Source organism: Schumannella luteola (assembly GCF_013408685.1).
Taxonomy (GTDB): domain Bacteria; phylum Actinomycetota; class Actinomycetes; order Actinomycetales; family Microbacteriaceae; genus Schumannella; species Schumannella luteola.
In genome coordinates this window covers 2,783,326-2,895,322 of the sequence record NZ_JACBZY010000001.1, presented here as the reverse complement: position 1 = coordinate 2,895,322, position 111,997 = coordinate 2,783,326, and the positions used below count along the sequence as shown (strand labels likewise).

Sequence of the window (111,997 nt, the reverse complement as noted above, 5' to 3'; positions counted from 1 at the left end):
CTGGGCGATCATCGCCGCGCGTCTGCAGCGCCCGCGCGACCGCGTGCTGACCCGTCTCGCCTGGTCGCAGTTCTGGCTCGTCGTCGCGAACGCGGTCGCCGGCGGCTTCACCGTGCTGTTCAAGCTGAGCCCGTGGATGGTCGCCGTGCACTTCGTGCTGGCGATCGGGCTGCTGACGACGGCGACGCTGACCTGGCACCGCGCCCGAGCCGGGCTGCGGCACGAGAACCCGCCGCGCGCGCCGCGCCGCGCCCGCCTGCTGGCCTGGGTGCTCGTCGCGGTCACGCTCGTGCTGATCCTGGTCGGCACCCTCGTCACCGGGTCGGGTCCGCACTCCGGCGACTCGCAGGAGGTGGCGCGGATGCCGTTCCACTGGGAGTCGGTGACGCTCGCGCACGCGGTGCTCGGCACGGCCGTGCTCGTGCTCGGCGTCGCCCTGCTCGTCGTGCTGCGCGGCTTCCCGCTCGCTCGCCGGCGCGCGTTCGCCTTCGTGGTCGTGACGCTGCTGCAGGGAGCGCTCGGCGCCGTGCAGGCGCTGACCGGGCTCCCGGAGTGGCAGGTCGCGCTGCACCTGGTCGGGGCGTCGCTGGTCTGGATCGGCGCCCTGCGCGTGCTGCTCGACACCGACACCCGCCTCTTCGCCGTGCGCGACATCCCCACGGCGCCGGAGCGTGCCGCCGAGCCGGTCACGGCATCCTGAACGCGACCGGGCCCTCGCCTGCGTCGAGGCTCCGCGCCCTGTAGTCTTGGTGAGTTCAGGAGCGTCGTCGCTCGGTCCGCTGCTCCGGACGAGCCCGCCTCCTGAGTCCCGCGTCTGCGTACGGGAATCCGCGCAGCCTGACGCACCGACACGGACAGGACAGTCCGCTTCGGCAGAAACGAGGTAACCCATGTCCGATGTGCTCATCGACCGACCCGAACTGGCTTCACTGGGCCAGTACGAATTCGGGTGGGCTGACTCCGACGCCGCCGGCGCGATCGCCAAGCGCGGTCTCTCCGACCAGATCGTCAGCGAGATCTCCGCGCTCAAGAGCGAACCGGAGTGGATGACCAAGAACCGCCTCAAGGCGCTCAGCATCTTCCACCGCAAGCCGATGCCCACCTGGGGTGCCGACCTCAGCGGCATCGACTTCGACAACATCAAGTACTTCGTGCGCTCGACGGAGAAGCAGGCCCAGTCGTGGGAGGACCTCCCCGAGGACATCCGCAACACCTACGACCGTCTGGGCATCCCCGAGGCCGAGCGCAAGCGCCTCGTCGCCGGCGTCGCCGCGCAGTACGAGTCCGAGGTCGTCTACCACCAGATCCAGGAGGACCTGGAGGCGCAGGGCGTCATCTTCATGGACACCGACACGGCGCTCAAGGAGCACCCGGAGTTCTTCGAGGAGTACTTCGGCTCGGTCATCCCCTCGGGCGACAACAAGTTCGCCGCGCTGAACACGGCCGTCTGGTCGGGTGGCTCGTTCGTGTACGTGCCCAAGGGTGTGCACGTCGAGATCCCGCTGCAGGCCTACTTCCGCATCAACACCGAGAACATGGGCCAGTTCGAGCGCACGCTGATCATCGCCGACGAGGGCAGCTACGTGCACTACATCGAGGGCTGCACCGCGCCGATCTACAAGTCGGACTCGCTGCACTCGGCCGTCGTCGAGATCATCGTCAAGAAGAACGCCCGCGTGCGCTACACGACGATCCAGAACTGGTCGAACAACGTCTACAACCTGGTCACCAAGCGCGCGATCGCGCACGAGGGCGCGACCATGGAGTGGATCGACGGCAACATCGGCTCGAAGGTGACGATGAAGTACCCGTCGATCTTCCTCGCCGGCGAGCACGCCAAGGGCGAGACCCTGTCGGTGGCCTTCGCCGGCCCCGGCCAGCACCAGGACGCCGGCGCGAAGATGATCCACATGGCGCCGTACACGACGTCGTCGATCGTCTCGAAGTCGATCGCGCGCGGCGGCGGCCGAGCCGGCTACCGCGGAGAGGTCCGCGTGGATGCCGGTGCGCACCACGCCGCCAACACGGTGCGCTGCGACGCACTGCTGGTCGACACCATCTCGCGCTCGGACACCTACCCGGCCATCGACATCCGCGTGGATGACGTGCAGCTCGGCCACGAGGCGACCGTGTCGCGCGTGAGCGAGGAGCAACTCTTCTACCTGCAGTCGCGCGGCATGCCCGAAGACGAGGCCATGGCGATGATCGTGCGCGGCTTCATCGAGCCGATCGCGCGCGAGCTGCCGATGGAGTACGCCCTGGAACTGAACAAGCTCATCGAGATGAGCATGGAAGGCAGCGTCGGATGACCCTGGTCGACACCGCCCCGTCCACCCCCGGATCGGCGGCGCCGATCCAGACGCGCTCGGAGCGCCCCACCTCCTTCGACCCGGCCGATTTCGGCACGCCCACCGGGCGCGAGGTCAACTGGAAGCTGTCGGACACCGCGCGCCTGGCACCGCTGTTCGCCGACGAGGAGACCTCCGGCGCCCTCGAGTACGATCTCTCGGCCCTCGAGGCCGCCGGCGTGCTCGTGTCGGGTGACGACGCCGCGCGCGGCGAGATCTTCCGCCCGGAGGACCTGCCCAGCGCGATCGCGTGGAAGCGCAGCGAGACCGGCCTGCACGTGCGCATCCCCGCCGGCGAGGTGCTCTCCGAGCCGCTCGTCGCGCGTCTGCGCGGCCTCGGCGCCGAGCTGCACGGCAACGACCACATCGTGATCGAGGCGCTGCCCGACAGCGTCGCGACGGTGGTGCTCGATCACAGCGGCACCGCGGCGCTCGCGCAGAACGTCGAGATCATCGTGCGCGACCGTGCCGAGCTCACCGTGATCACGGTGCAGCAGTGGGAGGACGACGCGGTGCACGCGGCGGCCCACCAGGCGGTCGTGGGCGAGCGCGCGAACCTCAAGCACATCGTCGTCTCCTTCGGCGGCGGCGTCGTGCGCGTCAACCCCTCGGTGCGTCTCGCCGGGCAGGGCTCGGAGACCGCGCTCTACGGTCTCGCCTTCTCCGACGCGGGTCAGCACCTCGAGTCGCAGGTGTACCTGTTCCACGAGGGCCAGGACACCAAGGGCGACGTGCTCTACAAGGGCGCGCTGCAGGGTCAGGGCGCGCGGACGGTGTGGATCGGCGACGTGCTGATCGGACCCGACGCCACCGGCACCGACAGCTACGAGAAGAACCAGAACCTCGTGCTGACCGACGGCACCCGCGCCGACAGCATCCCGAACCTCGAGATCGAGACCGGCGACATCGCCGGCGCCGGTCACGCGAGCGCGACCGGGCGCTTCGACGACGAGCAGCTGTTCTACCTGCAGGCGCGCGGCATCACCGAGGAGGCGGCCCGCCGTCTCGTCGTCGCCGGCTTCCTCATGGAGATCGTGCAGCGCATCGGCATCCCCGAGCTCGAGGAGCGCCTCGCGGCCGACATCGAGGCGGAGCTCGCGCGCGGCGCGGGCCTCGTGCCGGCGTCGAAGGCGGGGGCATGACCTCGACCCGCGTGCTGTCGCTCGACGAGCTGAGCCAGGATGAGGCGCACCGCGTCGTCGTCGAGGGCGTCGCCATCGCGGTGGTGCTCGACTCGGCCGGCACGGTGCACGCGATCGGCGACACCTGCACGCACGGCGACATCTCGCTGGCCGAGGGCTTCGTCGAGGGCGACACCCTCGAGTGCTGGGCTCACGGCTCGAAGTTCGAGCTGACGACCGGCAAGCCCCTCACCCTCCCGGCCTACGAGCCGGTCCCCGTCTTCGCCGTCGAGATCGTCGACGGCGACGTGTACATCGATCCGAGCCAGAAGCTCGCGGTCTGAATCAGAAGCAGCAAGGAAGAAGCATGAGCACCCTCGAGATCCGCGACCTCCAGGTCAGCATCGAGACCGACCAGGGCACGAAGCCGATCCTCAAGGGCGTCGACCTGACCATCAGCAGCGGTGAGATCCACGCCATCATGGGCCCCAACGGCTCGGGCAAGTCGACCCTCGCGTACACGATCGCCGGTCACCCCCGCTACAACGTCGACGGCGGCACCATCACGCTCGACGGCGAGGATGTGCTGGCGATGAGCGTCGACGAGCGCGCCCGCGCGGGCCTCTTCCTCGCGATGCAGTACCCGGTCGAGATCCCCGGTGTGACCGTCGCGAACTTCCTGCGCACCGCCAAGACCGCGATCGACGGCGAGGCGCCGGCGATCCGCGGCTGGGCGAAGACCGTCAACGAGCACATGGACCAGCTGCGCATGGACAAGTCGTTCTCGGCGCGCAACGTCAACGAGGGCTTCTCGGGCGGCGAGAAGAAGCGTCACGAGATCCTCCAGCTCGAGCTGCTCAAGCCCCGCTTCGCGGTGCTCGACGAGACCGACTCGGGCCTCGACGTGGATGCGCTGAAGATCGTCTCCGAGGGCGTCAACCGCGCCCACGAGACGAGCGACCTCGGCGTTCTGCTCATCACGCATTACACGCGCATCCTGCGCTACATCCAGCCCACGCACGTGCACGTCTTCGTGAACGGCCGCGTCGCGGAGGAGGGCGGCCGCGAACTGGCCGATCGCCTCGAGGACGAGGGCTACGACCGCTACCTCACCGCCCAGGCGTAAGCTCCGGCGCATCGCCACCACCGAGGAGGCTGGAATGCCCACTGCTCTCGAGCCGAAGCTCTTCGACGACGTCGAAGAGGGCCTGAAGAACGTGATCGACCCCGAGCTCGGGGTCAACATCGTCGACCTCGGTCTCGTCTACGACCTGGCCTGGGACGACGAGAACGACGCGCTGATCATCTCGATGACCCTGACGTCGGCGGGCTGCCCGCTGACCGACGTGATCGAGGAGCAGGTCGGCCAGTCGCTCGACGGCATCGTCGAGCGCTTCCGCATCAACTGGGTGTGGATGCCGCCGTGGGGTCCCGAGCGCATCACCGACGACGGACGCGACATGATGCGCGCGATCGGCTTCAGCATCTGACCGCGACGCGCGCAGATGTCGGGCGCTGGAGGCGGCCGATCGATCGCGCCGGCGACGGCCGGTGAGGCTTCAGCATCTGACCGATCCGCATTCGCGACCACGAGAGCCCCGCACCGCTGAGGTGCGTGGCTCTCGTCTGTCCGGAGCCCGGTGTCCCAGCGTTCAGACCGCGGCGAGGCGGCGTTCGCGTCGTTCGGCGATCGCATCCGCCCCGCGCCAGCACAGCGGGATGAGCAGCGCCGCGATGCCCGCCTTGACGATGCCGCCCGGGATGAACGGCACGAGACCGGTCATGAGGGCCGCCTGGAATGGGGTGTCGGCGATGTCGCCCCACGCCGACGGGCCGAGGGCGCTGAACGAGGCGTAGAGCCACGGCACGCCGATCGCGAAGGTCACGATCGTGCCGGCGAGGAAGGTCAGCAGGGCGCGCAGTCGCCGACGATCCCACTCGTGCTCGGAGAGCCACCCGACGAAGGCGGCCGAGGCCACGTAGCTGATGATGAAGCCGCCGCTCGTGCCGGTCAGCACGTGCACCCCCGAGCTGAAGCCGCTGAAGACCGGCGCCCCGGCGGCGCCGAGAACCGCGTAGAGGATCATCGCGATCGCCCCGCGCGCGGCGCCGAGACTCGCGCCGACGAGCAGCACCGCCAGCGTCTGACCGGTGATCGGCACGAAGGGGAGAGGTATCGACGCCTGCGCCAGCAGCGCGGTCAGCAGTACGGCGCCGGCGACGAGCAGCACGTCCATGCCGAGCGAGCGGCGGATGACGCGGTCGGCGAGCACGAGTCGCGGCGAGGGCGTGCTCATCGTGCTCCGCCTGCCGTCGCATCGGAGGCAGCGGCGCCGGCGTCCGCCGATGCGCGACCGGCTAGCCCGTCGAGCAGCAGGGCGGCGCCGAGCAGCACGGCGTCGGCGTCGCGACGGTCCGAGGGAGCGGCGTCGGCGGCGGAGCGCGCCGCGTCGAGCCCGACGCTGGTGCTGGTGACGCCGAGGGTGTCCGCGTGGATGCGCTGCTGAACGAGAACGGTGTCGCCGAGCACGAGGTCGAGCAGCGCCGTCGCCACGACCTCGGCGGTCGTGTCGTCATGGCCGCGGGCGAGCGCCGCGCGGATCCGTCCGTGCGCGGCGTCGGCGCCGAGTCCCAGCGCACGGGTGCTCAGCACGACCTCCGCCCCGTCGCGATAGGCGAGCAGCGCATCCCGCACGGTCTCGACCTCGGCGAGCGCCGCCGCGCGCCAGTCGTCGGCCTCCGGGGGAGCGGGTCGGGCCGCGGCGAGGATGCGGTCGGCGACGGCGGCGAGCAGCGTCTGCTTGTTCTCGACGTGCCAGTAGAGCGCGCTCGGCTGAACTCCGAGGGCTGCGGCGAGCCGGCGCATCGTGAGCTCGGGGAGCCCGTGCTCGTCGAGCAGGGCGAGTGCGGTGCCGACGACGGCATCGCGGTCGTGCCGCGCCGAGTTGCGGTCGACGGTCATGTGCTCACTATAGTGAACGGCGTTCAGGTGAACGCTGTTCAGGTGCCTCTCCGTCGCGGAGCGGCACCTGGCGCGGCACGCCGGAGCACCACCGCTCGCCCGCATCGACCGGGCCTCAGCCCCGACCCCCAGGAGCAGTCATGGCCGGATCCCGCCGCTTCGACACGCGCGACATCGCGCGCATCGCCGTCTTCGCCGCGATCATCGCCGCGCTCGGGCTCATCGCGCCCATCCAGCTGCCCGGGCTCGTGCCGATCACGGCGCAGACGCTCGGCGTCGTCCTCGCCGGCACCGTGCTCGGGCCGCTGCGCGGTCTCGCGGCGGTCGCCGTGTTCGAGGTGCTCGTGCTGGTCGGGCTGCCGCTGCTCTCCGGCGGCTTCGGCGGGCCGTCGGTCTTCGTCGGCTTCAGTGCGGGGTACCTGCTCGGCTGGCTGCCCGGGGCCTTCGTGACCGGACTCATCGCCTACAGCGGGCGCGGCGCGCTCGCCTGGTGGCGGGTCGCGGTCGGGGCTGTGATCGGCGGCATCGTGGTCATCTACGCGATCGGCATCCCCGTGCAGGCCGCGCTGACCGGCCTCCCGCTCGGCGCGACCGCGCTCGGCAGCCTGCTGTTCGTGCCGGGCGACGCGATCAAGGTCGTCGTGGCGACGCTGCTGACGCTCGCGCTCTGGCGGGCGTACCCGCCGGCCTTCGGGCGCCGGGCCGACCGACGGGGATCCGCGCGCCTGCCTCTCGTGTCGACGGGGGCTCGGGGATCCGACGCCGTGCCGGACGGCCAGGCCGCGGCGCCGTCGGCTGAGTCCGGCGGAACGGCTCGATGACGGGATCAGGCTCGGCTGCGCCAGCGGAGTCCGCCTCGGCCGTTCCCGTCCGTGAGATCGTCGTCGACTCTCTCGATGTCGACCTCGGGGGCACGGTCGTGCTCGCCGACGTCACGGTGCGGCTCGACCAGCGGCGCATCGCCGTGATCGGCGCGAACGGCTCGGGCAAGTCGACCTTCGCCCGCGTGCTCGGCGGCCTCGTGACGCCGACGCGCGGCTCGGTCGCCGTGCACGGAATCGACGTCGCACGTCAGCAGAAGGCGCTGCGCCGTGCGGTCGGCATCGTCTTCACCAACCCGGACGCGCAGATCCTCATGCCGACCGTCGCCGAAGACGTGGCCTTCTCGCTGCGGGGGAGCGGGCTGACCCGTGACGAGATCGCCGACCGCGTCGCGGCGGCACTCGACGTCTACGGGCTGACGGCGCTGGCCGAAGCGCCGGCGCACCAGCTCTCCGGCGGGCAGAAGCAGCTGCTGGCCCTCGCCGCCGTGCTCGTGCGCCGCCCCGCGCTGGTGATCGCCGACGAGCCGACCACGCTGCTCGACCTCGGCAACGCGCGCCGGGTGGGCGGCATCCTCATCGACGCGCTCGAGGCGCAGCTGGTCGTCGTCACCCACGACCTCGAGGTCGCGGCGCGCTGCGACGTCGCGCTGCGCTTCGCCGAAGGACGGCTGGTCGATGCGGGCGAGCCGGCCGCGCTGATCGCCGACTATCGGGCGCTGCACGCGTGATCTCGCTCTACCGCGCCGGCACGAGCCCGCTGCACCGCGCGCCCGCGGGCCTCAAGCTCGTGCTGCTCGCCCTGCTGGGCATCGGCTTCTCGCTGATGCCGCGACAGCCGATCGGCCTCGGGCTCGCTCTGGCGGGCGGCGGACTCCTGCTCGTGGTCGCGCTCTTCGCTCTGGGCGGACTCGCGGGCCGCCCGCTGCTGCGCCAGCTCTGGTCGACGCGGTGGATCGTGATGGCGATGGCGGTGACGCAGCTGATCTTCCTCACGCCCGGCGACGCGGCCGTCAACACGGTGCGTGTCGTCGCGATCGTGCTGCTGGCGGGTCTGCTCAGCCTCACGACCCGCAGCTCCGATCTGCTGTCGGCGCTCGAGACCGCGCTCGGGCCGCTGCGCCGGATCGGAGTCGACCCCGGCCGCGTCGGGCTCACCCTCTCTCTCGCGATCACGATGGTCCCGGTGATCGGCGCGCTCGCTCAGCGCGTGCGCGAAGCGCAGCGGGCCCGCGGCGTGCGGCTCGGCTTCCGCGCGGTCGTGCCGCTGCTCGTGCTGGCGCTGCGGCACGCCGACGACGTGGCCGACGCGCTCACCGCGCGCGGGGTCGACTGACGTGAGGGCCGACGGGTCCGCCGCGGCGGTGTCCGAGGGCACGGAGCCGCCGGCCGTCGGCGAGCGTCGCGCGCCTGACGTAAACTGGGCGGCTGGCCGTCCCGCGCACCGCGGGAACCGCGCCCGCCGTCGTCGCCGACGCCTCTGACTCCCGCATCCCGCCCTCGCAGAACGGACCTCCATCGTGCTCGCCGTCCACGACCTCGAACTCCGCGTGGGCGCCCGCCTGCTCATGGAGAACGTGAACTTCCGCGTCGACGCCGGCGACAAGATCGGCCTCGTCGGCCGCAACGGCGCCGGCAAGACCACGATGACGAAGGTGCTCGCGGGGGAGTCGCTGCCGACCGCCGGACGCATCGACCGCACCGGCGAGATCGGCTACCTGCCGCAGGACCCGCGCTCCGGCGACCCGGAGTCGACCGCGCGCACGCGCATCCTCGACGCCCGCGGTCTCGGCCAGCTCGTGATCGACCTGCGTCAGGCCACCGAGGACATGGCGTCGACGGATGCGAAGGTCAGCGAGGCCGCGATGGCCCGCTACGGTCGCGTCGAAGACCGCTTCCTCGCGCAGGGAGGGTACGCCGCCGAGGCCGAGGCCGCGGCGATCGCGTCGAACCTGGCGCTGCCGGACCGCATCCTCGATCAGCCGCTCAAGACCCTCTCCGGCGGTCAGCGCCGGCGCATCGAGCTCGCGCGCATCCTCTTCTCGGGTGCCGACACGATGCTGCTCGACGAGCCCACCAACCACCTCGACGCCGACAGCGTCGTCTGGCTGCGCGAGTTCCTCAAGGGCTACCCGGGCGGCGTCATCATGATCAGCCACGACGTCGAGCTGGTCGGCGAGACCGTCAACAAGGTCTTCTACCTCGATGCGAACCGCCAGGTCATCGACGTCTACAACATGGGCTGGAAGCACTACCTGCGCCAGCGCGAGGCCGACGAGGAGCGCCGCAAGAAGGAGCGCGTCAACGTCGAGAAGAAGGCCTCGCAGCTGCAGCAGCAGGCCGCCCGCTTCGGCGCGAAGGCCTCGAAGGCCGCCGCCGCGCACCAGATGGTCGCCCGCGCCGAGAAGATGCTCTCCGGCCTCGACGAGGTGCGTCAGGTCGATCGCGTCGCCAAGCTGCGCTTCCCCGAGCCGGCCGCCTGCGGGCGCACGCCGCTCGCGGCATCCAACCTCTCGAAGAGCTACGGCTCGCTCGAGATCTTCACGAGCGTCGACCTCGCGATCGACCGCGGCTCGAAGGTCGTCGTGCTCGGCTTCAACGGCGCCGGCAAGACGACCCTGCTGCGCATGCTCGCCGGCGTGGATGCGCCCGACACGGGCCGCATCGAGCCGGGCCACGGCCTGCGCGTCGGCTACTACGCGCAGGAGCACGAGACGATCGACGTGAAGCGCAGCGTGCTCGAGAACATGAAGAGCTCGTCGCCGAACCTCAACGACACCGAGGCCCGCAAGGTGCTCGGCTCGTTCCTGTTCACCGGCGACGACGGCCACAAGCCGGCGGGCGTGCTGTCGGGCGGCGAGAAGACCCGCCTGGCTCTGGCGATGATCGTCGTCTCGGGCGCGAACGTGCTGCTGCTCGACGAGCCGACGAACAACCTCGACCCCGCGAGCCGCGAGGAGATCCTGTCGGCGCTGGCCGGCTACTCGGGCGCGGTCGTGCTCGTCTCGCACGACCCGGGCGCGGTCGAGGCGCTCAACCCCGAGCGCGTGCTGATCCTGCCCGAGGGCGTCGAAGACCACTGGAACAAGGAGTACGCCGAGCTGATCGAGCTCGCATAGGCGCTCGCGTCCGCGCCGCGTGCGGCGGGCGCTCGGCGTCGATCCCGTCGCCGTTCGCTCGCGTCAGCGCACGCTGTCGAGCAGCTCGTCCTCGATGTCGGCGTCGCTGAGCCGCTTGGGCCGCTTCGGCTCGGGCTTCGGGATCCCGGCGCGCTCAGCCGCCTCCTCGCGGGCGATGCGACGCTCGCGCCGCACGGCCCAGACGAGGCCGACGAACGCGAGGATGCCGAAGGCGATCCACTGCAGCGCGTAGGAGAGATGCGGCCCCTCGTCGGGGTCGGGCTTCTTCGACAGCGTCGGCGTCGCCGCCGAGGGGCTCTCGCTCGCCAGCAGGCCGTAGGCGCCGGTGTAGGTGGGTCGATCGCCGAGGTGCTCGGCGACGGTCGGCAGGTGGATCGTGGCGAGCTGCCCCTTCGACGAGGTGCTCGCGCCGATGGTCGGCTCGCTCGCCTTGAGCCGCGCGACGACCGTGACCTCGCCCTTCGGCGCGGCCGGGATGCTGTCGGGCAGGTCCTGCTTGTCGCCGACCGAGATCCAGCCGCGGTCGACGAGGAACACCCGGCCGTCGTCGAGCTGCAGCGGCACCAGCACCTCCCATCCCGGGTTGCCCTCGAGCGGCCGGTTGCGCACGAGCGCCTGCTCGCTGCGCAGGTAGCGGCCGGTGAGCGTCACGGGGGTCCACTCGTCGTCGAGCTTCCACGAGTCGAGCTCGGGCAGCACGGTGTCGACGGCGACCGGCTTCGCGTCGTAGTTGTCGACGACGCGCTGGATCGCCGCGACGGCCTCGGCGCGGCGGTCCCACTGCCAGTTCGACAGCAGCGCGCAGGCGATCGCGAAGACGATCACGAGGGCGAGATAGCCGCCCCAGCGCCGCAGGAACCGGACGATCGCGCTCATCGGCCGGCCTCATCCGTCGACGAGGTCTGCGGTGCCGTCGTCGGCACCGCGCCGTCGGGCACGACGTCGACGGGGGAGTCGAGCGCCGAGATCACGACCGGGAATCCCCGCGTCGCCAGGTAGTCGCCCAGCGTCGAGCGGTGCTTGTCGCAGGCCAGCCAGACCTTGACCCGGTCGGCGGCGTGGATGCGGGGGTTGCGCCAGTTGACGCGCCACGTCGCGTCGGCGCGGCACCGCGCCGAGGAGCAGGTCGTGCGATCCGGGTCGCCGCCGAGGCCGATCACGTGTCGTGGTCCCGTCGCGAGGCCTTGACGATGGCGCCGGGTCGGGCGACGCGCCGGGTCGTGCGGGGGCCGGTCGCGTTCGCGACGACCACGGCGAAATAGGGCAGGAAGACCGCACCGGCGATCGGCAGCACCAGCCACCATCCCTTCACGACGACGCAGAGGATGATGCACACCACGCGGATCGACATCGCCACGACGTACTTGATCATGCGCGATCGTCGCTCCTGCTCGGGTGAGATCGGGAGCTCGGTGACGGCGGCGGACTCGTGGCGCATTGCCCCACAAGAGTACGTCCGTCGCGGGGGCGTCACCTGCGCGCCGATAGGCTCGTGAGTCATGACCTCTCGCACCGTTCTCATCACCGGCGGCAACCGCGGCATCGGCCGCGCGATCGCGGAGGAGTTCGTGGCCCAGGGCCACCGCGTGGCCGTCACGGCGCGCTCCGGCGAGGGCCCTGAGGGCGCGCTCACGGTGCGGGCGGATGTGACCGACTCGGCCGCGCTCGACGCCGCCTTCACCGAGGTGGAGACGAAGCTCGGCCCGGTCGAGGTCGTCGTCGCGAACGCCGGCATCACCCGCGACATGCTGCTCATGCGCATGAGCGAGGACGACTTCGACGCCGTCGTCGACACGAACCTCGGCGGCGCCTTCCGCGTCGTCAAGCGCGCCTCGAAGGGGATGCTCAAGGCCCGCTTCGGCCGCATCGTGCTGATCTCGAGCGTGGTGGGTCTCTACGGCAGCGCCGGTCAGGCGAACTACTCGGCCTCGAAGGCGGGTCTCGTCGGCTTCGCCCGCTCGATCACTCGCGAGCTCGGCGCCCGCGGCATCACCGCCAACGTCGTCGCCCCCGGCTTCATCGAGACGGAGATGACCGCGGCGCTGCCGGAGGCGCAGCAGGCCGAGTACCTCAAGGCGATCCCCGCCGGCCGCTACGCCAGCGCGAACGAGGTCGCCCGCGTGGTGGCCTGGCTCGCGGGCGACGACGCGGGCTACATCTCCGGCGCCGTCATCCCGGTCGACGGCGGCCTCGGGATGGGGCACTGAGGCTGAGGCCGCTGGTCCGATCCCGAGTGCGCTCCCGACAGATCTCCGCCGTATGACCCGTCGTCCTTCTCGCTCCGGTCGGCCCGCCGACGGTTCGTCGTCCCGCGGCGACGAGCGTGTCGACGCCCCGCCGAGCCGCGGCCGCGTCATCGCCTCGGCGGCGGGCGTCGGCCTCATCGGGGCCGCGATGCAGTGGATCATCTCGGCGCCGCTCGTGGCCTCGTCGCTGCACGGAGCCGGGTCGGGTGTGCTGCCGATCCCGCTCGCGATCGGCGTCATCCTCACCGCGGGAGTGCTGTTCGCGACCGTGCTGATCGCCGGCTCGGCGCTGCGGCGCGGGGGAGTCGAGGACGCCGTCGCCCGCCGCGTGCTCTGGCCGATCGGCGTCGTCTCGATCGCGGTCGTCGTCGCCCTCGTGGTCGTCAGCTACCTCGTCTGACGGCGCCGTCGGTCGCGACATGCGCCGGCCGTCGCCCGCGGTTCCGGCGCTCTCCGCGCCGATCGGTCGCGGCCGATCAGGCGCGCGGCAGGCCGAGCAGCGGCAGCACGAGCGACAGGTCGCGCTCGTCGAGCAGCACGGCGGCCTCGTCGCGCACGGGCGCCTTCGCGTCGAAGCCGATCGACAGGCCGCAGTTCGACATCATGTCGAGGTCGTTCGCGCCATCGCCGATCGCGATCGTCTGGCTCAGCGGCACGTCGAGCGCGGCGGCCCATTCGCGCAGCGCGGTCGACTTGGCGGCGGCGTCGATGATCGGGCCGACGAGCCCGCCGGTCAGCCTGCCGGCGACGATCTCGAGTCGGTTGGCGCGCCAGTGGTCGAGCCCGAGGCGCTCGGCGACGGGGTCGACGATCTCGTGGAACCCGCCCGACACGACGGCCACGTGACCGCCGGCGGCGTGCACGCCCGCGACGAGCTCGGGCACTCCGCGGGTGACCTCGACGCGGGCGCCGACTCGCTCGAAGACGCCCTCGTCGAGTCCGGCGAGGGTCGCGGCGCGCTCGCGCAGGCTCTGCTCGAAGTCGAGCTCGCCGTTCATCGCGCGGAAGGTGACCTCGCGCACCGCCTCGGCGGAGCCGGCCTCGTCGGCCAGCAGCTCGATCACCTCGTTCTCGATCAGCGTGGAGTCGACGTCGAGCAGAACGAGGAAGCGGGGCACGGCTCCCGAGCCTAGCGGCGCGCGGGAACGTGCTCCCGCGTCGACGTCATCGGGCGTCGGATGTCCGAATCGGGTCGGTGGGTTGCGTCCCGCGGATCAGTCGACGCGCTCGCCCTTGCCGACCACAGTGATCCCCGAGTCGGTCACGGTGAAGCCGCGGGCGCGATCCGCGTCGTGATCGACGCCGATCTGCGCCCCGGGGGAGACCGTGACCTCCTTGTCGAGGATCGCCCGCTGCACCACGGCGCCCGCGCCGATCGTCACCTGGTCGAAGACGATCGAGTCGCTGAGCTTCGCGCCGGAGCCGATCGTGGTCCACGGGCCGACGACGCTGCGCTCGACGTGCCCGCCCACGACCACGACGCCGAGCGAGACGATGGAGTCGATGACGGTGCCGATCGCGCCGCTCTCGTCACGCACGAACTTCGCCGGCGGCGAGTTGAGCTGCTGGCTGAAGATCGGCCAGTCGCGGTTGTAGAGGTTGAACACCGGCAGCGCCGAGATGAGGTCCTGGTGGGCCTCGAAGAAGCTGTCGATCGTGCCCACATCGCGCCAGTAGAACTTGTCGCGATCGGTCGAGCCGGGCACCTCGTTGCGGTTGAGGTCGTAGACCGCCGCCTCGCCGCGCGACACGAAGTCGGGAACGATGTCGCCGCCCATGTCATGGTTCGAGTCGGGCTTCTCGCCGTCGCGGATGACCGCATCCATCAGCACGTCGGCGTCGAAGACGTAGTTGCCCATCGAGGCGAGCACCTCGCCGGGCGAGTCGGCGAGCCCGACCGCGTTCTTCGGCTTCTCGAGGAACTCGGCGATCCTCGTCGGATCGTCGGCGTCGGTCTGGATGACCCCGAACTGGTCGGCGAGCGAGATCGGCTGGCGGATCGCCGCCACCGTGACGCCCGCGCCCGAGGCGATGTGCGCGTCGATCATCTGGCTGAAGTCCATGCGGTAGACGTGATCGGCGCCGACCACGACCACGATGTCGGGCTTCTCGTCGCGCAGCAGGTTGAGGCTCTGCAGGATCGCGTCGGCCGAGCCGCTGAACCAGCGCTTGCCGAGACGCTGCTGTGCCGGCACCGAGGCGACGTAGGCGCCGAGCATGCCCGAGAGGCGCCAGGTCTGCGAGACGTGGCGGTCGAGCGAGTGCGACTTGTACTGCGTCAGCACGACGACCTGCCGCAGGCCGGAGTTCACGAGGTTCGACAACGCGAAGTCGATCAGTCGGTAGCCGCCGGCGAACGGGACCGCGGGCTTGGCGCGGTCGGCGGTGAGAGGCATCAGCCTCTTCCCCTCGCCCCCAGCCAGAACGATTCCGAAGATCTTCTTCGATGCCATGGGGCCAACATAGGCGGTGGATGCCCGCCGCGACCACCGTCGATTCCGCCCGTACAGCGGGCGGTCAGTCTGTACTACCGTCGGCACCATGCGAGTCGACCTGCTGAGCCGTGAGTTCCCGCCGGAGGTCTACGGAGGTGCGGGCGTGCACGTCGCCGAGCTCGTCACCGCCCTGCGTGACACCCAGGCCGACCTCGACGTGCAGGTGCGGGCCTTCGGCATGCCGCGCGAGGAGGACGGCGTCACGAGCTATCTCGTGCCGTCGACCCTGACGAGCGCCAACCCGTCCCTGGCGACGCTCGGCGTCGACCTCGCGATCGCGCAGGACGTCGCCGGCGCCGACCTCGCGCACTCGCACACCTGGTACGCGAACGGGGCAGGCCACTTCGCCAAGCTGCTGCACGGCATCCCGCACGTCGTCACCGCCCACAGCCTCGAGCCGTTGCGCCCCTGGAAGGCCGAGCAGCTCGGCGGCGGCTACCGCGTGTCGAGCTGGATCGAGAAGACCGCCTTCGAGGCGGCGGATGCGGTGATCGCCGTGTCGAACGGCATGGCGCTCGACATCGTGCGCAGCTACCCCGACCTCGACGAGACCCGCCTGCACGTCGTGCACAACGGCATCGATCTCAGCCGCTGGCAGCGCGTCGACGATGGCGAGGTGCTGCGCGAGCTCGGCATCGACCCCGACCGACCGAGCGTCGTCTTCGTCGGTCGCATCACCCGGCAGAAAGGCCTGCCCTACCTGCTCGCGGCCGCGCGGCAGCTGCCGCCCGAGGTGCAGCTCGTGCTCTGCGCCGGCGCCCCCGACACCCCCGAGATCCTCGCCGAGGTGCAGGCGGGCGTGAACCTGCTCCAGCAGGAGCGCACCGGCGTCGTCTGGATCGAGCGCATCCTCAGCCGCCACGAGCTGAGCGCCGTGCTCTCGCAGGCGACCACCTTCGTCTGCCCCTCGGTGTACGAGCCGCTCGGCATCGTCAACCTCGAGGCCATGGCCTGCGGCGCGGCCGTCGTCGGCACCGCGACGGGCGGCATCCCCGAGGTCGTCGACGACGGCGTCACCGGGCGGCTCGTGCCGATCGAGCAGGTGGATGACGGCACCGGCACCCCGATCGACCCCGAGGCCTTCGTGAACGCCCTCGCGCGCACGCTCATCGAGGTCGTCTCCGACCCCGAGCAGGCGCGTCGCTACGGCGAGGCGGGCCGGGCCCGTGCGGAGTCGCAGTTCAGCTGGTCGAGCATCGCCCAGGCGACCCGCGCGATCTACGACCGGGTGCTCGCCTGATCCGATCCGGATCGTCCTCCGGACACGCGCCGGCGTACCGGCCGCGCCGGGCTCGAGCCGACTAGGGTTGGGGATCATGGGCAGTGTTCTCCAGCTCACCGACGTGTCGGTCGTGCGTGACGGCAATCGCATCCTCGATCGCGTGTCGTGGGAGGTGCAGCCCACCGACCGCTGGGTCATCCTCGGCCCCAACGGCGCCGGCAAGACGACGCTCCTGCAGGTCGTCTCCGCGTCGATCCACGCCACCGAGGGCGAGTCCGTCCTCCTCGGCGAGACGGTCGGCAAGGTCGACGTCTTCGACCTGCGCCCCCGCATCGGCTTCGCGTCGAGCGCCCTGGCCCGCCGCATCCCCGCCGACGAGAGCGTGCTGGATGTCGTGCTGACCGCCGCCTACTCGGTCACCGGCCGCTGGAACGAGAACTACGAGGACGTCGACATCCGCCGCGCCCGTCGCGTGCTGGCCGAGTGGAAGCTCGACCACCTCGCCGAGCGCCGCTTCGGCAACCTCAGCGACGGCGAGCAGAAGCGCGTGCAGATCGCCCGCTCGGTCATGACCGACCCGGAGCTGCTGCTGCTCGACGAGCCTGCCGCGAGCCTCGACCTCGGCGCCCGCGAGGAGCTCGTGCAGCTGCTCGGCAACTACGCCCGCTCGAGCGAGGCGCCGGCCATGGTCATGGTCACCCACCACGTCGAGGAGATCCCGCCGGGATTCACCCATGCGCTGCTCATCGCCGACGCGCGCATCCGCGCCGCGGGTCTCATCGAGGACGTCATCACCGAGCCCCACCTGAGCGAGGCCTTCGGTCTTCCGCTCGTCGTGGAGCGCAGCGACGACGGCCGGTTCACGGCCCGCGCGGCCTGAGCCGACACCGACCACCGCCCCCGGATCCTGCGGCCGGGCGGCGGCGTCGATCTGCTAGCATCGACCCTTGGTCCGTTCGGACCCGCAGACTTTCCATCCCACGATTCGATCCATCCGAGGTAGAGCCATGAAGACCGAGACCCACCCCGAGTACCGCGCGATCGTCTTCCGCGACCTCGCGAGCGGTGAGACCTTCCTGACCCGCTCGACCGCGACCAGCGACAAGACCATCGAGCTCGACGGCGAGACCTACCCCGTCATCGACGTCGAGATCTCGTCGGCCTCTCACCCGTTCTACACGGGCAAGCAGCGCATCATGGACAGCGCCGGCCGCGTCGAGAAGTTCAACAAGCGCTTCGCCAACTTCGGCAAGTAAGCACCCGCTCCTCACGAGCGAAGAAGGGCCCCGACCATGCGGTCGGGGCCCTTTTCGTATCCCCCCGCGCGTTCGTCCACCTGAGCAGAGAGCCGGCACCATGGTCCGTCGTGCCAAGCCGACCTTCGCCGATATCGTCGCGGAGGTCGTCGCGACGTCGGCTGCGACCGCGCCTGAGCCGATGCGCCCCGGCGACTTCAGCCGCACCGGCACGCTGTCGGATCCGGCCGGGATCCCCGTCACGCGCGAGCGCGATCGGATCGGCCCCGCCGAAGCAGCGGAGCTCGTGGGCGCGGGAGCCTGGCTGGCCTTCGAAGGCTGCGGCTGCGGCGGGGGAGGCGGATGCGCGATCAGCTGGACGGCGCCCGAGGCGGTGACGGCGCCGGTCGGTCGACCGCGCTTCGTCCGCGGCTGCGGCTCGCCCACCTGGATCGACAGCTGGGTCGGCGACGGCACGCGCGTGGTCTTCGCCCACGGTGATGTGAAGTGGGGCGACCTGTTCGACTGATCCGGACCGATCCGGTTCGGCTCGCGACGTGCGCAGCGGCTCCTGGGTCAGCCGGCGGGGCGGCGGGCCAGCACGAGCGGCACGAGGATGTCGCGGCTGAGCGGGGCGACGTCGCGATCGCCGAGATCGGTCGGGTCGACCCAGGCCAGCTCGGCGATCTCGGCGGCGATGCGCGGCTCGGCGGTCAGCGGGGCGTCGTAGACCCAGGCATCCACGTCGGTGTCGGGCTCGTTCGCGGCGAGGGCGTGGTGCCGGCCGAGGAATCCCAGCTCGCTCGTCGCGACGTCGAGCCCGAGCTCCTCGGCGAGTTCGCGCACGAGGGCCGCGTCGGGCGCCTCATCCGCTTCGAGCTTGCCGCCGGGCTGCATGAACGCGGTCGTGCCCTGCTTGCGCACGAACAGCAGGCGCCCATCCTCGCCTTCGATCACGGCGGCGGCGATGCGCAGCACCGTGCGCGGCGGCGCCGCGGGGGAGTCGCTCATCGCACCGGCCAGGCGGTCGGCGCGACGAAGGAGGTGTCGCCCTTCACGCGGTGGATGTAGTCCTGGAAGCTGCGCGCCTGCTCGGCGAACCAGACCTCCTGGCGGCCGTGCAGGTCTTCGGCGGTCACGCCGAGTTCGTCGGGGAAGGTGCGGCCGATGGCCTGCGCCACGCGGCCCGCGGCGATCGCGTCGGCGCCGGCGTCGTGCGCGGCATCCAGCTGCACACCGTAGTGCTCGGCGGCGAGCACGAGCGTGCGCTTGCCCTTGCGGTAGCGGTCGACGGCCTTGTCGATCACGAGCGGATCGATGATCGGACCGGGCTCGCCGAGCGGCTCGAGGTGGTGCCGCAGCGCCTCGGCGTGCAGCAGCGAGAGGTCGTAGGGGGCGTTGTAGATCACGATCGGGATGCCGCGCTCGGTCAGCCGACGCAGGGTCTCGATGATCTCGGCGACGACGTTCGCGGCCGGGGCGCCTTCCGCGCGGGCCCGCTCGGTCGTGATGCCGTGCACGGCGCTCGCCTGCTCGGGGATCTCCACGCCGGGGTCGGCGAGCCAGTCGTCGCGCTCGATGACGGCTCCGCTCTCGTCGAGCAGCCCGACGTGGGCGCTGACGATGCGCGCTGTGCTGGTATCGACTCCCGTCGTCTCGAGATCGAAGACGCCGAGGAGGTCGAACCAGTTGCTCATGTGACCAGGCTAGGCCGCGCCGCCGACACGCTTCGTCATCCGCGCCGGGGTCTCACGAGCCCGAGGTGCGCTCCCCTCAGCGGCCGCTCGGACTCAGTAGTGCTGGGTCGCGGTGAAGCGGGGCTGGCCGACGTGCAGCCAGAAGAAGCTCTGCGTGCCGAGCGTCAGGTGCACCTCGCCGTCCTCGCTCACCGACGGGAACTCGCCCCCGCCGAAGAGGTCGAAGAGCGGCTCGCCGGCGTCGTCGGGCATCCTGATGCGCACCGAGACCGGGTTGTGGGCGAAGCTGAAGACGCAGAGCACCCGCTCGGGCTGGTCGCCGAACTGGGTACCCGATCCCGGGTGGTCGCGCACGAAAGCCAGCACCGACTCGTGGTCGGTGTCGAGCACCTGGATCGAGCCGAGTCCGAACGTCGGGTGGTTCTTGCGCACGTGGATGACGTTCCGCACCCAGTGCAGCAGCGACCGTGACTGCGCGAGCTGCGATTCGACATTGACGAGCGAGTAGTTGTAGACGAGCGACTGCACGACCGGCAGGTAGAGCTTGCCTGGGTCGGCGGTCGAGAAGCCGGCGTTGCGGTCGGGGGTCCACTGCATCGGCGTACGCGAGGAGTCGCGATCGGGGAGCCAGATGTTGTCGCCCATGCCGATCTCGTCGCCGTAGTAGAGGAACGGCGATCCCGGAAGCGAGAACAGCAGCGCGTGGGCGAGCTCGAGCTCGGCACGCGAATTGTCGAGCAGCGGAGCGAGCCGGCGTCGGATGCCGATGTTCGAGCGCATCCGCGGGTCGTAGGCGTACCAGCCGTACATCGCCTGCCGGTACTCCTCGCTGACCATCTCGAGCGTCAGCTCGTCGTGATTGCGCAGGAACACGCCCCAGGCGGCGCCCTCCGGCACGTCCTGGGTCTCCGAGAGCACCCGCTTGAGCTCGCCCGCCGACTGCGAGCGCAGCGAGTAGAAGATGCGCGGCATCACCGGGAAGTCGAAGGCCATGTGGCACTCCGGCTCCTCCTCGGTTCCGAAGTACTCGGCCACTTCGCTCGGCCACTGATTGGCCTCGGCGATGAGCACGCGCCCCGGGTAGTCGACGTCGATCATGGCCCGCAGCTTCTTGACGAACTCGTGGGTCGCGGGCTCGCTCTCGCCGTTGCCGCCCTCCGACTCGTAGAGGTAGGGGATCGCATCCAGTCGCAGCCCGTCGACGCCCATGTCGAGCCAGTGCCGCACCACGTCGAAGATCGCGTCGTGCACGGCCGGATTCTCGAAGTTGAGGTCGGGCTGGTGCGAGAAGAAGCGGTGCCAGAAGAACTGGCGGCGCTCGGAGTCGAAGGTCCAGTTCGAGTCCTCGGTGTCGACGAAGATGATGCGCACGTCGTTGTACTTGTCGTCGGTGTCGCTCCAGACGTAGAAGTCGCCGTAGGGGCCGTCGGGGTCGCTGCGCGACTGCTGGAACCATTCGTGCTGGTCGGAGGTGTGGTTGATGACCAGGTCGATGATGATGCGCATGTTGCGCTCGTGCGCCTTCGTCACCAGCTCGCGGAACTCGTCGAGCGTGCCGAACTCGGGCAGGATCCCCTTGTAGTCGGAGATGTCGTAGCCGCCGTCGCGCAGGGGCGAGGTGTAGATCGGCGGTATCCAGATGCCGTCGATGCCGAGCCACTGCAGGTAGTCGAGCTTGCCGATGAGCCCGGCGAGATCGCCGGTGCCGTCGCCGTTGGAGTCGACGAACGACCGCACCATCACCTCGTAGAACACCGATCTGCGGTACCACTGCGGGTTCAGGGCGAGTCCGGGCAATGTGATCGGCGCGGTGAAGGTCACCTTCCTCAGCCTAGGCAGATGGCTTCTGCGTGCCCAGAGGCGCTCAGGATTCGTCCGGGTTGCGTTCGGCCTCGAGATGCGCGGACGGGGTCGGTCTCAGCGACGCAGCCAGTCGGCGAGCGCCGCGCGGAACTCCGTCGGCCGCTCGACCCAGGGATAGTGCCCGCAGCCGCTCAGCTCGACCAGCTCGGCGCCCAGCGCGGCCGCCGCGGCGCGCACGGGGGCGACTCCGGTGAGCAGGTCGCCGTCGCCCGAGACCACGAGGGTGCGCGGGCGCGCCGCAGCGAGGATGCGGTCCGCCGCGTCGGCGGGGACGTCGCGGAACCAGGCGCGCACCGAGGCGAGGCTCATGTCGCCGACCCCGGCGTGCTGCTGCTCGATGCCGGTCCACGCGGCGTAGCCCGCGGGCGCCTCGCTGTCCCACGCGCGCTGGAAGGCGGCGTCGTCGGCGGGCTCCGCGCCGGTGAGCGAGGCCCAGGCGGCATCCACGTCGGGGTCGCCGCGCCGCGCCGCGAGATCGGCGCCGTCGTGCGCGACGCCGGACAGCCAGTCGGAGGGCGGGGTGACGAGCGCGAGCGAGCTCAGCAGCCGCGGGTGCCGCGCCGCGACGGCGAGGGCCAGCCGCGTGCCGGCCGAGTGCGCGATCAGGTCGACCTGGGCGAGGCCGAGCGCCCCGGCGACCGAGACGACGTCGTCGGCGTCGGTCCACCAGCCGCGCGATCGGCCGCCGGTCGTGGGGGTGCCGCGCGGGTGCAGGACGACGAGCCGCCGGTCGGCTCCGAGCCCGGCGAGATCGTCCAGATACTCGACGCCACGTGCGGGGCCGCCGGGGACCACGATCGCGGGTGGGGCGTCGCCGTCGCCGATCGTGTGCACCGTGAGTCGCACCCCGTCGACCGCCGTGACGTGCTCCATAGGGCGATCGTAGCTGCGCCGATCCCGGGGCGAGGGCGGGCGCTCCGTAGACTGGGTGGGATGCCCGTCGCCTCGCCCTACGCCGCCCAGCTCGCCGCCCTGCCCACGCGCACCGGCGAGGTCGACGCGCGGGGTTCCCGCACCCGGTACTGGGACTACGGGCCGGCGGATGCGCCGGTCGCCCTGGTCGTGGTGCACGGCTACCGCGGCGACCACCACGGCCTCGAGCCCGTGCTCGCTCAACTGCCGGGGCTGCGCATCATCGCCCCCGACCTGCCCGGCTTCGGCGAGTCGACGCCGATGGCGGCCGGCGAGCACAGCATCGCCGGTTACGCGGCCTGGCTCGGCGAGTTCCTGGATGCGCTCGACCTGCGGGGAACCGTGCCGCTGCTCGGCCACAGCTTCGGCTCGATCGTCGTCGCGCACGCCCTCGCCGCCGGCCTGCCGACCCCGCGCCTGATCCTGGTGAACCCGATCTCGACCGACCCGATGTCGGGCGTCAACGGCGCGCTCGCCCGGCTCACCCGGCTCTACTACACGGTCGGCCGCAAGCTGCCCTCGGGCGCCGGCGGCGCCTGGCTCGGCAACCCGCTCGTCGTGCGCTTCATGTCGGTCACACTGGCGAAGACGCCGGATGCGACGCTCAAACGCTGGATCCACGAAGAGCACGGCCGCTACTTCTCCGGCTTCAGCGATCGCGACACCCTCGCCGAGGGCTTCGACGCCTCACTGAGCACGGATGTGACGCGCGCCGCCGACGCGCTCACCATGCCGACGCTGCTGATCGCGGGCGCTGAGGACATGATCGCCCCGCTCACGGGGCAGCACGCGCTGCTGACGAAGCTGCCCGACGCGCGGCTCGTCGAGCTGCCGGGGGTCGGGCACCTCATCCACTACGAGCGTCCGCAGCAGGCGGCCGCCGAGATCGAGCGCTTCCTCGGGGAGGGGCCCGACGCCGGCGGGACGTCGACGGCCGGCGACGCCGGCGAGGGCGCCGCGTGAAGGTCGTCGTCGACTGCCGCTACACCCGCATCGGGTTCCACGACGGCATCAGCCGCTACGGCGCGCGCGTCGTCGAGGCGCTCGCGAGCCTGCACGACGTGACGATGCTGATCAGCGACGAGCGCCAGCTGGAGATGCTGCCGGATCTGCCGTGGGAGAAGGTCTCCGGACCGACGAGCGCGCGCGAGCCGTTCATCGCCCGGCAGATCAACCGGCTGAAGCCGGACGTGGTGTGGTCGCCGATGCAGACGATCGGGTCGGCGGGCCGGAAGTACGCGCTCGTGCTCACGCTGCACGACCTCATCTACTACGAGAACCGCACGCCGCCGCGCGATCTGCCGCAGATCATCCGCCTGCTCTGGAGGCTGTACCACCTGTCGTGGTGGCCGCAGCGCTGGCTGCTCAACCGCGCCGACGAGATCACGACCGTCTCGGCGACCTCGCAGCGGCTCATCGAGAAGCACCGGCTCACGAAGCGCCGCATCACCGTGGTGACGAACGCCGCCGACGAGCTCGCGCCGCCGATCGAGCGGGTCGAGCCCGGTGCGGTCGCCGCCGAGAGCGGGGAGCCCCGCGAGCTCGTCTACATGGGCTCGTTCATGCCTTACAAGGGCGTGGATGTGCTGGTGCGGTCGCTGCATCACCTGCCCGGCTACCGGCTCACCCTGCTGAGCCGCATCTCGGATGCCGAGCGCGGCCGACTGACCGCCCTCGCGCCGAGCCCGGAGTCCGTCGTCTTCGCGAACGGCGCGAGCGACGCCGAGTACGCCGCTGCCCTCGATCGGGCGACCGCCTTCGTGCACGCCTCGCGCGCCGAGGGCTTCGGCATCCCGCTCGTCGAGTCGATGAGCCGCGGCACGCCGGTGGTCGTCAGCGACATCCCGATCTTCCGTGAGGTCGGGGCGGATGCGGCACTGTACTTCGCGCCCGGCTCGGCCGAGCAGCTCGCGGCGGCGGTCCGCACCCTCGAGGATCCGGCGGAGTGGACGGCCCGCTCGGCCGCGTCGCGCGAGCGTGCTGCGCACTACCGCTGGACGGATGCCGCGGACGCGCTGCTCGAGGTGCTCGAGCGCGTGCATGCCGCGCGGGTCGCGCGGCGTCGCTGATCCGGCGACGGGGGAGAGAACAGTCTCTTCCTCGGCGTGACGAACGGCCCGAACGACATCGCGATGAGCTGGTGCAACCACCGCGGTCAGTCGAGCGGCGTGAACGTCGTCGTCGGCGGTCAGGGCCGAGGGGATGCCGAGGGCGGAGGCGCGTCGGCCGTCACCTGGCAGCCGGCCGATCGCCTCGCGACCGTCGTGAGCAACGGCCGGCTGTCGAGCTGGATCGAGCACGCCGGAACCTGGACCCGCCTGCGCAGCGCGCCGGTCTCGGCCGCCGTCCCGGCCGATCAGCTCGCGAGCTGGCACCTCGGCTTCGCGCTGAGGCTCGACCCGGGCACGATCACGCTCGACCGCGTGCAGGTGCTGACGAGCTGATCCCCGTCGCGGAGCCGGGTCGCTCGCGAGAGCGGGCGTCCCGGCTCAGCTCGGGCGGTGCTCCAGGGCGTTCTGCTCCTCGATGTCTCCGCCCGTGCCGAGCGACTCGGCCTCGATCGGGTCGTCGAAGGCGATCAGTTCGAGGCCGTCATCCGTCACCCGGAAGCTGTGCACCGAGCCGTTCGTGATCGCCGGGTGCTGGGTGTCCGGTTCGGCGTGCTGCAGCACCGAGCGGATCGCGCCGCCGTGACTCACGACGATGAGCCGCTCGCCCGGGTGGGCCGCCGCGAGCTCGCAGAGGGCTGCGACGACGCGCTCGGCGACCTGCTCGCGCGTCTCGCGTCCGGGCACCTCGGCGCCGTCGGGGAAGCGCTGCTCGATCTCCTCCCAGGGGAGCCCCTCGGCCTCGCCGTAGTCGCGCTCGACCACGCCCGGAACCGGTGCGGGGGCGGCGAGGCCGAGCCCGGCGGCGATGATCGCGCCGGTCTCCGTGGCGCGCGAGAGCGGGCTCGCGAACACGCCGTCCCAGCTGCGACGGCTGAGCAGCTGCCCGGTGGCCTTCGCCTGCGCGCGGCCGGTGTCGTTGAGCGGGATGTCGGTGCGACCCTGGATGCGTCGGGCCCGGTTCCAGTCGGTCTCGCCGTGGCGCACGAGGAAGAGCTCGGTCATGGTCCTTCTCCGGGACCGCGACTCAGGAGGTCAGACGCTCGCGGTCAGCCGCTCGGCCAGAGCGCCGAGCACCTCCGAGGTCCCCGCGTCGATCTTAAGCGTCGCGCGGCCGTCGCCCTTCGTCGTGCCGCGGTTGACGATCACGATCGGGATGCGGCGCTTCGCCGCCTGGTCGAGCAGCCGGATCCCCGAGTTCACGGTGAGCGACGAGCCGGCGATCACGAGCGCCTCGGCGCCGCGCACGAGCGCGCTCGCCTCGGCGAACTTCTCGGTCGGAACGAACTCGCCGAAGAACACCACCTCGGGCTTGAGGTCGCCGCCGCACACCGTGCAGCTCGGCACCACCATGTCGCCGTAGTGCTCGATCACGACGTCGCCGTCGGGATTCAGCTCGACGCCCTCGGGAGCGTTCAGCCAGGGGTTCGCGGCGGCCATCCGCTCGGCGACCCCGTCGCGGGAGAAGATCTGGCCGCAGCTCAGGCAGCGCACGCGGTCGGAGGAGCCGTGGATGTCGACGACGCGCCGCGATCCGGCGCGCAGGTGCAGCCCATCCACGTTCTGCGTGACGACGCCGTTCGCCACGCCCGCGAGCTCGAGTGCGGCGATCGCGCGGTGCCCGGCGTTCGGCTGCACCGACATGAAGCGGCGCCAGCCGAGGTGGCTGCCGGCCCAGTAGCGCTTGCGCGCGGTCTCGTCGCCGAGGAACTGGCTGATCGTCATCGGGTTGACGACGCGCGAGCCCTCGCCGCGGTAGTCGGGGATGCCGGAGTCGGTGCTGAGACCCGCGCCGGTCAGGATAGCGATCGGGCGTCCGACGAGGATGTCCGCCATCGCGTCGACGGCGTCGTCGAGTCCCGTGGTGCGGACTGACGGGGGTGTGATCGCGTTCGTCGTCACCGACGACTCCTTTCGACGGGTCGTGGAGCAGACCCGTGCCTCGCCAGAGTAAACGCACGAGTTTTCGGATATGTTTCCGCGAGTGCAGCTGATCGAGATCGACGACCCCGCCGATCCGCGGCTCGAGGACTACACCCGGCTCACCGACGTCGTGCTGCGACGCAAGACCGAGCCCGAGGGCGGCCTCTACATCGCCGAGTCGACCAAGGTCGTCGAGCGCGCTCTCGCCGCCGGGCACCGCCCGCGCTCGGTGCTGCTGCAGCGCAAGTGGCTGGCCGAGATCGGCCCGCTCGTCGAGGCCTACGACATCCCCGTCTTCGTGGGGGAGTCGAGCGTGCTCGAGAAGCTCACCGGCTACGTCATGCACCGCGGCGCCCTGGCGGCGATGCACCGTCCGCCGCTGCTGCCGGTCGCCGAGCTGCTCGCCGACGCCCGTCGGGTCGTGGTGATCGAGGACGTCGTCGACCACACCAACGTCGGCGCGATCTTCCGCGCGGTCGCGGGACTCGGAGCGGATGCGGTGCTCGTCACGCCGCGCTGCGCCGATCCCTTCTACCGCCGCAGCGTGCGCGTGAGCATGGGCACCGTGCTGCAGGTGCCGTGGACCCGCCTCGCGGAGTGGCCCGAGGGCGCCGATCAGCTGCATGACGCCGGCTTCGAGATCGCCGCGCTCGCCCTCGCCGATGACGCGGTCACGCTCGACGCCTACGCCGCATCCGCCCCCGAGCGCGTCGCGCTCATGCTCGGCACCGAGGGTGACGGGCTCAGCCGCGATGCCCTCCGCGGCGCCGACCGTGTCGTCACGATCCCCATGCAGCACGGCGTCGACTCGCTCAACGTGGCCGCGGCGAGCGCGGTCGCGCTCTGGGCGCTGCGCACGGCGGGCCGAGTCCGCTCCGCGGACGGTGGCTGACTCGCGCTGACGTCGTGGGCTCGCGTCGGTCCGCGCCGGCCGGGGCAGGCGGGTCGGGGCGTCCGCCCGGGCGTGCGCGGCTACCATTGGCCGGTGCCGAACCCGACCGCTCCTCGTTCGCGCGCGCAGGTCTACCGCCGGCGTCGCATCACGGTCGGCGTCATCCTCGCGCTCGTCGTCGCGCTGCTGGTCTACCTGCCGCTGACGCTGCTCGCGCCGCTGTCGAAGGCGAGCGCGCAGACCATCTCCTCGCCTGCTGCGCCGCAGGCCACCGCGGCGCCGGTCTTCCCCGGCTACGGCGTCGGCGCCATCGGCGCGATCGGCTGGGATGGCGTGCTCGCCCAGAGCGGCGACGGCCAGCCCCACGCGATGGCCAGCATCACGAAGATCATCACCGCCCTCGTCGTGCTCGAGAAGCATCCCCTCGCCGCCGATGAGGACGGCCCGTCGGTCACGATGACCGCGAAGGACGTCGGCTACTACAGCCGCTATCAGGCGATGAACGGCTCCGTGAAGCCGGTCAGGGCCGGCGCCATCTACACCGAGCGGCAGCTGCTCGAGCTGACGCTGATCGAGTCGGCCGCCAACTACGCGCAGACCACGGCGGTGTGGGCCTACGGCAGCGAGGAGGCGTACCTCGCCGCCGCGAAGGACTGGCTCGTCGCGCACAAGCTCACCTCGACGACCGTCGCCGACACGATCGGCCTCGACCCCGGCAGCGCGAGCACCGCGACCGACCTCGTCGAGCTCGGCAAGATCGCGCTGACCCAGCCCGCGCTCGCGCAGATCGTCGACACGAAGAAGATGGACATCCCCGGCGTCGGCGAGGTCGAGAACACGAACTACCTGCTGGGCCACGACGGCGTCGACGGCATCAAGACCGGCACGCTCGACGGCTACGGCGCCAACCTGCTCTTCTCGGCGACGTGGAAGATCGGCGGCCACCCGGTGCGCATCGTCGGCGTCGTGGTCGGCGCTCCCGACCACCGGACGCTCAAGGGCGACCTGGTCAATCTGCTGACCACGACCCGCGCCGGCTTCCATTCGGTGGATGTCGCTGCCGAGGGCACGGCGTTCGCGACTTATCAGACCGTGTGGGGTCAGAAGTCCCAGGCCGTCGCCGCGAAGAAGGAGTCGCTGCTCGTCTGGTCGGACACCCCGATCGCGGTGAAGGTGACCGCCGCCGAGACCGGCGTCGCCCTCAAGGGCGCGAAGCTCGGAACGGCCGTCTTCTCGGCGGGCCCGAACACCGTCGAGGTGCCGCTCGCGCTCTCGAAGAAGATCACCGATCCCGGCCCCTGGTGGCGGCTGTCGAACCCGGGATCCCTGGGCTGACGATCCCGGCCGGGGGCTCGACTCGCGCTGCGGGCGACGCTGCGGCCGCTGCACGATCCCAGGCCGATCCGACGCGGAGCGCGCCTCTCCGCTGACGCCCAGGAATGCACGGCTCGCGCGCAGGTCGCGCCCAGTCAGTTCCTCGTTGTCCTCGGTGTCGCGCCCTGTCACGGTGGTCTCAGGCCCCCACGACGGGCCGCGCACCCGGTGTGCGCACCACGACCGACTGGGAGGTCGACAATGGGAATCCTCGCCTGGATCGTGCTCGGGCTGATCGCCGGAGCCATCGCCAAGCTGATCCTGCCGGGCAAGCAGCCCGGCGGCATCATCGCCACGATCGTCATCGGCATCATCGGCGGTCTGCTCGGCGGCTTCATCGGCGGCGCGCTGTTCGGCGCCGGCGACGTCACCGGCATCAACATCGGCAGCATCATCCTCGCCGTCATCGGCTCGATCATCGTGCTGCTGGTCTGGGGCCTCATCACCGGCCGCCGCGGCGCGCGCACCTGATCGCGACCGCATCCGCTCGCACGACGGGGCGTCGATCCACGATGGATCGGCGCCCCATCGGCATGTCGGCGGCGGGTGCGAGGATGGGCGCGTGAGCAAGCAGGACGGGCGCGGCCGCCAGGTCACCGACGCCGATACCGGCGACCTCACCGCGACCGTGCTGCACGTCGACATGGACGCGTTCTACGCCTCCGTCGAGCTGCTGCAGCGTCCGGAGCTGCGCGGCAAGCCGGTGATCGTCGGTCATGACTCGGCCCGCAGCGTCGTGACCGCGGCGACCTACGAGGCCCGCAAGTACGGCGTGAACTCGGCCATGCCGATGTCGATCGCGCTGCAGCGCTGCCCGAACGCGATCGTGCTCGAGCCGCATTTCGAGCTCTATGCGGCTGCGTCGAAGCAGGTCATGAGCATCCTCGACGACGTCACGCCGCTCGTCGAACGGCTCAGCATCGATGAGGCCTTCCTGGATGTGACGGGCGCCCTGCGCCTGATGGGCACGCCGTGGCAGATCGGCGCCGCGATCCGCGAGCGCGTGCTGCGCGAGACCCGGCTCGTGTGCTCGGTCGGGGCCGGTGCGACGAAGTTCGTCGCGAAGCTCGCCTCCGGCCGGTCGAAGCCGGACGGGCTTCTGGTCGTGCCGCGCGACGAGACGATCGACTTCCTGCACCCGCAGCCGGTCTCGGCGCTCTGGGGCGTCGGGGCGACGACCGAGGAGAAGATCACCCGCCTCGGCATCCGCACCGTCGGCGATCTGGCGACGACTCCGGTCGACACCCTGCGACGCGCGATCGGCGACGCCGGCGCCGAGCGTCTGCACGAGCTCGCCTGGGGACGCGACCCGCGCTCGGTCAGCACGGAGCGCGAAGAGAAGAGCATCGGCCACGAGACGACCTTCGAGCACAACGTCAGCGACCGGGCCGAGCTGCACCGCGAGCTGCTGCGACTCGCCGACGGCGTCGGGTCGCGTCTGCGCACCGCCGGCGTGACTGCCCGCACCGTCGTGCTGAAGCTGCGCTTCGGCGACTTCTCGACCATCACCCGATCCCGCACCCTCGCCGAGCCGACCGACGTGAGCCGGCGCATCTACGAAGCCGCGCGCGAACTCTACGACCAGGCCTCGCAGAACGGGCGCCCGGTGCGGCTCATCGGCGTGCGCGCCGAGCAGCTCGGCGGGGGAGCGGCCGGCCTCGGGCTCTGGGACGACGACGAGCAGTGGCGCGACGCCGAGCGCACGGTCGACGGCATCACCGAGCGCTTCGGCTCGGCGGCGCTGCGACCGGCGACGCTGCTCGGCAAGCAGACGCGACGGCGGATGCGGATCGAGTAGCGGGCGCGATCACCGCTCTCCGTGTGACCGAACCGGCCGCGAGATCCGACACGCCCGACCCGCTGCGCGACGCGCCGCATGCCTCCGAGACGACCGCATCCGTGTCGCCGGACTGACCTACCATCGAGGAACGATGACCGAGACCTCCGCGAGCAGTGCCGCCTTCCGCGCCACCGCCGCAGCGGACCACCTCTCTCCGGCCTTCCCGGATCGCGCCGCCCGCGGCACCGTGCAGAAGCTGCGGGCCTGGCAGCAGGAGGCGCTCGAGGCCTACGCCAGCGCCGGCCAGAAGGACTTCCTCGTCGCCGCGACCCCCGGCGCCGGCAAGACGACCTTCGCCCTCCGTCTCGCGAGCACGCTGCTGCAGGAGCGCATCATCGACCGCGTCACCGTGGTCGCCCCGACCGAGCACCTCAAGGTGCAGTGGGCGGATGCGGCGCACCGCGCCGGCATCCACCTCGACCCGCGCTTCAGCAACCGGCACCGGCGCGAGGGCCGCGGCTATCACGGCGTCGTCGTCACCTACGCCCAGGTCGCCGTGCGCGCGGCGCTGCATCGCCAGCTGACCGAGTCGGCGCGCAGCCTGGTCATCCTCGACGAGGTGCACCACGCCGGCGACGCGCTCAGCTGGGGCGACGCGGTGCGCGAGGCCTTCGAACCGGCCGAACGGCGGCTCTCACTCTCGGGCACGCCCTTCCGCAGCGACACCGCGCCGATCCCGTTCGTCGACTACGCGCCGAACGAGCGCGGTATCCGCCTCTCGCGCACCGACTACAGCTACGGCTACGGTCACGCGCTGCGCGACGGCGTCGTGCGCCCGGTGATCTTCCTCTCCTACGCCGGCTCGATGCGCTGGCGCACCCGCCAGGGCGACGAGATGGAGGCGCGACTCGGGCAGGACGACACGAAGGACGTCACCTCGCAGGCCTGGCGCGCGGCGCTCGACGCGGGCGGCGAGTGGATCCCCGCCGTGCTCACTGCCGCCGACCGCCGCCTGACGGAGGTGCGGCACGCGGTGCCCGACGCGGGCGGCCTCGTCATCGCGACCGACCAGACGCAGGCGCGCGCCTACGCCGAGATCCTCACGCAGATCACCGGCTACGAGCCCGTCGTCGTGCTCAGCGACGACACCGGCGCGAGCGAGCGCATCGAGCAGTTCTCCAACGGCACGCAGCGGTGGATGGTGGCCGTGCGCATGGTGTCGGAAGGCGTCGACGTGCCGCGCCTCGCCGTCGGGGTGTACGCGACCAGCGCATCCACGCCCCTGTTCTTCGCCCAGGCGATCGGCCGCTTCGTGCGCGCCCGGCGTCGCGGCGAGCTCGCGTCGATCTTCCTGCCGAGCGTGCCGATCCTCACCGAGCTGGCCGCCCAGCTCGAGCGCGAGCGCGACCACGCCCTCGATAAGGACACGGACGACGACGCCGGCCTGCTCGATGACAGCCTGATCGAGAGCGCCAACCGCGAGGAGAAGGCCAGCGAAGCGCTCGTCGACGAGTTCACCTGGCAGGCGCTCGGCTCGGTCGCCGAGTTCGAGAAGGTCATGTTCGACGGTCACGAGTTCGGTCAGCTGGCCGAGCCGGGCAGCGACGAGGAGTGGGACTTCATCGGCCTGCCGGGACTGCTCGAGCCCGAGCAGGTCAGCGACCTGCTGCGGCAGCGTCAGGCGCGGCAGTCGCGGCGCAGCGAGGAGCGTCGCCGGCAGATGCCCGAGGCCGAACGGCTCGCCGCCGAGCCGGTCGCGCTGCACCGCACCATGGCCGAGCAGCGCAAGCTGCTCAACAGCCTCGTCTCCCTCCAGGCCCGCAACAGCGGGATGACCCACGGACAGGTGCACGCCGAGGTGCGACGGCTCTGCGGCGGGCCCGAGGTGTCGAAGGCGACGGTCGTGCAGCTGCAGGCGCGCATCGAGCACCTGCGTCGGCGGCTGCACCACGGCTAGCGGCTGACGGGCTCGAGGGTTCGAGAGCGGGAGGATCGACATGACCGGCACCGGGGCCGAGCTCGCCGCCGCCTATGCGCGCGAGGTCGTGGCGCCGCTGCTCGGTTCCGCGTTCCCGAGCCTGCCAGTGGCGCTCGCCCGCCTCGGGTCGGGATCGGATGTGCTCGGACTCGACGACCTGCGCTCGCGCGACCACGACTGGGGGCTGCGGCTGACGGTCGTGGTTCCGTCGGAGGCGGTCGACGAGGTGGATGCGGAGCTCGAGCGCTCGCTGCCATCGGAGTTCCGCGGGCGCCCGGTGCGGTTCCCGGTGACCTGGGATCCTCATGAGCACCAGCGGGCCGAGGCGGTGTCGCTGTCGGGGCTGATCGCGTCGCGGACGGGGCTGGATCTCGACGCCGTGCTGGGCGCCCCGCCGGGTGCGGCGCCGACGTCGGCCTCCGATCGCGTGACGACGGATGCCGCGGGCCCGGGTCCTTCCGGCCTGGTGCTGCTCGATTGGCTCTCGCTGACGGGGCAGGCGGCGCTCGAGATCACGGCGGGACCGGTGTTCCGCGACGACTCGGGGGAGCTCACGGCAGCGCGACGCGCCCTCGCGCGCTACCCGGATGACGTGCGGCGGTGGGTTCTCGCGAGCGGCTGGCAGCGCATCGGGCAAGAGCTGCCCTTTCTCGGCCGGGCGGCCGAGCGCGGCGACGACCTCGGCGCGACGGTGATCGCCGCGCGGCTGGTGCGCACCGTCCTGCACCTGGGATTCGTGCTCGAGGAGCGCTGGGCGCCGTATTCGAAGTGGCTCGGCACGCAGTTCACCGCGCTTCCCGGCGTCGGCGCCCTCCGGGCTCCGCTGCGCCGTGCTCTCGCGGCCCACTCGGCATCGGATCGCGAGTCGGCGCTGGCTGCCGCGCTCGATGCGCTCGCCCGTCGCCAGGCTGAGCTCCGCCTTCCGTCCCTCGTGCCGGCGACCGAGCCGTTCTGGGACCGTCCGTTTCGCGGACTCCGTCCGCTGCCCGAAGCGCTGCGGGACTCGATCACGGATGATCGACTGCGCGTGCTCCCGCTCGTGGGGGTGCCCGAGCAGTGGAGCGACAGCGTCGATCTGCTCGTGGATGCCGGTCGCCGTCGGCGAGCGACGGCGGCGCTGCTCGGGCTGGACGCCGACTGAACCGCGAGCTGTCGGCGGGTGCGTCACCGCTAGCGTGACGCGCGATGCAGACCTTCCTCCCGTATCCGTCGTTCGCCGAGTCGGCGGCTGTGCTCGATCAGGCCCGACTCGGCAAGCAGCGGGTGGAGACGCTGCAGCTGCTGCGCGCGAATACCGTGCCGGGCTACGGCTGGCGACATCATCCGGCGGCGCGGATGTGGGCGGGGAGGCTTCCTGCGCTCGTGCTCTACGGACTCGCCATGACGGATCGCTGGGTCGCCGACGGCCACGCCGACACGGTGCGCGCCCAGCTTCTCGAGTTCGCCGCCGACGTCGAAGGACTGACGCAGGACGCCGTGCCGATGCCGTCCTGGCTCGGCGACGCGGCTCTGCACCTCAGTCATCGCTCGAACCTGATCCGCAAGGATCCGGAGTTCTATCGTCCGCTGTTCGGCGACGAGCCGGATGATCTGCCGTACGTCTGGCCGCCCGGCGACGCCCCGCCGCCGGACTGAGTTGGCCGGCGTCGCGTCAGTCGGTTCGGGGCATCAGTGGGCTTCAGCGCGCCAGACCCCCAGGAACTCCGCCGTCGCCTCGTCGTGGATGACGGCGTCGTCGGCGGCGCGCAGCACAGGGTAGGGCGTGGCGGGCACGCCGTCGAGGGGACGCACGTCGAGGTGCTCGACCTCGTAGCCGAGCTCGTGCAGCGCATCCGCCATGGCGTAGTCGCTGCGTGAGTCGCCGGCGGTGTACCAGCGGCGGGGCAGCGGTCCGTGCGCGCTGATCAGCTCGAGGGCGCGGCGCGCGCCCAGGTCTTTGCCGGTCTCGCGGTGCTCGATGTCGGTCGAGATGATCGTCGGGTCGATGCGGAAATCGGTCGTCAGGCCGTGCTGCTCCATGTACGCGAGTGCTTCGGCATCGAAGCGGGTCTGCGCCTCGCGGTACGCGGCGCTGTCGCTGCCGACGTTCTGCTCGACCGAGATCATCGTCAGCTTGGTCTCGTCGAAGAACATGAGGTCGCGGTAGCGCTCGGTGACGATCGCGCGCACGAAGTCGCCGAACTCGGCGGGGGTCTGCAGGCGCGGATCGGTCTGCACGGTGCCGACGAGATCGGCTGCGGCGGGGTCGAGCGAGAACCAGCTGCCGCCCTTCTCGCAGACCGCGTGCACGGGCGCGGTCGCCTCGAGCCCGGCGTCGACGAGCGCGGGGATCACGACGTCGCGGATGAAGGCGTCCGATCGTCCGGTGTTGAACACGACCGGGTTGCCCGCGTTGGCGATCGCGACGAGGTCGTCGGCGATGCTCGGGATGGCGACGGTGCGCGTGATCGGACTGGCGATGGGGCCGTCGACGTCGAGCAGCAGGCCGAGGCGGGGAGTCTCACTCACCCCTCGATCCTTCCATCCGCAGACCCGCTCGCTCGCCGTCGTGCATCCACGCGGCTCACTGGAAGTCCCGACTGCGGTGCTTCACGTCGAGTCGCAGTGGCTCGATGTGGTCGGCGAGCACGTTCGTGACGCCTTCGCTGCTGCGTTCGAGCATGCCGCGCACGATGAGTGCAGGGGAGTCGCGCACGACTCGGCGGAAGCGCCCCCAGACCCCCATCGAGACGATCACGTTGGTCAGTCCGGTCTCGTCTTCGAGATTGAGGAAGGTGATGCCGCTCGCGGTCGCGGGTCGCTGCCGGTGGGTGACGACGCCGGCGACCTCGATGCGCCGCCCGCTCTCACCGGTGCGCAGCCCGGCGGAGGTGACCACCCTCCGCTCGTCGAGCCGGGGTCTCATATGCCGCAGCGGGTGGTCGTCGACGCTGACCCCGGTCGCCCAGAGGTCGGCGGCGAGCGTCTCGAAGGCGGTCGGGTCGGGGAACAGCGGCGGCTGCACGGTCACGACCGTGTCGGGCAGGAACTCGGCTCGGTCCTGGGCGGCGCTGCCGGCCCGCCAGAGCGCCGAGCGGCGGCTCAGCCCGAAGCACTCGAGCGCGCCGGCGGAGGCGAGCGCTTCGAGCTGCGGTGTCGTGAGCCCGGTGCGACGCACCAGGTCTTCCATGTCGCGGTAGGCGCCCGCGCGCTCCCTCTCGGCGACGATCTTCTTCGCGACGGCGTCGCCGATCCGCGTGACGGAGGCCAGCCCGAGGCGTACCGCGAGGTGGTCGTCGCGGCGGTGGGCGGCATCCTCGTTCGGCGCCGCCGCGACGAAGGCCTCGACGAGCGGCTGGACGTGGTCGGCGCAGCTCGCGCGCCCGCTGACCGGCTGCGGATGCGCGCCACCGCCCCCGGGTGCGATCGGCGCGGACTCGTCGAGCGGCTCGACCTCCGCCTGCCAGCCGGAGCGCTGCAGGTCGGGTCGGCGCACCGTGACCCCGTGCCGGCGGGCGTCGGCGGTGAGCGATGACGCCGAGTAGAAGCCCATCGGCTGCGAGCGCAGCAGCCCGGCGAGGAAGGCGGCCGGATAGTGCAGCTTGATCCACGAGGAGGCGTAGACGAGCAGGGCGAAGCTGAGGCTGTGGCTCTCGGCGAAGCCGAAGTTCGCGAAGGCCTGGATCTTGCCGTAGATGTCGTCGGCCACCTCGCCGACGAGTCCGTTCTCGGCCATGCCCTCGTAGAGCTTCGCCTTGAGCGAGTCGATCTTCTCCAGGCCGCGCTTGGATCCCATCGCCCGCCGCAGCTTGTCGGCGTCCTCGCCGGTGCAGCCGCCGACGGCGACGGCCATCTGCATGAGCTGCTCCTGGAACACCGGCACCCCGAGGGTGCGCTCGAGCGGCCCGACGAGCTTCGGGTGCAGGTAGGTGATCGGCTCCTGCCCGAGCTTGCGGCGCACGAAGGGATGCACGGCGCCGCCCTGGATCGGACCGGGCCGCACGAGCGCGATCTGCACGACGAGGTCGTAGAAGCGGCGCGGCTGCAGGCGAGGCAGCAGTCCCATCTGCGCGCGCGACTCGACCTGGAACACGCCGATCGAGTCGGCTCGGCAGAGCATGTCGTAGACGCCGGCCTCCTCTTTCGGCAGGGTCTGCAGCGTCCAGTCCTCGCCGGTGGCGGCGCGGATGAGGTCGAAGCAGTGCTGCAGCGCCGCCAGCATGCCGAGCCCGAGCAGATCGAACTTGACCAGCCCCATCCAGGCGCAGTCGTCTTTGTCCCACTGCACGACCGTGCGCTTCTCCATACGGGCGTGCTCGATGGGCACGACCTCGCCGACGGGACGCTCGGTCAGCACCATGCCGCCGGAGTGGATGCCGAGGTGCCGCGGGAACTTCAGCAGCTGCGCCGCGAGGTCGATCACCGGCTGCGGGATGTCGTTGCCCTCGTCGCTCGTGAGCTGCGCGCCCCAGCGCTCGACCTGCTTCGACCAGGCGTCCTGCTGGCCGGGGGAGTGCCCGAGAGCTTTCGCCATGTCGCGCACGGCGTTCTTCGGCCGGTACTGGATGACGTTGGCGACCTGCGCCGCTCGCTCGCGCCCGTAGGTGTCGAAGACGTGCTGGATGACCTCCTCGCGCCGATCCGAGTCGAAGTCGACGTCGATGTCCGGCTCCTCGTCGCGCAGGCTGGAGAGGAAGCGCTCGAAGGGCAGCTGGTAGAAGATCGCGTCGACGGCGGTGATGTTCAGCAGGTAGCAGACGGCCGAGTTCGCGGCCGAGCCGCGGCCCTGGCAGAGGATGCCCTCGCCGCGGGCGAAGGCGACGATCTCGTGGACGATGAGGAAGTAGCCGGGGAAGTCCTTCATCTCGATGACGGCGAGCTCGCGCTCGATGCGATCGCGCACGGCGTCGTCGGCGTCGGGGTAGACGGTCGGCACCGCATCCCAGACGAGCTTGCGCAGCCACGACATGGGCGTGAAGCCCTCGGGAACCTCCTGTCTCGGCAGCTTGGGCTTAGCGCTGCGCAGCTCGAAGGCGAGCTCGTCGGCGAGCTCGACCGTGCGCTCGACAGCGCCGGGGTAGCGGAAGAAGCGGGCGCGCATCTCGCGCCCGCTGCGCAGGTGCGCCGCGCCCGAGGGCGGCAGCCAGCCCTCCAGTTCGTCGAGGCTGCGTTGCGCGCGCACAGCGGCGACCGCGGTGGCCAGGTGATGCCGATCGGGGGTGGCGTAGTGCACGTTGCCGGTCGCGATGAGCGGCAGCCCGCGCAGCGCGGCGAGCGCCGCCAGCACGTCGTTGCGCTCGCTGTCGAGAGGCTCCCCGTGGTCGAAGATCTCGACCACCACGTTCGTCACCCCGAACAGGTCGACGAGCCGGTCGAGCTCGTCGACGGTCTCGGGGAAGGCGAAGTCGTCACCGCGCTGCTCGTGCACCCGAGCGGTCGGCAGCTCGCGTTCGAGCGCCTGCCGCACGGCGCCCTTGCGGCATCCTGTCAGCACGACCCAGTGCCCCTCCGCGCGACGGGCCAGATCGGCGAGGTCGTAGATCGGCCGTCCCTTCTCCCCGCCGGCGAGCTGCGCGGCCGTGATCGCGGAGGAGAGCCGGTGGTAGCCCCCCTCGCGGCGGGCGAGCACGAGCAGATGGCTGCCCTCGGGGTCGGCCTCGCCGTTCTGCGGGCCGGAGAGCCCGAGTGAGAGCTCGGCCCCGAAGACGGTCTTGGTCTGGATCTGCTCCGGCTCCGCCGCCTCGGCGAAGCGGGCGACGCCGTAGAAGCCGTCGTGGTCGGTGAGTGCGAGCGCGTGCAGTCCGAGCCGCTCGGCCTCTTCGAGCAGCTCCTCGGGACCGGACGCCCCGTCGAGGAAGCTGTAGCTCGAATGCGCGTGCAGCTCGGCGTAGGGCAGCGGATCCTCGGCGCGCACGACCGTCTCGGGCACGCGGTACCGCGGACGCTTCGGTCCCCACGCGGGGCTGTCGCCGCCGTCGACGTCGGCCGGCTGCTCGGCCGGACGCCGCACATCCGACAGGGCGCGTTCGAACTCCGACCACGAGATCGGCGGATTGCTCCAGCCCATCAGCGCGCCTCCCCGTCGCTGGAACCTGTTCGATGGGCGGCGTGTCCCGCTCGATTGGCGGTGGAACCCGCTCGACTGGCGGCGGATCCCGCTCGGCTGGCGGCGGCGCGGTCTACGCTCCGGTCATGGCGAGCCGACCGAGGTATCCCACCGACCACGAGCCCGAGCTGACGGTGCACTCGGCCGTGCACCGCTTCGACGACTTCGCCGAGGTCGTCGGCGTGAAGAAGCCGGGTGGCGGCGGGTGCTGGTGCATGAGCTACCGCGACGCCCGCCTGTCGAACACCCAACGGCCGGAGTACATGCGCGCCGAGTGCGCGACCGAACCCGGGCCGGGGGTGCTCGCCTATGTCGACGACGAGGTCGCGGGCTGGTGCTCGGTGGCGCCGCGCTCGAGCTACCGCCGGCTGATGAACTCGCGCACGATCCCCTTCGTCGACGAGCGCGACGCCTGGGTGGCCGTGTGCTTCGTCGTGCGTGCGGGCTTCCGCGGGCACGGCGTCATGCACACGCTGCTCGACGGCGCCATCGCGCACGCCGCGGCGCACGGGGCCGAGGTGATCGAGGGCTACCCCGTCGATCTCGACTCCACGTCCGCAGCGGGTGGCAGCGAGAACGCCGGCGGTGCCGACGGCGGAGCGGCAGGTGCCGGCGCAGCACCGGCCGGCGGACGGGTGGATGTGATCTCCGGCTACGTCGGAACCGTGCGCCTCTTCGAGCAGCACGGCTTCCAGCGCGTCGCCGAGACGACCGCGCACAGCGGCGGCCGGACGCGTTGGATCCTGCGGCGCGAACTGGGCTGATCCGGCGGCCGGGCGTGCCGCACCCGCTGTGCTCGCGCCGCACACGACAGCGCCCATCGTCAGGGGCATCGACCGCTCAGTCATAGCGCCCCTCCGCCCACCAGCCGCGTTCGTCGAGCACGAGCAGCCAGGCGCCGCCGGACCCGTCGACCATCTGGAAGCGATGCGCGCGCCGGGCGGCGCGCGCATCCCACCAGCGCTCGTCGAGCGGCCAGGGGCCGGCCCACGAGCTCACGTCGAGTCGCTCCCCGCCCGGGGCGACCAGAGCGGCGGGAGGCGCGCTGATCACCCCGCGTGCGCTCACGCTGACCTCGCGACCCGTCGCATCCTGCACACGCAGCTCGCGCGGCATCTCGTAGACGGTCGCCGGCGCGGGATCGGGCAGCCGTCCCGGCCAGGGACGCGCGCGATCGCGGGTCACGACCGCGCGATCACCCCAGGCGACCGGGGTCTGCCGTTCGCCGGGGGAGCGGCCGCCCGTGGGTGTCGCGGTCAGCACCCCGCGGTGCCCGACCAGGCCCTGCACCCGCGACAGGCCCGAGTGCACGCCCTCCTCCGGGCCCGAGCCGAACAGCCCGCGCTCGTGACTGCCCGCGGCGTCGACGGTCTCGGGCTCGATGCGCACGCGCGCGACGGCGCTGCGCAGCTCTCCCGCCGCGTCCGGGTCGTGACGCCGCTCGTCGCTGCGCAGCGCGCCGCTGAGCTGCCAGCGCACCCGGTCGACGATCTCGGTCGCCTGGAAGAAGCGGGGGTGCAGCCAGAGCCGATCGCTCTGCTCGCCCTCCTCGCCCTCGAACACGATGCGCAGCGCGGTGCAGACGAGCTTCTGCTCGAGCAGCGTGGTGACGATCTCATCGGCGGCGGTGCGCACGGCGAAGGCGACCTGGTCGACCCGATCGAGTGCGGGCTCGAAGTCGAGCACCGCCGTGGCGTCGCGCGGCGGCGTGCGGGGCGTCGCGGGGCGGGAATCCCGTCCGCGCGCGAGAGTGTGCAGGCGGGCGCCCTCGGCGCCGAAGCGCGCCGCGACGTCGTGCGGCTGCAGCGCCGCGAAGGAGCCCAGGTCGTGAACACCGAGTCGCGGCAGCAGGACACCCAGCTCGGACGACTCGAGCAGACGCACCGGCAGCGGTGCGAGGAAGTCGGCCGAACGGCCCTCCGGCACGACGAGCGTCGGCTGGCCGGGGCGTGTCGACCGCGCCGCGAGCGTCGCGGCGAACAGCCCCTCGGCGATGCCGGCACGGCCGTCGGCCACGCCGAGCTCGCGCAGCGCGCCGAGCAGCGCGAGAGCCGCCGCCTTCTCGCCGCCGTAGAAGCGGGCGGGCCCGCGCGCCGCCACGGCGAGCATGCCGGGGCGGATCGGGTGCACGGCCGGCAGCAGCTGCTCGAGCCCGGCGATGATCGGCTCGAAGGCGCGCGCATCCAGCGAGGAGTCGTAGCGCAGCACCCGCAGCCCCGGGCACCGCGACTGCGCCTCGCGCTGCCGCAGCCCCCGCCGCACGCCCTCGTCACGGGCGGCACGCGAGCAGGCCAGCACCTCGCCCCGCTCGACCAGCGCGACGGGTGCGCTCTCGGAGACGCGCTCGGCGCGGGCGTGGGCGATCACCGGCCAGTCGGGCGCCCAGAGCACGAGCAGCCGATCGCCGTCATCGACGGTGTCGGGCTCGGCGAGGAAGCCGGCTGGTCGGAAGCGCATGCCACATATTCGAACACATATTCGAATCAGTCAACTCGGTTTCTCCACAGCCCCCGGGAGCCCCCGGCGATGTCCGCGGTGGCCTGCAGACTGCCGCCATGCTGAAGATCAGGACCTTCGTCTGGGGCGTCACCGACATGAGCCGGGCGGTCGCCTTCTGGACCGCCGCACTCGACTACGAGGTCAAGCCGGGATCCGACGGCGAGTGGACCGTGCTCATCCCGCGCGACGGCGAGGCCCTGCCGCGCTTCGCCCTGCAGCTCGCCACCTCCGAGAGGCCGCGTCGGCATCACCTCGACCTGCAGCCCGACGACGCCGAGGTGGAGATCGCACGCCTGATCGCCCTCGGCGCGACCCGCGTCGACGACTGGCGCTACGAGGACGACGCCGACTACACGGTTCTGCGCGACCCCGAGGGCAACACCTTCTGCGTTCTCGACGACTGATCGGGGCGGCGGGATGCGGGGATGACGCCCTGCGCGACGGATGTCGCCATGATCCTGAGAAAGGTGCCAGGCTGGACACATGACCGACCCTCGTGATCAGGATCCCGCCGACCGCTCCAGGCCGCCGGCCTCCGGTGCGGGAGGTCGTGAGAGTGACGATGCCGCGCCTCAGATCCCTCCGCGCACGACCGGTCCGTCGCCCTATGCGCAGTACCAGTCGTCTTCGACGGCACCCGAGGCGTCCGGACCTCCTCAGTACGGGGATGCCGATGAGACCCAGCTGCGCTTCGGCCAGCGTCAGGGCGGCCAGCCCGCGCAGCCGGGCCAGCCGCAGTACGGCGCTCCGCAGCAGCCCGGTCAGCCGCAGTACGGTCAGTCCGCCCCGGCGCCGCAGGTGAACCAGCAGCCGGGGCAGCCGCAGTACGGGGCTCCCCAGCAGGGTCAGCAGCCCCAGTACGGCGCTCAGCAGGGCCAGTCGCCGCAGTACGGCGCTCCCCAGTACGGCGCCCCGCAGCAGCCCGGTCAGCCCCAGCCCGGCCAGCCTCCCTATGGCGCTCCGCAGTACAGCGCGCCGACCCCGCCGCGCAAGCGCCGACTCGGCACCGGGGCGATCATCGGCATCGTCGCGGGCGGCCTCGTGCTCGTGATCGGCGCCGTCGTCGGCATCGTGGCGGGCATCAACGCGAGCCGTCCCGCGACGGCCGACCCGGCGGCAAAGGTCACCGGCTACCTCGACGCGCTGCGCGCCGGCGACGCGAAGAAGGCGCTGACCTTCCTCGAGAAGCCCGCCGACGACACGCTGCTCACCTCGGCGGTGCTGAAGGAGTCCAACAAGCTCGGGAAGATCGGCACGGCGACCACGACGGTCACCGGCAGCAAGTACTTCCCGCAGGTGCGGGCGAGGTTCGCGATCGGCTCCGAGACGGTCACCCAGGAGTTCCGCCTCAGCCGTGACAGCGACGGCGCTTTCACCATCACCAACGGCACCGTCACCCTCTACCCGAGCTCGCTCACGAGCGCGCCGGTGACGCTCAACAAGCAGAAGGCGCCCACGGGCGACACCTGGGTGCTCTTCCCCGGGGCCTACTCGCTGGCGCTCGACGTCGCGGGATTCCAGGTCGAGAACGGCGAGAAGCTGATCGCCGCGGGCGACGACACCTACGACACGCTGCGCGACGTGAAGGTGTCGCTGACCGATGACGGCGTGGAGTCGTTCCGCACGGCGGTGACGACGGCGGTCGACGCCTGCATCGCGTCGAAGAACTTCGCGGCGGGATGCGGCCTCGACCTGACGAGCCCGCTCTCCGACGGCACGATCCTGCAGGAGGGGTCGATCACCCGCACCCTGTCGGCCGATGCGCAGACGAAGATCGCGAACCTGCAGCCGGAGACCTCCTCGTCGAGCACTCCGCTGGTCGTGCGCGGCGGCTACATCGGCGGCGTGACCACGACGGCGACCTGCACGAAGGGCTCGGCGACGGGAACCTGCAGCATCCTCTTCGGACCGTCACTGAAGTCGCCGCTGGTCGACTTCACCTCGGGCACGCCGGTGGTGCGCTGGAGCTGATCGCGCCGCCGCCGCGAGCCGCTGTTCCTCAGCCGACGCTGCGCAGTCGCGGCTGGGCGGCGTCGTGTGCGCCCGACGCCGCCGCCACCGCGGTGGCGGTGACCGGGGTGATCCCGCCGTCGGCCGCCGGCAGCCAGAGCCGCCGTGATCGCTCGCGACCCGCCCAGGCCGGCGCTGCCGAGGTGACGGTCACCTGGCGTCCGCTGAGATGGCCGAAGCCGGCGCCCACCCCCGACCAGCTCGTGTCGGTCACGGCGAGACGCGCTTCGGCGCGCGGCCAGTCGTCCATCGCCAGCAGCACGGCCTCGCGCTGACGCAGTCGCGAGGCGAGCCGGGTCGCGGCCGTCTCGCCGACGCGGGCGCGCCCCTCGCGCAGCGGAGGGCGCACGAGCACGACCGAGACGACGTCGACGAGGGCCGAGACCACGGCCATCCAGTGCTCGCCGGGATGCGGCACCAGCACGACGCGGTCGAGGTCGAGCCCCAGCCCGGCGGCGGCCTCCAGCCCGAGGTCGGGCAGGCCGACGATCGCGCACCAGGCGCCGGCCCGGCTGGGTGCGCGCAGCAGGGCGAGCGCGAGGGAGGTCGATCCGCTGATCGCATAGCCCGAGCCCGCGGTGAGCGCCCCGCCCGGCAGCAGCTCGCCGAGGGCGTCGTCGGCGGGCAGCGCGCGGCTGTCGAGCCGGCGACGCTGCATGCCGCGGATTCGCCCCTGCAGCTCCTGCACGGTGCGGGCGCGATCGGGGGAGTCGGCGGATCCTGGCTGCCCGGACGAGTCCGGGGATCCGAGCAGGCTGGGCGATCCGGGGGGTCCGAGCACGCCCTTCCGATGCACCGGAGCGGAGAGCGCCGAGGCGGGCCGCAGCGCATCCAGTCCGCGCAGCGCCGCGTGTCCGTGCGCGCGCCGATCCCCGGTCGCCGCGGCGGCGCCCGGGAGGGGCGAGGGGCCGGACGGATCCTCTCCCGCGTCGTCGAGCATGTCATCGCCGAACTCGTCGCCGAGCAGGTCGGGCGCGATCTCGAGCACGGCGGCGGCCGCCGCGCCCCGTGTCGCTCCCGATCTCATGGCCCCAGCATCGAACATGTGTTCGATCGTGTCAAAGGCCGCCGACATGATGGGCGCGCCTCGGCAGCGGAGCCGGAAGCGCGCCGCGGCGATTCCGGTGGGTGCGCGAGCGGGGGAGCCTCAGTGCAGGCGCGCGAGCATCCGCTGGTACTGCGCCGACAGCCGCTCGAGCTGAGCGCTGGTCTCCGGCTGCCAGGGGAAGGCGAGCTGATCGAGTCCGTCGATCTCGGCCGAGAAGCGGAACGTCGACTCCTCGCCCTCCGAGACGGTGATCCGCTCGGTCAGCGCCGAGTCGCCGAAGTCGGTCGCCGCGCCCCCATTCGCCGCCGCCGGATGCACGAGCGGCGTCGCCGTCACGCTGAGCGCTCGCACGACCAGCGGACGCACGTGCAGCCCGAAGCCCTCGCCGGTGAGCACGGCGTGAAGCACGAGCCCGTCGGCGAGCACGACGGCCTCGGCCTTGGGGCTGGCGGGGATGAAGCGCGACTCGATCCACTCGATCCGCTCGGGCCCGATCGTGTGCACGAGCCCGGAGACGAGGCGCTCGAAGCCGCCGGGGAACGCGGCGATGAAGCCGTCGGACTCCCAGAGTCCCGATGAGGCCCTCAGTGCAGTGGCGACCTGGTCGAACGCGGCTTCCTGCTCCATGGGGCTCCTCGGAGGAGAGGGGCGCCGGCGTCTGCGCGGCGCGACGGGGATGCGAGCGAGCGGATGCGCGAAAGGCCCGGATCGTTTCTGATCCGGGCCCTTCGACTCGCGTGCGCGAGGGGGGACTTGAACCCCCACGCCCTATACGGGCACTAGCACCTCAAGCTAGCGCGTCTGCCATTTCCGCCACCCGCGCGAGTCCGGTTCCGCTGTGTTCAGCAGCAGCACCGAGTGACGACAGTAGCACGCTGCGAGAGGCCCTTTGACCACTTCCGCGCCGACCGACGTTCCCGGGCGCGTCGCGCGGTGTTCCCTTCCGCGTCGCATCCGCTCGGGCTTCGCGTCGTCTCCGCATCCCCGCCCTCTCGATGCCCATGGCGCTCGCTGCATCCGTCATCCGACGACGCGGGGTCCGGGGCCGCGGGTAGCGTGGATGCCATGGCCGACGAGCTCGAGGACACCGCCCGCATCGCCCGTGATCTGATCCGGTTCGACACCTCGAACTACGGCTCGGGCAAGTCGAACGGGGAGAACGACGCGGCAGAGTACCTGGAGGCCGAGCTGCGCTCGCTCGGACTCGAGCCGCAGCTCTTCGACGCCGCCCCGGGGCGCACGAGCGTGATCGCCCGCGTCGAGGGCGCCGATCCGTCCCGACCGGCGCTCGTGCTGCACGGGCACACCGACGTGGTGCCCGCCGATCCCGCGAACTGGACGGTCGATCCCTTCGGCGGCGAGGTGCGCGATGGGCTGCTGTGGGGCCGCGGCGCGGTCGACATGAAGGACATGGACGCGATGATGATCACCGCGCTGCGCGACCTGCACGAGGCGGGGGAGCGCCCGGCGCGCGACGTGATCGTGGCCTACTTCTCCGATGAGGAGAACGGCGGCGTCTTCGGTGCGCACCATCTGGTGGATCAGCATCCCGAGCTCTTCGCCGGGGCGAGCGAGGCGATCAGCGAGGTCGGCGGCTACTCGATCGACGTCGCCGGCCGCCGCGCCTATCTGCTGCAGACGGGGGAGAAGGCCCTGCTCTGGATCAAGCTCATCGCCCGCGGAACCGCGGCGCACGGCTCGCGCGTCGTGCGCGACAACGCGGTCACCCGCCTGGCCGAGGCGGTCGCGGCGCTGGGCCGCACGGAGTGGCCGGTCGAGCTGACCGGCACGACGGAGGAGCTGCTCGCCGAGCTGGCGAAGCTGCACGGCGTCGACCCGGCGACGACGGATGCCGAGGAGCTGCTGCGTCTGACCGGCACGGGGGCGGGATTCCTGCACGGCGCCCTGCGCGTGACCTCGAATCCGACTGTGCTCGACGCCGGCTACAAGCACAACGTGGTGCCCGACCGCGCCGAGGCGCTCGTCGACATCCGCACCCTGCCCGGCGACGAGGACAAGGTGCTCGCCGAGGTGCAGCGCATCGTCGGTGCCGACATCGAGATCGAGATCCTGCACCGCGACGTCGGCCTCGAGAACCCCTTCGCCGGCCGCCTGGTCGAGGACATGTCGGCGGCGCTGCGCCGGGCCGACCCCGAGGCGGCCGTGCTGCCGTACCTGCTCAGCGGCGGCACCGACAACAAGGCGCTGTCGAAGCTCGGCATCGCCGGCTACGGCTTCGCACCGCTGCAGCTCGGCTCCGACCTCGACTTCCCGGCGATGTTCCACGGCGTCGACGAGCGGGTTCCTCTGAGTGCTCTCACGTTCGGGCGGCGGGTTCTGGGCGACCTCCTGCGCAACTGCTGACAGACTCCTACCCCGTGAACGATCTCCTCAACGCGATCATCCTCGGGTTCGTCCAGGGTCTGACCGAGTTCCTGCCCATCTCCTCGAGCGCGCACCTGCGCATCGTCGGCGAGTTCCTGCTCGGCGGACGGGATCCCGGGGCCGCGTTCACCGCGATCACGCAGATCGGCACCGAGCTGGCCGTGCTGATCTACTTCTGGCGCGACATCACCCGCATCATCGCGACCTGGGCGAAGTCGCTCGTCGGCAAGGCGCCCCGCAGCGCGCCCGACGCGAAGATGGGCTGGTTCATCATCCTCGGCACGATCCCGATCGTCGTGCTCGGCCTGCTGTTCCAGAACGACATCGAGACGACCCTGCGCTCGCTCTGGTTCGTCGCGATCTCGCTCATCGTCTTCGGCATCCTGCTCGGCGTCGCCGATCGCTTCGCGAGCCGCAAGCGCACGCTCGACCAGCTGACCCTGCCGCACGGCATCGTCTTCGGCCTCGCTCAGGCGGCTGCGCTCATCCCCGGTGTCTCACGCTCGGGCGGCACGATCACGGCGGGGCGCCTCATGGGCTACGACCGTCCCGCGGCGGCGCGCTACTCGTTCCTGCTCGCCCTGCCGGCGGTCTTCGGCAGCGGGCTCTACCAGGTCTACAAGTCGGTCAAGGGATGCGACCCGGGCGCCGTCTGCGTGCCCGAGGTCTTCGGCCCGGTCGAGACGCTGGTCGCGACCGTGATCGCCGGTGTGGTCGGCTTCGCCGTCATCCACTTCTTCCTGCGCTACGTGTCGAAGGGCTCGTTCCTGCCGTTCGTGATCTACCGCGTGGCGCTCGGCGTCGTGCTGCTCGTGCTGCTCGGCACGGGCGTGCTCGCCGCCAGCTGATCCGAGGCCGCGGCAGCCGTCGCCTCTGCCGAGAGCGGCGCCGCCGCGACGGCATGCCCGGGGCCGCGGTGCCGGCGGTGCAGCCCGGCCCCGATCGCCGCGCCGACCAGCGCTCCGATCGTGAATCCGACCGCGTTGGCGATGACGTCGGCGCTCGAGGCGACCCGCTCGGGCAGCCAGAGGTACTGCGCGAGCTCGGCCGCGGTCGACAGCGCGACGCCGACGACGGGGAGCCACCAGCGCCAGCGGAACGACAGCAGCGCGATCAGCAGCAGCCCGCCGGGCGCGAACAGGGCGACGTTCGCGGCCGACTCGATCACGTCGTAGGCGCTCATGCGGTCGACGCCGGCCGAGGCGAGCAGCGAGAGCAGCCACTGGATGCGCGCCCCGCCGGGCCCGTCGACGCGCTCGGGCCAGAGGATGACCGCGGCGAGACCGGCGACGTAGACGATCGCGAGGGCGATCACGACGATCCGCGATCGCCGCACCGCGCGCCGATGAGCATGGTGATGCCCGGGCTGGTGTGCCGGGCGCCGAGTGCGCCGATCCGCGCCCCGCCGGTCAGGATGCGGCGCGCGTCTCGACCCGGATCCCCGCTTCGTCGACGCGCTCACCGCTGGACCTCGTCCGCCCTGCCGTCAGCCGCGCGGGCGGTCGGGGTCGCCGCCGGCCTTGCCGTCGCGGCGACGGAGGTAGCGCTCGAACTCCTCGGCGATCGCGTCGCCGCTCGCCTCGGGGGAGTCGACCGTGTCGCGCGCCTGCTCGAGCTGCTGGATGTAGGCGGCCATGTCGTCGTCGTCGCCGGCGAGGGCGTCGATGCCGTCCTCCCAGGCCGCCGACTCCTCGACGAGCGAGCCGCGGGCGATCTGCACGTCGATGAAGTCCTCGAGCCGCTCGATGAGGGCGAGGGTCGCTTTGGGGCTGGGGGAGTTGTGCACGTAGTGGGGAACCGAGGCCCAGATCGACAGCGTCGGAACGCCGGCGCGGTCCAGCGAGTCGCCCAGCACGCTGAGGATGCCGACAGGCCCCTCGTAGCTGGAGCGCTCGAGGCCGAAGCGCTCGCGGATCTCCCGGCTCTCGCTCGATGCGAACACCGAGATCGGCCGCGTGTGCGGTACGTCGGCGAGCATCGCTCCGAGGAAGACGACGCCGCTGGCACCGGTCGCGAGCACCTTGTCGGTGATCTCGGCGGCGAAGGTGCGCCAGCCGCGCGAGGGCTCGGTTCCCATGAGCAGCATCACCGGCGACGCACTGCCGCTGTCGCCGTAGAGGGTCACCTCGGGCCACTGCAGGGTGCGGTCGCCGTTCTCGTCGGTGACGATGCTGGGCCGGTTGAACTGGTAGTCGAAGTAGTCCTCGGGGTCGATGCTGGTGAGCGGATCGAGCTCGAGCTGGTCCCGCAGCGCCCGGGCGACGCCGCTCGCGGCCTCTCCCGCGTCGTTCCAGCCCTCGAAGGCGACGACGACGACGGGTCCCGTGCCGAAGCCCTGCTCATCCGTCATGCCGTCATCCGTCCCGTCGACCGACCCGGCCGACTGTCCTGCACAACAATAGGCGCGCCGTAGACTCGATGCTCGTGACCGACGCGCTGCCCTCTGCTGTTCTCTGGGATATGGACGGCACGCTCGTCGATACCGAGCCCTACTGGATGACCGCCGAATCCGAGCTGGTCTCCGCCTGGGGCGGTGAGTGGACGCAGGAGCACGCGCTGCAGATGGTCGGCCTCGGCCTGCCCGACGCCGCGCGGATCCTGCAGGACCACGGCGTCGGACTCTCGACCGACGAGATCGTCGCGACCATGACGGCCCGCGTGATCGAGCTGACGCGCGCCGAGGTGCCGTTCCGTCCGGGTGCGCGCGAGCTGCTGCGCGGTCTGAAGGAGGCGGGCATCCCCTCCGCGCTCGTCACGATGTCGTACCGCGACTTCGCCGACGTCGTGATCGAGGCGATCGGCCCCGAGCTGTTCGCCGCGACGGTCACCGGCGACGAGGTCGAGCACACGAAGCCGCATCCGGCTCCCTATCTGCGCGGCGCCGAGCTGCTGGGGGTGGATGTGCGCACGGCCATCGCGGTCGAGGACTCCCGCCCCGGCGTGGCCTCGGCCGTCGCCTCGGGGGCGACCGTCGTCGCGGTGCCCCTGCACGTCGCCCTGCCCGAGAGCCCCGACTACACCCTGTGGGACGGCTTCGCCGGTCGCGGCCTCGCCGACCTGCTCGCCGTGCACGCCGAACGGAGTGACGCATGAGCGCCCAGCGCCGCCGCAGCGGACCTTTCGTGCCGGGCGACCGCGTTCAGCTGACCGGCCCCAAGGGCCGCATGAACACGATCACCCTCGAGGCCGGGAAGGTCTTCCACACGCATCGCGGGATGCTGAATCACGAGGAGATCATCGGGCTCCCCGACGGATCGGTGCTGACGGCGTCGAACGGCGACGAGTACCTCGCGCTGCGGCCGCTGCTGGCCGACTTCGTGATGTCGATGCCGCGCGGTGCCGCGATCGTCTACCCGAAGGACGCGGCGCAGATCCTCGGTCTCGCGGACATCTTCCCCGGGTCGACGGTCGTCGAGGCCGGCGTCGGCTCGGGCGCCCTGTCGCTGTGGCTGCTGCGCGGCGTCGGACCGGAAGGGCGTCTCGCCTCGTTCGAGCGCCGCGAGGAGTTCGCCGAGATCGCCCAGGCGAATGTCGCCGCGTTCCTCGGCGAGGAGCCCGCGAACTGGAGCGTCACCGTCGGCGACCTCGCCGAGGAGCTGCCCGCCGCCTTCGAGCCGGGCACGGTCGACCGCGTCGTGCTCGACATGCTCGCGCCCTGGGAGTGCCTGCCCGCCGTGTCGGATGCGCTGCGCCCAGGCGGCGTGGTCATCTGCTACGTCGCCACGGTCACCCAGCTCTCGCGCGTCGTCGAGGCGATCCGCGCGACGGGGGAGTACACGCATCCCGAGCCCGTCGAGACGCTCGTGCGCGGCTGGCATGTCGAGGGCCTCGCCGTGCGCCCCGATCACCGCATGGTCGGCCACACCGGCTTCCTCGTGACCGCGCGCCGGCTGGCGCCGGGCGCGGAGCTGCCGCAGCTCAAGCGCCGCGCGTCGAAGAGCGAGTTCAGCGACGAGGACGTCGAGCTGTGGACCCCCGGCTCGCTCGGCCAGCGCTCGACGAGCGACAAGCGGCTGCGCCGCGTCGTGCGGGATGCGCAGAAGCTCGCGTCGGAGACCGGCGCCGAGCCCGGCTCCGACGATCGCGATGCCGCCCCCGCCGCCGACGCGGCGGCGCACGGCGACGCCGATCAGCCCCGATAGACTCTCCCTCGGCCCCTTCGGAAGGACACCCGTGCGTCGCATCGCCCCCGTTCTCGCCATCGCCGCCCTGGCGATCGCCTCGCTGAGCGCCTGCGCGCCGGCCGAGACCGGCAAGGACGTCTCCTGCAGCCCGTACCGCTCGGGAGCGGCGAGCTCGACCGTGACGGCGACCGGCAAGGTCGGCTCCGAGCCGAAGATCGACTTCCCGACCCCGCTGCGCTCGAAGACCGCGCAGGTCAGCGCGCTCGTGCGCGGCGACGGCGCCCAGGTCGGCCAGGGCGACGTCGTGCAGTTCAAGACGACCATCTCGCTCGCCCGCACGGGCCAGAAGCTGCAGGCGGTCGGCTACGACGCCAACGGCGACGCCTTCTGGTGGACGAAGCAGAAGGATGCGCTCGCGAAGTCGCTGCTCTGCCAGACCGCCGGGTCGCGCATCGCGCTGACAGCCACGGCGAAGCAGATCTTCGGCGAGGGCGCCCTCGCGCAGCAGGGCATCGACGACAGCGCGACGCTCGTGCTGGTGACCGACATCGTGAAGCGCTTCCCCGGCAAGGCCGACGGCGTGAACCAGCTGCAGACCCCGGGTCTCCCCGCGATCGTCACGGCGCCCGACGGCCAGCCCGGCATCGTGCTGCCGGGCGATCCCGCCCCGAAGGAGAAGACGACCGCGATCGTCAAGGCGGGCGGAGGCAAGGCCGTGCGCAAGGGCCAGAACGTGCTCGTGCAGTACTCGGTCTTCCAGTGGGGCGACACCGCGACCGCGGGTCAGTCGACCTGGGAGAACAACTCGCCGTCGCTCGTCCCCGCTGGCGACGACTCCTCGACCTACCCCTTCTCGCCGCAGCTCGTGGGCAAGAAGATCGGCACGCAGCTCATCCAGGTCGTGCCGGCCGATTCGTCCGGCGCCGCGAACGCCGCCCCGCAGATCATCGTGATCGATCTGCTCGGCGTCGTCAGCTGACCCGGGCGCGCACTTCCCCGCACCTCTCGCAACGGACACGGCCGGGTGTCCCGACCTAGGATCCATCACGTGTCCGCATCGAAACCCGCGCCGCGCGTCGCCGTCGAGGAGCGCCTCTTCAGCCTCGTGCTGGCGCTGCTCGCCACCGAGGGCGGTCTGAGCAAGAGCGAGATCCTGTCGACGGTGCAGGGCTACCGTCAGCGCTTCGACAAGGGCGGCGACAACGCGAACCTCGAGCGTCAGTTCGAGCGCGACAAAGACGACATCCGCGACCTCGGTGTGCCGCTCGAGACGGTGGAGTCGCCCGGCGACGCCGGCAACAACCAGCTGCTGCGCTACCGCATCCGCAAGGGCGCCTACGAGCTGCCGACGGATGTGCGCTTCTCGGCCGAGGAGACCTCGATGCTCAACCTCGCCGCGATGGTGTGGCGCGAGGGGGCGCTATCAGGGGAGTCGCGCCGTGCGCTGCTCAAGCTGCGCGGACTCGGCGGCGCTCAGGCGCAGCAGCCCGTGCTCGGCTACGCGCCGCGGCTGCGATCGCGGGATGCGGCATTCGCGGCGATCGACGCCGCGCTCGAGAAGCACCTGACCGTGCGCTTCCAGTACTTGAAGCCGGGCCAGACCGAGGCGAGTGATCGCCACGTCATCCCGCTCGCGCTCGTGCAGTACCAGGGGCGCTGGCACCTCTCCGCCGAGGAGCCCGACTCAGGCAAGCGCAAGATGTTCCTGCTGCGTCGGATCGTCGGCGCCGTCACGACCGGCAAGCCGGCGCCCGCCCGCGACGGCGACTTCGCCGCCGAAGCGCTCGCCTCGCTCGCCGAGGTGTGGGAGGCCGGGATCGCCGAACTCGAGGTCGTCGCGGGCAGCGACGCCGATCGACGCCTGGGCAGCCGCGCCGGGGCCGAGCGGCTCGCCGCCGATGCCGCCGACGCCGACGCCGACGCCGACGTCCGTCTGCGACTGCACTTCGTCGATCTCGCGATCCTCGCCGACGAGCTGGCCGCGTTCGGCCCCGAGGTCGTCGTGCTCGAGCCCGCCGCCCTGCGCGCCGCCGTGCGCGACCGGCTCACCGTGATCGGAGCGGTCCATGCCCCGGCGTAACGCCGACGCGCCCCCCGCCGGCCCCAAGTTCAGCGCCCGCGACCGGCTCGCCTTCCTGCTCGCGCTCGTGCCGTGGCTCATGGACCACGAGCGCGTCACGGTCGACGAGGCCGCTGCGCACTTCGACGTGGATGCCGACCTCGTGCGCGAGTCGGTCGAGCTGATCGCCGTGAGCGGCGTGCCGGGCGACACCTCGTCGTACCAGCACGGCGACCTCTTCGACATCGCCTGGGATGCCTTCGAGGAGCGCGGCGAGATCGTGCTCACGAACCTCGTCGCCATCGACGACGCTCCGCGCTTCTCCGCGCGCGAGGCCGCGGCGCTCATCGCCGGACTCCAGTACCTCTCCTCGCTGCCCGAGACGGCTGACAGCGCGGCGATCGCGACGCTCATGGGCAAGCTCTCGCGCGGCACCTCCGGGCAGGTCGCCCCGGTGGGAGTGGCCGGCGAGGCGACGGATGCGCGACTCGCGACGATCCGCGACGCCGTCACGCGCGGGATGCAGCTCGAGCTCGACTACCTCAACTCGCGCGGCGAGCGCGAGCGCCGTCGCGTCGACCCGCTGCGCATCGACTCCAACGACACCGACTGGTATCTGCGCGGCTGGTGCCACCTGCGTCAGGCCGTGCGCACCTTCCGCCTCGACCGCATGGCGGATGTCATCGTCACCGACCGGCCGATCGAGCACCGCGTCGACGAGGTCGCCCTGCCCGAGAAGCTCTTCGAGGGGGCGACGACCGAGCTGGTCGTGACGCTCGACGTGGCGGCGGCGGCCGTACCGCTGCTCGACGACTACATCCCCGAGGGCGCGCCCCGTTCGGTGCACGGCGACCTCGTGCGCCTCGAGCTGCCGATCTCGCACCTCGACATGCTGAAGCGCTTGATCGCGGGCATGCCGGGCGTCGCGACCGTCGTCGCACCGGCGGAGGCGCGCGCGGCCGTCGAAGCCTGGGCACAGGCGGCACTGGGGCGTTACACCGCGGACTGATCGGCCGCACCTCACTGAGTGCGCGGATGCCGGGGTTACACTGAAGGACACTTCCCGACCACGGAGGATCGGACCATGGGTATTTTCGGCAACGCATTCACCGGCTGGCACCTGCTGCTGGTCCTCGCGGTCATCGTCCTGATCTTCGGCGCGACCAAGCTCCCGGCTCTCGCCCGCAGCGTCGGCCAGTCGGCCAAGATCCTCAAGAGCGAGCTCAAGGACGAGGACAAGGGCAAAGACGCCCAGTCCGGCACCGCTGAGAACGCCGCTTCGGCTCCCGTCGAGACCTCGTCGGCCACGACGACGAGCGCTCCGCCCGCCGACAGGTCCTGACGCGGGTGGCCGCGCGCACCAAGCGGAGGCGGCAGCGCAACCCTGAAGGACGGATGTCCCTCGGGGAGCATCTGGTCGAACTCCGCAACCGCCTGATGATCGGCGCCGCGGGGATCCTCCTGGGTACCGTGGCGGGATTCTTCCTCTACGACCTGGTCTGGCCGATCCTCTCGAACCCCGTCACCGTGCTCTCGGAGGCGAAGAAGAACTCCGTCTCGATCAACTTCGCCGGCATCGCCACCGCCTTCGATGTGCGATTCCAGGTCGCACTGGCGATCGGCATCGTGATCTCGAGCCCGATCTGGCTGCTGCAGATCTTCGGCTTCCTCACGCCCGGACTCACCAAGACCGAGAAGCGCTACGTCTTCGGCTTCTTCTTCTCGGCGGTGCCGCTGTTCCTCGCCGGGTGCACGGCCGGGTTCTACGTGATGCCGCACATCGTCGAGCTGATGGCGAGCTTCGTGCCGGCCAACGGCACGACGTTCTTCGACGCCAAGTACTTCCTCGACTTCATCCTCAAGCTCGTGCTCGCCACCGGCGTCGCCTTCGTGCTCCCGGTGTTCCTGGTGCTGCTGAACTTCGCCGGCATCCTGCGCGGCAAGTCGATCCTCAAGGGATGGCGCTGGGCGATCCTGGCGATCACGCTCTTCACCGCGGCGGCGACGCCGGCGGCCGACCTCTTCTCGATGTTCCTGCTCGCCGTGCCGATGGTGGCGCTCTACTTCGGCGCCGTCGGACTGGCCCTGCTTCACGACCGCTCCGTCGACCGGAAGACGGCCGCGGCGATCGCCGGCACCGACGCCGGCCTCCCCGCCGGCGCATGAGCACGACCGAATCGAGCGCCCCGAGCCCCTCCGAGCGCTACGCCCAGTCGCGGGCGCGCCGCGGATTCCTGCGTCTGGAGGCGTTCCGGGCGAAGCTCGCCTACGACCTCGACCCCTTCCAGCTGGCGGCCTGCCGCACGCTGGAGGAGGGGCGCAGCGTGCTCGTCGCCGCCCCGACCGGCGCGGGCAAGACGATCGTCGCCGAGTTCGCGGTCTACCTGGCGATGTTCGAGCCGCGCGACAAGGTCTTCTACACGACCCCGATGAAGGCGCTGTCGAACCAGAAGTACGCCGAGCTGGTCGCCGAGTACGGCTCCGACGAGGTCGGCCTGCTGACCGGCGACAGCAACATCAACAGCTCGGCCCGCGTCGTCGTGATGACGACCGAAGTGCTGCGCAACATGCTCTACGCCGACTCGCCGCTGCTGACCGATCTGGCGTTCGTCGTGATGGACGAGGTGCACTACCTCGCCGACCGATTCCGCGGAGCCGTGTGGGAGGAGGTCATCATCCACCTGCCGAAGCAGGTGCGGATGGTGTCGCTCAGCGCCACGGTGTCGAACGCCGAGGAGTTCGGCGACTGGCTCGGCGCGGTGCGCGGGCACACCGACGTGATCGTGTCAGAGGAGCGCCCGGTGCCGCTCGACCAGCACGTCCTGGTGCGCACGAAGCTGCTCGACCTCTTCGACTCCTCAGGGCAGGCCGCGACGAACCGCGTCAACCCCGAGCTCGCGCGCCTCGCCGCGGCGGGCGGACGCGGGCTCGGCGGGCGCGCCGGCGGCGACCTGCGCCGCATCCACCACAAGGACACCGGTCGTCGCGACTTCCGCAACGCCGACCGCGTCGACCGGGCCGCCTTCGTGCACATGCTCGACGACAAGAACCTGCTGCCGGCCATCTTCTTCGTCTTCAGCCGGGTGGGATGCGACGCCGCCGTCACCCAGGTCGTGCGCAGCGGCATCCGGCTCACCGAGGCCTGGGAGCGCGAGGAGATCCGCGCGATCGCGGAGGAGCGCTGCCGCACGCTGCGCGACGAGGATCTCGCCGTGCTCGGCTACTGGGAGTGGCTCGAGGGCCTGACCCGCGGTGTCGCCGCGCACCACGCCGGGCTGCTGCCGGCCTTCAAGGAGGTCATCGAGGAGCTCTTCCAGCGCAAGCTGGTCAAGGTCGTCTTCGCGACCGAGACGCTGGCGCTCGGCGTGAACATGCCCGCGCGCACGGTCGTGCTCGAGAAGCTCGAGAAGTTCAACGGCGAGGCCCGCGTGCCGATCACGCCGGGGGAGTACACCCAGCTCACCGGCCGCGCCGGGCGCCGCGGCATCGATGTCGAGGGCCACTCCGTCATCCAGTGGTCGAGCGGACTGAACCCTCAGGCCGTCGCCTCGCTCGCCTCCCGGCGCAGCTACCCGCTCAACTCGAGCTTCCGGCCGACGTACAACATGGCGGTCAACCTGGTCGCGCAGTTCGGCCGGGTGCGCACGCGCGAGATCCTCGAGAGCTCGTTCGCCCAGTTCCAGGCCGACCGGGCGGTCGTCGATCTGGCCCGCAAGGTCAAGGCGCAGCGCGAGAGCATGGACGGCTACGCGCAGGCGATGAGCTGCCACCTCGGCGACTTCCGCGAGTACGCGGCGCTGCGCCGCGAGCTCAGCGACCTCGAGCGCAAGAACGCCCGCTCCGATGGCGGCAGCCGTGGCGAGCGCGAGCGCCGCCAGCGGCACATGGCCGACTTGCGCCGGCGGATGCGGCAGCATCCCTGCCATTCCTGCAACGACCGCGAGGCGCACGCCCGCTGGGCTGAGCGCTGGTGGCGCCTCAAGCGCGAGACCGACCAGCTCACCTCGCAGGTGGAGGGGCGCACCGGGGCCGTCGCGAAGGTGTTCGACCGCGTCACCGACGTGCTGCTCGAGCTCGGCTACCTCAGCGGCAAGGGCGACCAGATCGAGACCACCCTCGACGGCCGCCTGCTGCGCCGCATCTACGGCGAACGCGACCTGCTGGTCGCCGAGTGCCTGCGTCGCGGCCTCTGGGACGAGCTGGATGCGCCGGCCCTCGCCGCGCTCGTCACCGCGCTCGTCTACGAGCCCCGCCGGGAGTCGGGCGAGCCGGTCGAGCTGCCGCGCGGGCCGTTCCGCAAGGCCTTCGGCGCGACCGAGGAGCTGTGGGCGAACCTGAGCGATCTCGAGGACGAGCACCGGCTGCCGTCGAAGGACGCGCCGGCCGCGGGCCTCTCGCTGGCCGCCTACCGCTGGGCCGGCGGTGCGCGCCTCGACAGCGTGCTGCGCGACGCCGATCTCGCGGCGGGCGACTTCGTGCGCTGGATGAAACAGGTCATCGACCTGCTCGATCAGATCTCGATCGTCGCCGAGGGGCGCGTCGGGCCGACCGCGCGCCGCGCGATCGACGGCATCCGCCGCGGCGTCGTCTCCGATTCGGCGGTGTCGTGAGCGCAGAGGTCCTCCCGCGACGCGCGGTCGTGCTCGCGGCGGTCGCCGGCGTCCGAGCGCGTCGCGACGGCTTCGTCCTCGGCGGCCGCATCCCGCTCCTCGGGGCCGTGCTGCTCGCCGCGGCCGGCGGCCTGCTGCTGCGCGCGGCCTTCCCCGGTCCGGCGATCTGGATCCTCGCCTTCCCGGCGATCGCCCTCGCTCTCGTCACCCTGCGCGGTCGGCGTCTCGGCGCCGCCTTCCTCGTCGGCTTCGTGTTCGGCGCGGCGTTCTGGTTCCCGCACATCGGCTGGGCCTCGCGCTTCCTCGGGGTGCTGCCCTGGACGGCGCTCGCGACGCTCATGTCGCTCTGGATGGCGGGCGGCGCGATGCTCATCGCGCTCGCCTACCGCTGGCTCCCGCACGTCGTACCCGGGCGCGCGGGTCGCCTGGCGCTGCTTCCGGCCGTCGTCGCGGGGCTGTGGATCCTGCGCGAGGGCGTCTCGAGCGTCTGGCCCTATGGCGGCTTCTCGTGGGGGCGCGTCGCGTTCTCGCAGTCGGAGTCGCCGTTCCAGGGCCTGTTCAGCTGGCTCGGCTCCTCGGCGCTCAGCTTCCTGATGGTGCTGCTCGTCGCGGTCGCGATCGAGGTCGCGCTCGATCCGGCCGGCCGCCGCGCGCTGCGGGGTGCGGTCGTCACCGCGGTCGCGCTGGCGGTGCTCGTCGTGCCGGCGTTCCCGACCACGCCCGACGGCACGCTGCGCGTCGGAGCCGTTCAGGGCGACACCAAGGCGGGCTACTTCGATCCGCCCGAGAACGTCGGCGACAACCTGCTCGGTCAGGCTCAAGCCACCGAGCCGGTCTTCGACCAGAAGGTGGATGTCGTCGTCTGGCCCGAGGGCGCCTCCGACGTCGACCCGCTGCGCGACGGCTGGGCCGCGCGCATCTGGGATCTGGTCTCGGCGGAGGCCGACGCCCCGATCGTCGGCGGCACGATCACCCACCGCGACGACGAGTACTTCAACACCTCGCTCCTCTGGAAGGACGGCGGGGCGGTCGACCACTACGACAAGAAGCACCCGGTGCCGTTCGGCGAGTACATCCCCGACCGCGCCTTCTGGCGGCCCTTCGCCCCCGACCTGATCGATCTGGTGCAGCGCGAGTACTCGCCCGGCAGGACCGACACGGTGATGGATGTCGGCAAGGCCATCGCCGGCTTCGCGATCTGCTTCGACATCGTCGACGACGCGATCATGCGGCAGAGCGTCGACGACGGCGCGCAGGTGATCCTCGCGCAGACGAACAACGCCGACTTCGGCGAGGACACCGACGAGAGCGTCCAGCAGCTCGCGATCGCCCAGGTGCGCGCACTCGAGCTCGGACGGTCGGTCGTCAACATCTCGACGGTGGGCACCTCGGCCGTCGTGCTGCCCGACGGCACCGTCACGCACCGGCTCCCGACGTACGAGCCGGGAGTCATCGTGGATGACGTGCCGCTGCGCACCGGGACGACGCCCGCCGTCGCGATCGGCCTCCAGCTGGAGTGGTTCCTCGCGCTCGGCGGACTGCTGCTGCTCGCGGCGGCCGGCATCCGCTCGCGGCTCGACCGCGGCGCGGGGCTCTGACGCGCGGGCCGCTCACGCCTCGGACTCTGTCGCGCCGGACATGACACTGGCGGCGCCGTCCGAAGACGGCGCCGCCAGCAAGTCGGGGGAGTGCGTGCCCTCAGGCGCTCTTGCGGGTGCCGCGACGAGCCCGCAGGTACTCGAGGCGCTCCTGCAGCAGCTCTTCGAGCTCCGCCTCGGTGCGGCGCTCGAGCAGCATGTCCCAGTGGGTGCGCACCGGCTTGACCGCGATCTCCTCGATCTCGACGAGCTCGCCGTCATCGCCGATCAGCCGGCCCTCCTGGCCGGTGCGGGGCGACGACCAGAACTCGGGGACCTCGGCGTCGGCCGAGAACATGACCTCGAAGGTCGTGCCCTCCTCGGTGCGATAGACGCTCTTCTTGCGCGGTGAGAACTCGATACCCTCTTCGCTCTGCAGGCTCTGGGATCCGAGTCGCATACCGCGCAGGCTTCGATCTGCCATCGTGTGGCCTCCTCTGTGCGCTGCGTGCCACAACCAGTCGCTGTGACACCACTGTCTAACGGAAAGGGTCCTCCGGGGATGCCCGGGAACGGCCCTTTCCAGATCATTCACAGACGATCGGGGGTGCCTGTCCGGCCTCTCAGAACGGCCATCGCGAGGTCGGCCCGGTCGGTCACGATGCCGTCGGCGCCGGCGTCGAGCAGCGTCCTCATCTGCTCCGGATCGTTGATCGTCCAGAAGTGCGCCTCGGCCCCGGCGGCGTGGATCGCGCGGATCGCGCGGGGAGCGTCCACGCGCATGCCGAGCACGCGCACCGGCAGCTGCGTCGCATCCACGCCGTGCAGGGCGCGACGCACGAGCGGCGTCAGACCGGCGGTGGCGGCGGCGACCGCGACCAGGGCGCCGAACGAGGACACCGAGGTCGCGACGCCCGGCAGCGCGCGCACGACCGCGGTGCGCCGGGATCCGCTGAACGAGCCGATCAGCACCCGGTTCTCGGCCCGGGTGCGACGGATCGCCGAGATCGCCGGGCCGATCGCGTCGGCGCTCTTGATGTCGATGTTGACGCGGGCGTCGGGGAAGCCGTCGAGCAGCTCCTCGAGCGAGCAGTAGCCCTGATCCTGTCCGAGAGGAACGCGACGCAGTTCGGCCATCGTCAGCTCGGAGACCTGGCCGGGTCGCCCGGCGACCCGGCTCAGGTCAGGGTCGTGACTCACGACGGCGACCGCGTCGCGACTGCCGTGCACATCCGTCTCGAGATGGGTGACGCCGATGTTGAGCGCGTGGAGAAACGCCAGCAACGTGTTCTCCGGCGCCTCGAGCGCCAGCCCGCGATGCGCGATCACGCGCGGGGGAGCGGGCTGCAGGTAGGCGCTCGACCCGATTCGAGCGCCCCGGCTCACGCGACCGGGCCGGTGGGTCCGGCCGGCGGCGCCGTGGGCGGCGTCGGTCCCGCGGGCGGTGCGGGGGGCGCCGTCGGCGGGGTGCTCGGCGAGGCCGGCGGCTCATCCACCGAGCTCGGGAACGGCGGCGGGGCGTCGGCCACGCTGACATCCGGGATCTCGATGCCGGCCGCGGCCTCGCTGTGATCGGTGTTCGAGTCGCTGTTGAGGTCGGCGAGCTTCGACGCCGGCTTCACCGGGTTCGGCACGAAAGGCTGGTCGGAGCGCGGGGCGAAGAAGCCCTGCCCGATGCCCTTGAGCGCCTCGGTGAGCTCGCTCGGGATGATCCAGAGCTTGTTCGCGTCGCCCTCGGCCAGCTTCGGCAGCGTCTGCAGGTACTGGTACGCGAGCAGCTTCTCGTCGGGGTCTCCGGCGTGGATGGCGTTGAACACCGTCTGGATCGCCTCGGCCTCACCCTGGGCGCGCAGCACCTGGGCCTTCGCGTCACCCTCGGCCTCGAGGATCGCCGCCTGGCGACCACCCTCGGCCTGGAGGATCGCGGCCTGCTTCGTTCCCTCGGCGGTGAGGATCTGCGCGCGACGGTCACGCTCGGCGCGCATCTGCTTCTCCATCGAGTCCTGGATCGACACGGGCGGGTCGATGGCCTTGAGCTCGACGCGGCCGACGCGGATGCCCCACTTGCCGGTGGCCTCGTCGAGCACGATGCGCAGCTGGCTGTTGATGTTGTCGCGGCTGGTCAGCGCCTCCTCGAGGTTCAGGCCACCCACCACGTTGCGGAGCGTGGTGGTCGTCAGCTGCTCGACGGCGCCCAGGTAGTTGGCGATCTCGTAGGTCGCGGCGCGCGCATCCGTCACCTGGAAGTAGACGACCGTGTCGATCGAGACGACGAGGTTGTCTTCCGTGATGACCGGCTGCGGCGGGAACGAGACGACCTGCTCGCGCATGTCGACCAGCGGGCGGAGCCGGTCGATGAACGGCACCAGCAGGTTCAGACCCGGCTGGAGGGTCTTGTGATAGCGGCCGAGGCGCTCGACGACGCCCGAGTAGGCCTGGGGGACGATGCGGATCGACCGGAAGATCGTCACCAGCACGAAGATGACGACGATGACCACGACGATCACCAAGAGGGCCGCTCCGAAGAGCTCACCGGAGGAATTCACTGGGGTGCGGTCCTTTCTGCGGGCTCGACCACGGCGGTCGAGCCTTCGATCGCGGTGACGACGACGCGGTCGCCGTCGTGGGGCTGCAGGGGCGTGTCGGCGCCGAGGCGCGCCGTCCAGGTCTCGCCGTTGGCGAGCTTCACCTGGCCGCGGCCCTCGTCGAAGGCCTTGACGACGCTGCCGGTGAGCCCGAGCAGGGCCTCGACGTTGCTCTTGGCCGGATCCGCACCGCGGTGGATGCGCCGATGGAGTGCGGGGCGCACCAGGAAGAGCAGCAGGATCGCCGTGACGCCGGCGATGATGATCTGCGCCCACCACGGAGCGTTGAAGAGGCTGGAGACCAGTCCGCTGAGGCTGCCGACCGCCAGCATGAGGAACGTGAACTCGAGGTTCATCATCTCGATGACCACGAACAGGAGGATCAGCGCGATCCACACGATCCAGGCCCACTGGGTCAAGAACTCGGCCATCGGGCGCCTCCCTCGGGTAGTCCGACGATGATTCGAAACTATCACCGAAAGCTCTCCGCCGACCCTGGCGAGGAATCCTCCGGCGCGTCGCGTTGCTAGGCTCGCGTCCCGTGGAAACTCCCCTCGCTCCCGGCTCACTGACCGGCATCCGCGCACTCGTCACCGGCTCGTCTCGCGGCATCGGCGCCGACACGGCCAAGTTCCTCGCCGCGGCGGGCGCGAAGGTCGTCATCAACTTCCGCAACAAGGAGCCGCGCGCGCTCAAGATCGTCGCGGGCATCGAGCAGGACGGGGGAGAGGCCTTCGCGGTCGGCGCCGACCTCACCGACCCCGCGAGCGTCGAGGCGATGTTCCAGCAGGTGCAGGAGCGCTGGGGCGGGCTCGACCTGCTCGTGCTCAACGCCTCCGGCGGCATGGAGTCGGGCCTCGGCGAGGACTACGCCATGAAGCTCAACCGCGACGCGCAGGTCAACGTGCTGACCGCTGCCGAGAAGGTGCTCGTCGAGGGATCGCGTGTGGTCTTCGTCACGAGCCACCAGGCGCACTTCATCAAGACCACGCCGACGATGCCCGAGTACGAGGCCGTCGCCCTGTCGAAGCGCGCCGGCGAGGATGCGCTGCGCGAGCGCATCCCGGGTCTCACCGAGAAGGGCGTCGAGTTCGTCGTCGTCTCGGGCGACATGATCGAAGGCACCATCACGGCGACCCTGCTCGAGCGCGTCAACCCCGGTGCGATCCAGTCGCGCCGCGACGACGCCGGCCGCCTCTACAAGGTCGACGAGTTCGCGGCCGAGGTCGCTCAGGCGGCCGTCGACCCGATCCCCGAGGATCACACGCGCTACGTCGGCGACGTCAGCGGCTTCACCCGCTGAGCGCATGACGCGCCTGCGCCGCACGTCGCGCATCCTGGTCGTCGACGACCGCGACCGGGTGCTGCTCTTCCTCACGCGCGCGCCCGACACGAGCGGGTTCGCGCGCTGGATGACGCCGGGCGGCGGCGTCGAGGGCGACGAGACCCACGGCGAGGCCGCCGTGCGCGAGCTCTGGGAGGAGACCGGACTGCGCGACGCCGCGCTGACCGGGCCGATCTGGAGCCTCGACTTCGACGTGACGTGGGACCAGGCGGATCACGACCGCGGCCACGCCGAGTACTACGCGCTGCGGACGAGCACCTTCGCCCCGGCGAACGACAACTGGACCGACGACGAGCGGGTCGACCTCGAGCAGCATCGCTGGTGGAGCGTCGACGAGCTGGCCGCCACCGACGAACCCTATGAGCCGGCGGAGCTCCCCGAGCTGGTGCGTCGCACCATCGCCTCCCTCGGCCGTGAGACGGAGGACTGACATGGCCGAGACCGATGCGCCGACGACGACGCAGCGCCGCAAGCTGAAGCGGCTCGAGGAGCAGGAGCGCAAGCTCGTCTTCACCGACTTCTCGCACGCCGACGCCTGGCAGCTGGGTACGATCCTCGTCGGCGTCGCAGCCGAGCGGAACCTGGCCATCGCCATCCGAATCACGATCGGCGAGCAGACCGCCTTCCAGGTGGGCATGCCGGGGTCGTCGAGCGACAACGACGACTGGCTGGTGCGCAAGGCGCGCGCGGTGCAGCGCTTCGGCGCGAGCACCTTCCTGCTCAAGATCCGCGGCGAGGTGACGGGGCGCAGCTACGCCGAGCTCGACACGACGCGCTACGCGATCGCGGGCGGCTGCGTGCCGATCAAGACCGAGTCGGGCGCGCTGCTCGGCACCGTGGGCGTGTCGGGTCTCGCGCAGGCCGACGATCACGCGCTCGTGGTCGACGCGGTCATGCAGTTCCTCTCCGGCGAGAACGCGCGGTGACGGCTCCGGTCGTCGCTCTCCGCGAGGTCGGGTTCCGCCGCAACGGACGTCAGATCCTCGACGACGTCACCCTCGAGGTGCGCGCGGGGGAGCACTGGGCGCTGCTCGGTCCGAACGGGGCCGGCAAGAGCACGATCCTCGGCTTCTGCGGTGCGGTGACCCACCCCTCGGCCGGCACAGTCGAGGTGCTCGGGGAGCGGCTCGGCCGGGTCGAGCTCGCCGCGCTGCGGCGTCGGATCGGCCACGTCAACCCGCGGCATCCGCTCGATTCGCCGCTGACGGTGCGCGAGGTCGCCCTGACCGGCATCACCTCGACGATCGAGCTGCCGATGCGCTGGGAGGCCTCGGCCGACGAGATCGAGCGGGCGGATGCCGTGCTCGATCAGCTGGGACTCGCGGCCATCGCGGAGTCGCGCTGGCCGACGCTGTCGCAGGGGGAGCGGGGGCGCACGCTGATCGCCCGTGCGCTGCTCTCCGACCCGGCTCTGCTGCTGCTCGATGAGCCGTCGACCGGACTGGATGTCGCCGCGCGCGAGCAGCTGCTCGAGACGGTGGACGCGCTCGAGCGCACCCACCCGGACCTCGCCTCGATCCTGGTGACGCACCACCTCGAGGAGCTGCCGGAGACCACCACGCACGCGGTGCTCGTGGCCCATGGCCGGATCACCGCATCAGGACCGGTCGGCGAGGTCGTGACGAGCGAGGCGGTCTCGGCGGCGTTCGAGCATCCGATCCACGTCGAGCACCGCGACGGCCGCTGGTCGGCGCGGGCTCGTCGGCGTCGCGCGGTCGCGCTCTGAGCCCGACCCCGAGCCCCAGCGCACTGGACGATCCCGGCGACCGCGCACCCTGTCGAGCGCGCGTCAGCGGCTGACGCGGTAGACCAGCCGGGCGAAGGCGCCGACCTGCGCGACCGAGTCGAGCGCGAGCCGGGCGGCCTCGATGCGGCGGGGGAGAAGGGGCGCCCCGGAGCCCAGCGTGACCGGCGCGTAGGACAGGCGCAGCTCGTCAAGGGCGCCCGCGTCGTCGAACTGGCCGACGAGGTCACCGCCGCCGACGAGCCAGATGTCGCCCTCGCCCGCCGCCGCGCGGATCTGAGGCAGCGCCTCCGCCACCGGCCCGCGCACGAAGCGCACGTCGGCTCCGGCCGGCACCGGCAGATCGCGCGTCGTGAACACGAAGACCGGGGTATCGCCGTGGAAGGCGGCCCAGCGCTCCGGATGCGCGAGCAGATCCTGATCGCGCAGAACCCACTCGTAGGTGGTCGAGCCCTCGACCATGACCGCCGCGGGACCGGGAGCGAGCTCGGGGGAGGGGGAGTCGCCGCCGGGCACCGCGAACAGCCAGGCGAGCGAGTCGTCGTCATCGGCCAGGTAGCCGTCGAGCGTCGTCGCCGTGTCGAAGAAGATCGCCATGGCCTCACGTTAGGCACGACCACCGACATCCCGACGGGCGAGCCCGGGGCGCTGGCGCGCATCGTTATGTCAGATCAGGCGAGATCCCGAGAGGGGTCGAGGCCGGCCGTGTCAGCCGCCCGCGATGCTCCCGTAGCTCTGCTCGCGCAGCACCTGGTGGCTGCGCTCGAGCTGGGGCTGGTCGCGCAGGCCGTCGGCGCGTCGGCGATCGTCGTGCGCCCGTCGCTCGCGGTCGGCCTGCTCGTCGTGCGCGTACCGGGCGGCCGCGGCGCCGTACTCGGCGCGGTGCTGCTCGATCGCGCGCTCGCGCAGACCGCGCCGCACGGCGCGCCAGATCACGGTGTAGACCAGCCACAGGCCGAGCGCCGCGCCGCCGACACTCAGGACGATGCTCAGCAGGATGGCGAGGATGCCGCCGCCAGCGAGTGCGGTCAGCAGCGGTGTCGAGTCGTCGGGCACGCTCTGCACGATAGGTGCGCAGGGCGTCGTCGCGCGGCCCCATCCCTGGGGTCAACTAGAAACCGATAATGCACATTATGACAATATCGATGAAGCTCGGCGCCCCGTCGTCAGGCGTCACCCTCGCTGTCCGTGGTCGACTGGCCCGGCTCCGCCGAGCTCGACCGCACCGGAGCGCCGGCGGTCGTCCGACCCCGAACTGGGCATCATCACTCGCGAACGGCGACACCTAGCGTGGACATATGCAGAGAATCGCTCAGCGTGTCGCCCGTGTCCTGATCCTGCTCGCCATCCTCGGCGGAGCGGCCGTCGCGGCCACCTACGCGCTCGCGATCGGCTCGCTGTCCAGCCGGGGCCCGAATCCCGACGGCTACGGTCTGCTGGCGATCGCGAATCACGGCGCGCCCGTCGCCGCCGGGCTGGTCGTGCTCGCGGTGCTCGCCGCGGTGCCAGGCCGTCGATCGCTCGTGCCGGCGGCGATCCTCGCCCTCTCGAGCGGCGTGGTGGGAGGTCTCGCGCTCGCGACCTGGAGCATCGGCCACGCGCTGTCGCACGTCGACCAGCACGCTCAGCCGCCGGCGCTCAACTCGCTCATCCTCGCGATCACCGGGTCCGCGGTCGACGTCTCCCCTGCTGCCGTCGTGCTCGCGGTCGGCGCTCTTGCGCTGATCGTCATCCGGTCGCTCCGCCGCTTCCGGCGCTGGAGCATGCCCGTGGAGGTCGCTGCGGCGGCCAGCTGAGCAGCGGAGTCGTCTGCTCGCGGATGCCGACGTGCGCGCCGTCAGGCTCGACGTCGCGCGATCAGCGCGCCGTGGGGTCGTGGTCGCGGTGCCGCTCCGGTGCGGGTGTGCGTCTCGACGACGTCGAAGCCGGCCGCGGCGACCATGTCAGCGAGGTCGCTCGCCGACCAGCGGTAGGCGCGCGTCACCGCGTGATCGAAGGGCTCGGTCGCGTCCGCGATGAAGAACCCGACGAGCAGGCCGCCGCCCGGCGCGAGCACGCGCCCGAGCTCGCCGAGCGGCACGGCGATGCTCGAGGGGTCGTGATGGATGAGCGAGTACCAGGCGAGCGCTCCCCCGAAGGCCGCGTCGGCGTAGGGCAGGGCGTCGAGCGAGCCGAGGTCGACGCGCGCTCCGTGGTGGGCGCGCCGCGCGTGCAGCAGGAACGGCTCCACCTGGTCGATCCCGCGCACGTCGGCACCGCGTCCCGCGAGCCAGCCGGTCCACTGTCCCGGCCCGCAGCCGGCGTCGAGGATCTCGCCCTCGATCCGGTGCGCCCAGTCGCCGACGAGGTGGATGTCGGCCGGATGCACGTCATCCATCGATCCCACCGCGCCGATGTAGTCGCCGGCCCGACGGGCGTACGCCTCCGCCACCGCCGTGCTCATCAGTCGTCGCGCCCCGTCCAGCCCTTGCGGTGGAACCACCACCACAGCGCGGCGACCGAGACCAGCATCGAGCCGATCCCGAGGAACAGGAACAGCCACGGTCCCTTCAGCACATGATCGACCTCCCAGTCGAAGTTCATGCCGAAGAAGCCGGTGAGGAAGCTCAGTGGCAGGAACACCGAGGCGACGATGGTCAGCTGCTTCGACACCTCGCCCTGCCGGTTCGCGACCGTCGAGAGGTAGAGGTCGGTGCAGCTCGTGATCATCTCCTGGTACGAGTCGAGCTCGTCGGTGATGCGGATGAGGTGGTCGTAGACGTCGCGGAAGTAGTCGCGACTGTCGGCCTCCAGGCCGGCGAGGTCGACGATCTGGTCGGCCTCGCGCGCGAACACGTCGCGCATCGGCACGACCGCCTTCCGCAGACGCAGCAGCAGCCGCTTGAGCCGGAAGATCTCCTCGAGCTGGCGTCGCTTCGCGCCGGCGACGATCGCATCCTCGAGGTCGTCGATCTCCTCATCCAGGTCGGCGAGGATCGGGAAGAAGCTGTCGACGATCGCGTCGACGACCTTGTACACGTAGTACTGCTCGCTCTTCGCCGCGGCCGACTGCTCGAGCTGAGCGCGCAGCCGCTCCAGGTCGTCGAAGCGGTCGCGGTGCAGGGTGACGATCCACGCGCCGCTGAGGTAGAGGTGGATCTCTTCGAGCGGCTGCTCATTCTGGTCTTCGGGCTTCTGCTCGCGCCCGCCCTGCAGCACCAGCAGGGCGTTGTCACCGTAGACGTCGAGCTTCGGGCGCTGGCCGAAGTGGATGCTGTCCTCGACCGCGAGCGGGTGCAGACCGAGCAGCTCGCCGAGGTGACGGATGTCGTCGTCGCTCGGTGCCGTCAGATCGAGCCAGAAGAACTCGCCGCGCCCGCAGAGGTCGCGCAGGCGGGCGTCGTCGATCCGATCGATCACGTGCATGAGGTGATTCTCGGGGCGGGCGTGTCGACGGCCGGGCGAAACGCCGTGCGCGCCATCGACGTGCGGGTGACGCGCGCGCAGACTGACGACATGAGCAGTGCTCTCCCCCGCTTCTGCCTCGCCGCGGCCGCGCTCGCCGCGACGGCTCTCCTTGCCGGCTGCACCGGATCGCCGAGTTCGTCGCCGACCTCCGCGCGGCCGTCGAATCCGGCATCGTCGACGGCGGCGGCGCTCAGCTGCTCTGATCTCGCGGACGAGGGCGAGCTCGACGCCGCACTCGGCGGGGCGGCGGCCGCGGTCGATCCGGTGGCGACCCTGATCGGCACCGGGTCGGATGCGGTCGCGGCGACGGCGGTGCCGGCGGCGGGTGGACTGCAGTGCGCCTGGCGGGGAGCCCCGGATTCCGGGTTCGCCCCCGTGCTGACCGCCCAGCTGCTGCCCGATCCGGACGCCCGCTGGACCGCGATGCTCTTCGGCGACGGGCCGTCGACCGAGACGCGCACCTACGGCGAGCACACGGTCACTGCCGCCTCGGGCGATCCGGGCTTCGGGGCGACGGCGCGGATCGCCGGGGTGTGGGTCTTCCTGGAGCGCACGTTCGACCCGCAAGAGACCGCCGCCGATCCGGGCGATGACCGCGACCTCGACGCCGCGTTCACGTCGATCCTCGACGCCGTGGCGGCGCGCGGGGCGCAGCTCGGCGCACCTCGGTCGGCCTCGGCGTCCCCGTCGCCGTCCGCCTCGGCGGGCGGCTCAGGCGGCGCAGGTGGTGCGGGCCGTTCGTGCGACGACCTGGTCGCCACCTCGGAACTGAGCGCGGTCGTCGGCGGTCCGGTCGCCTGGGTGGATCAGCCCGAGCAGCCCGAGCGCCTCGATATCGAGTCGTCGGCGATGCGGTCCGCCGGAGATCTCGACTGCTTCGCGAACGGCGCGCAGCAGACCCTGCGGATCCGACTGGGGCATGGTCGGGCGGATGCGGCCGGGCAGCTCAAGCCGGGTTTCGACACTCTCGGCGGCGTGGACTTCGTTCCCGCGAAGCTCGCCGGCCTCGGCCGCGGCGACTGGGCGATCCGTCAGGACTGCGGAGGGTCGGCCTGCTCGGTCGCCTTCGCCGTCGGGAACGACCTGTACGACGTCGACTTCGCCCACGATCCGGTGGCGGTCGCGAACGCGGTGATCGCCGCGCGACGCTGACGGCCGATCGGCGCGCGTTCGCGCAGCGCTCAGTCCGCTGGCGCGGGCTCGGGCCGCAGTCCGTCGAACACCAGCTCGAGGATCCGGTCGGCCTGCGCGAGCCCGGCCTCGGTGCGGGGCACGCGCCAGAGCGCGCTGAGCAGCAGCAGCACGTCGGAGGCGTCGATGCCGGGGCGGGCGTCGCCGTGTGCGGCCGCCGCGTCGAGCAGCTGACGGATCGCCGAGGTGACCGGACCGTAGGTGCTGTCGATGAGCGCCTGCGCGGTCGGGGTCGACAGCGCCTCCCCCAAGCCGTGCTTCACCCGCACCGAGGCGGCGAGGCGGCGTGCCCAGTCCCGGAAGGCATCGAGCGGCTCCTGCTCGTCGAGTGTGCGGCGCACCGAGGCCTCGAGCCCGTCGATGTCCTCCTTGTAGACGGCCAGCAGCAGGTCTTCACGGGTCGGGAAATGCCGGTACAGGGTTCCGGCCCCCACCCCCGCGGACTTGGCGATCGCGTTGAGCGAGGTCTCCGGGTCGCGCAGGAAGGCGGCGGAGGCGACCTCGAGGATGCGCGCGCGGTTGCGCTGGGCATCTGCTCGGCGTGCGTCGCTCGTGGTCGTCGAGCTGTCGGATGCGCGGTCGTCCATGGTGCTCCTTGCGAATCGGAGAACTCTCCGTTACTGTCGACGACGCCAAGCGGAGAACTCTCCGCACATACTACTCAGGGAGAGACATGCCGCAGCGCATCCTGGTCACCGGCGGTTCCGGCTACATCGGCGGATGGTGCGTGCTCGCGGCGCTCCGCGCCGGCTACGACGTGCGCACGACCGTGCGCGACCTCGCCAAGGGCGACACCCTGCGCGGCCTGCTGCAGAAGGCCGAGGCCTTCGACGGCGCCCGGCTGCAGATCGTGCGCGCCGACCTCGCCTCCGACGACGGCTGGGCCGACGCGGTCGCCGACGTGGACTTCGTGCTGCACGTCGCCTCCCCCACGCTCCGCACCGCGGTCGAGAGCGAGGAGGCGATGATCGCCGCCGCCCGCGACGGCGTGCGGCGCGTGCTGCGGGCCTCGCGTGATGCCGGCGTGAAGCGCGTCGTGCTGACGAGCGCCTCCGGGGCGATCGTCTACGGCCACCCGAAGCGCACCGAGCCCTTCACCGAGAACGACTGGACCGTCGTCGACAACCCCGACGTCGCCCCGTATCAGCGGTCGAAGACGCTCGCCGAGCGGGCGGCCTGGGCCTTCGTCGAGCAGGAGGGCGGCGCGCTCGAGCTCGCCGCCGTGAACCCGACGGCCGTGATCGGCCCGCTGCTCGGGACCGACGACCCGCCGTCGCTGCGCACCATCCGCGGCATGCTCACCGGTGCCCTGCCCGTCTGCCCGCCGTTCGGCACCGGCTGGGTGGATGTGCGCGACGTCGCCGACCTGCACCTGCGCGCGATGACCGATCCGGCGGCCGCCGGCGAGCGTTTCATCGCGATCTCGGGTCGCAGCCTGCGCATCGTCGACGTCGCCCGCATCCTGCGCGCGCGCCTGGGTGACCGCGCTGCGAAGGTGCCGACCCGCGAGCTGCCGGTGTTCGCAGCACGGCTTCTCGGCGTGCGCAACCCCGCCCTCCGGGCCCTGCGTCCGCAACTGGGCCGAGATTTCCCGGCCACGGGCGCGAAGGCCGAGCGGCTGCTGGGGTGGCGCCCGCGACCGATCGAGGACAGCATCGCCGAGACCGCCGAGAGCCTGATCGCGCACGGCCTCGACCGCGCCTGACCTGATCCGTGGGTGGACCGAGGAGAGGCCGTGGGTGGACCGAGGAGAGGGTTGCCGTGACATCATTCCGGTGGAGATCGCCAGAAGCGCGGCGCCCGATAGGCCCTCGCGTCAGTCGCGTCGGACCTCGTAGCGGCGCTCGATCCCCGCGGTGACCGAGCCCCAGTCGCTCGACGCGACGCGCCGCTGGTGCGCCGCGAACGCCGCCTCGTCGACGAAGCTCTCCGCGACATCCCAGACGAGTGTTCCCGATCGACGTGTGACGTCGAAGCTCCGGCAGCCGACCTCGTCGCGAGTGCGGCGGATGTGCTCGGGCAGCTCCCGTTCGACGGTCGCCGCCTCGATGTCGTCGCGGCAGATCAGCAGCCCGGTCAGATGCACGCCCACGGGGCCGCTCAGCCCTGCTCGAGGCGCGAGCAGGTGATCTCGCCGGAGACCGTGACCGCGTCGCCGCCCTCCGGGTCGTCGAGCGCGGTCGTCGCGAAGGAGATCGACCACACCCCGCGATGCTCGCCGGCGACGACGCCGTCGAGAGTTCCGGTGCGGGAGAAGACCCGGCCGTCGGGCAGGGTCAGGTGGGCTCCGGCGCCGTCGGTCACGGCGTAGGTCAGGGTCGGGGCGTCGGAGCTCTGCCGGGGATCCGGCGTCGTCATCGCGCCGAGCCGGCCGTTCGCGACCGTACAGACCGCCGTGGTCCAGGCGATCGTGCCGCCGGCTCCCCCGGCGTACTCGATCCCGCCGCCGCCCGCGATCGCCGCGCTCGGGCTCGGTTTCGACGTCGCCGACGACGACCGGTCCGGATGCGGTGCGGGGTCGACGGCGACGCATCCGGTCATCACGGCCGCGGCGGTGGCGGTGGCGGCGACGATCACAAGGCGGAGCGGGCGACGCATGCTTCCATCGTGTCAGGTCGGTCGCGTCGCGTCGGTCGTCGTCAGTCCTCGCCGAACCCGGTCTCGACCAGTGCGACGAGCGCGTCGAGCGCGGCGTCGGCGTCGGGGCCCTCGGCCGTCAGCTCGAGCTCGCTGCCCTTGCCGCGGCCGAGCGCCATGATGCGCAGCAGGCTCTTCGCGTCGACGCCGTCGACGGTGATCGCGGCGTCGAAGCCGCTGGCCGCCTTGACGAACTCCGCCGCAGGGCGGGCGTGGAGCCCGCTGCCGTTGACGAGCGTGACGCGGCGCGTGCGGAGGTCGGCGTCCGCGGCCGTGACATCGGTCACGGCGTCGGGGCCCCCGGTTCCGTCGGCGCCGGTGTCGACGGATGCGGCGTCGCCGTTCGCGCTCGCGGCCGCCGCGAGGACTGCGGCGCGGTCGCCGCCCGTGCGCGCGGCCACGGCGGCCGCCACGGCGCCCTCGACGATCGGCGCATCCGCGATGGCGACGCGCTCGCGCGCCGTGTCGTCGAGGAAGTCGAGCGCGGTCTCGGTCGTGAGGATCGCGGAGCCGAGGTCGCAGAGCACGACGACACCATCGCCCGTCTCTGCCGCCTCGATCGCGGCGCCGACCTTGTCGAAGCTCGTGCCGATCCCGCCCTCGTCGGTGCCGCCGGCCGCGACGATCGTCACCCCGTCGGCCATCTGGCCGGCCAGCTCGACGACGCCCTCGGCGATCTTGGAGCTGTGCGAGACGATGACCAGGCCGACGCTCACGCGGCGGCCGCCGCGTCAGCCGCCGCGCGCAGGATGAGCGTGGTCGACACCGACCCCGGGTCGCGATGACCGATGGCACGCTCCCCCAGGTAGCTCGCCCGGCCCTTGCGGGCGACCAGCGGGTCGGTCGACTCGGCGCCGGACTGGGCCGCATCCGCGGCGGCGGCGAGGATCTCTGCCTCGCTCCTGCCCTCGGCCTGGGCTGCCGCGGCGGCATCCACCGCGGGTGTCCAGGCGTCGATCATGGTCTTGTCGCCGACCTCGGCCTTGCCGCGCAGCACGATGCCGTCGCGGGCTGCGGTGAGGAAGGCGACGATCGCCGCGCCGTCGAGCTCGGCCCGATCGGCGACGGCCTGGGAGCCCTTGAGGAAGGCGGTGCCGTAGAGCGGGCCCGAGGCGCCGCCGACGGTCGAGATGAGGGTCGTCGCGACGACCTTGAGCACGTCGGCCGGCGTCGCGTCGGCGGGCAGATCGCCCGACTTGACGGCGACGGCGGTGAAACCGCGATCCATGTTCTCGCCGTGGTCGCCGTCGCCGATCTCCCGATCGAGGGTGATGAGCTCGCTGCGGTGCTCGCTGATCGCCTGCGCGCTGCGCGCGATCCAGTCGGCGACGAATTCCCTGCCCAGTGCCATCGGTCTTCCTTCCGCTCGGCTGCTCCGCCGGTCGCGATCAGCGTAGTGCGCGTGCGTGACGGGAGCTCGTGACTGAACGGATGTGCGTGCCGCGTCGCGCGATCCGGTGCGGTTCCGATGCGGTTCCGATGCGGCGCCGTGCAGTCCGGCGCGATCAGAGGTCGCTGTGGTCGGCCCATCCGGCGATGTCGATGCCGTGGTTGTCGGGTGAGGCGAGCGTGTAGGTGTACGGCGCGTTCGAGTCATCGGCGATGCGTCCGCCGGCGGCCAGGCAGGCGGCGACGCGAGCCTCGACCTGATCCGCGGGCACCGAGACGTCGATGTGCGTGCGCCCGCGCCGCGGCCGTGGCGGCGTCAGCGTGTGGAACCAGGTGTGCGGATTGCGTCGCAGCGGATCGACAGCATCCTCTTCGCCGAGATCCACGTAGCCGAGCGCGGCCCGCCAGAACGGGCGGGTGTCGACGCCGGTGTCCTCGGCGACCGCGATGCCGACGACGGCGAGCATGCTCGGGTCGGCGATGAGCCCGAGCTCGGCGGCGGCGCGCGACACCCGCTGGGCGAGGTGCACGTCGACGAGGGCGAGATGGCCGTCGGGCTCGCTGCGGGTGCGCACCGTGACGCCCTCGGGTCGCAGGTCGACATCGGGTGCGTGATCGAGGTCCGCCGCGACGACCGCGATCTCGGCGACCAGCCGCGCCGCGGTGGCGAAGTCGTCGGAGCGGAAGAACGCATGCGCTCCCCAGAACAGCACCCGCCAGTCGTCGAGGCCCTCGTGCTCGTGGAACCGTCTCGCCGTGATCCTGCCCGCCATCGCCCGACTCCGTCCGCTCGCCGTTCGCCGCCGCGCCGGGTCTCGCCCCGGCGATCCACTGCGAGCGTGGCAGGACGGCCGACCCACGGCAAGGACCCCTTCGCCGGGCCGGTCGTCGCTCTGCTCGGACTCCTCCGTTCAGTCGTCCTCGGGCGTCCGCGGCCCGCGCAGATGCTGACGGGTGAGCTCGGCGAGCTGCTCGTCGCTGAGCTCGTCGTAGCCGCGCGCCTCGCGCCGATCGGAGCGGGCCCAGCGGATGCCGAGCACGATGAGGATCGGCACGTCGGCGACCTCGGCGATGAACCAGAGCAGATCGCCGGCGAGCTGCTGGTCGCGCAGCGGACTCGGCCACCAGGGCGCCAGCGCCGCGACGCGCGGTGCATGATCCAGCACGGCCGGCGTGATGCGCAGCACGATGCCGGGGATCGCGTCGATGATCAGCTCGACGAAGGCGAGCAGGAACTCGACCGTGATGAACAGCGACGAGCGCGCCGCGGCGTCTTCGGCGATCGGCAGCACTATGAGCAGCCCGACGAGAGGAACGACGACGGTCAGCGCATCCTCGATCGCCGGAGAGGTTCGGGCTGTTCCGGCGAGCGGGGTCAGGAACAGCGTGAAGACGGCAGCCGAGAACAGCGTCGCGAACATCGCGTTGCCGAACAGCCGCACGATCCGACTCGCCAGCACCCGATCGAGCCGGCGGCGGCCGCGCTCGCCCGATGCCTCACGCAGCAGCGCGAGCGGACGCCCTGCCGCGATCGCCGCCGGCACGACGACGAGGAGCAGGGCGATGCGCGTCGTGAACGCCCAGCGCAGGTCGGCGCTGTGCACGCCCAGCACGCCGAACGAGACGGTCGCGAAGGAGCCGAGCCCGACGGACAGGTAGAGCGCCGTCGATCTCCTCGACCAGTGCCCTCCGGACCTCCGCACCCGCACGGTGCCGACGAGGTACGCAGCGGTGGCCGTGGCGAGGAGCGTCGCGGCCACGGGGTCGAAGCCCCAGATGCTGAGGAGGACGGGTATCGATGGCGTGCTCGCAGGCTAGGAGCGCTGCGCTGAGTGCGACGCCCGATCGGAGCCTCCGCGTCTGAGGAAGGTCTCAGGGACAACGAGGGGGCAGATCGATGTGTCGAACTCCCCCGGAGACGACGAAAGCCCCCGGCGAACCAGGGGCTTCGGGATCCGTGAGGAATCGGGGTGCGCGATACTGGGATCGAACCAGTGACCTCTTCCGTGTCAGGGAAGCGCGCTACCGCTGCGCCAATCGCGCCTAAACAGGCTATTCAGTTGAGAGCGAGGTGGCGACGGGATTCGAACCCGTGTAAACGGCTTTGCAGGCCGGTGCCTCGCCTCTCGGCCACGCCACCAGGTGGCCCTTTGGACCGCGAGCCTTCACTCGAGCGGATGACGAGACTCGAACTCGCGACCCCAACCTTGGCAAGGTTGTGCGCTACCAACTGCGCCACATCCGCATCGCCCCGCTGGTTTCCCTTGGGGCGAGAATGACTGTACCCGATCCGTGGCGGGTGTCCAAAACGGGCAGACCCGGGCGTGTCGCGGGCCGTGCGGGCACTGTTCACGTGGATGGTCGGGAACGGTCTCCGAGGTGTGGCAGAATCATCTCCGCGGGCGATTGGCGCAGTTGGTAGCGCGCTTCCTTCACACGGAAGAGGTCATCAGTTCGAGTCTGGTATCGCCCACCGCAGAATGAAAGGCCTCCGAGCAGTCGGGGGCCTTTCGTCGTCGTCGGGGTTCACTGGTTCGATCCCAGTGACGCGCCCGATCCCCACCTCAGCGCAGCACGAGCAGGGATGAGGACGCCGTCGCAACGGGACGGCCCTCGGCGTCGACGGCGACCGCATCCACGAACACGACCCGTGAGCCGGCTTTCGTGACCGTCCCGGTCGCCGTGATCGGCCTCCCGTCGGGAGCGACAGCGCGCAGGTAGCTCACCTTCAGCTCGATCGAGGTGTAGCCGACGCCGGCCTCGAGCACCGAGTGCGCGGCGCATCCCGCCACGGTGTCGAGCAGCGTGCAGACGAAGCCGCCGTGCACGGTGCCGAGCGGGTTGAGGTGCTGCTCCCCTGGCGTCGCCCGCACGATGACGCGGCCGGGTTCGACCTCGGCGAAGTCCGCGTCGATGAGCGCGCCCATCGGCGGGGCGGGCAGGGTGCCATCCCGGAGGCGCCGGAGGTACTCCAGACCCGAGAGGCGGCCGATCTCGGCCGCGGTCTCGGCCGGGTCGGTCCAGCGGACGGTCGTGCTGTGGAGGGCGTCGTCGCTCACGCGCCGATCCTCGCACCGCGGAGCGTCTGCGCGCCGGACGACGGACGGGCGATCAGCGGCGGATGATCAGCGCCGACGGCCGAGCAGCGCGACCGGGATCGAGAGCGCGGTCGCGCCCGCGGCGACCGCGAGGGTGGCCACGAGCTGCGAGCCGGTGACGTCGGTGCGGGCGGCGAAGACGAAGCCGATGGCGGTGCCGAGGATGCCGGGGGCGACCATGCCGACGGCGCCCAGCGTCAGCGCGGTGACGGCCGCACGCACGCCCTCCGGCGAGGAGACGATGGCCCGCGCATCGTGGGCGAGGGCGCCGACGCAGCCGCCGATGAAACCGAGCCCGATCAGCCACGGCGGCGTCATCGCGGCCGCGCCGGGCAGGATGATCGCCATCCCGGCCATCGCGCCCATGCGCAGGGCCCGGCCCGTCGTCGCCGTCACCCCGCGCAGCCGGTCGACGATGAGCCACCCGAGCGCGCCGAGCGCCGGCGCCGCGAGACCCGACGCGATGAGCCCGCCGGTGTACTCGTCGATGTCGCCCTCGGCCGCGGCCAGCCAGACGGCGAAGAGCGGCACGACGGCGAGACCGGCGAGGAGATCGACGAGACGACTGCCCGATCCGTTGCGAAGCCGGTTGCGGCCGATCGTCGCCACGGACGGCACGAGCAGGAAGCCGCCGACCGCGGTCACGAAGGGCAGCGCTCCGCCGAAGTCCTCGACGACGCAGGAGGTCGGCGGGCAGCCTGCGACGACGCGGGCGGGCACGACGATGGCGAGCGGCACGATCAGCAGGGCCCAGACCGCGACGGCGACGTGCTGCCGCAGATCGAGGCGGGGTCCGCGCGAGAGAGCGGCGGCGAGGGGCACCGATACGGGCGCGGCGGCGCTCGCGACGGTGGCGCCGAACAGCGGCGGGATCCCACCGAGGACGGCGGCGACCGCGGCGGTGGTGACGACCGCGCCGACGCCGGCGCCGAGCGGGATCCAGAACGGCACGCGCACCGACGCCCGCACCAGCAGGGTCGCCGCTGCAGCCAGCAGTGCGGCGGCGAGGATCGCGGCCGGCAGAGTCCAGTTCATCGCCGCGACCTCCCGGTCATGACACTAGAGCGCGGGGGCGCTGCCGCCGTGCCGCGACGCGACGGGCAGGCCAGCGGCGACGGCGGCGCACACGGCGGCGCACACGACGGCGCCCCGACTCCGAAGAGCCGGGGCGCCGGTGCAGGGAGAGCTGAGGATCAGCGCTCGGCGGTGAGGACGTAGCCCTCTTCGCCGTGCACCGCCTGGTCGATTCCGGCGACCTCGTCTTCGTTCTTGATGCGGAATCCGATCGTCTTCTCGATCACGAAGCCGATCGCGAAGGCCAGCACGAAGCTGTAGACGAGCACCGCGAGGGCGCTGATCGCCTGGACCGCCAGCTGGTTGAAGCTGCCGCTGAAGATGAGGCCGGTGCCGTTGGCGAAGAAGCCGAGGTAGAGCGTTCCGATGAGACCGCCGACCAGGTGCACGCCGACCACGTCGAGCGAGTCGTCGAAGCCGAGCTTGAACTTGAGGTCGATCGCGAGGGCGCAGACGGCGCCCGCGACGATGCCGAGCAGGATCGCCCAGCCGGGGGTCAGCGCGGCACAGGCCGGGGTGATCGCGACCAGACCGGCGACGGCACCCGACGCGGCGCCGACCGAGGTCGACTTGCCGTCCTTGATCTTCTCGACGACGATCCAGGCGAGCAGCGCGGCGGCCGGGGCGACGATCGTGTTGAGGAAGGCGACCGCGGCCACGCCGTCGGCGGCGACCTCGGAGCCGGCGTTGAAGCCGAACCAGCCGAACCAGAGCAGACCGGCGCCGAGGAGCACGAAGGGCGGGTTGTGCGGGGCGTAGGCGCCCTTGGTGAAGCCGACGCGCTTGCCGAGCACGAGCGCCAGGGCGAGGGCCGCGGCACCCGCGTTGATGTGCACCGCGGTGCCTCCGGCGAAGTCGATCACGCCGACGCCGAGCGGAGTCTGGCTGAGGCCGTAGACGATCCAGCCGCCGTCGACGATCGAGCCGTCCTTGCCGAGGGTGAAGTTGAAGACCCAGCTCGCGACCGGGAAGTAGACGATCGTGACCCAGATGCCGGCGAAGATCATCCACGCGCCGAACTTGGCGCGGTCGGCGATGGCGCCGGAGATCAGCGCGACGGTGATGATCGCGAAGGTCGCCTGGAAGGAGACGAAGGCGATCGGCGGGAACGCCGCATCCTTCGGCACCTCGAGCTGGTTGTTCAGGAACAGGGCGTTCACGTCGAGGCCGAAGACCCCGTCGATGCCCACGTTGTTGCTGAACGCGATCGCGTACCCGTAGACGACCCACAGCACTCCGACCAGACCGATCGCGCCGAAGCTCATCATCATCATCGAGATGACGCTCTTCGCCTTGACGAGTCCGCCGTAGAAGAAGGCCAGGCCCGGGGTCATGAGCAGCACGAGCGCTGCGCAGATGAGCACGAAGGCGGTGTTGCCTTGATCCATCGTGTTACCTCTCTCACTTAGCAAGGAACGCACCGTGAGCCGGAGCGTCCGCGTGCAGGGAGCGGAGTGGCCTCGGGTACGCCGGTCAGTCTGACCAGCGGAGGTTTCGCCGGGGAGGTCCCCGTGTTTCGCGTCTGTTACGACGGGTGCGCGGGCGTGAACATCGTGTTTCGGGGCGCCGCGCGGGTGCTCCGCATCGCCTGGCGGGATGCGCAGAACACGGCTCCGACGGCTGCGGCAGCACGCCCGCTCGGGTCGCGCGGCCGCGGATCAGAGCACGAGGAGGGGCGCGGCGCTCGCCGTGCCGCTGCCGAGTGCGAGTCGCAGGTCGCCGGGCTCGGCGGCGTCGGGGTCGTGCGAGACGAGCACCACGATGCGCCCCTCGAGAGCGGTGCGCAGCTCGGCGAGCAGAGCGGATGCCGTCGCGGCATCGAGATGCGCGGTCGGCTCGTCGATCAGCACGACGTCGGCGCGGCTGAGCAGGGCGCGGGCGACGGCGAGGCGCTGCCGCTCCCCGCCGGAGAGGGCCGCTCCCCCGGCGCCGACGCGGGTGTCGAGTCCATCGCGGGCGTCGAGCACCCGGTCGAGGCGGACTCGGCGCAGCACATCCAGCAGCTCGGCGTCGTCAGGGGCGTCGTCGGCGGGACGACCCAGACGCAGGTTGGCGCGCAGGCTCGCATCGAAGACGTGCGCGTCCTGCGGCGCCCAGGCCACACGGGGGCCGCTGCGCGTGGGCGTCGGCGCGGTGGTCGCTGTCGTCCTCGCGGTGTCCGCGGGGATCAGGATGCGGCCCTTCTCCGGCGCCAGCTGGCCGAGCACGGCACTGAGCAGAGTCGATTTGCCCGAGCCGGAGGGGCCATCGACCACGAGCCACTGCGCGGAGGTGGCGACGGCGTCGAGATCGTCGACGACCCGGTCACCACCCGGCCAGCGCAGCGCCACGCCGTCGAGCACGAGGGCGGGACGGCCGTCGAGTGCGCCCTCGCGCGTCGACGTGGCGGCCTCGCGCTCGCCGACGGGCTTCGTCGCCGCACCGCTGCGGACCGATGCCGGCGGGGCCGGCGGGGCCGACGGCACGGCTGCGATGCGACCCAGCGCATCCGCCAGCGCCGGAGCGCGACGTGCCGCATCCACCGCCGCCTCCCCCGCCTCGATGAGCGCGAGCGGCAGCAGCGCGAGCACCGCGACGAAGGGACCGGAGATCGCGCCCACGGCGACGGCGTGCGCCGCCTGATCGAGCAGGGCGACCGTGGCCGCGCCGAGTGCGGCGAGCACGACGGCCGACCCGGCCCCCGCGGCGGCGGTTCCCCGATGCTCGGCGCGGGCGAGACGCGAGGCGGTGCGCCGCAGGCCGGTGAGCGCGCCTTCGGCGAGACCCGCCGGAACGAGCTCGTCGGCGGCGTCGCCGACCGTGGCGGCGCGACGCAGCAGCTCGGCGCGCTCGACCTCGAGCTTCCGGGTCGCGGCGCGATCGGCGAGCAGCGTCACGATCGGCGCGGCAACGAGGGCGACGAGCGCCGCCGGGATCGTGATGTCGAGGGACTCGGGCAGCACGATCGCCGAGGCGGTGATCCACGCGGCCAGGGACAGCGCGGCGCCGAGCACCGGCGTCACGACGCGCGGCAGCAGATCGCGCACCGTGTCGGCGACGCCGACGAGCATGTCGAGGGTCTCGCCCGACCGCGTCGCGCGGCGGTACCCGGGACCGAGCGACGCCAGCGCCGACCAGAGCCGGCCACGCAGACGGGCCGCGCCGCGCAGGGCCGCGTCGTGACCGAACAGCCGCTCGAGGTAGCGCAGCACGGCGCGGGCGATGCCGAAGAAGCGCACTCCGACGATCGCGACGAGCAGGTACATGATCGCGACGTGCTCGCCGGCGCGGACGATCAGCCAGCCCGAGACGCCGGTGAGCGCGGCCGCGGCGACGGTGGCCGCGGCGCCGAGCACGGCGGCGACGAGCAGACGGGGCAGCTCGGGGGCGAGCAGTGCGAGCAGAGCCGTGAGCGGCGGGCGTGCTCGCGACGAGCTGGAGGGGCTCGACGCGTCGGAGGCATCGACCGCACGCACGGCGGCGCTCGGACCCGCGGTGGCGTGACGATCGACGGAGAGCGCGTCAGCAGCGTGCGTCGTCGTGGCTCGGGGCACCGGGCGGATGACGGGCTCGCCGCTCGTGTCGGAGGCGCGTGCGCCGGCATCCAGGCCAGGGGCGGCGTCATCCAGCCTCCACCGCGCGTCGGCGAGCGCGACGAGAAGCGGATCGTGGGTGGCGACCACCACGAGATGGTCGTCGGCCAGCTCGCGGATCAGGTCACGCACGGCGGCGGCGCTCGCCGCATCCAGTTGGGAGCTCGGCTCGTCGAGCAGGGCGATGCGCGCCCCGGTGCCGAGGCGCAGCGCCGCGCGCGCGACCGCGAGGCGTCGCAGCTCGCCCGGGCTCAGTGTCGCCGGGTCGTGCGCGAGCAGCGGGAGCAGCCCGAGACGCTCCGCGAGGACTCGACTCTCGGTCTCGGCGCCCTCCGACCAGAGCAGCAGCTCGTCGAGCACACGCGGCTCGGTCGTGCGGGGGTGCTGCCGCGCGACGGCGGCGGGAGCGGGCGCGTCGAACTCGCCGGTGACGAGCGCGCCGGGGCCGAGGCGGTCGGCGAGCAGCGAGAGCAGAGTCGACTTGCCGCCGCCGCTCGGGGCCGTCACCGCGATGAGGCCGGGGCCGTGATGCTCGGCGTTCACTGCGCCGAGAGCCGGCGTCGGCGCTGGTCCGGGCTCGGCGGCGGCGTAGGTCACGCTGACGTCGACGAGCCGGAGGGTCTGCGTCGCGGTGGCGCGCCGGGTGCCGCCGACCCGCTCGACGACGACCCGGCGGGCGCGACGCAGCGCATCCAGCCCGTCCTCGGCGGCGTGGAACGCCGAGCCGAGCGCGCGGAACGGCGCGAAGCACTCGGGGGCGAGCACGAGCACCAGCAGTCCGGTCTCGAGCGGCAGGCCGCCGTTGATGAGTCGGATGCCGATCACGACCGCGACGACCGCGACCGAGATCGTCGCGATCAGCTCGAGCACGAGCGCCGAGAGGAACGCGGTGCGCAGGGTGCGCACGGTCGCACGTCGATGGCGCTCGGCGATGTCGGCGAGGGCGCCCCGCTGCTCGTCGAGCCGACCCAGCCCGACGATGACCGGCAGGCCGCGCGCGAGCTCCACCAGGTGCGCGGCCAGCCGGTCGAGTGCCGTCGACGCCCGCGCGACCTCGTCGCGCGTGTGCATCCCCACCAGGGCGAGGAAGACGGGCACGAGCGGCAGCGTCAGCACGAGGATGATCGTGCTGAGCAGATCCGCGCCGAGCACCCGCACGAGCACCGCCGCCGGCACCACCGCCACCCCCAGCGTCGCCGGGACGACGTCGAGGAAGTAGCGGTCGAGCTCGTCGAGGCGGCGCCCCGCGAGCAGGGCGACCCGGGGCGTGTCGACCCCGGGTCGCAGCAGAGCGCCGAGCAGCCCGCCACGCAGCTCGGCCTTGATCGCGGCGCCGGTGCGGGCCGCGACCACGCGCGTCGCCCACTCCGCCACCAGGCGGGCGAGGATCCCGCCCGCGAGCAGCAGCAGCGGCAGCTCCATCGGGCCGCCGACCTGCCCGGCCACCGCGGCGACGATGCCGCGCGCGAGGCCTTCGGCGATCAGCAGCACTCCGGCCGCGCGCAGCAGGGTCACCAGGGTGAGCGCGATCAGGCGCGGGCGGTCGCGCAGCAGCAGCTCGCGCTGCAGCTGCGGGTCGCGACCGACGCCGGGCTCGGCGCGGCCGCGATCGCGGGCGCGTCCTCGATGGGTCGGGTCGCTCATCGGCGCACGGCGGCGACGACGGGGTGGGCGTCGGGGATGTGATGCACGGCGAGCCGGCGGCGGAACACCCAGTAGGTCCAAGCCTGCGAGGCCAGCACGAGCGGCACGCCGAACGCGGCCACCACCGTCATGACGCCGAGGGTGTAGTCGCCGCTCGAGGCGTTCGACACCGTGAGCGAGTTCGCCGGGTCGAGGCTCGACGGCAGCACGACCGGGTACACCGCGGTGAAGATCGCCGCGACGCCGGCCACCAGGAAGACAGCCATGCCGAGGAAGCCGACGCCGTCGCTCCCCCGTCGCGACCCGACGATGCCGACGACCGAGCCGAGCGCTGCGACGGCGACCAGGCACCAGCTGACCGGGTTGCCGTCGGCGAGCTGCACCGTCACGACCCAGACCACGATCGGGATGAGCAGCGGGATGGCGCCGCGACGGAAGAAGCGCCGCATCCGGGTCGACATCGCGCCCTCGGTCTTGAGACCGAGGAACGCGGCGGCGTGCGCGAGGCAGAAGCCGACGACCGCGAGACCGCCGATGACCGCCTGCCAGCTCAGCCACGCGAAGGGACCGCCGACGCGGTCGCCGTTCGCGTCGATCGGCAGGCCCGTGGTCGTGATCGCGAGCATCGCGCCGACCCCGAAGGCGGCGACGAAGCTGCCCAGGCCGAGCGCGACATCCCACGCCCGCCCCCAGCGCAGCGAGTGGTGCTTGCCGCGGTACTCGATCGCGACGGCGCGGCAGATCAGCGCCACCAGCACGAGCACGAGCGGCACGTAGAGGCCCGAGAACAGCGAGGCGTACCAGTAGGGGAACGCGGCGAAGGTCGCGCCGCCCGCGGTGAGCAGCCAGACCTCGTTGCCGTCCCAGACCGGGCCGATCGTGTTGAGCATCAGACGACGCTCCTTCTCGCCGCGGGCGCTGACGAGCATGTGTATGCCGACGCCGAGGTCGAAGCCCTCGAGCAGCAGGTAGCCGGTCCAGAGCACGGCGATGACGACGAACCAGAGGGTGGGCAGAACGTCCATGGGGGTGTCTCCTCGCGCTCTCAGTAGGCGAACGACAGCACGCCGTCGTCCTGCTTCGCGGTGCGGGGATGCGCGCCGTCGTCGTCATCCGGTCCGTCGTGGTCGTCACGGTGGTCGCCATCCCCGCCGTCGGCGTGCGCCAGCTCCGGCATCGCCGACGCCACGCCGCCGCGGATGTAGCGCACCAGGATCGACACCTCGACCACCAGCAGCACCGCGTAGAGCGCCGTCAGCGTGATGACCGAGAACAGCAGCTCGCCCGCCGAGACGCCCGGCGAGACCGCCGCGGCCGTGAACATGAAGACGCCGTCGACGCCGTCGGGATTCGGCGCCACCACGAAGGGCTGGCGGCCCATCTCAGTGAACACCCACCCGGCCGCGTTGGCTCCGAAGGGGGCGAGGATGCCGAGCACCGCCAGGCGCATGATCCACTTCGAGCGCGGCACGGTGCCCTTGCGGGTCAGCCAGAGCGCGACGACGGCGGCGAAGGCGGCGAGCCCGCCGAAGCCGATCATGATGCGGAAGCCCCAGTAGGTGACCGGCATGAGCGGCACGTACTCGATCGCCTCGCCGGCGCGCTCGCCGTAGATCGCCTTGTCGGGCAGGTTCGTGCCGTACTTCTCCTGGTACTCGCTGATGAGCGAGTTGACGCCGGTGATCTGGGTGTCGAAGTCGCCGTGCGCGAGGAACGACAGCAGCCCGGGGATCTCGATCAGGTTGGTCAGCTCGTCGCAGTCCTTCGCGCCGAGGTCGCCGATCGTCAGCACCGAGAAGCTCGTGCCGTTCTCGCAGGCCGCCTCGGCCGCCGCCATCTTCATCGGCTGCTGCTCGAACATGAGCTTGCCCTGGATGTCGCCGGTGATCGCGACCCCGCCGAAGCCGACGATCGCGACGGCGGCGCCGATGCGCAGCGAGCGGATCCAGACGGAGTGGTCGGCCTTGTCGCGGCCCGGCAGCTCGCGCGCCGCCCCGACGACGACGCGACCCCGCGCATCCACCGTGTCGATGCCGTCGCGACGCCGACGCCACAGGTGGTACCAGCTGATGCCGATGAGCAGCCCGCCGGCGACGCCGGCGGCGCCGCAGAGCGCGTGGCTGTAGGCGGCGAGGGCGGTGTTGTTCGTCAGCACGGCCCCGACGTCGGTCATGACCGGGCGGCCGTCGATGAGCTCGACGCCGACGGGATGCTGCATCCACGAGTTCGCGACGATGATGAAGTACGCCGAGACGATCGAGCCGGCGACGGCGATGCAGATCGTCGCGAGGTGGATGCGTTTCGGCAGCCGCGTCCAGCCGAAGATCCAGAGGCCGAGGAAGATCGACTCGAAGAAGAAGGCGAGCAGCGCCTCCATCGCGAGCGGGGCGCCGAAGACGTCGCCGACGAAGCGCGAGTACTCGCTCCAGGCCATGCCGAACTGGAACTCCTGCACGATGCCGGTGGCGACGCCCATGATGAAGTTGATCAGGTAGATCTTTCCCCAGAACTTCGTCATGCGAAGCCAGCGGGCGTCGCCGGTGCGCACCCAGCGCCACTGCATGATCGCGACGACGGGGCCGAGGCCGAGCGTCATCGGCACCATGAGGAAGTGGTAGACGGTCGTGATGCCGAACTGCCAGCGGGCGATGTCGAGGGGATCCATGCGCGGTCCATCCCGGGTGTCGAGTCGTTTTCTACGGTGCGTAGAAGTCGCGACGCGGCCAGTGTAGGACTCATCGCCGGCACATTTCTACTTCGCGTAGAAATACCTGCGGAACCGGGTATCGTGGATGCTGCACCGGCACGACCGGGCCGGGAAGGCGAAGGAACGATGGCAGCACTGGGCGAGCTCGAGCGCTCCGTCATGGACCAGCTCTGGAGCACCCCCGCGGGGCTCACCGCCTACGACCTCGTCGACCTGCTCCCCGCCGACGCGGGCAAGCGGCTCGCCCCGACCACCGTGCTCACGGTGCTCTCGCGGCTCGAGAAGAAGGGCTTCGTGACGCGCGAGCGCAGTACCCGCCCGCACCGCTACACCGCCGTCGCCAGCCGCGCCGACCACTCGGCCGAGCTCATGCGCGACGTGCTCGACGGCGCCGACGACCGGGTCGCCGTGCTCGAGCGCTTCGTCGGCCAGGTCAGCCCCGCCGAGGCGGCCGCCCTGCGCGAGCTGCTGCTCGGCCGCGCGCGCGACGCGAGCTAGACCCCGCCTGTGCTGCTGGCCTCGGCCCTGCTCGCCGCCCTCGCGGTGCTGCTGGCGGTGCCCGTGCCGATCCTGCTCGATCGTGCCGAGTGGCCGCGACGGGCGCCCGCGACCGCGCTCGTGCTCTGGCAGGCCATCGCGCTCTCAGGAGGGCTCTCGATGGTGGGCGCCCTCGCCACCTTCGGGCTCGCGCCCTTCGGCGACGACCTCATCCACGCCGCCGGCCGCTTCCTCGAGGTCGTCAGCACCGAGAAGACCGTGCCGACCTCCGACGTCTGGCCGACGCTCGCCGTCGGCGCCGCCGCGCTGCTCGTCGCGCACCTCGTGCTGAACCTGGCGCTCACGGTCGTCGTGAGCGTGCGCGAGCGCCGTCGCCACCGCGACCTCGTGACGCTGCTCAGCTCACCCGACCCGGGGCGCCCCGGCACGCGGCTGCTCGACGACCCCGCTCCCCTGGCCTACTGCCTGCCGGGCGTGGGATCCCTGCCGATGACCGTGCTCTCGCAGGGCCTCGTCGAGCTGCTCGCCGACGACGAGCTCGGCGCCGTCGTGGCGCACGAGCGGGCGCACCTCGCGCAACGGCACGCGCTCATGACGACGGCGTTCCGGGCCTGGAGCCTGTCGCTGCCGTGGTTCCCGATCGCGTCTCGTGCGCGGGCGAGCGTCGCGCGCCTCGTCGAGTACCTCGCCGACGACACGGCGCGCGCGAGTCACGGACCGGAGCCGCTCGCGCGGGCGATCGCCCTCGTCGGCGGATCCGAGGGCACCAGCCCGACGGAGACGGGCGCCGCCGACCGCTCGGCGATCCTCGACCGGGTGCGCCGGGTCGGGCTCCCGCCGCTGCCGAGCGCGGTGCGCATCCTCATCACCGTCGGCGCCGTGGCGCTCGTCGTGGTGCCGACCGTGCTGCTGCTCGGCCCCGCGCTGCTCGACGGCTGACGCCGTCAGAGGGGCCGGGGCCGACTCAGTCGCGTCCGGCAGTGAGCGCGACGAGACGCGAGATCGCCCGCAGGTACTTCTTGCGGTAGCCGCCCGCGAGCATGTCGTCGCCGAACACCTGGTCGAGCGGCGTGCCCGTCGAGAAGATGCGCACCTGCGCGTCGTAGAGCCGGTCGACGAAGGCGACGAAGCGCAGCGCGTCCGACTGGTCGGTCAGGGTGCGCACGTCGCGGATGCCGATGCCGCGCAGCCCGTCGACCATCTTCACGTAGCGCGAGGGGTGCACGGAGGAGAGGTGCTTGAGCAGGCCTGCGAAGTCGTCGGAGGCGACGTCGCCGTCGATCGACTGCAGGCCCGCATCCACTCCCGCGTCGTCGAGGATGACGGCGTTGCCCTCGACCTCGCGGCGGCGGTAGTCGAGGCCGTCGATGCGCACGATCTCGAAGCGGTCGGCGAGGGCGCTGATCTCGCGCAGGAAGTCGGCGGCGGCGAAGCGTCCCTCACCGAGCGCGTTCGGCGGCGTGTTCGAGGTCGCGGCGATGCGGGTGCCGCCGGCGGCGAGCTCACCGAGCAGACGACTCATCATCATCGTGTCGCCCGGGTCGTCGAGCTCGAACTCGTCGATCGCGATGAGGCTCGCGCCGCTGAGGGTCTTGACCGTGTTCTGGTAGCCGAGGGCGCCGACGAGAGCGGTGTACTCGATGAAGGTGCCGAAGTACTTGCGGCCCGGCGCGAGCGACCAGAGCGCCGCGAGAAGGTGGGTCTTGCCGACGCCGAAGCCGCCGTCGAGGTAGATGCCCGGGCGGGTCTCGGCGCCGCGACGTCGGCGCGAGAACAGACCGCCCTGGCGCGGGCCCCAGCTGGCGACGAAGGCACGCACGCGCTCGACGGCCTCCGACTGCGACGGGTAGTCGGGGTCGGGCCGGTAGCTCTCGAGCGTGGCGCCGTCGAACTGCCGCGGCGGCACGAGCGACTGGGCGATCTCGGCCCCGGTCATCTCCGGGCTGCGGTCGCGCAGGGAGGGGAAGGACGTGTCGACGCTCACGGAAAGCACCTCGGATCGGACGCCTCGCAGACGGAGACGAGATTGCGAATCCTTACGGCACTCCAGCGGGCCGCCAGTCGCCTGGCTAGATTCGAGAACGGCGCCGAGTCTACCCAGGTGCCGACGCTCGACGCCCAGGAGGCCAGACATGTCCGTCGCCCGAGACGACTCCCCCGCATTCGCCGGCTACGCGCACCCCGAGCGCCTGGTCAGCACCGAGTGGCTCGCCGAGCACCTCAGCGACGAGGGCCTGGTCGTGGTCGAGTCGGATGAAGACGTGCTGCTCTACGAGACAGGCCACATCCCCGGCGCGGTGAAGGTCGACTGGCACACCGAGCTCAACGACCCGGTGACCCGCGACTACGTCGACGGCGCCGGATTCGCCGCGCTCGTCGGCGGCAAGGGCATCTCGCGCGACAGCACGGTCGTGATCTACGGCGACAAGACCAACTGGTGGGCGGCCTACGCGCTCTGGGTCTTCACCCTCTTCGGCCACGAGGATGTGCGCCTGCTCGACGGCGGACGCGCCAAGTGGGAGGCCGAGGGTCGCGAGTACACGACCGAGCCGACGGTCCGCGAGGCCGTCGAGTACCCCGTCGTCGAGCGCGACGACAACGCCGTGCGCGCCTTCAAGGAGGACGTGCTCGCGCACTTCGGCAACCCGCTGATCGACGTGCGCTCCCCCGAGGAGTACAGCGGTGAGCGCACGACCGCCCCCGCCTACCCCGAGGAGAGCGCTCTGCGCGCGGGCCACATCCCCACAGCCCAGAGCGTGCCGTGGGGCAAGGCCGTCGCCGAGAACGGCACCTTCAAGCCGGTCGGCGAGCTGGATGCGATCTACCGCGACGGCGCCGGACTGGCCGAGGGCGACGACGTGATCGCCTACTGCCGCATCGGCGAGCGGTCGAGCCACACCTGGTTCGTGCTCACCCACCTGCTCGGCTTCGAGGGCGTGCGCAACTACGACGGCTCGTGGACCGAGTGGGGCAGCGCCGTGCGCGTGCCGATCGTCACCGGGGCGGAGCCCGGCGAGGCTCCCGTCAAGTAGAGTCGGCGCTCGATGAGCGCCACCGAGCTGCCCCCGGCCCTGGCCGAGATCCGCGACGACTTCCTCGCGATCACGAAGCAGGAGCGACTCCAGCTGCTGCTGGAGTTCTCGCGCGACCTGCCCGCGCTGCCCGAGGGGCTCGCCGACCACCCCGAGCTGCTCGAGCGGGTCGAGGAGTGCCAGTCGCCCGTCTTCATCATCACCGAGGTGGATGAGGCGGGTCACGTGCACCTGCACGCGACGGCCCCGCAGGAGGCGCCGACGACGCGCGGCTTCGCCTCGATCCTCGCCCAGGGCCTCGACGGGCTCACGGTCGACGCCTTCTTCGCGGTGCCGGACGACTTCCCCTTCGAGCTCGGACTGACCGAGGCGGTCAGTCCGCTGCGTCTGCGCGGCATGGTCGGCATGATCGGCCGCGCGAAGCGCCAGGTGCGCGCCGCGATCGCCGCCCCGTGATCCTCCGCAGCGTCCACCCGGTCGTCGGCGAGCCCTTCGACCACGAGGCGGATGACGCCGTCGACCGCATCACGGCGCTCTACGCGCCGCCGAGTGCGACGTGGACCCGCATCAACCTGATCGCCAGTGTCGACGGCTCGGCGACCGGCTCCGACGGCACCTCCGACACGCTGAGCAACCCGGCCGACCGCCGCATTCTGCGCGTCATCCGATCCCAGGCCGACGCCGTGCTGATCGGAGCGCAGACGCTGCGTGCCGAGGGCTACCTGCTCCCCCGGCGCTCCCACCTGGCGGTCGCGACCGTCAGCGGGGATCTCAGCGGAGCGCATCCGCCGCGCGAGGGCGACGCGACCTCGGTGCTGGTGCTCGGCCCCGCCGAGGCCGAGGAGCGCGCGCGGGCGACGATGACCGCCGCGGAGGTCGTCTTCCTGCCCGTGCCCGTCGGTGACGAGGGACGCCCGACCGCTGACGCCCTCCTGGATGCGCTGCACGCGCACGGCGCGACATCGATCGTCTGCGAGGGCGGCCCGGCGCTGGCCGGTCAGGTGCTCGCGACCGGCCGGGTCGACGAGATCTGCCTCAGCACGAGCCCGCGCATCGCCGCGACCGGGCACTCGGTGTTCGGCTCCGACACGGGCGCCGCGCAGCCGCTCGAGCTCGGCGGGCTGCTCGTCGACGAGGTCGGCGGGCTCTACGCGCGCTGGCTCACGCGCGCGGACTAGAGGCGCGACCTCACCCGAGCGAGCTGAGGAACTCGCGCAGCGCGCTCGTCCAGCGCACGGGCGCGTAGTTCCACAGGCGCGTGTGCTGAGCGGTGTCGAAGGGCTCGTAGCGCACGATGTCGGGCCGCGCGACGGCCAGCGCGCGCGACGCCCGCGACGGCACGAACTGGTCGTCGTCGCTGTGCAGCACGAGCATCGGCAGTCGCAGCTCGGCCGCGCGGTCGACGAAGTTGAGCCGGGCCAGGTCGACGGGCTGCTCGAGTCCGGTCAGCTGCCGCGAGCCGCGGGAGCCGAGGATGCGCTCGACCAGTCGGCTGAAGGCGCCCGGCATGCCGCGCACCGTCACCACCTGGTGGTCGATCGTGTCGGTCCAGTCGACCACCGGGGACTCGAGCACGACGCCGCGCACCACATCCGCACGCGGCGAGCGGGTGATGGTCTGCAGCACGGTCGCGCCGCCCATCGACCAGCCCATGAGCACGACATCGCGGGCGCCGCTCGCGACCGCGTAGCCGAGAGCCGCATCGACGTCGGCCCATTCCCGGTCGCCGAGCGCGTAGCGGCCGTCGACGCTCGCCGGGGCGTCGCCGTCGTTGCGGTACGAGATCGCCAGCACCGTGTAGCCGGCGTCGTGGAAGGTGTCGACGGCGCGCAGCGTCTCCGCGCGCTTGACGGCGCGGCCGTGCACGAGCACCGCCCAGCGGCCGCCCCGGGCGTCATCGCCGTCTGCGGGAATCAGCCACGCCGGCGCCGGCCCGAGCTCGGTGTCGATCGCCACGTCGCGGTAGTCGTGGCCGAGGTCGCGCGGCGTCAGGTAGTACCAGCCGCTCCACCGGCCGGCCGTCGCCGCGGCCAGGTCGCCGAAGACGACGCGCTCGATGCGGCGGATGACCTGGTCGTCGCCGAGCGACACCACGTCACCGAGGCGCACGTATCCGGTGTCGCCCGAGAACCAGAGTCCATAGCGGCCATCGACCTCGGTCTCGTGATCGCGGGAGAGCGCGATCTCACCGGAGTCCTCGTCGACGCCGATGATGCGCACGTCGTCGGGCTTCTTCTTCGGCGGCGTCACGACGGTGCGCGCGACGAGCGCGCCGAGACCGGCCACTCCGGCGCCGAGCAGCGCGGCTCCGGCGACGACGCCGACCGCGACGGCGCCCCCGACCGCGAGACCGCGACGGGCGCGGGATCCCGCACGACGCTGCTGACCGGATGCCATGCCACCTCCGAGCGAACGGATGCGTCGCTTAACACGGCGCACCTGACAGGTCGGCGTGCCGCGACGGCACGCTCGTGCCTGAACCCTAATCTGCAGGAGTGACCGATACCTCGACGCCGCCCGGGAGCCCCACGGACGCCCCCGCCGAGTTCGAGGCCGCGGTCGCCGCGATCCGCGCCGCCGCGCCCCGCGAGGAGGTCGTGATCGCCGAGATCCCGGCGCCGAAGGGGCTCGCGCCCAGCGCCTTCGCCCTGGCGGCGGATGTGCGTCCCACCCAGCACGGCATCGACTCCATCCTCGGCACCGGCCGCTTCGTGCTGCTGCACGACCCCGAGGAGCCCGAGGCCTGGGGCGGTCCGTTCCGCGTCATCTGCTATGCGCAGGCCCCGCTCGAGACCGACATCGGACTCGACCCCTTCGTCGCCGACGTCGCCTGGGCCTGGCTCACGGATGCGCTCGCGGCCCGCGGCGCGAACTACGCCGCCGCCTCCGGAACCGCCAGCAAGACCCTCTCCACGGGCTACGGCGAGCTCGCCGATCAGGGCGACGGAGCCGAGCTCGAGCTGCGCGCCTCCTGGTCGCCGCTCGACGACCGCGTGGGCGCCCAGGTCGAGGCCTGGGCCGAGCTGCTGTGCATGCTGGCCGGGCTTCCCCCTACTCTCGAAGGCGTGACCATGCTGAGAACGACCCGGGCGGCACGTGACTGACACCGCCGCACCGGGCGCCCGCCCCGAAGACCACGCGCCGCTGATCGTCATCGACACGGTCGAGGGCTACCGCGCCGCCGTCGCCGAGATCGCCGCCGGCGAGGGGCCGATCGCGATCGACGCCGAACGCGCCTCCGGCTTCCGCTACTCGCAGCGGGCCTACCTCATCCAGGTCTTCCGCCGCGGCGCCGGCGTCTACCTCTTCGACCCGCCCGCGATCGGCGACTTCTCCGAGCTGCAGGCCGCGATCGGCGAGGAGGAGTGGGTGCTCCACGCCGCCAGCCAGGACCTCGCCTGCCTGCGCGAGGTCGGCCTCGACCCGGTGCGCATCTTCGATACCGAACTCGGTGCGCGACTCGCCGGGCTCCCCCGCGTCGGACTCGGAACGGTCGTCGAGCAGCTGCTCGGCATCCACCTCGCCAAGGAGCACTCGGCCGCCGACTGGTCGACCCGGCCGCTGCCGCAGAGCTGGCTCGTCTACGCCGCACTCGACGTCGAGCTGCTGCCCGACCTGCGCGACGCCGTCGCCGACCTTCTCGAAGCTGGGGGAAAGCTCGACTACGCCGAGCAGGAGTTCCAGGCGACGCTCGCCAAGGAGGCCCCCGTGCGCACGGATCCGTGGCGCCGGCTCTCGGGCATCCACTCGATCCGCTCGCCGCGCTCGCTCGCCGTCGCGAAGGCGCTGTGGGAGGCCCGTGACGCCTACGCGCAGGAGGTCGACACCGCACCCGGTCGGCTCGTGCCCGACGGCTCGCTCGTCGCCGCCGCAAAGGCGCTGCCGCCGACCAAGCGCGACCTCGCCGGCATCAAGGAGTTCGTCGGCCGCGCCAGCCGCAGCCAGCTCGACCGCTGGTTCGCCGCGATCGAGACCGGCCTCGCCGCCACCGAGACGCCATCGCTGCGCGCCCCCGGGGATGCCGGACCTCCTCCGCCGCGCATCTGGTCGGATCGCGACCCGGAGGCCGATCGCCGCCTGAAGAAGGCGCGCGCCGGCATCACCGTGATCTCGGAGCACGTCAGCATCCCTGTCGAGAACCTGCTCACGCCCGAGCTGTTGCGCCGGCTCGCCTGGACTCCGCCCGAGAACGCCGACCGCGACGCGATCGCGGCGGCCCTCGCGGGGCTCGGGGCGCGCGCCTGGCAGATTGACGCAACCGCACAGGTGATCGCGGATGCCTTTGTGGAGGCTCGACAGGTCGACGCCGAGAGCCCCGACGCCGCTTCGTAGTCTCCGTCAAAGGATTCCTGCCTCCCAGACTCGATTCCTAGGCTGGCTCTCGTCCCTGGAACGACCCGAGGAAGAGGCACTGTGGCCGAGAGAACTGACGTCGTGTTTGTGGATGGGGTTCGCACCCCGTTCGGACGCGCAGGAGAGAAGGGGCAGTACTGGGGCACCCGGGCTGACGACCTCATCGTGAAGGCGATGATCGGTCTGCTCGAGCGCAACCCGCAGCTGCCGAAGGACCGCGTGGATGACGTGGCGATCGCCGCGACCACCCAGACCGGCGACCAGGGCCTCACCCTCGGCCGCACCGCCGCGATCCTCGCCGGACTCCCCCTGTCGGTGCCCGGCTACGCGATCGACCGGATGTGCGCCGGCGCCATGACCGCCGCCACCGCCGTCGCGGGCGGCATCGCCTTCGGCGCCTACGACGTCGCCATCGCGGGCGGCGTCGAGCACATGGGCCGCCACCCGATGGGCTTCGATGCCGACCCGAACCCGCGCTTCCTCGCCGAGAAGCTGGTCAGTCCCGACGCGCTCAACATGGGCAACACCGCCGAGCGCCTGCACGACCGCTTCCCCGCGCTGACCAAGGAGCGCGCCGACCGCTACGGCATGCGCAGCCAGCAGAAGGTCGCCGCCGCCTACGAGGCCGGCAAGATCCAGCCGGACCTGGTGCCGGTCGCCATCCGCAGCGCCGAGGGCTGGGGCCTCGCGACCCGCGACGAGGGCATGCGCCCCGAGACCACGATGGAGGGCCTCGCGGGTCTCAAGACCCCGTTCCGCCCGCACGGTCGTGTGACGGCCGGCAACTCCTCGCCGCTCACCGACGGCGCCACCGTGTCGCTGCTCGCGAGCGCCGACGCCGCGAAGGAGCTCGGCCTGTCGAGCAAGATGCGCATGGTCAGCTTCGGCTTCGCCGGCGTCGCCCCCGAGGTGATGGGCATCGGCCCGATCCCGTCGACCGAGAAGGCGCTGAAGAAGGCCGGCCTGACGATCGACGACATCGGGCTCTTCGAGCTCAACGAGGCGTTCAGCGTGCAGGTGCTGTCGCTGCTCGACCACTTCGGCATCGACGACGAGGACCCGCGCGTCAACCAGTGGGGCGGCGCGATCGCCATCGGCCACCCGCTCGCCTCCTCGGGGGTGCGTCTCATGATCCAGCTCGCGGCGCAGTTCGCCGAGCGTCCCGACGTGCGCTACGGCCTGACCGCGATGTGCGTCGGGCTCGGCCAGGGCGGCTCGGTCATCTGGGAGAACCCGCACTTCGACGGAAAGAAGAAGAAGTGACCGACGTGAACACCGCATCCGCCGACCTCAGCCGCTTCGACAAGCTGGCGGCGCTCGACCCCGACGAGGTCGTCACGCACTCCTACGTGCGCGACATCACCCTGCCGAGCGGCAAGGTGCTCGCCCTGCTCACGCTCGACAACGGGCGCGACCACACCCGACCGTCGACGCTCGGCCCGGCGACCCTGCTCGAGCTGTCCCGCACGCTCGACGAGCTGCGTGACCGCGCCGCCGCCGGCGAGATCCACGGCGTCGCGGTGACCGGCAAGCCGTTCATCCTCGCCGCCGGCGCCGATCTGTCGAAGGTCGGCGAGATCCCCGACCGCGAGACCGGACTGCTGATGGCGCAGCTCGGGCACCTCGCCCTCGGCAAGCTGTCGACGCTGGGCGTGCCGTCGTTCACCTTCATCAACGGCCTCGCCCTCGGCGGCGGCGTGGAGATCGGCCTCAACTCCGACTACCGCACGATCGACAGCTCGGTTCCGGCGCTCGCGCTGCCCGAGGTCTTCCTCGGCATCATCCCCGGCTGGGGCGGCGCCTGGCTGCTGCCGAACCTGATCGGCATCGAGAACGCGCTCGAGGTGATCATCTCGAACCCGCTCAAGAACAACCGGATGCTCAAGGCTCAGCAGGCCTTCGACCTTGGCATGGCGGATGCGATCTTCGGCCCCGCGAACTTCCTCGAGGAGTCGCTGCGCTTCGCCGACGGCGTCATCACCGGGAAGACCGTGGTCAAGCGCAAGAACGCGCCCGGCAAGCTCGAGCGCGCGGTCAAGTGGGATGTCGCGATCGGCATCGCCGAGAAGACCCTCGCCTCGCGCATCGGCCGCGTGCCGAAGAGCCCCTACAAGGCGCTGGAGCTGCTCAAGGCGGCGAAGAACACCGACAAGGCCACCGGATTCGCGGCCGAAGACGAGGCGCTCGCCGACCTCATCTCGGGCGACCAGTTCCGCGCCTCGATCTACGCCTTCAACCTCGTGCAGAAGCGCGCCAAGAAGCCGGCCGGCGCCCCCGACCCGAAGATCGCGAAGAAGATCGGCAAGATCGGCGTGCTCGGCGCCGGGCTCATGGCCTCGCAGTTCGCGCTGCTGTTCGTGCGCCGCCTGCAGGTTCCGGTCGTCATCACCGATCTCGACCAGGCGCGCGTCGACAAAGGCGTGGAGTACATCCACTCGGAGATCGACACGCTGCTCGGCAAGGGCCGCATCGACTCCGACGAGGCGAACCGCCTCAAGGCGCTGGTGACCGGCACGGTCGACAAGGCCGACTTCGCCGACTGCGACTGGGTCATCGAGGCCGTCTTCGAAGAGCTCGGCGTGAAGCAGTCGGTCTTCGCCGAGGTCGAGCAGTACATCGCCGATGACGCGATCCTGGCGACGAACACCTCTTCGCTCTCGGTCGAGCAGATCGGGGCGAAGCTCAAGCACCCGGAGCGCCTCGTCGGCTTCCACTTCTTCAACCCGGTCGCGGTCATGCCGCTGATCGAGGTCGTGAAGACGCCGGCGACGACCGACGAGGCGCTGAGCACCGCGATGGTCACGGCCAAGGGGCTGCGCAAGAACGCGGTCATCACCACCGACACCCCCGGCTTCGTGGTCAACCGCGTGCTGGCGAAGGTGCTCGGCGAGGCGATGCACGCGGTCGAGCAGGGCACCTCCTTCGAGACCGTCGTCGAGGCGCAGCGTCCCTTCGGCCTCCCGATGGACCCCTTCGTGCTGCTCGAGCTCGTCGGGCTCAAGGTCGGCGCGCACGTGCTCGACACGCACCACGCGGCCTTCCCGGAGCGCTTCTTCGAGAGCGCGGCGCTGCACGAACTCGCCGAGCTCGGGCACATCTACGAGAAGGACTCCAAGGGCAAGGTCAAGGGCGTCGACAAGGCAGCCCAGAAGATCGTCGACAAGCATCGGGCGAAGGAGGCGACGCCGTACACGGCCGAGCAGCTGCGTCAGCGCTTCGAAGACGGGCTGGCCGACGAGATCCACCGCATGCTCGAGGCGGATGTCGTCGCGGCGGCGGAGGACATCGACCTCTGCCTGATCCTCGGCGCCGGCTACCCCTTCCAGATGGGCGGCGTCACGCCGTACCTCGACCGGGTCGGAGCCTCGGAGCGCGCCTTCGGCGACACCTTCCACCACCCGAAGATCGTCGGGGTGGCGTGAGCCGCATCTTGGACTGAACGACGAAGGCCCCGGGATCGGATCCCGGGGCCTTCGTCGTTCAGCTGGTGCTTCCGCTCAGTGCGGGGCGGGCATGCCCTCCATGCCCGGCTGCACGGCCGGCTTGCGCACGAAGAACGACACCGCGATGAGCGCCAGCGTGATGAACGCGCCGACGATGAACGCCTGGTGCACGCCCGCCACGATCTGCTCGGGCGAGGCGACCGTCACGTCCGTCTCCCCCGCGGCGGCCATGCCGATCGACAGCAGCGCGACGAAGATCGCGGTGCCGGCGGCGCCGGCGACCTGCTGCAGCGTCGAGACGAGCGCGGAGCCGTGCGAGTAGAGGTGGGGCGGCAGCGACCCGAGTCCGCTCGAGAACAGCGGGGTGAACAGGAACGCGAGGCCCAGGCCCAGCAGCACGTTGGCGAGCACGACGACCCAGATCGGCGTCGCGACGCCGAGGCCGAAGGCGAAGAGCCAGAACGAGATGCTCAGCACGATGGAGCCGGGCACGACCAGCGGCAGCGGTCCGACGCGGTCGTAGAGGCGTCCGACCAGAGGCCCGAGCAGTCCCGAGAGCAGCGGCCCGGGCAGCAGCATCAGGCCGATCGTGGTGGTCGGCAGGTCGAGCGCGTTCTGCAGGTAGATCGGCAGCAGGATCACCATGCCGAACAGGGCCAGCATGCCGATCGCCAGCATGATCACCGCCAGGGTGAAGGGACGGGCGTTGAAGGCGCGCAGGTCGAGGAACGCCGCGTCGCGACGCTGCAGGGCGAACTGGCGCAGCGCGAACAGCGCGAGGAAGACGAGTCCGACGACGAGCGGCACCCACGGCGGCACCATGGTGCCCGACTCCGCGGCCTCGCCGAGGCTCGAGAGGCCGTAGACGAAGCCGGCGAAGCCGATCGCCGACAGGATCACCGAGAGCACGTCGAGCGGGATCCGCTTCAGCTCGGACACGTTCGGCACGCGCAGCACGCCGATCACGAGCATGACCAGCGCGATCGGCAGCATGACCCAGAACAGCCCGCGCCACTGGTGGTGGAACGCCTCGAGCAGCACCCCCGAGATGGCAGGCCCGACGGCGGGCGCGACCGACATGACGATCGAGACGCGGCCCATGATGCGGCCGCGCTGGCTCATCGGCACGATCGTCAGCATCGTCGTCATCATGAGCGGCATCATCAGGGCGGTGCCGCTCGCCTGCACGACGCGGCCGACGAGCAGCACGCCGAACACGGGCGCCGTCGCGGCGATCAGGGTGCCGGCCGAGAACAGCACGAGCGCCGCGATGAACACCTGACGGGTCGAGAGGCGCTGCAGCAGCCACCCGGTCACGGGGATGACGACTGCGAGCGTGAGCGCGAAGGCCGTCGTGAGCCACTGGCCTGCGGCCGCGGTGATGTCGAGGTCGTCGATGATCGTCGGGATCGCGACGCTCATCGTGGTCTCGTTGAGGAAGACGGTGAAGGTCGCGGCGAGCAGCAGCACGAGGGCGGTGCGGTTGCGCCGGCGCGTGGCGTCGTCGAGTTCCGGCTCGCCCCCGGCGGCGTCGAAACCGCCGGTCTGGGGATCGCGGATGGCGTTGTCGGTCACAAGGTCTCCTGGTCTCAGGGCGCGGTCGGAACCGCTGAGGCGCTCGTGGCGCGGGTGGTGGGGGTGCTCGGAGGTTCAACGCGACGGGAGGCGGAGCATTCCCGGATCGCGTCGATCGGCGAGCATCCGGGCGCGGCGTGCAGAGCCGACCGGATGTTCACACTGTACACATAGTCTAGAGGCGACCACGACATCCGCGGGGACCGGGGGTCGACGGGCGCCGCTGCTCAGTCGCGCCGCAGCACGTCGTCGCGCAGCACCATCTCGTCGGGCAGCGGACGCGCCCGCGGGATGCGGGTGCCGAGCACCTGCGCCACGATGTCGCGCGCGATCGCCTGGTCGGTGAGACCGACCTGCTCGAGGATCTGATCGCGGCTGGCGTGATCGAGGAACTCGTCGGGCAGACCGAGCTCGTCCACCGCGGTGTCGACGCCCGCGGCGCGCAGGTCCTGGCGGATGCGGGTGCCGATGCCGCCGACGCGGATGCCGTCCTCGATCGAGACCACGAGCCGGTGCTGAGCGGCGAGCTCGATCACGCTCGCGGGCACCGGCACGACCCAGCGGGGATCCACGACGGTGGCGCCGATCCCCTGCGCGGCGAGGCGCTCGGCGACGGTCATCGCGAGTTTCGCCATGGGGCCGACCGCGACGAGCAGCACATCGCGATGGGGCGCCTCGCGCAGCACGTCCACACCGTCGTCCGTTCGGCGCACGGCGTCGTACTCGCTGCCGACCGAGCCCTTCGAGAAGCGCAGCACGGTGGGGCCGTCATCGACGGCGACGGCCTCGGCGAGCTCCTCGCGGAGGCGGGTCGCGTCGCGCGGGGCGGCGATGCGGATGCCGGGGATCGCCTGCAGCACCGCGAGATCCCACATGCCGTGATGGCTGGGGCCGTCGGGGCCGGTCACGCCGGCGCGGTCGAGCACGAGGGTGACGCCGGCCTTGTGCAGCGCGACATCCATCATCAGCTGGTCGAAGGCGCGGTTGACGAAGGTCGCGTAGAGCGCGACGACCGGGTGCAGTCCGCCGAAGGCGAGACCCGCGGCGCTCGTGACGGCGTGCTGCTCGGCGATGCCGACGTCGAAGACGCGCTCGGGGAAGCGCTCCGCGAAGCGGTGCAGGCCGACGGGGCGCAGCATCGCGGCGGTGATGCCGACGAGCTTGGGGTCGCGCTCGGCGAGGGCGACGATCTCGTCGGCGAACACGCTCGTCCACGACGGCTTGGATGCGACCTCGACCGGTTCACCGGTCTCGGGGTCGATCTGGCCGACGGCGTGGAACTGATCGGCCTGGTCGTGCACGGCCGGCTCGAAGCCGTGCCCCTTCTCGGTGATCGCATGCACGATGACCGGCGCCGCGTACTCCTTGGCCTGGCGCAGCGCCTCCTCCATCGCCTCCTGATCGTGCCCGTTGACGGGGCCGATGTACTTGATGTCGAGGTTGGAGTAGAGCGCCTCGTTGTTGACGAAGCGGCTGAGGAAGCCGTGGGTGCCGCCGCGCACACCGCGATACACGGCGCGGCCGACCGGGCCGAGCCTGCCGAAGACGGCCTCGCTCGAGCGGTGCAGCGAGCGGTAGGCGGGGCGCGTGCGCACGGTGCTGAGGAAGCGGGCCATGCCGCCGATCGTCGGTGCATAGCTGCGGCCGTTGTCGTTGACGACGATGACGAGGCGGCGCACGTTGTCGTCGCTGATGTTGTTGAGCGCCTCCCAGGTCATCCCGCCGGTCAGCGCGCCGTCGCCGACGACCGCGACGACGTGGCGGTCGTCCTGTCCGGTCATGGCGAAGGAGCGCGCGATGCCGTCGGCCCAGCTGAGCGAGCTGGAGGCGTGCGACGACTCGACGATGTCGTGCTCGCTCTCCGAGCGCTGCGGGTAGCCGGCGAGGCCGCCGCGCTCGCGCAGGTGCGAGAAGTCCTGCCGCCCGGTCACCAGCTTGTGCACGTAGCTCTGGTGCCCGGTGTCGAAGATGATCGCGTCCTTCGGCGACTCGAAGACGCGGTGGATGGCGAGGGTCAGCTCGACGACGCCGAGGTTCGGTCCGAGGTGCCCGCCGGTCTTCGCGACCTCGGCGACCAGGAAGCGGCGGATCTCCCCCGCCAGCACCAGCATCTGGCCCGGCGAGAGCCGATCGAGGTCGCGCGGACCGTGGATCGTCTCGAGCAGTGACATGGTTTCAGCCTATTCCCCGGGCTCGATGCGGCCCGCGTCATCCGCCCCCGCTCGGCGGACGCGGAGGTCACGGATCGGATACGGACCAGACGCGGCGAAGGCCCGCCCCGGCGTGCGGGACGGGCCTTCGCGGGTGTCGCGTCAGACCTCAGACGAGGCTGCGCAGCACGTACTGCAGGATGCCGCCGTTGCGGTAGTAGTCGGCCTCGCCGGGGGTGTCGATGCGCACGAGGGCGTCGAACTCGATCGGCTGCTTGCCCTCGGGCGAGTGCTCGCTCGGGGTCGCGGTGACCTTGACCGTCTTCGGCGTGGTGCCGTTGTTCAACTCCTCGAGGCCCGTGATCGAGACGACCTCGGTGCCGTCGAGGCCGAGCGACTCCCAGCTCTCGCCCTGCGGGAACTGCAGCGGCACGACGCCCATGCCGATGAGGTTCGAACGGTGGATGCGCTCGAAGCTCTCGGTGATGACGGCCTTGACGCCGAGCAGCGAGGTGCCCTTGGCCGCCCAGTCGCGCGACGAGCCCGAGCCGTACTCCTTGCCGCCGAAGATCACCAGCGGGATGCCGGCGGCCTGGTAGTTCTGGCTCGCGTCGTAGATGTACGACTGCGGGCCGTCGGCCTGCGTGAAGTCGCGGGTGAAGCCGCCCTCGACGACCTGGCCGTCGTTGACGGCCTGCACGATCGCGTTCTTGAGGCGGATGTTCGCGAAGGTGCCGCGGATCATGACCTCGTGGTTGCCGCGACGCGAGCCGTAGGAGTTGAAGTCCTTCTGCGCGACGCCGTGCTCCGTCAGGTACTGCGCGGCCGGCGTGCCGGCCTTGATGTTGCCGGCGGGGCTGACGTGGTCGGTCGTGACCGAGTCGCCGAGCGTGGCGAGCACGCGGGCGCCCTGGATGTCGGTGACCGGGGTCAGCTCCATCTTCATGCCCTCGAAGTACGGGGGCTTGCGCACATAGGTCGACTTCTCGTCCCACTCGAAGACCGGGCCGGTCGGGGTCGGCAGGCTCGTCCAGCGCTCGTCGCCGTCGAAGACGGTGGCGTACTGCTTGATGAACTGCTCGCGCGAGATCGACGAGTCGATGATCTCCTGCACCTCGGCGGGCTCGGGCCAGATGTCCTTGAGGAACACCTCCTGGCCGTCCTTGCCCTTGCCGAGCGAGTCGCTGTCGAAGTCGAAGTTCATCGATCCGGCGAGGGCGTAGGCGACGACGAGCGGCGGCGACGCGAGGTAGTTCATCTTCACGTCGGGGCTGATGCGACCCTCGAAGTTGCGGTTGCCCGAGAGCACCGCGGTCACGGCGAGGTCGTTGTCGTTGATCGCGGCGGAGACCTCCTCGATCAGCGGACCCGAGTTGCCGATGCAGATCGTGCAGCCGTAGCCGACCGTGTAGAAGCCGACGCTCTCGAGGTCCTTGTCGAGGCCCGACTTCTCGTAGTAGTCGGTGACGACCTTCGAGCCCGGCCCGAGCGTGGTCTTGACCCACGGCTTGCGGGTCAGACCCTTCTCGACGGCCTTCCGCGCGAGCAGGCCCGCCGCGATCATGACCGAGGGGTTCGAGGTGTTGGTGCACGAGGTGATCGCCGCGAGGGTGACCGCGCCGTTGTCCAGCAGGTAGCTGTCGCCCGAGGGCTGCGTGACCTTGACCGGGTTCGACGCCGCGTGGCGGTCGCCGCTCGCGAGCAGGCCCGCGTGGGCGTGCTCGTGCTGGTGCGACACGTGCTCGTGGTTCACGGTCTCGTGCTCGACGCCGGGCGCGGTGCCCGGGTCGGAGGCCGGGAAGGTGCCCTCGACCTCGACGGCCTCGTCGGTGGCCTCGGCGTAGTTGAGGATGTCCTTGCCGAACTGCGACTTCGCCTCGGAGAGCAGGATGCGGTCCTGCGGGCGCTTCGGGCCGGCGATCGACGGCACGACGGTCGCCAGGTCGAGCTCGAGGTACTCGCTGAAGGCGGGCTCGACCGAGGGGTCGTGCCAGAGCTTCTGCTGCTTGGCGTAGTCCTCGACCAGCTGCACGGCGTGCTCGTCGCGGCCGGTGAGGCGCAGGTAGTCGAGCGTGACGTCGTCGATCGGGAACATGGCGGCGGTCGAGCCGAACTCGGGGCTCATGTTGCCGATGGTGGCGCGGTTGGCGAGCGGCACCGAGCCGACGCCCTCGCCGTAGAACTCGACGAACTTGCCGACCACTCCGTGCTTGCGCAGCATGTCGGTGATGGTGAGCACGACATCCGTGGCGGTCACGCCGGCGGGGATCTCGCCGGTCAGCTTGAAGCCGACGACGCGCGGGATGAGCATCGACACGGGCTGGCCGAGCATGGCCGCCTCGGCCTCGATGCCGCCGACGCCCCAGCCGAGCACGCCCAGGCCGTTGACCATGGTGGTGTGTGAGTCGGTGCCGACGCAGGTGTCGGGGTAGGCGCGCAGGACGCCGTCCACGGTACGGTCGTAGATGACCTTGGCCAGATGCTCGATGTTGACCTGGTGCACGATGCCGGTTCCCGGCGGAACGACCTTGAAGTCGTCGAAGGCCGTCTGGCCCCAGCGCAGGAACTGGTAGCGCTCGCCGTTGCGCTCGTACTCGATCTCGACGTTGCGCTCGAGGGCGTTGTCACTGCCAAAGAGGTCGGCGATGACGGAGTGGTCGATGACCATCTCGGCCGGCGACAGCGGGTTGATCTTCTTGGGGTCGCCGCCCAGGGCGGTGACGGCCTCGCGCATCGTGGCGAGGTCGACGATGCAGGGCACGCCGGTGAAGTCCTGCATGACCACGCGCGTGGGCGTGAACTGGATCTCGGTGTCGGGCTCCGCGTTCGGGTCCCACGACCCGAGGGCCTCGATCTGCGCCTTGGTGATGTTGGCGCCGTCCTCGGTGCGAAGGAGGTTCTCGAGCAGCACCTTCAGGCTGAACGGGAGCTTCTCGTGACCCGGGACGGTGTCGATGCGGAAGACCTCGTAATCGGTGTCTCCGACCTTCAATGTGCTCTTGGAACCGAAACTGTTGACCGTCGACACTGCTGTCTCCTCCGTGAACTCGCGTCCATCCTGGTGGGGTCCGGACAACCCCGTCCAGCAAGGCAAGCCTAAGCCTGCGACCCCCGGATGAACCCGGGATGGACGCGTCGATTTATCTCGACATCGAGATACTTTACACGTCGGAGGCGGGCTTCTCGTCCTCGGCGGGGCGTGTCCAGGCGGCACGCATCATGAGCCAGGTGACCCAGAGCAGCGCGGCGTAGAAGGGCACCCCCATGATGAGCTTCGTGGCACCCAGGGCCTGCGTCGCATCGGCCAGGTAGAGCGGCAGCTGCACGCCCAGGCGCAGCAGCGACAGCGCGGCCCAGAAGATCGACGCGATCGTGGCGACGCGCAGCTTGGCGCGGTCCTTCGGCCAGTCCGCGTCGCCGGTCAGGAATCCGGCGATGAGGCCCACGATCGGGCGGCGCACGAGGATCGTGATGATCACCAGCAGCGCGGTGCCGCCGTTGATGAAGAACCCGGGCAGGAAGTTGTTCGAGGCGTTGCCGGTCCAGAGCGCCAGCCCGGCCGAGATGACGATGCCGAGCAGGCCCGCCACGGCGGTCATGACCGGCTGGCGCTGGATCACGCGGGCGACGATGAGCAGCACCGCGAGCACCGCGGGCGCGATGACCGAGGGCAGCAGCTGCTGCGTGATCGTGTAGGTGACCAGGAAGCCGATGCCCGGCAGGATCGACTCGATCAGGCCGCGGATGCCGCCCATGGCGCCGAGGAGGGCGCCCGCTGTCGGGGCCTCCCCCGGCTTCACATGCCCGAGGCCGGAGCGCCGTGCCGCCTGCGCCATCGCCTCCTGGAAGGTGGGCGGGCGCTCGGCGTCGGCCGGAGCGGACGCGGTGTCGTCGCGCTCGTCGCTCATCCGGCGTCGGGCTGGGCGCCGGCGGGCACGTGCAGCGGGATGAGGTCGCGCGGGGGCATCGGCTGACCGCCGCGCACCACGACGATGCTGCGGAACAGCTCCTCGATCTCGGCGCCGGCCTTCTCCTCGACCGCGGCCTTGCCGCTGATGACACCGCGCAGGAACCAGCGGGGGCCGTCGACGCCGACGAAGCGCGCGACGCGGGTGCCGCCCTCGGCGCCGGCCGGGGCGGGGATGCGCGTCAGCAGCTCGGGCCCGAGCGCGCCGTCGCGCTCCTCGACCTCGCCGCCCTGGCGGCGCAGCTGCTCGGCGATCTGCTCGCGGATCTCGTGCCACAGGCCGCTCGAGCGCGGCGCGGCGAAGGGCTGCACCTGCAGCGTGGACTCGGCGAAGTCGAGGGCGACGGCGACGACGCGCTGGCTGCCCTCCTCGACCTCGAGACGCAGGCCCAGCTCGGGGCGAGGCAGGATCTTGACGCCGCCGAGATCGACGTAGGGGCGCACCGGGTTCGACTCGGCTTCGTCGAGGGGACCCTCGGTGTCGCGGTCCTCGGGCGCCGACTTCGGCTGGTCGACGACCGCCTCCTCGTCGTCCGCGCCGCTCTCGACCGCGACGGTCGTCGCCTCGAGCTCGTCGTCGGCGACCTCGGTCTCGAGATCGGCCTCGATCTCGGCGACCTCCGCGTTCTCGACGGCGCTCTCGGCCTCGGCCTTGCGGGACTTGCGGGACTGGCGGGGGCTCATCGCTGCTCTCCTGTCGTGGCGGCATCCCCGGTCGGGGCGGCGCCGTTCGCATCGCTGTCGGCGGCTGGCGCGGCGCCGGCGGTGCGGTGCGCGTAGCCGGTGGAGCCGAAGCCGCCCTCGCCGCGTTCGCTGCCCGGCAGTCGATCCACGGGCACGAAGCGGGCGCGGGTCACGGGCATCACGATCAGCTGGGCGATCCGGTCGCCGACCGCGACAGAATACGGCACCCGGGCGTCGGTGTTCAGGAGGGTGACCTTGATCTCGCCGCGGTAGCCGGCATCCACCGTGCCGGGGCTGTTCACGATCGTGATGCCGTGCTTCGCGGCGAGGCCGCTGCGCGGCACGACGAAGGCGGCGTAGCCGTCGGGCAGGGCGATCGCGACGCCCGTGCCGACCACGGCGCGCTCACCGGGGGCGAGCACGGCCGGCTCGGCCGCGCGCAGGTCGGCGCCCGCGTCACCGGGATGCGCGTAGTCCGGCACCGTCTCGGACACGATCAGGACCTCGCACGCCTCGCTCACGCAGACGAGGCTAGGGGGTCGGGCCGCGGCGGCGCACCCCGATGGTCCGCTGCGGTCAGGCGTCCAGCGCCGGTGCCCGACAATGGAGACCATGGAGATCTACCGCGAGCGGCTCTCGCCCACGCCGTGGCTGTTCGTCGCGACGGCGCTGCTCATCCCCGCGAGCCTGCTCGTGTTCCTGCCGATCAGCATGATCGCGGGCATCATCGCCGCGACCGCGACCTACGGCGCGGCGGTGGTGATCCTGCTGGTGACGACGCCGAAGCTCGTCGTGACCGAGACCGAGCTGATCGCGGGCCGTGCGCGACTCCCCCGCGACGTGGTCGGCGAGGTGAGCGGCTACCGCGGCGCCGCGGCCACCCTGCAGCGCGGACGTCTGCTGGACGCGCGGGCCTGGCTCCTCATCCGCGGCTGGATCCACCCGGTCGTCAAGGTCGAGCTGCGCGACGACGAGGATCCGGCGCCGTACTGGCTGCTCTCGACGCGACGCCCGGACGAGCTCGTCGCGGCCCTCGCGCGCGCGGCGGATTAACGACGCAGCGCCCGCAGCCGGGGCTGCGAGCGCTGAAGTCGGTCGGTCGGGTGTCGCTCAGGCGGCGCACTCGTGGCAGATCGGCCCGAGCTTGCCCTCGTGGTCGAGCTGCGAGCGGTGCTTCACGAGGAAGCAGCTCATGCAGGTGAACTCGTCAGCCTGCGGCGGAAGCACGACGACGTCGAGGTCGACGTCGGCGAGGTCCTGGCCGGCGAGTTCGAAACTGCCCGGGTTGTCGGCGTCTTCGACGTCGACGACACCCGACATCTTGTCGGGAACCCGCTCCTGGAGGGCCTGGATCGACTCGGTGTCGTCGTCGGTCTTCCGGGGAGCGTCGTAGTCGGTTGCCATTCCCATCCATTCCAGAATCAGCCGGACCCGGCGGTTCGGCGGCGTCAGTCTGCATCATCGTCCCTGGTTTGGCAAACCCGTTCCCGGGTGCCTTTCGAGACGTGGATGGAACTCGCGGCGCGCCCGCGATATTCCCGGCTTCGAGCCCCCTCGCGTGGCACTGTTGTCGCGACCATCGAGAGTGGGAGAAGGACCTCATCATGCAGGAGCTGAAGGTCACCGGAGTCGAGGACGGAGCGCTCGTCGTCGTCGACATCCACGGCACCGAGTACCGCGTCGCAGTCGACGACGCCACGGCCGCGCGCCTGCGCCGCCCTCGCGCGGTCGCGCGCGGAGAGCGCAAGGTCGCCCCGCGCGAGATCCAGGCGCATATCCGCGCCGGACTGTCCGCCGACGACGTGGCCGCCATCACCGGCGCCGACGTCGACGACGTGAAGCGCTACGAGGGACCCGTGCTCGCCGAGCGCGAGTACATCGTCGAGTCGGCGCTCAGCGTCGCCGTGCACACGCCTCAGGACGCCGACGACGAGCGGCCGAGCTTCGGCTCGGTCATCCGCACGCGTCTCGCCGACGCCGAGGCGGTCGATGAGCGCTGGAGCAGCTGGAAGGACCCGGAGCAGGGCTGGGTGGTCAAGGTCACCTTCACCGCGAACACGGTCGAGCACGACGCCCGCTGGGGTTTCGACCCGCGCAAGCGCTCCCTCTCGCCGCTCAACGCCGACGCGATCACGCTCTCGCAGCAGCAGGTCGAGACCCCGGCTCCCCTCATCCCCCGCCTGCGCGCGGTGCCGAGCGACGGCGCGGGCGAGTCCGCGCGGTTCGACAGCAACGCCTTCCGCGTGGAGCCCGGCAGCGCCGGCCCCGAGGTGCAGCAGGTCGGCTTCGGGCGCGACGCCGACCTGAATCAGACCGCCGACCTGCTCGAGGCGCTGCGCCGTCGCCGGGGCGAGCGTGAGCCGCTGCCCATGGACGAGCCGGAGCCCGAGATCGACCACCCGTCGCTCTCGACGCCGCCGAGCATCCGTCTGGTCGAGGTGCCGCTCGAGGGACTCGAGGGCTCGACGCCCGCGACGCCGGTCGCCGACGACGAGCACCCCGACTGGGATGCCCAGGCCGACGCCGCCGCGGAGACCGAGCCGGCGCCGGCTCCTGCCCCGCAGCGCGTCGCGGAGACCACGAACGCGGCTCGCGCGCCGCGCCGCAGCCGCGCGGCGATGCCGAGCTGGGACGAGATCGTCTTCGGCGCCCGCACCGACGACGACTGATCGTCGTACGGCACTCCCGGCCGTCGGCGTGAGCCGCGCGGGCGGGAACGAGCACTGAGCTGCGGGCGTCAGACCCCGCGGAAGCGCAGCAGCGGAACGAGGACCTCCTCGGGCGTCGACGAGCCGTGCTGGCCGACCATGCCGCGCGACGGCGACGCCGCATCCTGGTAGAAGGCGACGCGTCCGCGTGCACCGACCAGCACGTCGCCGATGCGCGGCGCGATGGCCGGGTCGACGGTCGCGCCGAACAGCCCGCCGCGGATCGCCTCCTCGCGCGTCGCCACCCAGGCGAGCTTGCCCAGACGCCGTTGCCAGCGCTCCGCGGTCGCGGCCGCGTCGAGACCCGGCCCGAGGTGCAGCTGCAGGCAGCGCGGCTCGCCCGCGACGTGGCGCACGCCGTCGAAGAGCTCAGGCTCGGGGATGACATGCCCGTCCTCCGGCACGTCGACGACCCCGTGATCGGCCGTGACCAGCAGGAGGTCATCGGGGCCGAGGCGCCGGATCAAGTCGCCGAGAGCGGCATCCGCCTGCTCCAGCGCCGCCGTCCACTCCCCCGACTCCACCCCGTGGCGGTGGGCGATCTGATCGAGCTCGGGGATGTAGAGGTAGGCCAGCAGCCGGTCGTGGCGTCGCAGCTCCTCGCCGGCGCGCGCCACGCGATCCTCGATCGACTGTCCGGGCAGGAACTCGGCCCCCCGCAGTGCGGCGCGCGTGAACCCCGAGTCGCGATAGCGCGGCGGGGCGATCACCAGGGCGGGCACGCCGGCCTCGACCGCCCGCTCGAACATGGTGGGCGCACGCTGCCAGTCGAGCGGGTCGCTCAGCGCATCCCAGCCGTTCAGCAGGTTGAGCACGCGGTCGTTCGCGACGTCGAGTGCCGAGTAGCCGACGAGGCCGTGGATGCCGGGCTCGACCCCGGTGGTGAGCGTCGTGATCATCGCGGCGGTCGTCGACGGGAACCCGACCGCGGCCGTCGCCCCCTTGACGAAGCCGGGGGCGAGCCGGCGGGCGTGCCCGAGGCGCTCGCGCAGTGCGGCGGCGCCGAGGCCGTCGACGAGGGCGACGATCACGCGTCGCGCCGGCGGCAGGCCGAGCGACGAGGGCTCGCCGAGAACGGTGCGCAGCGAATCCGGCAGCACCTCGGCAAGTCGGAACCGGGTGTCCTGACGCGCCGGTAGCATGCAGGCGATCCTATGACTCCCCCAGCGAAGAGCCCTGCCAACGCGGGCGACACCACCGGCCCCGGAGAGCGCATCGAGGACATCGACCTCGCGCTCGAGATGCAGGGCTCGTTCCTCGAATACGCCTACTCCGTCATCTACTCGCGGGCGCTCCCCGACGCGCGCGACGGACTCAAGCCGGTGCAGCGCCGCATCCTGTTCCAGATGGGCGAGATGGGCCTGCGACCTGACCGCGGGCACGTCAAGAGCGCCCGCGTCGTCGGCGACGTGATGGGGCGCCTGCACCCGCACGGCGACAGCGCGATCTACGACGCCCTCGTGCGCCTCTCCCAGGACTTCGCGCTGCGGGTGCCGCTCGTCGACGGCCACGGCAACTTCGGCTCGCTGGATGACGGCCCCGCCGCGTCGCGCTACACCGAGGCGCGGCTGCAGGCCGCGGCGATGACGATGATCGACGGGCTCGACGAAGACGTCGTCGACTTCGTGCCCAACTACGACAACCAGCTCGAGCAGCCGAGCGTGCTGCCCGCCGCGTACCCGAACCTGCTCGTCAACGGCACGAGCGGCATCGCGGTCGGCATGGCGACGAACATGGCGCCGCACAACCTCATCGAGGTCGTCGCGGCCGCGCGCCACCTCCTCGACAACCCGGAGGCGACCCTCGAGGAGCTCATGGCCTTCGTGCCCGGGCCCGACCTGCCGACCGGCGGCACGATCGTCGGACTCGACGGCATCCGCGACGCCTACGCCACCGGTCGCGGCTCGTTCAAGACCCGCGCGAAGGTCAGTGTCGAGCAGCTCGGCCCCCGCCGCACCGGCCTCGTCGTCACCGAACTGCCGTACCTCGTCGGCCCGGAGCGGGTGATCGAGAAGATCAAGGACGGCGTCTCGGCGAAGAAGATCAACGGCATCGCCGACGTCGTCGATCTCACCGACCGCAAGCACGGCCTGCGCCTGGTGATCGGAATCAAGACCGGCTTCAGTCCGGATGCGGTGCTCGAGCAGCTCTACCGACTCACCCCGCTCGAAGACGGCTTCTCGATCAACAACGTCGCTCTCGTCGAGGGCAGCCCGCAGACGCTCGGGCTCGTGCAGCTGCTGCGGGTGTACCTCGACCACCGCATCGAGGTCGTCACCCGCCGCTGCCGGTACCGCCTCGCTCGAAAGCGGGAGCGCCTGCACCTCGTCGACGGACTGCTCATCGCGATCCTCGACATCGACGAGGTCATCCAGGTCATCCGCTCCTCGGACGACACCGCGCAGGCGCGCAGCCGCCTGATGGACGTCTTCGACCTCAGCCAGCTGCAGGCCGACTACATCCTCGAGCTGCAGCTGCGTCGCCTGACGAAGTTCAGCCGCATCGAGCTCGAGAAGGAGCGCGACCAGCTGCGCGCCGAGATCGCCGACCTCGAGGAGCTGCTCGCCAGCTCGGTCAAGCTGCGCGCGCTCGTGTCGAACGAGCTCGACGAGGTCGCCGAGCGGTTCGGCACGCCCCGCCGCACCCTGCTGACGAACGCGCGTCCCTCCGTGGCGACCGCGGGTGCGCGCAAGGCCGCCGCCGCGGCGAGCCTGGAGATCGCGGATGCGCCCACCGTCGTCGCGCTCTCGACGACCGGGCGCGCCGTGCGCATCGACCTGCCGGAGGGCGTCGACGAGATCACGCCGCCGGCGCGTCGCAGCCGCCACGACGCGATCCTCTCGACCGTGCGCACCACCACGCGCGGCGAGCTCGGAGCGATCACCTCGCGCGGACGGCTCGTGCGCTTCACGCCGATCGACCTGCCCGCGGTGCCGCCGAACTCGGTGCAGCTGGCGGCGGGAGCGAAGATCGGCGAGTACCTGGGGCTGGCGGACAAGAAGGAGCGCGTGCTGGCCATCGTGCAGCTCGACTCCGCGACGCCGCTCGCACTCGGAACCCGCGACGGCGTGGTGAAGCGCGTCATCCCGAACGCGTGGCCGAACCGCCCCGACTTCGAGGTCGTCGCGCTCAAGGGCTCGGACGAGGTCGTGGGCGCCGCCCCCGCCGATGACGATCGCGAGCTCGTCTTCGTCACCTCGGACGCGCAGCTGCTGCATTTCCCGGCGAACGGCGTGCGGCCCCAGGGCGCTGCGGCCGGTGGCATGGCCGGCATCAAGCTCGGCAGCGGCGCGACCGCGATCTACTTCGGCGTCGTCGACCCCGAGGGCGCCGTGGTCGTGACGATCTCCTCCGGAGAGACGCTCGTCGGCGCCGATCCGGGTCGGGCCAAGGTCTCCGATTTCGCCGAGTTCCCCGGCAAGGGACGCGCCACCGGCGGTGTGCGCGCGCACGCCTTCCTCAAGGGCGAGACGCAGCTCTCGCTCGCCTGGGTCGGGCGGGGTCCGGCACTCGCGGTCGGCTCCGACGGACAGCAGCGGGCGCTCCCCGAGGGCGGCGCGCGCCGTGACGCCTCGGGTACGCCGCAGGATGCCGTGGTCGGCTCGGTCGGCACCGGGATCTGATGCCGCCACAACGCTGACGAGAACGGCCCGCCGGTCATCCGACGGGCCGTTCTCGTCAGACGTGCGGGATGAAGCGCTCCCAGGCGCGACGGCGGTCGCCGCGCGGGTCGGACTCGATGCGATCATCCACGTCGATGATCAGGGTCAGCCGGCCCTGCTCGTCGTAGCGCGGCCATCCCGGATCGACCTCGCCCGAGTAGGCGAAGTGCAGCCAGTTGGTGCGCACCCGGCGTCCTGCCCGCTCGAAGTCGCGGTAGCCGCCGAGCGAGCCCATGACCCGGCCGAGAGCGCTGCGCGCTTTGTCGAAGACGGCGAAGAGCTCGATGCCGTGCGTCGCATCCAGCCCCAGCAGCCGGGCGAGCCGCGGGGCGAGGTCGAAACGGTACATGTAGGTCGGGGCGTAGCGCGAGTGACCGGACGCCGCCGCGACCGACGGGTACCAGAAGGCGTGGTCACCGGCCAGATCCATCGCGTGGCGCTGCTTCGGCAGACCGGGGTAGGTCGCGGTGAGCGCGGTGACCGCGTCGGCATCCGTTCCGGAGAGGATCGCGCGGATGCGGTCGGGCGTCGTCGCGAGGATGTCGAGCCGGCCGCGGAACAGCGACCCCTCGCGGTCGTTCGTGCCGATGATGAGCGGGATCGGCATCGCGCTGCCCTCGGCGAAGGCCGTGGTCGGCCGCTGCGGCAGGAACTCGCCGTCGAGCACGCCGACCCAGGCGACGGTGCCCGGGGTGCGGTCGATCGCCCCCTCGGCGAAGCGCTGCGAGGCGAGGACCCAGGCGGTGGCGGCGGCGTGGTCGATGACCTCGACCTCGGAGCGGCCCTCGGTCACGCCGGGGTGCTTCTCCTCGATCACCGCGCGCAGGATGCGCAGGAAGTCGGCGGCCCACTCGGACTGCAGCTCGCGCGAGTACACGGCCTCGACCGGCGAGCTCTCGGCGATCGCCTTGGCGAAGAGGCCGCGCGCGGCGGGCGCCGTCATCAGCGTCGTGACGACGCCGGCACCGGCGGACTCGC

General features: G+C 71.6%; 111 protein-coding genes and 5 tRNA genes (2 of these 116 running past the window's edge). 60 read left to right on the top strand and 56 right to left on the bottom strand.

Annotated features, from left to right (window positions below):
• The 6 genes from BJ979_RS13165 to BJ979_RS13140 all read left to right on the top strand — a co-directional run.
• On the top strand, positions 1–700 hold the 3' portion of the coding sequence (locus BJ979_RS13165) for a COX15/CtaA family protein (RefSeq protein ID WP_179568532.1). 269 nt of this gene lie to the left of the window's left edge; 700 of the gene's 969 nt are visible here — the last part of the coding sequence; its start codon lies beyond the left edge, outside the window; its stop codon occupies positions 698–700.
• A gap of 190 nt (positions 701–890) precedes the next feature.
• Positions 891–2,309 (top strand): Fe-S cluster assembly protein SufB, encoded by a 1,419-nt coding sequence (gene sufB, locus BJ979_RS13160; RefSeq protein WP_141163619.1) that lies wholly within the window; start codon positions 891–893, stop codon positions 2,307–2,309.
• On the top strand, positions 2,306–3,490 hold the full coding sequence (gene sufD, locus BJ979_RS13155; RefSeq protein WP_179568530.1) for a Fe-S cluster assembly protein SufD: 1,185 nt from the start codon (positions 2,306–2,308) through the stop codon (positions 3,488–3,490). Before sufB ends, sufD begins: the two co-directional genes overlap by 4 nt.
• The gene (locus BJ979_RS13150; protein WP_179568528.1) at positions 3,487–3,813 is read left to right on the top strand and encodes a non-heme iron oxygenase ferredoxin subunit; all 327 of its coding nucleotides are present in this window, start codon (positions 3,487–3,489) and stop codon (positions 3,811–3,813) included. The genes sufD and BJ979_RS13150 overlap by 4 nt, the downstream gene beginning before the upstream one ends.
• Positions 3,814–3,836: 23 nt before the next feature.
• Positions 3,837–4,595, top strand: a complete 759-nt coding sequence (sufC, locus tag BJ979_RS13145; RefSeq protein ID WP_179568526.1) for a Fe-S cluster assembly ATPase SufC — start codon at positions 3,837–3,839, stop codon at positions 4,593–4,595.
• A gap of 34 nt (positions 4,596–4,629) precedes the next feature.
• On the top strand, positions 4,630–4,959 hold the full coding sequence (locus BJ979_RS13140; RefSeq protein WP_141145744.1) for a metal-sulfur cluster assembly factor: 330 nt from the start codon (positions 4,630–4,632) through the stop codon (positions 4,957–4,959).
• Positions 4,960–5,121: 162 nt separating this feature from the next.
• On the opposite strand, the gene BJ979_RS13135 is transcribed toward BJ979_RS13140, so the two are convergent.
• Together BJ979_RS13135 and BJ979_RS13130 are read right to left on the bottom strand one after the other, a co-directional pair.
• Positions 5,122–5,766, bottom strand: a complete 645-nt coding sequence (locus BJ979_RS13135) for a biotin transporter BioY (RefSeq protein ID WP_179568524.1) — start codon at positions 5,764–5,766, stop codon at positions 5,122–5,124.
• On the bottom strand, positions 5,763–6,431 hold the full coding sequence (locus tag BJ979_RS13130) for a TetR family transcriptional regulator (protein ID WP_179568522.1): 669 nt from the start codon (positions 6,429–6,431) through the stop codon (positions 5,763–5,765). Before BJ979_RS13130 ends, BJ979_RS13135 begins: the two co-directional genes overlap by 4 nt.
• Before the next feature lie 140 nt (positions 6,432–6,571).
• Here BJ979_RS13130 and BJ979_RS13125 point away from each other — a divergent pair, with 140 nt between their 5' ends.
• The 4 genes from BJ979_RS13125 (at position 6,572) to BJ979_RS13110 (ending at position 10,371) form a co-directional block, all read left to right on the top strand.
• On the top strand, positions 6,572–7,252 hold the full coding sequence (locus tag BJ979_RS13125) for a biotin transporter BioY (RefSeq protein ID WP_179568520.1): 681 nt from the start codon (positions 6,572–6,574) through the stop codon (positions 7,250–7,252).
• Entirely contained in the window at positions 7,249–7,983 is a 735-nt protein-coding gene (locus BJ979_RS13120; protein WP_179568518.1) for an energy-coupling factor ABC transporter ATP-binding protein, read from the top strand. Before BJ979_RS13125 ends, BJ979_RS13120 begins: the two co-directional genes overlap by 4 nt.
• Positions 7,980–8,588, top strand: a complete 609-nt coding sequence (locus tag BJ979_RS13115) for an energy-coupling factor transporter transmembrane component T (protein ID WP_179568517.1) — start codon at positions 7,980–7,982, stop codon at positions 8,586–8,588. Before BJ979_RS13120 ends, BJ979_RS13115 begins: the two co-directional genes overlap by 4 nt.
• Before the next feature lie 184 nt (positions 8,589–8,772).
• The gene (locus BJ979_RS13110) at positions 8,773–10,371 is read left to right on the top strand and encodes an ABC-F family ATP-binding cassette domain-containing protein (protein ID WP_179568516.1); all 1,599 of its coding nucleotides are present in this window, start codon (positions 8,773–8,775) and stop codon (positions 10,369–10,371) included.
• A 63-nt stretch (positions 10,372–10,434) separates the two neighbouring features.
• Here BJ979_RS13110 and BJ979_RS13105 read toward each other — a convergent pair whose 3' ends face one another.
• From BJ979_RS13105 to BJ979_RS13095, 3 genes are read right to left on the bottom strand one after another with little or no spacing between them, the layout of a single operon-like run.
• Positions 10,435–11,268 carry an SURF1 family cytochrome oxidase biogenesis protein gene (locus BJ979_RS13105; protein ID WP_179568515.1) on the bottom strand — a complete coding sequence of 278 codons (834 nt, stop codon included), beginning with the start codon at positions 11,266–11,268 and terminating at the stop codon, positions 10,435–10,437.
• Positions 11,265–11,552, bottom strand: coding sequence for a hypothetical protein (locus BJ979_RS13100; protein ID WP_218853940.1), 288 nt, complete (start codon positions 11,550–11,552; stop codon positions 11,265–11,267). The genes BJ979_RS13105 and BJ979_RS13100 overlap by 4 nt, the downstream gene beginning before the upstream one ends.
• Positions 11,549–11,830 carry a DUF3099 domain-containing protein gene (locus BJ979_RS13095; protein WP_179568514.1) on the bottom strand — a complete coding sequence of 94 codons (282 nt, stop codon included), beginning with the start codon at positions 11,828–11,830 and terminating at the stop codon, positions 11,549–11,551. Before BJ979_RS13095 ends, BJ979_RS13100 begins: the two co-directional genes overlap by 4 nt.
• Before the next feature lie 61 nt (positions 11,831–11,891).
• On the opposite strand from BJ979_RS13095, the gene BJ979_RS13090 reads away from it, so the two are divergent.
• Both BJ979_RS13090 and BJ979_RS13085 read left to right on the top strand, forming a co-directional pair.
• A complete protein-coding gene (locus tag BJ979_RS13090) occupies positions 11,892–12,599 on the top strand; it encodes a beta-ketoacyl-ACP reductase (protein ID WP_179568512.1) in 708 nt (235 codons plus the stop codon).
• Positions 12,600–12,651: 52 nt separating this feature from the next.
• On the top strand, positions 12,652–13,038 hold the full coding sequence (locus BJ979_RS13085; protein WP_179568510.1) for a hypothetical protein: 387 nt from the start codon (positions 12,652–12,654) through the stop codon (positions 13,036–13,038).
• Positions 13,039–13,114: 76 nt separating this feature from the next.
• Here BJ979_RS13085 and serB read toward each other — a convergent pair whose 3' ends face one another.
• The gene (serB, locus tag BJ979_RS13080) at positions 13,115–13,756 is read right to left on the bottom strand and encodes a phosphoserine phosphatase SerB (protein ID WP_179568508.1); all 642 of its coding nucleotides are present in this window, start codon (positions 13,754–13,756) and stop codon (positions 13,115–13,117) included.
• 96 nt (positions 13,757–13,852) lie between these two features.
• The gene (gene glgC / locus BJ979_RS13075) at positions 13,853–15,091 is read right to left on the bottom strand and encodes a glucose-1-phosphate adenylyltransferase (RefSeq protein ID WP_179568506.1); all 1,239 of its coding nucleotides are present in this window, start codon (positions 15,089–15,091) and stop codon (positions 13,853–13,855) included.
• A gap of 88 nt (positions 15,092–15,179) precedes the next feature.
• Between glgC and glgA the strand changes: the two genes are divergently transcribed.
• From glgA to BJ979_RS13055, 4 genes are all read left to right on the top strand, one after another.
• On the top strand, positions 15,180–16,373 hold the full coding sequence (glgA, locus tag BJ979_RS13070; protein ID WP_179568504.1) for a glycogen synthase: 1,194 nt from the start codon (positions 15,180–15,182) through the stop codon (positions 16,371–16,373).
• Between the two features lie 76 nt (positions 16,374–16,449).
• The gene (locus BJ979_RS13065) at positions 16,450–17,235 is read left to right on the top strand and encodes an ABC transporter ATP-binding protein (RefSeq protein WP_179568502.1); all 786 of its coding nucleotides are present in this window, start codon (positions 16,450–16,452) and stop codon (positions 17,233–17,235) included.
• A 127-nt stretch (positions 17,236–17,362) separates the two neighbouring features.
• Positions 17,363–17,611, top strand: coding sequence for a type B 50S ribosomal protein L31 (locus BJ979_RS13060; protein ID WP_141163603.1), 249 nt, complete (start codon positions 17,363–17,365; stop codon positions 17,609–17,611).
• A gap of 100 nt (positions 17,612–17,711) precedes the next feature.
• Positions 17,712–18,119, top strand: coding sequence for a hypothetical protein (locus BJ979_RS13055; protein WP_179568500.1), 408 nt, complete (start codon positions 17,712–17,714; stop codon positions 18,117–18,119).
• A 47-nt stretch (positions 18,120–18,166) separates the two neighbouring features.
• On the opposite strand, the gene BJ979_RS13050 is transcribed toward BJ979_RS13055, so the two are convergent.
• The 4 genes from BJ979_RS13050 to BJ979_RS13035 all read right to left on the bottom strand — a co-directional run bounded on the left by BJ979_RS13050 (position 18,167) and on the right by BJ979_RS13035 (position 22,023).
• Positions 18,167–18,601 carry an NUDIX hydrolase gene (locus tag BJ979_RS13050; protein ID WP_179568498.1) on the bottom strand — a complete coding sequence of 145 codons (435 nt, stop codon included), beginning with the start codon at positions 18,599–18,601 and terminating at the stop codon, positions 18,167–18,169.
• Positions 18,598–19,287 carry a 3'-5' exonuclease gene (locus BJ979_RS13045; RefSeq protein WP_179568496.1) on the bottom strand — a complete coding sequence of 230 codons (690 nt, stop codon included), beginning with the start codon at positions 19,285–19,287 and terminating at the stop codon, positions 18,598–18,600. Before BJ979_RS13045 ends, BJ979_RS13050 begins: the two co-directional genes overlap by 4 nt.
• 93 nt (positions 19,288–19,380) lie before the next feature.
• Positions 19,381–21,108, bottom strand: a complete 1,728-nt coding sequence (gene treS / locus BJ979_RS13040; RefSeq protein ID WP_179568494.1) for a maltose alpha-D-glucosyltransferase — start codon at positions 21,106–21,108, stop codon at positions 19,381–19,383.
• A 96-nt stretch (positions 21,109–21,204) separates the two neighbouring features.
• Entirely contained in the window at positions 21,205–22,023 is an 819-nt protein-coding gene (locus BJ979_RS13035; RefSeq protein ID WP_179568492.1) for an alpha/beta fold hydrolase, read from the bottom strand.
• 60 nt (positions 22,024–22,083) lie between these two features.
• On the opposite strand from BJ979_RS13035, the gene BJ979_RS13030 reads away from it, so the two are divergent.
• From BJ979_RS13030 to BJ979_RS13020, 3 genes are read left to right on the top strand one after another with little or no spacing between them, the layout of a single operon-like run.
• On the top strand, positions 22,084–23,025 hold the full coding sequence (locus tag BJ979_RS13030) for an alpha/beta fold hydrolase (RefSeq protein WP_179568490.1): 942 nt from the start codon (positions 22,084–22,086) through the stop codon (positions 23,023–23,025).
• Positions 23,022–24,131 (top strand): glycosyltransferase family 4 protein, encoded by a 1,110-nt coding sequence (locus tag BJ979_RS13025; RefSeq protein ID WP_179568488.1) that lies wholly within the window; start codon positions 23,022–23,024, stop codon positions 24,129–24,131. The genes BJ979_RS13030 and BJ979_RS13025 overlap by 4 nt, the downstream gene beginning before the upstream one ends.
• A gap of 36 nt (positions 24,132–24,167) precedes the next feature.
• Entirely contained in the window at positions 24,168–24,506 is a 339-nt protein-coding gene (locus BJ979_RS13020) for a hypothetical protein (protein WP_179568486.1), read from the top strand.
• A gap of 45 nt (positions 24,507–24,551) precedes the next feature.
• Here the strand turns inward: BJ979_RS13020 and BJ979_RS13015 are convergent, their stop codons facing one another.
• A complete protein-coding gene (locus BJ979_RS13015; RefSeq protein ID WP_179568484.1) occupies positions 24,552–25,175 on the bottom strand; it encodes a histidine phosphatase family protein in 624 nt (207 codons plus the stop codon).
• 30 nt (positions 25,176–25,205) lie between these two features.
• Positions 25,206–26,006, bottom strand: coding sequence for a Sir2 family NAD-dependent protein deacetylase (locus tag BJ979_RS13010; RefSeq protein ID WP_179570337.1), 801 nt, complete (start codon positions 26,004–26,006; stop codon positions 25,206–25,208).
• 148 nt (positions 26,007–26,154) lie between these two features.
• Here BJ979_RS13010 and BJ979_RS13005 point away from each other — a divergent pair, with 148 nt between their 5' ends.
• The 7 genes from BJ979_RS13005 to BJ979_RS12975 all read left to right on the top strand — a co-directional run bounded on the left by BJ979_RS13005 (position 26,155) and on the right by BJ979_RS12975 (position 33,752).
• On the top strand, positions 26,155–26,985 hold the full coding sequence (locus BJ979_RS13005) for a TrmH family RNA methyltransferase (RefSeq protein WP_179568482.1): 831 nt from the start codon (positions 26,155–26,157) through the stop codon (positions 26,983–26,985).
• A 93-nt stretch (positions 26,986–27,078) separates the two neighbouring features.
• On the top strand, positions 27,079–28,320 hold the full coding sequence (locus BJ979_RS13000; protein WP_179568480.1) for a D-alanyl-D-alanine carboxypeptidase family protein: 1,242 nt from the start codon (positions 27,079–27,081) through the stop codon (positions 28,318–28,320).
• Positions 28,321–28,560: 240 nt separating this feature from the next.
• Positions 28,561–28,830, top strand: a complete 270-nt coding sequence (locus BJ979_RS12995) for a GlsB/YeaQ/YmgE family stress response membrane protein (protein WP_179568478.1) — start codon at positions 28,561–28,563, stop codon at positions 28,828–28,830.
• 91 nt (positions 28,831–28,921) lie between these two features.
• On the top strand, positions 28,922–30,157 hold the full coding sequence (locus BJ979_RS12990; RefSeq protein ID WP_179568476.1) for a DNA polymerase IV: 1,236 nt from the start codon (positions 28,922–28,924) through the stop codon (positions 30,155–30,157).
• Between the two features lie 133 nt (positions 30,158–30,290).
• A complete protein-coding gene (locus BJ979_RS12985; protein ID WP_179568474.1) occupies positions 30,291–32,096 on the top strand; it encodes a DEAD/DEAH box helicase in 1,806 nt (601 codons plus the stop codon).
• Between the two features lie 40 nt (positions 32,097–32,136).
• Entirely contained in the window at positions 32,137–33,258 is a 1,122-nt protein-coding gene (locus tag BJ979_RS12980; RefSeq protein WP_179568472.1) for a DUF4037 domain-containing protein, read from the top strand.
• 44 nt (positions 33,259–33,302) lie between these two features.
• Positions 33,303–33,752 carry an MSMEG_6728 family protein gene (locus tag BJ979_RS12975; RefSeq protein WP_179568470.1) on the top strand — a complete coding sequence of 150 codons (450 nt, stop codon included), beginning with the start codon at positions 33,303–33,305 and terminating at the stop codon, positions 33,750–33,752.
• A 33-nt stretch (positions 33,753–33,785) separates the two neighbouring features.
• Here the strand turns inward: BJ979_RS12975 and BJ979_RS12970 are convergent, their stop codons facing one another.
• Together BJ979_RS12970 and BJ979_RS12965 are read right to left on the bottom strand one after the other, a co-directional pair.
• Entirely contained in the window at positions 33,786–34,625 is an 840-nt protein-coding gene (locus BJ979_RS12970; RefSeq protein ID WP_179568468.1) for a hypothetical protein, read from the bottom strand.
• 55 nt (positions 34,626–34,680) lie between these two features.
• Positions 34,681–38,163: an error-prone DNA polymerase gene (locus BJ979_RS12965; RefSeq protein ID WP_179568466.1), complete on the bottom strand. Its 3,483-nt coding sequence runs from the start codon at positions 38,161–38,163 to the stop codon at positions 34,681–34,683.
• Positions 38,164–38,288: 125 nt separating this feature from the next.
• Here BJ979_RS12965 and BJ979_RS12960 point away from each other — a divergent pair, with 125 nt between their 5' ends.
• Positions 38,289–38,966: a GNAT family N-acetyltransferase gene (locus BJ979_RS12960; protein ID WP_179568464.1), complete on the top strand. Its 678-nt coding sequence runs from the start codon at positions 38,289–38,291 to the stop codon at positions 38,964–38,966.
• A 76-nt stretch (positions 38,967–39,042) separates the two neighbouring features.
• Here the strand turns inward: BJ979_RS12960 and BJ979_RS12955 are convergent, their stop codons facing one another.
• The gene (locus tag BJ979_RS12955) at positions 39,043–40,659 is read right to left on the bottom strand and encodes a DNA polymerase Y family protein (protein WP_179568462.1); all 1,617 of its coding nucleotides are present in this window, start codon (positions 40,657–40,659) and stop codon (positions 39,043–39,045) included.
• 98 nt (positions 40,660–40,757) lie between these two features.
• Here BJ979_RS12955 and BJ979_RS12950 point away from each other — a divergent pair, with 98 nt between their 5' ends.
• Together BJ979_RS12950 and BJ979_RS17360 are read left to right on the top strand one after the other, a co-directional pair.
• The gene (locus BJ979_RS12950) at positions 40,758–41,105 is read left to right on the top strand and encodes a VOC family protein (RefSeq protein WP_179568460.1); all 348 of its coding nucleotides are present in this window, start codon (positions 40,758–40,760) and stop codon (positions 41,103–41,105) included.
• Between the two features lie 79 nt (positions 41,106–41,184).
• Complete coding sequence (locus BJ979_RS17360) at positions 41,185–42,672, top strand: hypothetical protein (protein WP_218853495.1); 1,488 nt, start codon at positions 41,185–41,187, stop codon at positions 42,670–42,672.
• A gap of 28 nt (positions 42,673–42,700) precedes the next feature.
• On the opposite strand, the gene BJ979_RS12940 is transcribed toward BJ979_RS17360, so the two are convergent.
• From BJ979_RS12940 to BJ979_RS12930, 3 genes are all read right to left on the bottom strand, one after another.
• Positions 42,701–43,738 carry a hypothetical protein gene (locus BJ979_RS12940; RefSeq protein ID WP_179568458.1) on the bottom strand — a complete coding sequence of 346 codons (1,038 nt, stop codon included), beginning with the start codon at positions 43,736–43,738 and terminating at the stop codon, positions 42,701–42,703.
• Positions 43,739–43,858: 120 nt separating this feature from the next.
• Positions 43,859–44,386 carry a hypothetical protein gene (locus tag BJ979_RS12935; protein ID WP_179568456.1) on the bottom strand — a complete coding sequence of 176 codons (528 nt, stop codon included), beginning with the start codon at positions 44,384–44,386 and terminating at the stop codon, positions 43,859–43,861.
• 111 nt (positions 44,387–44,497) lie between these two features.
• Positions 44,498–44,582: transfer RNA gene (locus tag BJ979_RS12930), tRNA-Leu, on the bottom strand.
• Positions 44,583–44,824: 242 nt separating this feature from the next.
• Between BJ979_RS12930 and BJ979_RS12925 the strand changes: the two genes are divergently transcribed.
• Together BJ979_RS12925 and BJ979_RS12920 are read left to right on the top strand one after the other, a co-directional pair.
• Positions 44,825–46,123 carry a M20/M25/M40 family metallo-hydrolase gene (locus BJ979_RS12925; RefSeq protein ID WP_179568454.1) on the top strand — a complete coding sequence of 433 codons (1,299 nt, stop codon included), beginning with the start codon at positions 44,825–44,827 and terminating at the stop codon, positions 46,121–46,123.
• A gap of 14 nt (positions 46,124–46,137) precedes the next feature.
• On the top strand, positions 46,138–46,992 hold the full coding sequence (locus BJ979_RS12920; protein WP_179568452.1) for an undecaprenyl-diphosphate phosphatase: 855 nt from the start codon (positions 46,138–46,140) through the stop codon (positions 46,990–46,992).
• Here the strand turns inward: BJ979_RS12920 and BJ979_RS12915 are convergent.
• Complete coding sequence (locus BJ979_RS12915) at positions 46,926–47,459, bottom strand: VanZ family protein (protein WP_179568450.1); 534 nt, start codon at positions 47,457–47,459, stop codon at positions 46,926–46,928. The genes BJ979_RS12920 and BJ979_RS12915 overlap by 67 nt on opposite strands.
• A gap of 171 nt (positions 47,460–47,630) precedes the next feature.
• Positions 47,631–48,494: a proteasome assembly chaperone family protein gene (locus BJ979_RS12910; RefSeq protein ID WP_179568448.1), complete on the bottom strand. Its 864-nt coding sequence runs from the start codon at positions 48,492–48,494 to the stop codon at positions 47,631–47,633.
• Between the two features lie 68 nt (positions 48,495–48,562).
• Between BJ979_RS12910 and BJ979_RS12905 the strand changes: the two genes are divergently transcribed.
• The 9 genes from BJ979_RS12905 (at position 48,563) to lnt (ending at position 58,535) form a co-directional block, all read left to right on the top strand.
• Entirely contained in the window at positions 48,563–49,237 is a 675-nt protein-coding gene (locus BJ979_RS12905; RefSeq protein ID WP_179568446.1) for an HAD family hydrolase, read from the top strand.
• Positions 49,234–50,286, top strand: coding sequence for a tRNA (adenine-N1)-methyltransferase (locus BJ979_RS12900; RefSeq protein ID WP_179568444.1), 1,053 nt, complete (start codon positions 49,234–49,236; stop codon positions 50,284–50,286). The genes BJ979_RS12905 and BJ979_RS12900 overlap by 4 nt, the downstream gene beginning before the upstream one ends.
• A 31-nt stretch (positions 50,287–50,317) precedes the next feature.
• A complete protein-coding gene (locus BJ979_RS12895; RefSeq protein WP_179568442.1) occupies positions 50,318–51,247 on the top strand; it encodes a hypothetical protein in 930 nt (309 codons plus the stop codon).
• Between the two features lie 69 nt (positions 51,248–51,316).
• Entirely contained in the window at positions 51,317–52,348 is a 1,032-nt protein-coding gene (locus BJ979_RS12890; RefSeq protein WP_179568440.1) for a helix-turn-helix transcriptional regulator, read from the top strand.
• A complete protein-coding gene (locus BJ979_RS12885; protein WP_179568438.1) occupies positions 52,335–53,336 on the top strand; it encodes a helix-turn-helix transcriptional regulator in 1,002 nt (333 codons plus the stop codon). Before BJ979_RS12890 ends, BJ979_RS12885 begins: the two co-directional genes overlap by 14 nt.
• 75 nt (positions 53,337–53,411) lie before the next feature.
• A complete protein-coding gene (gene tatA / locus BJ979_RS12880; RefSeq protein ID WP_179568436.1) occupies positions 53,412–53,669 on the top strand; it encodes a twin-arginine translocase TatA/TatE family subunit in 258 nt (85 codons plus the stop codon).
• Between the two features lie 53 nt (positions 53,670–53,722).
• On the top strand, positions 53,723–54,493 hold the full coding sequence (tatC, locus tag BJ979_RS12875; protein ID WP_179568434.1) for a twin-arginine translocase subunit TatC: 771 nt from the start codon (positions 53,723–53,725) through the stop codon (positions 54,491–54,493).
• Entirely contained in the window at positions 54,490–56,937 is a 2,448-nt protein-coding gene (locus BJ979_RS12870; RefSeq protein WP_179568432.1) for a DEAD/DEAH box helicase, read from the top strand. Before tatC ends, BJ979_RS12870 begins: the two co-directional genes overlap by 4 nt.
• Positions 56,934–58,535 (top strand): apolipoprotein N-acyltransferase, encoded by a 1,602-nt coding sequence (gene lnt / locus BJ979_RS12865; RefSeq protein WP_343046699.1) that lies wholly within the window; start codon positions 56,934–56,936, stop codon positions 58,533–58,535. Before BJ979_RS12870 ends, lnt begins: the two co-directional genes overlap by 4 nt.
• A gap of 100 nt (positions 58,536–58,635) precedes the next feature.
• Here the strand turns inward: lnt and BJ979_RS12860 are convergent, their stop codons facing one another.
• The 4 genes from BJ979_RS12860 to BJ979_RS12845 all read right to left on the bottom strand — a co-directional run bounded on the left by BJ979_RS12860 (position 58,636) and on the right by BJ979_RS12845 (position 61,530).
• Entirely contained in the window at positions 58,636–58,998 is a 363-nt protein-coding gene (locus tag BJ979_RS12860; protein ID WP_179568430.1) for an RNA polymerase-binding protein RbpA, read from the bottom strand.
• A gap of 107 nt (positions 58,999–59,105) precedes the next feature.
• Positions 59,106–59,900, bottom strand: a complete 795-nt coding sequence (locus BJ979_RS12855) for a glycerophosphodiester phosphodiesterase family protein (protein WP_343046698.1) — start codon at positions 59,898–59,900, stop codon at positions 59,106–59,108.
• Positions 59,897–61,024, bottom strand: coding sequence for an SPFH domain-containing protein (locus BJ979_RS12850; protein ID WP_218853494.1), 1,128 nt, complete (start codon positions 61,022–61,024; stop codon positions 59,897–59,899). The genes BJ979_RS12855 and BJ979_RS12850 overlap by 4 nt, the downstream gene beginning before the upstream one ends.
• A 32-nt stretch (positions 61,025–61,056) precedes the next feature.
• Entirely contained in the window at positions 61,057–61,530 is a 474-nt protein-coding gene (locus BJ979_RS12845) for an NfeD family protein (protein WP_179568426.1), read from the bottom strand.
• A 110-nt stretch (positions 61,531–61,640) separates the two neighbouring features.
• Between BJ979_RS12845 and BJ979_RS12840 the strand changes: the two genes are divergently transcribed.
• From BJ979_RS12840 to BJ979_RS12825, 4 genes are read left to right on the top strand one after another with little or no spacing between them, the layout of a single operon-like run.
• Positions 61,641–62,402, top strand: coding sequence for an SDR family oxidoreductase (locus BJ979_RS12840; protein ID WP_179568424.1), 762 nt, complete (start codon positions 61,641–61,643; stop codon positions 62,400–62,402).
• A gap of 4 nt (positions 62,403–62,406) precedes the next feature.
• Positions 62,407–62,874 carry an NUDIX hydrolase gene (locus BJ979_RS12835; protein ID WP_179568422.1) on the top strand — a complete coding sequence of 156 codons (468 nt, stop codon included), beginning with the start codon at positions 62,407–62,409 and terminating at the stop codon, positions 62,872–62,874.
• A 1-nt stretch (position 62,875) separates the two neighbouring features.
• Complete coding sequence (locus tag BJ979_RS17680) at positions 62,876–63,370, top strand: heme-degrading domain-containing protein (RefSeq protein ID WP_179568420.1); 495 nt, start codon at positions 62,876–62,878, stop codon at positions 63,368–63,370.
• Positions 63,367–64,170: an ABC transporter ATP-binding protein gene (locus BJ979_RS12825; protein ID WP_179568418.1), complete on the top strand. Its 804-nt coding sequence runs from the start codon at positions 63,367–63,369 to the stop codon at positions 64,168–64,170. Before BJ979_RS17680 ends, BJ979_RS12825 begins: the two co-directional genes overlap by 4 nt.
• A 63-nt stretch (positions 64,171–64,233) precedes the next feature.
• Here BJ979_RS12825 and BJ979_RS12820 read toward each other — a convergent pair whose 3' ends face one another.
• Together BJ979_RS12820 and BJ979_RS12815 are read right to left on the bottom strand one after the other, a co-directional pair.
• Positions 64,234–64,785: a dihydrofolate reductase family protein gene (locus tag BJ979_RS12820; RefSeq protein WP_179568416.1), complete on the bottom strand. Its 552-nt coding sequence runs from the start codon at positions 64,783–64,785 to the stop codon at positions 64,234–64,236.
• 111 nt (positions 64,786–64,896) lie between these two features.
• A complete protein-coding gene (locus tag BJ979_RS12815; RefSeq protein ID WP_179568414.1) occupies positions 64,897–65,244 on the bottom strand; it encodes a hypothetical protein in 348 nt (115 codons plus the stop codon).
• A gap of 242 nt (positions 65,245–65,486) precedes the next feature.
• Here BJ979_RS12815 and BJ979_RS12810 point away from each other — a divergent pair, with 242 nt between their 5' ends.
• Positions 65,487–65,984, top strand: coding sequence for a hypothetical protein (locus BJ979_RS12810; RefSeq protein ID WP_179568412.1), 498 nt, complete (start codon positions 65,487–65,489; stop codon positions 65,982–65,984).
• Between the two features lie 41 nt (positions 65,985–66,025).
• On the opposite strand, the gene BJ979_RS12805 is transcribed toward BJ979_RS12810, so the two are convergent.
• Both BJ979_RS12805 and corA read right to left on the bottom strand, forming a co-directional pair.
• A complete protein-coding gene (locus tag BJ979_RS12805) occupies positions 66,026–66,619 on the bottom strand; it encodes a class I SAM-dependent methyltransferase (RefSeq protein ID WP_343046697.1) in 594 nt (197 codons plus the stop codon).
• Between the two features lie 11 nt (positions 66,620–66,630).
• A complete protein-coding gene (gene corA, locus BJ979_RS12800; protein WP_179568408.1) occupies positions 66,631–67,593 on the bottom strand; it encodes a magnesium/cobalt transporter CorA in 963 nt (320 codons plus the stop codon).
• A gap of 90 nt (positions 67,594–67,683) precedes the next feature.
• Here corA and BJ979_RS12795 point away from each other — a divergent pair, with 90 nt between their 5' ends.
• Entirely contained in the window at positions 67,684–68,787 is a 1,104-nt protein-coding gene (locus BJ979_RS12795; RefSeq protein ID WP_179568406.1) for a hypothetical protein, read from the top strand.
• A 29-nt stretch (positions 68,788–68,816) separates the two neighbouring features.
• On the opposite strand, the gene BJ979_RS12790 is transcribed toward BJ979_RS12795, so the two are convergent.
• Positions 68,817–69,413, bottom strand: coding sequence for a TetR/AcrR family transcriptional regulator (locus BJ979_RS12790; protein ID WP_179568404.1), 597 nt, complete (start codon positions 69,411–69,413; stop codon positions 68,817–68,819).
• Positions 69,414–69,499: 86 nt separating this feature from the next.
• Here BJ979_RS12790 and BJ979_RS12785 point away from each other — a divergent pair, with 86 nt between their 5' ends.
• Positions 69,500–70,531, top strand: a complete 1,032-nt coding sequence (locus BJ979_RS12785) for an SDR family oxidoreductase (RefSeq protein WP_179568402.1) — start codon at positions 69,500–69,502, stop codon at positions 70,529–70,531.
• A gap of 111 nt (positions 70,532–70,642) precedes the next feature.
• Here BJ979_RS12785 and BJ979_RS12780 read toward each other — a convergent pair whose 3' ends face one another.
• The 9 genes from BJ979_RS12780 to BJ979_RS12740 all read right to left on the bottom strand — a co-directional run bounded on the left by BJ979_RS12780 (position 70,643) and on the right by BJ979_RS12740 (position 75,097).
• Positions 70,643–70,918, bottom strand: coding sequence for an antibiotic biosynthesis monooxygenase (locus BJ979_RS12780; RefSeq protein WP_179568400.1), 276 nt, complete (start codon positions 70,916–70,918; stop codon positions 70,643–70,645).
• Positions 70,919–70,926: 8 nt separating this feature from the next.
• The gene (locus BJ979_RS12775; RefSeq protein ID WP_179568398.1) at positions 70,927–71,424 is read right to left on the bottom strand and encodes a hypothetical protein; all 498 of its coding nucleotides are present in this window, start codon (positions 71,422–71,424) and stop codon (positions 70,927–70,929) included.
• Positions 71,425–71,465: 41 nt separating this feature from the next.
• On the bottom strand, positions 71,466–72,179 hold the full coding sequence (gene dhaM / locus BJ979_RS12770) for a dihydroxyacetone kinase phosphoryl donor subunit DhaM (protein WP_179568396.1): 714 nt from the start codon (positions 72,177–72,179) through the stop codon (positions 71,466–71,468).
• On the bottom strand, positions 72,176–72,814 hold the full coding sequence (gene dhaL, locus BJ979_RS12765; protein ID WP_179568394.1) for a dihydroxyacetone kinase subunit DhaL: 639 nt from the start codon (positions 72,812–72,814) through the stop codon (positions 72,176–72,178). Before dhaL ends, dhaM begins: the two co-directional genes overlap by 4 nt.
• A 154-nt stretch (positions 72,815–72,968) precedes the next feature.
• Complete coding sequence (locus BJ979_RS12760) at positions 72,969–73,625, bottom strand: VOC family protein (protein WP_179568392.1); 657 nt, start codon at positions 73,623–73,625, stop codon at positions 72,969–72,971.
• Between the two features lie 138 nt (positions 73,626–73,763).
• Positions 73,764–74,612 carry a cytochrome c oxidase assembly protein gene (locus BJ979_RS12755; RefSeq protein WP_179568391.1) on the bottom strand — a complete coding sequence of 283 codons (849 nt, stop codon included), beginning with the start codon at positions 74,610–74,612 and terminating at the stop codon, positions 73,764–73,766.
• A gap of 211 nt (positions 74,613–74,823) precedes the next feature.
• A tRNA-Val gene (locus BJ979_RS12750) sits at positions 74,824–74,895 on the bottom strand.
• A 26-nt stretch (positions 74,896–74,921) separates the two neighbouring features.
• Positions 74,922–74,992 (bottom strand) — tRNA-Cys (locus BJ979_RS12745).
• A 32-nt stretch (positions 74,993–75,024) separates the two neighbouring features.
• Positions 75,025–75,097: transfer RNA gene (locus BJ979_RS12740), tRNA-Gly, on the bottom strand.
• Between the two features lie 155 nt (positions 75,098–75,252).
• Between BJ979_RS12740 and BJ979_RS12735 the strand changes: the two genes are divergently transcribed.
• Positions 75,253–75,325: transfer RNA gene (locus BJ979_RS12735), tRNA-Val, on the top strand.
• Positions 75,326–75,416: 91 nt separating this feature from the next.
• Here the strand turns inward: BJ979_RS12735 and BJ979_RS12730 are convergent.
• The 6 genes from BJ979_RS12730 to BJ979_RS12705 all read right to left on the bottom strand — a co-directional run bounded on the left by BJ979_RS12730 (position 75,417) and on the right by BJ979_RS12705 (position 84,905).
• Positions 75,417–75,911, bottom strand: a complete 495-nt coding sequence (locus tag BJ979_RS12730) for a PaaI family thioesterase (protein ID WP_179568389.1) — start codon at positions 75,909–75,911, stop codon at positions 75,417–75,419.
• Positions 75,912–75,977: 66 nt separating this feature from the next.
• Complete coding sequence (locus tag BJ979_RS12725) at positions 75,978–76,985, bottom strand: ammonium transporter (RefSeq protein ID WP_179568387.1); 1,008 nt, start codon at positions 76,983–76,985, stop codon at positions 75,978–75,980.
• Between the two features lie 158 nt (positions 76,986–77,143).
• Positions 77,144–78,412 carry an ammonium transporter gene (locus BJ979_RS12720; protein ID WP_179568385.1) on the bottom strand — a complete coding sequence of 423 codons (1,269 nt, stop codon included), beginning with the start codon at positions 78,410–78,412 and terminating at the stop codon, positions 77,144–77,146.
• A 270-nt stretch (positions 78,413–78,682) separates the two neighbouring features.
• A complete protein-coding gene (gene cydC / locus BJ979_RS12715; protein ID WP_179568383.1) occupies positions 78,683–82,240 on the bottom strand; it encodes a thiol reductant ABC exporter subunit CydC in 3,558 nt (1,185 codons plus the stop codon).
• Entirely contained in the window at positions 82,237–83,265 is a 1,029-nt protein-coding gene (gene cydB / locus BJ979_RS12710; RefSeq protein WP_179568381.1) for a cytochrome d ubiquinol oxidase subunit II, read from the bottom strand. Before cydB ends, cydC begins: the two co-directional genes overlap by 4 nt.
• 20 nt (positions 83,266–83,285) lie before the next feature.
• The gene (locus BJ979_RS12705) at positions 83,286–84,905 is read right to left on the bottom strand and encodes a cytochrome ubiquinol oxidase subunit I (protein WP_179568379.1); all 1,620 of its coding nucleotides are present in this window, start codon (positions 84,903–84,905) and stop codon (positions 83,286–83,288) included.
• 168 nt (positions 84,906–85,073) lie between these two features.
• Here BJ979_RS12705 and BJ979_RS12700 point away from each other — a divergent pair, with 168 nt between their 5' ends.
• Positions 85,074–85,445 carry a BlaI/MecI/CopY family transcriptional regulator gene (locus BJ979_RS12700; RefSeq protein WP_179568376.1) on the top strand — a complete coding sequence of 124 codons (372 nt, stop codon included), beginning with the start codon at positions 85,074–85,076 and terminating at the stop codon, positions 85,443–85,445.
• 9 nt (positions 85,446–85,454) lie between these two features.
• Positions 85,455–86,384, top strand: a complete 930-nt coding sequence (locus tag BJ979_RS12695) for a M56 family metallopeptidase (protein ID WP_179568374.1) — start codon at positions 85,455–85,457, stop codon at positions 86,382–86,384.
• 25 nt (positions 86,385–86,409) lie between these two features.
• On the opposite strand, the gene zapE is transcribed toward BJ979_RS12695, so the two are convergent.
• Positions 86,410–87,381, bottom strand: coding sequence for a cell division protein ZapE (gene zapE / locus BJ979_RS12690; protein ID WP_179570331.1), 972 nt, complete (start codon positions 87,379–87,381; stop codon positions 86,410–86,412).
• Positions 87,382–87,577: 196 nt separating this feature from the next.
• Here zapE and BJ979_RS12685 point away from each other — a divergent pair, with 196 nt between their 5' ends.
• The 3 genes from BJ979_RS12685 to BJ979_RS12675 are packed head-to-tail and all read left to right on the top strand — an operon-like array spanning position 87,578 to position 89,655.
• The gene (locus BJ979_RS12685; RefSeq protein ID WP_179568372.1) at positions 87,578–88,477 is read left to right on the top strand and encodes a sulfurtransferase; all 900 of its coding nucleotides are present in this window, start codon (positions 87,578–87,580) and stop codon (positions 88,475–88,477) included.
• Between the two features lie 12 nt (positions 88,478–88,489).
• Positions 88,490–88,933 carry a SufE family protein gene (locus BJ979_RS12680; RefSeq protein WP_179568370.1) on the top strand — a complete coding sequence of 148 codons (444 nt, stop codon included), beginning with the start codon at positions 88,490–88,492 and terminating at the stop codon, positions 88,931–88,933.
• Entirely contained in the window at positions 88,930–89,655 is a 726-nt protein-coding gene (locus BJ979_RS12675; protein ID WP_179568368.1) for a dihydrofolate reductase family protein, read from the top strand. The genes BJ979_RS12680 and BJ979_RS12675 overlap by 4 nt, the downstream gene beginning before the upstream one ends.
• Before the next feature lie 10 nt (positions 89,656–89,665).
• Here BJ979_RS12675 and BJ979_RS12670 read toward each other — a convergent pair whose 3' ends face one another.
• Positions 89,666–90,874 carry an alpha/beta hydrolase family protein gene (locus tag BJ979_RS12670; protein ID WP_179568366.1) on the bottom strand — a complete coding sequence of 403 codons (1,209 nt, stop codon included), beginning with the start codon at positions 90,872–90,874 and terminating at the stop codon, positions 89,666–89,668.
• A gap of 98 nt (positions 90,875–90,972) precedes the next feature.
• Here BJ979_RS12670 and BJ979_RS12665 point away from each other — a divergent pair, with 98 nt between their 5' ends.
• The 4 genes from BJ979_RS12665 (at position 90,973) to BJ979_RS12650 (ending at position 96,252) form a co-directional block, all read left to right on the top strand.
• A complete protein-coding gene (locus tag BJ979_RS12665; RefSeq protein ID WP_179568364.1) occupies positions 90,973–91,581 on the top strand; it encodes a DUF3000 domain-containing protein in 609 nt (202 codons plus the stop codon).
• Positions 91,574–92,809, top strand: a complete 1,236-nt coding sequence (locus tag BJ979_RS12660; RefSeq protein WP_179568362.1) for an HRDC domain-containing protein — start codon at positions 91,574–91,576, stop codon at positions 92,807–92,809. Before BJ979_RS12665 ends, BJ979_RS12660 begins: the two co-directional genes overlap by 8 nt.
• A gap of 81 nt (positions 92,810–92,890) precedes the next feature.
• Positions 92,891–94,093 carry a thiolase family protein gene (locus BJ979_RS12655; protein WP_179568360.1) on the top strand — a complete coding sequence of 401 codons (1,203 nt, stop codon included), beginning with the start codon at positions 92,891–92,893 and terminating at the stop codon, positions 94,091–94,093.
• A complete protein-coding gene (locus BJ979_RS12650) occupies positions 94,090–96,252 on the top strand; it encodes a 3-hydroxyacyl-CoA dehydrogenase NAD-binding domain-containing protein (RefSeq protein WP_425502484.1) in 2,163 nt (720 codons plus the stop codon). Before BJ979_RS12655 ends, BJ979_RS12650 begins: the two co-directional genes overlap by 4 nt.
• Positions 96,253–96,327: 75 nt before the next feature.
• Here BJ979_RS12650 and BJ979_RS12645 read toward each other — a convergent pair whose 3' ends face one another.
• The 6 genes from BJ979_RS12645 to dut all read right to left on the bottom strand — a co-directional run bounded on the left by BJ979_RS12645 (position 96,328) and on the right by dut (position 105,131).
• A complete protein-coding gene (locus BJ979_RS12645) occupies positions 96,328–97,848 on the bottom strand; it encodes a DHA2 family efflux MFS transporter permease subunit (protein ID WP_343046696.1) in 1,521 nt (506 codons plus the stop codon).
• 227 nt (positions 97,849–98,075) lie between these two features.
• A complete protein-coding gene (gene dxs, locus BJ979_RS12640; protein ID WP_179568358.1) occupies positions 98,076–100,019 on the bottom strand; it encodes a 1-deoxy-D-xylulose-5-phosphate synthase in 1,944 nt (647 codons plus the stop codon).
• Positions 100,020–100,167: 148 nt separating this feature from the next.
• On the bottom strand, positions 100,168–103,026 hold the full coding sequence (locus BJ979_RS12635) for an aconitate hydratase (protein WP_179568356.1): 2,859 nt from the start codon (positions 103,024–103,026) through the stop codon (positions 100,168–100,170).
• Between the two features lie 133 nt (positions 103,027–103,159).
• Entirely contained in the window at positions 103,160–103,906 is a 747-nt protein-coding gene (locus BJ979_RS12630) for a DUF3159 domain-containing protein (protein WP_179568354.1), read from the bottom strand.
• Complete coding sequence (locus tag BJ979_RS12625) at positions 103,903–104,649, bottom strand: DUF3710 domain-containing protein (RefSeq protein ID WP_179568352.1); 747 nt, start codon at positions 104,647–104,649, stop codon at positions 103,903–103,905. The genes BJ979_RS12630 and BJ979_RS12625 overlap by 4 nt, the downstream gene beginning before the upstream one ends.
• Entirely contained in the window at positions 104,646–105,131 is a 486-nt protein-coding gene (dut, locus tag BJ979_RS12620) for a dUTP diphosphatase (RefSeq protein WP_425502508.1), read from the bottom strand. Before dut ends, BJ979_RS12625 begins: the two co-directional genes overlap by 4 nt.
• A gap of 130 nt (positions 105,132–105,261) precedes the next feature.
• Between dut and BJ979_RS12615 the strand changes: the two genes are divergently transcribed.
• Positions 105,262–105,702, top strand: a complete 441-nt coding sequence (locus tag BJ979_RS12615; RefSeq protein ID WP_179568348.1) for a DUF3093 domain-containing protein — start codon at positions 105,262–105,264, stop codon at positions 105,700–105,702.
• 57 nt (positions 105,703–105,759) lie between these two features.
• Here the strand turns inward: BJ979_RS12615 and BJ979_RS12610 are convergent, their stop codons facing one another.
• Complete coding sequence (locus BJ979_RS12610; protein WP_141163987.1) at positions 105,760–106,053, bottom strand: DUF4193 domain-containing protein; 294 nt, start codon at positions 106,051–106,053, stop codon at positions 105,760–105,762.
• Positions 106,054–106,253: 200 nt separating this feature from the next.
• Here BJ979_RS12610 and sepH point away from each other — a divergent pair, with 200 nt between their 5' ends.
• On the top strand, positions 106,254–107,318 hold the full coding sequence (gene sepH, locus BJ979_RS12605) for a septation protein SepH (RefSeq protein ID WP_179568346.1): 1,065 nt from the start codon (positions 106,254–106,256) through the stop codon (positions 107,316–107,318).
• Between the two features lie 68 nt (positions 107,319–107,386).
• On the opposite strand, the gene BJ979_RS12600 is transcribed toward sepH, so the two are convergent.
• Positions 107,387–108,499 (bottom strand): alkaline phosphatase family protein, encoded by a 1,113-nt coding sequence (locus BJ979_RS12600; RefSeq protein ID WP_179568344.1) that lies wholly within the window; start codon positions 108,497–108,499, stop codon positions 107,387–107,389.
• 12 nt (positions 108,500–108,511) lie between these two features.
• Here BJ979_RS12600 and BJ979_RS12595 point away from each other — a divergent pair, with 12 nt between their 5' ends.
• On the top strand, positions 108,512–110,980 hold the full coding sequence (locus tag BJ979_RS12595; protein ID WP_179568342.1) for a DNA gyrase/topoisomerase IV subunit A: 2,469 nt from the start codon (positions 108,512–108,514) through the stop codon (positions 110,978–110,980).
• Positions 110,981–111,035: 55 nt separating this feature from the next.
• On the opposite strand, the gene BJ979_RS12590 is transcribed toward BJ979_RS12595, so the two are convergent.
• Positions 111,036–111,997: the 3' portion of a carboxylesterase/lipase family protein gene (locus BJ979_RS12590; RefSeq protein WP_218853490.1), read on the bottom strand. The gene runs 601 nt beyond the window's last position; the window shows 962 of its 1,563 coding nt (coding positions 602–1,563); its start codon lies off the right edge, out of view — the gene reads right to left on this strand; the stop codon is at positions 111,036–111,038.

Coding starts and splice junctions, on each gene's coding strand:
- BJ979_RS13150 (WP_179568528.1), top strand. CDS start 3,487: ATGACCTCGACCCGCGTGCTGTCGCTCGACGAGCTGAGCCAGGATGAG.
- BJ979_RS12625 (WP_179568352.1), bottom strand. CDS start 104,649: ATGAGCCCCCGCCAGTCCCGCAAGTCCCGCAAGGCCGAGGCCGAGAGC.
- corA (WP_179568408.1), bottom strand. CDS start 67,593: ATGCACGTGATCGATCGGATCGACGACGCCCGCCTGCGCGACCTCTGC.
- BJ979_RS13085 (WP_179568510.1), top strand. CDS start 12,652: ATGACCCGTCGTCCTTCTCGCTCCGGTCGGCCCGCCGACGGTTCGTCG.
- BJ979_RS12630 (WP_179568354.1), bottom strand. CDS start 103,906: ATGAGCGACGAGCGCGACGACACCGCGTCCGCTCCGGCCGACGCCGAG.
- BJ979_RS13045 (WP_179568496.1), bottom strand. CDS start 19,287: ATGAGCAACTGGTTCGACCTCCTCGGCGTCTTCGATCTCGAGACGACG.
- BJ979_RS13030 (WP_179568490.1), top strand. CDS start 22,084: ATGCCCGTCGCCTCGCCCTACGCCGCCCAGCTCGCCGCCCTGCCCACG.
- glgA (WP_179568504.1), top strand. CDS start 15,180: ATGCGAGTCGACCTGCTGAGCCGTGAGTTCCCGCCGGAGGTCTACGGA.
- tatC (WP_179568434.1), top strand. CDS start 53,723: ATGTCCCTCGGGGAGCATCTGGTCGAACTCCGCAACCGCCTGATGATC.
- BJ979_RS13090 (WP_179568512.1), top strand. CDS start 11,892: ATGACCTCTCGCACCGTTCTCATCACCGGCGGCAACCGCGGCATCGGC.
- BJ979_RS12910 (WP_179568448.1), bottom strand. CDS start 48,494: ATGACGGATGAGCAGGGCTTCGGCACGGGACCCGTCGTCGTCGTCGCC.
- BJ979_RS12685 (WP_179568372.1), top strand. CDS start 87,578: ATGTCCGTCGCCCGAGACGACTCCCCCGCATTCGCCGGCTACGCGCAC.
- BJ979_RS12870 (WP_179568432.1), top strand. CDS start 54,490: ATGAGCACGACCGAATCGAGCGCCCCGAGCCCCTCCGAGCGCTACGCC.
- dxs (WP_179568358.1), bottom strand. CDS start 100,019: ATGTCACTGCTCGAGACGATCCACGGTCCGCGCGACCTCGATCGGCTC.
- BJ979_RS13130 (WP_179568522.1), bottom strand. CDS start 6,431: ATGACCGTCGACCGCAACTCGGCGCGGCACGACCGCGATGCCGTCGTC.
- BJ979_RS13140 (WP_141145744.1), top strand. CDS start 4,630: ATGCCCACTGCTCTCGAGCCGAAGCTCTTCGACGACGTCGAAGAGGGC.
- BJ979_RS13105 (WP_179568515.1), bottom strand. CDS start 11,268: ATGAGCGCGATCGTCCGGTTCCTGCGGCGCTGGGGCGGCTATCTCGCC.
- BJ979_RS13135 (WP_179568524.1), bottom strand. CDS start 5,766: ATGAGCACGCCCTCGCCGCGACTCGTGCTCGCCGACCGCGTCATCCGC.
- BJ979_RS12720 (WP_179568385.1), bottom strand. CDS start 78,412: ATGGATCAAGGCAACACCGCCTTCGTGCTCATCTGCGCAGCGCTCGTG.
- BJ979_RS12960 (WP_179568464.1), top strand. CDS start 38,289: ATGGCGAGCCGACCGAGGTATCCCACCGACCACGAGCCCGAGCTGACG.
- dhaL (WP_179568394.1), bottom strand. CDS start 72,814: ATGGCACTGGGCAGGGAATTCGTCGCCGACTGGATCGCGCGCAGCGCG.
- BJ979_RS13060 (WP_141163603.1), top strand. CDS start 17,363: ATGAAGACCGAGACCCACCCCGAGTACCGCGCGATCGTCTTCCGCGAC.
- BJ979_RS12595 (WP_179568342.1), top strand. CDS start 108,512: ATGACTCCCCCAGCGAAGAGCCCTGCCAACGCGGGCGACACCACCGGC.
- BJ979_RS12725 (WP_179568387.1), bottom strand. CDS start 76,985: ATGAACTGGACTCTGCCGGCCGCGATCCTCGCCGCCGCACTGCTGGCT.
- BJ979_RS12975 (WP_179568470.1), top strand. CDS start 33,303: ATGCAGACCTTCCTCCCGTATCCGTCGTTCGCCGAGTCGGCGGCTGTG.
- cydC (WP_179568383.1), bottom strand. CDS start 82,240: ATGAGCGACCCGACCCATCGAGGACGCGCCCGCGATCGCGGCCGCGCC.
- sufC (WP_179568526.1), top strand. CDS start 3,837: ATGAGCACCCTCGAGATCCGCGACCTCCAGGTCAGCATCGAGACCGAC.
- BJ979_RS12810 (WP_179568412.1), top strand. CDS start 65,487: ATGCAGAGAATCGCTCAGCGTGTCGCCCGTGTCCTGATCCTGCTCGCC.
- BJ979_RS12965 (WP_179568466.1), bottom strand. CDS start 38,163: ATGGGCTGGAGCAATCCGCCGATCTCGTGGTCGGAGTTCGAACGCGCC.
- BJ979_RS13010 (WP_179570337.1), bottom strand. CDS start 26,006: ATGGCGGACATCCTCGTCGGACGCCCGATCGCTATCCTGACCGGCGCG.
- BJ979_RS12995 (WP_179568478.1), top strand. CDS start 28,561: ATGGGAATCCTCGCCTGGATCGTGCTCGGGCTGATCGCCGGAGCCATC.
- BJ979_RS12775 (WP_179568398.1), bottom strand. CDS start 71,424: ATGCGTCGCCCGCTCCGCCTTGTGATCGTCGCCGCCACCGCCACCGCC.
- BJ979_RS13065 (WP_179568502.1), top strand. CDS start 16,450: ATGGGCAGTGTTCTCCAGCTCACCGACGTGTCGGTCGTGCGTGACGGC.
- sufD (WP_179568530.1), top strand. CDS start 2,306: ATGACCCTGGTCGACACCGCCCCGTCCACCCCCGGATCGGCGGCGCCG.
- BJ979_RS12680 (WP_179568370.1), top strand. CDS start 88,490: ATGAGCGCCACCGAGCTGCCCCCGGCCCTGGCCGAGATCCGCGACGAC.
- BJ979_RS12760 (WP_179568392.1), bottom strand. CDS start 73,625: ATGGCGGGCAGGATCACGGCGAGACGGTTCCACGAGCACGAGGGCCTC.
- BJ979_RS17680 (WP_179568420.1), top strand. CDS start 62,876: ATGGCCGAGACCGATGCGCCGACGACGACGCAGCGCCGCAAGCTGAAG.
- BJ979_RS12670 (WP_179568366.1), bottom strand. CDS start 90,874: ATGGCATCCGGTCAGCAGCGTCGTGCGGGATCCCGCGCCCGTCGCGGT.
- sufB (WP_141163619.1), top strand. CDS start 891: ATGTCCGATGTGCTCATCGACCGACCCGAACTGGCTTCACTGGGCCAG.
- BJ979_RS12600 (WP_179568344.1), bottom strand. CDS start 108,499: ATGCTACCGGCGCGTCAGGACACCCGGTTCCGACTTGCCGAGGTGCTG.
- sepH (WP_179568346.1), top strand. CDS start 106,254: ATGCAGGAGCTGAAGGTCACCGGAGTCGAGGACGGAGCGCTCGTCGTC.
- BJ979_RS13095 (WP_179568514.1), bottom strand. CDS start 11,830: ATGCGCCACGAGTCCGCCGCCGTCACCGAGCTCCCGATCTCACCCGAG.
- BJ979_RS13050 (WP_179568498.1), bottom strand. CDS start 18,601: ATGAGCGACTCCCCCGCGGCGCCGCCGCGCACGGTGCTGCGCATCGCC.
- cydB (WP_179568381.1), bottom strand. CDS start 83,265: ATGGACGTTCTGCCCACCCTCTGGTTCGTCGTCATCGCCGTGCTCTGG.
- zapE (WP_179570331.1), bottom strand. CDS start 87,381: ATGACCGGGGCCGAGATCGCCCAGTCGCTCGTGCCGCCGCGGCAGTTC.
- BJ979_RS12950 (WP_179568460.1), top strand. CDS start 40,758: ATGCTGAAGATCAGGACCTTCGTCTGGGGCGTCACCGACATGAGCCGG.
- BJ979_RS12980 (WP_179568472.1), top strand. CDS start 32,137: ATGACCGGCACCGGGGCCGAGCTCGCCGCCGCCTATGCGCGCGAGGTC.
- glgC (WP_179568506.1), bottom strand. CDS start 15,091: ATGGCATCGAAGAAGATCTTCGGAATCGTTCTGGCTGGGGGCGAGGGG.
- tatA (WP_179568436.1), top strand. CDS start 53,412: ATGGGTATTTTCGGCAACGCATTCACCGGCTGGCACCTGCTGCTGGTC.
- BJ979_RS12860 (WP_179568430.1), bottom strand. CDS start 58,998: ATGGCAGATCGAAGCCTGCGCGGTATGCGACTCGGATCCCAGAGCCTG.
- BJ979_RS13125 (WP_179568520.1), top strand. CDS start 6,572: ATGGCCGGATCCCGCCGCTTCGACACGCGCGACATCGCGCGCATCGCC.
- BJ979_RS12785 (WP_179568402.1), top strand. CDS start 69,500: ATGCCGCAGCGCATCCTGGTCACCGGCGGTTCCGGCTACATCGGCGGA.
- BJ979_RS12795 (WP_179568406.1), top strand. CDS start 67,684: ATGAGCAGTGCTCTCCCCCGCTTCTGCCTCGCCGCGGCCGCGCTCGCC.
- BJ979_RS12700 (WP_179568376.1), top strand. CDS start 85,074: ATGGCAGCACTGGGCGAGCTCGAGCGCTCCGTCATGGACCAGCTCTGG.
- BJ979_RS12790 (WP_179568404.1), bottom strand. CDS start 69,413: ATGGACGACCGCGCATCCGACAGCTCGACGACCACGAGCGACGCACGC.
- BJ979_RS13015 (WP_179568484.1), bottom strand. CDS start 25,175: ATGACCGAGCTCTTCCTCGTGCGCCACGGCGAGACCGACTGGAACCGG.
- BJ979_RS13055 (WP_179568500.1), top strand. CDS start 17,712: ATGGTCCGTCGTGCCAAGCCGACCTTCGCCGATATCGTCGCGGAGGTC.
- BJ979_RS12925 (WP_179568454.1), top strand. CDS start 44,825: ATGGCCGACGAGCTCGAGGACACCGCCCGCATCGCCCGTGATCTGATC.
- BJ979_RS12820 (WP_179568416.1), bottom strand. CDS start 64,785: ATGGCGATCTTCTTCGACACGGCGACGACGCTCGACGGCTACCTGGCC.
- BJ979_RS12835 (WP_179568422.1), top strand. CDS start 62,407: ATGACGCGCCTGCGCCGCACGTCGCGCATCCTGGTCGTCGACGACCGC.
- BJ979_RS12705 (WP_179568379.1), bottom strand. CDS start 84,905: ATGGATCCCCTCGACATCGCCCGCTGGCAGTTCGGCATCACGACCGTC.
- BJ979_RS12935 (WP_179568456.1), bottom strand. CDS start 44,386: ATGGAGCAGGAAGCCGCGTTCGACCAGGTCGCCACTGCACTGAGGGCC.
- BJ979_RS17360 (WP_218853495.1), top strand. CDS start 41,185: ATGACCGACCCTCGTGATCAGGATCCCGCCGACCGCTCCAGGCCGCCG.
- BJ979_RS12615 (WP_179568348.1), top strand. CDS start 105,262: ATGGAGATCTACCGCGAGCGGCTCTCGCCCACGCCGTGGCTGTTCGTC.
- BJ979_RS12955 (WP_179568462.1), bottom strand. CDS start 40,659: ATGCGCTTCCGACCAGCCGGCTTCCTCGCCGAGCCCGACACCGTCGAT.
- BJ979_RS12985 (WP_179568474.1), top strand. CDS start 30,291: ATGACCGAGACCTCCGCGAGCAGTGCCGCCTTCCGCGCCACCGCCGCA.
- BJ979_RS12885 (WP_179568438.1), top strand. CDS start 52,335: ATGCCCCGGCGTAACGCCGACGCGCCCCCCGCCGGCCCCAAGTTCAGC.
- BJ979_RS12845 (WP_179568426.1), bottom strand. CDS start 61,530: ATGGCCGAGTTCTTGACCCAGTGGGCCTGGATCGTGTGGATCGCGCTG.
- BJ979_RS13120 (WP_179568518.1), top strand. CDS start 7,249: ATGACGGGATCAGGCTCGGCTGCGCCAGCGGAGTCCGCCTCGGCCGTT.
- BJ979_RS12905 (WP_179568446.1), top strand. CDS start 48,563: ATGCTCGTGACCGACGCGCTGCCCTCTGCTGTTCTCTGGGATATGGAC.
- BJ979_RS13035 (WP_179568492.1), bottom strand. CDS start 22,023: ATGGAGCACGTCACGGCGGTCGACGGGGTGCGACTCACGGTGCACACG.
- BJ979_RS12940 (WP_179568458.1), bottom strand. CDS start 43,738: ATGAGATCGGGAGCGACACGGGGCGCGGCGGCCGCCGCCGTGCTCGAG.
- BJ979_RS12900 (WP_179568444.1), top strand. CDS start 49,234: ATGAGCGCCCAGCGCCGCCGCAGCGGACCTTTCGTGCCGGGCGACCGC.
- BJ979_RS12610 (WP_141163987.1), bottom strand. CDS start 106,053: ATGGCAACCGACTACGACGCTCCCCGGAAGACCGACGACGACACCGAG.